At 61.2% G+C, this 115,343-nt stretch carries 104 protein-coding genes (2 of these 104 cut by a window edge); 28 read left to right on the forward strand and 76 right to left on the reverse strand.

The genetic code is table 11. From position 1 onward, the window contains the following. The 30 genes from GLP43_RS11785 to GLP43_RS11930 all read right to left on the reverse strand — a co-directional run. Positions 1–1,020, reverse strand: partial view of an NADH-quinone oxidoreductase subunit M gene (locus GLP43_RS11785; RefSeq protein ID WP_009824853.1) — the 5' portion only. The gene continues 537 nt to the left of window position 1, outside the view; the window shows 1,020 of its 1,557 coding nt (coding positions 1–1,020); it begins with the start codon at positions 1,018–1,020; its stop codon lies off the left edge, out of view. Continuing rightward, positions 1,020–3,131, reverse strand: a complete 2,112-nt coding sequence (nuoL, locus tag GLP43_RS11790) for an NADH-quinone oxidoreductase subunit L (protein ID WP_237279457.1) — start codon at positions 3,129–3,131, stop codon at positions 1,020–1,022. The genes GLP43_RS11785 and nuoL overlap by 1 nt, the downstream gene beginning before the upstream one ends. A gap of 4 nt (positions 3,132–3,135) precedes the next feature. Then, a complete protein-coding gene (gene nuoK / locus GLP43_RS11795; protein ID WP_005853964.1) occupies positions 3,136–3,441 on the reverse strand; it encodes an NADH-quinone oxidoreductase subunit NuoK in 306 nt (101 codons plus the stop codon). Between the two features lie 180 nt (positions 3,442–3,621). After that, positions 3,622–4,224, reverse strand: coding sequence for an NADH-quinone oxidoreductase subunit J (locus GLP43_RS11800; protein WP_237279458.1), 603 nt, complete (start codon positions 4,222–4,224; stop codon positions 3,622–3,624). After that, complete coding sequence (locus tag GLP43_RS11805; protein ID WP_237279459.1) at positions 4,221–4,622, reverse strand: carboxymuconolactone decarboxylase family protein; 402 nt, start codon at positions 4,620–4,622, stop codon at positions 4,221–4,223. Before GLP43_RS11805 ends, GLP43_RS11800 begins: the two co-directional genes overlap by 4 nt. Further along, a complete protein-coding gene (gene nuoI / locus GLP43_RS11810; RefSeq protein WP_005853971.1) occupies positions 4,619–5,113 on the reverse strand; it encodes an NADH-quinone oxidoreductase subunit NuoI in 495 nt (164 codons plus the stop codon). Before nuoI ends, GLP43_RS11805 begins: the two co-directional genes overlap by 4 nt. Position 5,114: 1 nt before the next feature. After that, on the reverse strand, positions 5,115–6,155 hold the full coding sequence (gene nuoH, locus GLP43_RS11815; protein ID WP_005853973.1) for an NADH-quinone oxidoreductase subunit NuoH: 1,041 nt from the start codon (positions 6,153–6,155) through the stop codon (positions 5,115–5,117). Positions 6,156–6,161: 6 nt separating this feature from the next. Beyond that, positions 6,162–6,530, reverse strand: coding sequence for a hypothetical protein (locus GLP43_RS11820; protein ID WP_005853975.1), 369 nt, complete (start codon positions 6,528–6,530; stop codon positions 6,162–6,164). Between the two features lie 11 nt (positions 6,531–6,541). Beyond that, the gene (gene nuoG, locus GLP43_RS11825; RefSeq protein ID WP_237279460.1) at positions 6,542–8,557 is read right to left on the reverse strand and encodes an NADH-quinone oxidoreductase subunit NuoG; all 2,016 of its coding nucleotides are present in this window, start codon (positions 8,555–8,557) and stop codon (positions 6,542–6,544) included. Positions 8,558–8,561: 4 nt separating this feature from the next. Next, the gene (locus tag GLP43_RS11830) at positions 8,562–8,963 is read right to left on the reverse strand and encodes a DUF5333 domain-containing protein (protein ID WP_237279461.1); all 402 of its coding nucleotides are present in this window, start codon (positions 8,961–8,963) and stop codon (positions 8,562–8,564) included. Between the two features lie 117 nt (positions 8,964–9,080). Next, positions 9,081–9,407 (reverse strand): hypothetical protein, encoded by a 327-nt coding sequence (locus tag GLP43_RS11835; protein ID WP_237279462.1) that lies wholly within the window; start codon positions 9,405–9,407, stop codon positions 9,081–9,083. Positions 9,408–9,499: 92 nt separating this feature from the next. Continuing rightward, the gene (locus tag GLP43_RS11840; RefSeq protein WP_237279463.1) at positions 9,500–9,907 is read right to left on the reverse strand and encodes an MAPEG family protein; all 408 of its coding nucleotides are present in this window, start codon (positions 9,905–9,907) and stop codon (positions 9,500–9,502) included. 6 nt (positions 9,908–9,913) lie between these two features. Continuing rightward, positions 9,914–11,209: an NADH-quinone oxidoreductase subunit NuoF gene (gene nuoF, locus GLP43_RS11845; RefSeq protein WP_237279464.1), complete on the reverse strand. Its 1,296-nt coding sequence runs from the start codon at positions 11,207–11,209 to the stop codon at positions 9,914–9,916. 11 nt (positions 11,210–11,220) lie between these two features. Continuing rightward, complete coding sequence (locus tag GLP43_RS11850; protein ID WP_005853987.1) at positions 11,221–11,448, reverse strand: DUF5337 domain-containing protein; 228 nt, start codon at positions 11,446–11,448, stop codon at positions 11,221–11,223. Positions 11,449–11,469: 21 nt separating this feature from the next. Further along, a complete protein-coding gene (locus tag GLP43_RS11855; protein ID WP_237279465.1) occupies positions 11,470–12,465 on the reverse strand; it encodes an endonuclease in 996 nt (331 codons plus the stop codon). Between the two features lie 34 nt (positions 12,466–12,499). After that, complete coding sequence (locus GLP43_RS11860) at positions 12,500–13,810, reverse strand: NADH-quinone oxidoreductase subunit E (protein ID WP_237279466.1); 1,311 nt, start codon at positions 13,808–13,810, stop codon at positions 12,500–12,502. Between the two features lie 78 nt (positions 13,811–13,888). Then, the gene (locus tag GLP43_RS11865) at positions 13,889–15,112 is read right to left on the reverse strand and encodes an NADH-quinone oxidoreductase subunit D (RefSeq protein WP_009824863.1); all 1,224 of its coding nucleotides are present in this window, start codon (positions 15,110–15,112) and stop codon (positions 13,889–13,891) included. Beyond that, positions 15,112–15,276 carry a hypothetical protein gene (locus GLP43_RS11870; protein ID WP_005853995.1) on the reverse strand — a complete coding sequence of 55 codons (165 nt, stop codon included), beginning with the start codon at positions 15,274–15,276 and terminating at the stop codon, positions 15,112–15,114. The genes GLP43_RS11865 and GLP43_RS11870 overlap by 1 nt, the downstream gene beginning before the upstream one ends. Before the next feature lie 8 nt (positions 15,277–15,284). After that, a complete protein-coding gene (locus GLP43_RS11875; RefSeq protein WP_237279467.1) occupies positions 15,285–15,890 on the reverse strand; it encodes an NADH-quinone oxidoreductase subunit C in 606 nt (201 codons plus the stop codon). 9 nt (positions 15,891–15,899) lie between these two features. Next, entirely contained in the window at positions 15,900–16,436 is a 537-nt protein-coding gene (locus GLP43_RS11880) for a NuoB/complex I 20 kDa subunit family protein (RefSeq protein ID WP_005853998.1), read from the reverse strand. Then, positions 16,427–16,792, reverse strand: coding sequence for an NADH-quinone oxidoreductase subunit A (locus GLP43_RS11885; protein ID WP_005854000.1), 366 nt, complete (start codon positions 16,790–16,792; stop codon positions 16,427–16,429). Before GLP43_RS11885 ends, GLP43_RS11880 begins: the two co-directional genes overlap by 10 nt. Positions 16,793–16,962: 170 nt before the next feature. Next, the gene (locus GLP43_RS11890) at positions 16,963–17,862 is read right to left on the reverse strand and encodes an NAD-dependent epimerase/dehydratase family protein (RefSeq protein WP_237279468.1); all 900 of its coding nucleotides are present in this window, start codon (positions 17,860–17,862) and stop codon (positions 16,963–16,965) included. A gap of 56 nt (positions 17,863–17,918) precedes the next feature. Further along, a complete protein-coding gene (locus tag GLP43_RS11895; protein ID WP_237279966.1) occupies positions 17,919–18,704 on the reverse strand; it encodes a crotonase/enoyl-CoA hydratase family protein in 786 nt (261 codons plus the stop codon). Then, a complete protein-coding gene (locus tag GLP43_RS11900) occupies positions 18,704–19,561 on the reverse strand; it encodes a hydroxymethylglutaryl-CoA lyase (protein WP_237279469.1) in 858 nt (285 codons plus the stop codon). The genes GLP43_RS11895 and GLP43_RS11900 overlap by 1 nt, the downstream gene beginning before the upstream one ends. Positions 19,562–19,614: 53 nt before the next feature. Further along, positions 19,615–20,280 (reverse strand): glutathione S-transferase family protein, encoded by a 666-nt coding sequence (locus tag GLP43_RS11905; RefSeq protein ID WP_237279470.1) that lies wholly within the window; start codon positions 20,278–20,280, stop codon positions 19,615–19,617. 11 nt (positions 20,281–20,291) lie between these two features. Then, the gene (locus GLP43_RS11910; RefSeq protein WP_237279471.1) at positions 20,292–22,226 is read right to left on the reverse strand and encodes an acetyl/propionyl/methylcrotonyl-CoA carboxylase subunit alpha; all 1,935 of its coding nucleotides are present in this window, start codon (positions 22,224–22,226) and stop codon (positions 20,292–20,294) included. A 156-nt stretch (positions 22,227–22,382) separates the two neighbouring features. Next, positions 22,383–23,987 carry a carboxyl transferase domain-containing protein gene (locus tag GLP43_RS11915; protein ID WP_237279472.1) on the reverse strand — a complete coding sequence of 535 codons (1,605 nt, stop codon included), beginning with the start codon at positions 23,985–23,987 and terminating at the stop codon, positions 22,383–22,385. A 52-nt stretch (positions 23,988–24,039) separates the two neighbouring features. Next, the gene (locus GLP43_RS11920) at positions 24,040–25,563 is read right to left on the reverse strand and encodes an AMP-binding protein (protein WP_237279473.1); all 1,524 of its coding nucleotides are present in this window, start codon (positions 25,561–25,563) and stop codon (positions 24,040–24,042) included. Beyond that, positions 25,563–26,054, reverse strand: coding sequence for a lysozyme inhibitor LprI family protein (locus GLP43_RS11925; protein ID WP_237279474.1), 492 nt, complete (start codon positions 26,052–26,054; stop codon positions 25,563–25,565). Before GLP43_RS11925 ends, GLP43_RS11920 begins: the two co-directional genes overlap by 1 nt. Further along, positions 26,051–27,214 carry an isovaleryl-CoA dehydrogenase gene (locus tag GLP43_RS11930; RefSeq protein WP_005854015.1) on the reverse strand — a complete coding sequence of 388 codons (1,164 nt, stop codon included), beginning with the start codon at positions 27,212–27,214 and terminating at the stop codon, positions 26,051–26,053. The genes GLP43_RS11925 and GLP43_RS11930 overlap by 4 nt, the downstream gene beginning before the upstream one ends. Before the next feature lie 146 nt (positions 27,215–27,360). On the opposite strand from GLP43_RS11930, the gene GLP43_RS11935 reads away from it, so the two are divergent. Next, positions 27,361–27,831 carry a pyridoxamine 5'-phosphate oxidase family protein gene (locus GLP43_RS11935; protein ID WP_237279475.1) on the forward strand — a complete coding sequence of 157 codons (471 nt, stop codon included), beginning with the start codon at positions 27,361–27,363 and terminating at the stop codon, positions 27,829–27,831. Positions 27,832–27,927: 96 nt separating this feature from the next. Here GLP43_RS11935 and GLP43_RS11940 read toward each other — a convergent pair whose 3' ends face one another. Both GLP43_RS11940 and GLP43_RS11945 read right to left on the reverse strand, forming a co-directional pair. Then, on the reverse strand, positions 27,928–29,133 hold the full coding sequence (locus tag GLP43_RS11940) for a DegT/DnrJ/EryC1/StrS family aminotransferase (protein WP_237279476.1): 1,206 nt from the start codon (positions 29,131–29,133) through the stop codon (positions 27,928–27,930). 1 nt (position 29,134) lies between these two features. After that, positions 29,135–29,806 carry an HAD-IA family hydrolase gene (locus tag GLP43_RS11945; protein ID WP_237279477.1) on the reverse strand — a complete coding sequence of 224 codons (672 nt, stop codon included), beginning with the start codon at positions 29,804–29,806 and terminating at the stop codon, positions 29,135–29,137. A gap of 118 nt (positions 29,807–29,924) precedes the next feature. Here GLP43_RS11945 and glmU point away from each other — a divergent pair, with 118 nt between their 5' ends. From glmU to GLP43_RS11960, 3 genes are read left to right on the forward strand one after another with little or no spacing between them, the layout of a single operon-like run. Further along, on the forward strand, positions 29,925–31,277 hold the full coding sequence (glmU, locus tag GLP43_RS11950; RefSeq protein WP_237279478.1) for a bifunctional UDP-N-acetylglucosamine diphosphorylase/glucosamine-1-phosphate N-acetyltransferase GlmU: 1,353 nt from the start codon (positions 29,925–29,927) through the stop codon (positions 31,275–31,277). 2 nt (positions 31,278–31,279) lie between these two features. Next, the gene (gene glmS / locus GLP43_RS11955) at positions 31,280–33,100 is read left to right on the forward strand and encodes a glutamine--fructose-6-phosphate transaminase (isomerizing) (protein ID WP_237279479.1); all 1,821 of its coding nucleotides are present in this window, start codon (positions 31,280–31,282) and stop codon (positions 33,098–33,100) included. Beyond that, complete coding sequence (locus tag GLP43_RS11960) at positions 33,097–33,834, forward strand: DNA alkylation repair protein (RefSeq protein ID WP_237279480.1); 738 nt, start codon at positions 33,097–33,099, stop codon at positions 33,832–33,834. Before glmS ends, GLP43_RS11960 begins: the two co-directional genes overlap by 4 nt. Positions 33,835–33,906: 72 nt before the next feature. Here the strand turns inward: GLP43_RS11960 and GLP43_RS11965 are convergent, their stop codons facing one another. Continuing rightward, positions 33,907–34,416: a hypothetical protein gene (locus GLP43_RS11965; protein ID WP_237279481.1), complete on the reverse strand. Its 510-nt coding sequence runs from the start codon at positions 34,414–34,416 to the stop codon at positions 33,907–33,909. A gap of 85 nt (positions 34,417–34,501) precedes the next feature. Here GLP43_RS11965 and moaA point away from each other — a divergent pair, with 85 nt between their 5' ends. Genes moaA through GLP43_RS11980 form a run of 3 tightly spaced genes read left to right on the forward strand, consistent with a single transcriptional unit; the run spans position 34,502 to position 37,861 of the window. Continuing rightward, entirely contained in the window at positions 34,502–35,509 is a 1,008-nt protein-coding gene (gene moaA, locus GLP43_RS11970) for a GTP 3',8-cyclase MoaA (RefSeq protein WP_237279482.1), read from the forward strand. Between the two features lie 7 nt (positions 35,510–35,516). Next, entirely contained in the window at positions 35,517–36,803 is a 1,287-nt protein-coding gene (locus GLP43_RS11975) for a 3-deoxy-D-manno-octulosonic acid transferase (protein ID WP_237279483.1), read from the forward strand. Further along, a complete protein-coding gene (locus GLP43_RS11980) occupies positions 36,800–37,861 on the forward strand; it encodes a glycosyltransferase family 4 protein (RefSeq protein WP_237279484.1) in 1,062 nt (353 codons plus the stop codon). Before GLP43_RS11975 ends, GLP43_RS11980 begins: the two co-directional genes overlap by 4 nt. Positions 37,862–37,895: 34 nt before the next feature. Here GLP43_RS11980 and GLP43_RS11985 read toward each other — a convergent pair whose 3' ends face one another. The 5 genes from GLP43_RS11985 to GLP43_RS12005 all read right to left on the reverse strand — a co-directional run bounded on the left by GLP43_RS11985 (position 37,896) and on the right by GLP43_RS12005 (position 44,796). Continuing rightward, the gene (locus tag GLP43_RS11985; protein WP_005854046.1) at positions 37,896–39,059 is read right to left on the reverse strand and encodes a M20 aminoacylase family protein; all 1,164 of its coding nucleotides are present in this window, start codon (positions 39,057–39,059) and stop codon (positions 37,896–37,898) included. 67 nt (positions 39,060–39,126) lie between these two features. Next, positions 39,127–40,290: a M20 aminoacylase family protein gene (locus GLP43_RS11990; RefSeq protein WP_237279485.1), complete on the reverse strand. Its 1,164-nt coding sequence runs from the start codon at positions 40,288–40,290 to the stop codon at positions 39,127–39,129. Positions 40,291–40,313: 23 nt separating this feature from the next. Next, positions 40,314–41,660, reverse strand: a complete 1,347-nt coding sequence (locus GLP43_RS11995; protein WP_237279486.1) for an NAD(P)/FAD-dependent oxidoreductase — start codon at positions 41,658–41,660, stop codon at positions 40,314–40,316. Between the two features lie 131 nt (positions 41,661–41,791). Continuing rightward, the gene (argE, locus tag GLP43_RS12000; protein WP_237279487.1) at positions 41,792–42,952 is read right to left on the reverse strand and encodes an acetylornithine deacetylase; all 1,161 of its coding nucleotides are present in this window, start codon (positions 42,950–42,952) and stop codon (positions 41,792–41,794) included. A gap of 11 nt (positions 42,953–42,963) precedes the next feature. Beyond that, the gene (locus GLP43_RS12005; protein ID WP_237279488.1) at positions 42,964–44,796 is read right to left on the reverse strand and encodes an ABC transporter ATP-binding protein; all 1,833 of its coding nucleotides are present in this window, start codon (positions 44,794–44,796) and stop codon (positions 42,964–42,966) included. Between the two features lie 309 nt (positions 44,797–45,105). Between GLP43_RS12005 and GLP43_RS12010 the strand changes: the two genes are divergently transcribed. The 4 genes from GLP43_RS12010 (at position 45,106) to GLP43_RS12025 (ending at position 50,222) form a co-directional block, all read left to right on the forward strand. Continuing rightward, positions 45,106–46,827 (forward strand): peptide ABC transporter substrate-binding protein, encoded by a 1,722-nt coding sequence (locus tag GLP43_RS12010; RefSeq protein ID WP_237279489.1) that lies wholly within the window; start codon positions 45,106–45,108, stop codon positions 46,825–46,827. A gap of 138 nt (positions 46,828–46,965) precedes the next feature. Further along, the gene (locus GLP43_RS12015) at positions 46,966–48,033 is read left to right on the forward strand and encodes an ABC transporter permease (protein WP_009824889.1); all 1,068 of its coding nucleotides are present in this window, start codon (positions 46,966–46,968) and stop codon (positions 48,031–48,033) included. Next, a complete protein-coding gene (locus tag GLP43_RS12020) occupies positions 48,026–49,024 on the forward strand; it encodes an ABC transporter permease (protein ID WP_237279490.1) in 999 nt (332 codons plus the stop codon). The genes GLP43_RS12015 and GLP43_RS12020 overlap by 8 nt, the downstream gene beginning before the upstream one ends. A 163-nt stretch (positions 49,025–49,187) precedes the next feature. After that, positions 49,188–50,222, forward strand: a complete 1,035-nt coding sequence (locus GLP43_RS12025) for a YeeE/YedE family protein (protein WP_237279491.1) — start codon at positions 49,188–49,190, stop codon at positions 50,220–50,222. Positions 50,223–50,224: 2 nt separating this feature from the next. Here the strand turns inward: GLP43_RS12025 and GLP43_RS12030 are convergent, their stop codons facing one another. The 4 genes from GLP43_RS12030 to GLP43_RS12045 form a co-directional block, all read right to left on the reverse strand. Continuing rightward, on the reverse strand, positions 50,225–51,508 hold the full coding sequence (locus tag GLP43_RS12030) for a DUF3422 family protein (RefSeq protein ID WP_237279492.1): 1,284 nt from the start codon (positions 51,506–51,508) through the stop codon (positions 50,225–50,227). A gap of 121 nt (positions 51,509–51,629) precedes the next feature. Further along, the gene (locus tag GLP43_RS12035; protein WP_237279493.1) at positions 51,630–52,529 is read right to left on the reverse strand and encodes an MBL fold metallo-hydrolase; all 900 of its coding nucleotides are present in this window, start codon (positions 52,527–52,529) and stop codon (positions 51,630–51,632) included. A gap of 124 nt (positions 52,530–52,653) precedes the next feature. Beyond that, entirely contained in the window at positions 52,654–54,087 is a 1,434-nt protein-coding gene (locus tag GLP43_RS12040) for an NAD(P)(+) transhydrogenase (Re/Si-specific) subunit beta (protein WP_237279494.1), read from the reverse strand. A gap of 13 nt (positions 54,088–54,100) precedes the next feature. Beyond that, positions 54,101–55,675 carry a Re/Si-specific NAD(P)(+) transhydrogenase subunit alpha gene (locus tag GLP43_RS12045; protein ID WP_237279495.1) on the reverse strand — a complete coding sequence of 525 codons (1,575 nt, stop codon included), beginning with the start codon at positions 55,673–55,675 and terminating at the stop codon, positions 54,101–54,103. A gap of 246 nt (positions 55,676–55,921) precedes the next feature. On the opposite strand from GLP43_RS12045, the gene GLP43_RS12050 reads away from it, so the two are divergent. Both GLP43_RS12050 and GLP43_RS12055 read left to right on the forward strand, forming a co-directional pair. Next, the gene (locus GLP43_RS12050; protein ID WP_237279496.1) at positions 55,922–56,674 is read left to right on the forward strand and encodes an SDR family NAD(P)-dependent oxidoreductase; all 753 of its coding nucleotides are present in this window, start codon (positions 55,922–55,924) and stop codon (positions 56,672–56,674) included. Between the two features lie 49 nt (positions 56,675–56,723). Continuing rightward, entirely contained in the window at positions 56,724–56,942 is a 219-nt protein-coding gene (locus tag GLP43_RS12055) for a hypothetical protein (RefSeq protein ID WP_237279497.1), read from the forward strand. 4 nt (positions 56,943–56,946) lie between these two features. Here the strand turns inward: GLP43_RS12055 and GLP43_RS12060 are convergent, their stop codons facing one another. The 5 genes from GLP43_RS12060 to GLP43_RS12080 form a co-directional block, all read right to left on the reverse strand. After that, positions 56,947–57,723 (reverse strand): gamma-glutamyl-gamma-aminobutyrate hydrolase family protein, encoded by a 777-nt coding sequence (locus GLP43_RS12060; RefSeq protein ID WP_237279498.1) that lies wholly within the window; start codon positions 57,721–57,723, stop codon positions 56,947–56,949. A gap of 74 nt (positions 57,724–57,797) precedes the next feature. Next, positions 57,798–58,223, reverse strand: a complete 426-nt coding sequence (locus GLP43_RS12065; RefSeq protein WP_237279499.1) for a GlcG/HbpS family heme-binding protein — start codon at positions 58,221–58,223, stop codon at positions 57,798–57,800. 85 nt (positions 58,224–58,308) lie between these two features. Beyond that, complete coding sequence (locus GLP43_RS12070; protein ID WP_237279500.1) at positions 58,309–60,450, reverse strand: malate synthase G; 2,142 nt, start codon at positions 60,448–60,450, stop codon at positions 58,309–58,311. Positions 60,451–60,556: 106 nt separating this feature from the next. After that, positions 60,557–60,715, reverse strand: coding sequence for a DUF2256 domain-containing protein (locus tag GLP43_RS12075; RefSeq protein ID WP_237279501.1), 159 nt, complete (start codon positions 60,713–60,715; stop codon positions 60,557–60,559). Between the two features lie 111 nt (positions 60,716–60,826). Next, positions 60,827–61,123, reverse strand: coding sequence for a hypothetical protein (locus tag GLP43_RS12080; RefSeq protein ID WP_237279502.1), 297 nt, complete (start codon positions 61,121–61,123; stop codon positions 60,827–60,829). A gap of 116 nt (positions 61,124–61,239) precedes the next feature. Between GLP43_RS12080 and pepN the strand changes: the two genes are divergently transcribed. Both pepN and GLP43_RS12090 read left to right on the forward strand, forming a co-directional pair. Beyond that, on the forward strand, positions 61,240–63,792 hold the full coding sequence (gene pepN, locus GLP43_RS12085; protein WP_237279503.1) for an aminopeptidase N: 2,553 nt from the start codon (positions 61,240–61,242) through the stop codon (positions 63,790–63,792). Next, positions 63,785–64,246 (forward strand): hypothetical protein, encoded by a 462-nt coding sequence (locus GLP43_RS12090; RefSeq protein ID WP_237279504.1) that lies wholly within the window; start codon positions 63,785–63,787, stop codon positions 64,244–64,246. The genes pepN and GLP43_RS12090 overlap by 8 nt, the downstream gene beginning before the upstream one ends. 20 nt (positions 64,247–64,266) lie before the next feature. Here the strand turns inward: GLP43_RS12090 and GLP43_RS12095 are convergent, their stop codons facing one another. Continuing rightward, positions 64,267–65,109, reverse strand: a complete 843-nt coding sequence (locus tag GLP43_RS12095) for a transglycosylase SLT domain-containing protein (protein ID WP_237279505.1) — start codon at positions 65,107–65,109, stop codon at positions 64,267–64,269. A gap of 207 nt (positions 65,110–65,316) precedes the next feature. Here GLP43_RS12095 and GLP43_RS12100 point away from each other — a divergent pair, with 207 nt between their 5' ends. From GLP43_RS12100 to GLP43_RS12115, 4 genes are all read left to right on the forward strand, one after another. Continuing rightward, complete coding sequence (locus GLP43_RS12100; protein ID WP_237279506.1) at positions 65,317–66,630, forward strand: hypothetical protein; 1,314 nt, start codon at positions 65,317–65,319, stop codon at positions 66,628–66,630. Positions 66,631–66,753: 123 nt separating this feature from the next. Further along, a complete protein-coding gene (gatB, locus tag GLP43_RS12105; protein WP_074634474.1) occupies positions 66,754–68,265 on the forward strand; it encodes an Asp-tRNA(Asn)/Glu-tRNA(Gln) amidotransferase subunit GatB in 1,512 nt (503 codons plus the stop codon). Positions 68,266–68,344: 79 nt separating this feature from the next. Then, positions 68,345–68,812 carry a thioesterase family protein gene (locus tag GLP43_RS12110; RefSeq protein ID WP_237279507.1) on the forward strand — a complete coding sequence of 156 codons (468 nt, stop codon included), beginning with the start codon at positions 68,345–68,347 and terminating at the stop codon, positions 68,810–68,812. A gap of 45 nt (positions 68,813–68,857) precedes the next feature. Beyond that, positions 68,858–69,400 (forward strand): DUF4177 domain-containing protein, encoded by a 543-nt coding sequence (locus tag GLP43_RS12115; protein WP_237279508.1) that lies wholly within the window; start codon positions 68,858–68,860, stop codon positions 69,398–69,400. A gap of 21 nt (positions 69,401–69,421) precedes the next feature. Here the strand turns inward: GLP43_RS12115 and GLP43_RS12120 are convergent, their stop codons facing one another. Further along, positions 69,422–69,679 (reverse strand): BolA family protein, encoded by a 258-nt coding sequence (locus GLP43_RS12120; RefSeq protein ID WP_005854089.1) that lies wholly within the window; start codon positions 69,677–69,679, stop codon positions 69,422–69,424. A gap of 75 nt (positions 69,680–69,754) precedes the next feature. Between GLP43_RS12120 and GLP43_RS12125 the strand changes: the two genes are divergently transcribed. The 5 genes from GLP43_RS12125 (at position 69,755) to GLP43_RS12145 (ending at position 75,875) form a co-directional block, all read left to right on the forward strand. Beyond that, entirely contained in the window at positions 69,755–70,381 is a 627-nt protein-coding gene (locus tag GLP43_RS12125; RefSeq protein ID WP_005854091.1) for a J domain-containing protein, read from the forward strand. Positions 70,382–70,622: 241 nt separating this feature from the next. After that, the gene (gene cobS, locus GLP43_RS12130; RefSeq protein WP_237279509.1) at positions 70,623–71,609 is read left to right on the forward strand and encodes a cobaltochelatase subunit CobS; all 987 of its coding nucleotides are present in this window, start codon (positions 70,623–70,625) and stop codon (positions 71,607–71,609) included. Between the two features lie 155 nt (positions 71,610–71,764). Continuing rightward, entirely contained in the window at positions 71,765–73,642 is a 1,878-nt protein-coding gene (cobT, locus tag GLP43_RS12135) for a cobaltochelatase subunit CobT (RefSeq protein WP_237279510.1), read from the forward strand. Between the two features lie 57 nt (positions 73,643–73,699). Then, positions 73,700–75,490, forward strand: coding sequence for an aminopeptidase P family protein (locus tag GLP43_RS12140; protein ID WP_237279511.1), 1,791 nt, complete (start codon positions 73,700–73,702; stop codon positions 75,488–75,490). Positions 75,491–75,530: 40 nt separating this feature from the next. Beyond that, positions 75,531–75,875: a DUF427 domain-containing protein gene (locus GLP43_RS12145; protein WP_237279512.1), complete on the forward strand. Its 345-nt coding sequence runs from the start codon at positions 75,531–75,533 to the stop codon at positions 75,873–75,875. Between the two features lie 57 nt (positions 75,876–75,932). On the opposite strand, the gene GLP43_RS12150 is transcribed toward GLP43_RS12145, so the two are convergent. The 17 genes from GLP43_RS12150 to GLP43_RS12230 all read right to left on the reverse strand — a co-directional run bounded on the left by GLP43_RS12150 (position 75,933) and on the right by GLP43_RS12230 (position 94,831). Next, the gene (locus GLP43_RS12150) at positions 75,933–77,693 is read right to left on the reverse strand and encodes a calcium-binding protein (RefSeq protein WP_237279513.1); all 1,761 of its coding nucleotides are present in this window, start codon (positions 77,691–77,693) and stop codon (positions 75,933–75,935) included. Positions 77,694–77,837: 144 nt separating this feature from the next. Then, complete coding sequence (locus GLP43_RS12155) at positions 77,838–79,523, reverse strand: chloride channel protein (protein ID WP_237279514.1); 1,686 nt, start codon at positions 79,521–79,523, stop codon at positions 77,838–77,840. Positions 79,524–79,602: 79 nt separating this feature from the next. Continuing rightward, positions 79,603–81,264 carry a DNA repair protein RecN gene (gene recN / locus GLP43_RS12160; RefSeq protein WP_237279515.1) on the reverse strand — a complete coding sequence of 554 codons (1,662 nt, stop codon included), beginning with the start codon at positions 81,262–81,264 and terminating at the stop codon, positions 79,603–79,605. Positions 81,265–81,302: 38 nt separating this feature from the next. After that, a complete protein-coding gene (locus GLP43_RS12165; protein ID WP_005854107.1) occupies positions 81,303–82,175 on the reverse strand; it encodes an outer membrane protein assembly factor BamD in 873 nt (290 codons plus the stop codon). Positions 82,176–82,386: 211 nt separating this feature from the next. Next, complete coding sequence (gene lpxC, locus GLP43_RS12170; protein WP_237279516.1) at positions 82,387–83,310, reverse strand: UDP-3-O-acyl-N-acetylglucosamine deacetylase; 924 nt, start codon at positions 83,308–83,310, stop codon at positions 82,387–82,389. A gap of 349 nt (positions 83,311–83,659) precedes the next feature. Then, positions 83,660–85,300 carry a cell division protein FtsZ gene (gene ftsZ / locus GLP43_RS12175; protein WP_237279517.1) on the reverse strand — a complete coding sequence of 547 codons (1,641 nt, stop codon included), beginning with the start codon at positions 85,298–85,300 and terminating at the stop codon, positions 83,660–83,662. A 172-nt stretch (positions 85,301–85,472) separates the two neighbouring features. Further along, positions 85,473–86,807 carry a cell division protein FtsA gene (gene ftsA / locus GLP43_RS12180; RefSeq protein ID WP_037944512.1) on the reverse strand — a complete coding sequence of 445 codons (1,335 nt, stop codon included), beginning with the start codon at positions 86,805–86,807 and terminating at the stop codon, positions 85,473–85,475. Between the two features lie 4 nt (positions 86,808–86,811). After that, positions 86,812–87,699 carry a cell division protein FtsQ/DivIB gene (locus GLP43_RS12185; RefSeq protein ID WP_237279518.1) on the reverse strand — a complete coding sequence of 296 codons (888 nt, stop codon included), beginning with the start codon at positions 87,697–87,699 and terminating at the stop codon, positions 86,812–86,814. Continuing rightward, positions 87,687–88,607: a D-alanine--D-alanine ligase gene (locus GLP43_RS12190; RefSeq protein WP_237279519.1), complete on the reverse strand. Its 921-nt coding sequence runs from the start codon at positions 88,605–88,607 to the stop codon at positions 87,687–87,689. Before GLP43_RS12190 ends, GLP43_RS12185 begins: the two co-directional genes overlap by 13 nt. 89 nt (positions 88,608–88,696) lie before the next feature. Beyond that, positions 88,697–89,626 carry a UDP-N-acetylmuramate dehydrogenase gene (gene murB / locus GLP43_RS12195; protein ID WP_443069469.1) on the reverse strand — a complete coding sequence of 310 codons (930 nt, stop codon included), beginning with the start codon at positions 89,624–89,626 and terminating at the stop codon, positions 88,697–88,699. A gap of 68 nt (positions 89,627–89,694) precedes the next feature. Further along, complete coding sequence (locus GLP43_RS12200; protein WP_237279521.1) at positions 89,695–89,976, reverse strand: hypothetical protein; 282 nt, start codon at positions 89,974–89,976, stop codon at positions 89,695–89,697. Next, positions 89,973–90,233, reverse strand: coding sequence for a DUF2484 family protein (locus GLP43_RS12205; RefSeq protein ID WP_237279522.1), 261 nt, complete (start codon positions 90,231–90,233; stop codon positions 89,973–89,975). The genes GLP43_RS12200 and GLP43_RS12205 overlap by 4 nt, the downstream gene beginning before the upstream one ends. Next, the gene (locus GLP43_RS12210) at positions 90,230–90,481 is read right to left on the reverse strand and encodes a DUF2484 family protein (protein WP_005854125.1); all 252 of its coding nucleotides are present in this window, start codon (positions 90,479–90,481) and stop codon (positions 90,230–90,232) included. The genes GLP43_RS12205 and GLP43_RS12210 overlap by 4 nt, the downstream gene beginning before the upstream one ends. A gap of 32 nt (positions 90,482–90,513) precedes the next feature. Continuing rightward, positions 90,514–91,929, reverse strand: a complete 1,416-nt coding sequence (gene murC, locus GLP43_RS12215; RefSeq protein ID WP_237279523.1) for a UDP-N-acetylmuramate--L-alanine ligase — start codon at positions 91,927–91,929, stop codon at positions 90,514–90,516. After that, entirely contained in the window at positions 91,926–93,026 is a 1,101-nt protein-coding gene (locus tag GLP43_RS12220) for a UDP-N-acetylglucosamine--N-acetylmuramyl-(pentapeptide) pyrophosphoryl-undecaprenol N-acetylglucosamine transferase (protein WP_237279524.1), read from the reverse strand. Before GLP43_RS12220 ends, murC begins: the two co-directional genes overlap by 4 nt. Beyond that, on the reverse strand, positions 93,023–94,192 hold the full coding sequence (gene ftsW, locus GLP43_RS12225) for a putative lipid II flippase FtsW (protein ID WP_237279525.1): 1,170 nt from the start codon (positions 94,190–94,192) through the stop codon (positions 93,023–93,025). Before ftsW ends, GLP43_RS12220 begins: the two co-directional genes overlap by 4 nt. Before the next feature lie 111 nt (positions 94,193–94,303). Beyond that, entirely contained in the window at positions 94,304–94,831 is a 528-nt protein-coding gene (locus GLP43_RS12230) for a redoxin domain-containing protein (protein WP_237279526.1), read from the reverse strand. 113 nt (positions 94,832–94,944) lie between these two features. On the opposite strand from GLP43_RS12230, the gene GLP43_RS12235 reads away from it, so the two are divergent. Next, on the forward strand, positions 94,945–96,126 hold the full coding sequence (locus GLP43_RS12235; protein ID WP_237279527.1) for an NAD(P)/FAD-dependent oxidoreductase: 1,182 nt from the start codon (positions 94,945–94,947) through the stop codon (positions 96,124–96,126). An 83-nt stretch (positions 96,127–96,209) separates the two neighbouring features. On the opposite strand, the gene murD is transcribed toward GLP43_RS12235, so the two are convergent. Then, positions 96,210–97,613: a UDP-N-acetylmuramoyl-L-alanine--D-glutamate ligase gene (gene murD / locus GLP43_RS12240; RefSeq protein ID WP_237279528.1), complete on the reverse strand. Its 1,404-nt coding sequence runs from the start codon at positions 97,611–97,613 to the stop codon at positions 96,210–96,212. A 46-nt stretch (positions 97,614–97,659) separates the two neighbouring features. Between murD and GLP43_RS12245 the strand changes: the two genes are divergently transcribed. Beyond that, entirely contained in the window at positions 97,660–98,571 is a 912-nt protein-coding gene (locus tag GLP43_RS12245) for a glutaminase (protein WP_237279529.1), read from the forward strand. 164 nt (positions 98,572–98,735) lie between these two features. Here GLP43_RS12245 and mraY read toward each other — a convergent pair whose 3' ends face one another. The 8 genes from mraY to GLP43_RS12285 form a co-directional block, all read right to left on the reverse strand. Beyond that, complete coding sequence (mraY, locus tag GLP43_RS12250; protein WP_005854153.1) at positions 98,736–99,818, reverse strand: phospho-N-acetylmuramoyl-pentapeptide-transferase; 1,083 nt, start codon at positions 99,816–99,818, stop codon at positions 98,736–98,738. Between the two features lie 31 nt (positions 99,819–99,849). Continuing rightward, complete coding sequence (locus GLP43_RS12255; protein ID WP_237279530.1) at positions 99,850–101,286, reverse strand: UDP-N-acetylmuramoyl-tripeptide--D-alanyl-D-alanine ligase; 1,437 nt, start codon at positions 101,284–101,286, stop codon at positions 99,850–99,852. Continuing rightward, a complete protein-coding gene (locus tag GLP43_RS12260; RefSeq protein WP_237279531.1) occupies positions 101,283–102,764 on the reverse strand; it encodes a UDP-N-acetylmuramoyl-L-alanyl-D-glutamate--2,6-diaminopimelate ligase in 1,482 nt (493 codons plus the stop codon). Before GLP43_RS12260 ends, GLP43_RS12255 begins: the two co-directional genes overlap by 4 nt. Before the next feature lie 16 nt (positions 102,765–102,780). After that, positions 102,781–104,568 carry a peptidoglycan D,D-transpeptidase FtsI family protein gene (locus GLP43_RS12265; RefSeq protein WP_005854159.1) on the reverse strand — a complete coding sequence of 596 codons (1,788 nt, stop codon included), beginning with the start codon at positions 104,566–104,568 and terminating at the stop codon, positions 102,781–102,783. Continuing rightward, the gene (gene ftsL / locus GLP43_RS12270) at positions 104,565–104,918 is read right to left on the reverse strand and encodes a cell division protein FtsL (RefSeq protein WP_005854161.1); all 354 of its coding nucleotides are present in this window, start codon (positions 104,916–104,918) and stop codon (positions 104,565–104,567) included. The genes GLP43_RS12265 and ftsL overlap by 4 nt, the downstream gene beginning before the upstream one ends. Next, positions 104,915–105,907 carry a 16S rRNA (cytosine(1402)-N(4))-methyltransferase RsmH gene (gene rsmH / locus GLP43_RS12275; RefSeq protein ID WP_237279532.1) on the reverse strand — a complete coding sequence of 331 codons (993 nt, stop codon included), beginning with the start codon at positions 105,905–105,907 and terminating at the stop codon, positions 104,915–104,917. Before rsmH ends, ftsL begins: the two co-directional genes overlap by 4 nt. A 5-nt stretch (positions 105,908–105,912) precedes the next feature. Then, positions 105,913–106,416 carry a division/cell wall cluster transcriptional repressor MraZ gene (gene mraZ / locus GLP43_RS12280; protein ID WP_237279533.1) on the reverse strand — a complete coding sequence of 168 codons (504 nt, stop codon included), beginning with the start codon at positions 106,414–106,416 and terminating at the stop codon, positions 105,913–105,915. Positions 106,417–107,184: 768 nt separating this feature from the next. Next, the gene (locus GLP43_RS12285) at positions 107,185–108,255 is read right to left on the reverse strand and encodes an Mrp/NBP35 family ATP-binding protein (RefSeq protein WP_237279534.1); all 1,071 of its coding nucleotides are present in this window, start codon (positions 108,253–108,255) and stop codon (positions 107,185–107,187) included. Positions 108,256–108,769: 514 nt separating this feature from the next. On the opposite strand from GLP43_RS12285, the gene GLP43_RS12290 reads away from it, so the two are divergent. After that, the gene (locus GLP43_RS12290) at positions 108,770–108,982 is read left to right on the forward strand and encodes a DUF1127 domain-containing protein (protein WP_009824940.1); all 213 of its coding nucleotides are present in this window, start codon (positions 108,770–108,772) and stop codon (positions 108,980–108,982) included. A 220-nt stretch (positions 108,983–109,202) separates the two neighbouring features. Here the strand turns inward: GLP43_RS12290 and GLP43_RS12295 are convergent, their stop codons facing one another. Continuing rightward, the gene (locus GLP43_RS12295) at positions 109,203–111,623 is read right to left on the reverse strand and encodes an ATP-dependent helicase (protein ID WP_237279535.1); all 2,421 of its coding nucleotides are present in this window, start codon (positions 111,621–111,623) and stop codon (positions 109,203–109,205) included. Positions 111,624–111,972: 349 nt separating this feature from the next. On the opposite strand from GLP43_RS12295, the gene GLP43_RS12300 reads away from it, so the two are divergent. Further along, on the forward strand, positions 111,973–115,343 hold the 5' portion of the coding sequence (locus tag GLP43_RS12300; RefSeq protein WP_237279536.1) for a pyruvate carboxylase. The gene runs 70 nt beyond the window's last position; only the first 3,371 of its 3,441 coding nucleotides appear in the window; it begins with the start codon at positions 111,973–111,975; its stop codon lies off the right edge, out of view.

The raw sequence follows: 115,343 nt of genomic DNA on the forward strand, positions 1-115,343 counted from the left end.
CCCCTGCTGGTTAAAGGTAAAGATACCCATGGTCACGAAACCCATATGCGCGACCGAGGAATAGGCAATGAGCTTTTTCATGTCTTCCTGCACCAGCGCCACCAGCGAGGTATAGACAATCGCGATCGCCGACATCCACAGCACCAGCGGGGCCATCACATCTGCCCCCACAGGGAACATCGGCACCGAGAAGCGCAAGAAGCCGTAGCCGCCCATTTTCAACAGGATCGCCGCCAGCACCACGGAACCGGCTGTCGGTGCCTGCACGTGTGCGTCAGGCAACCAAGTGTGCACCGGCCACATCGGCATTTTCACCGCGAAGCTGGCAAAGAACGCCAGGAACATCATGGTTTGCAGCCCGCCGACCACAGTGATCCCCGCAATCGAGAAGCTGTCGGAGGCAAAGGTATGGGTCAGCAAGCTGACCTCGCAGCCGCCGATACAGGTCGTGCCGGCATCCGCATACATCATCACCATCGCCACCAGCATCAGGACGGACCCGAGGAAGGTGTAGAGGAAGAACTTGAACGAAGCGTAAATGCGGTTCGCCCCGCCCCAGATGCCGATGATCAGGAACATCGGGATCAGACCTGCTTCGAAGAAAAGGTAGAAGAGCACCAGATCCAGCGCCATGAAAACGCCCAGCATCAGCGTTTCCAGCAGCAGGAAGGCGATCATATATTCCTTGACCCGCGTCTCTACGTTCCAGCTGGCGGCAATGACCAGTGGCATCATAAACGTGGTCAGCATCACGAACAGGATCGAAATCCCGTCAACGCCCAGACGGTATTTCAGGCCCATCAACCACTGCGCCTCGTCAACGAACTGGAACCCGGTGTTGGACGGGTCGAAGTCGAACAGGATGAACAGCGAGATCAGGAAGGTGACCGTCGTGGTGATCAGTGCGAGCCACTTTGCATTGCGCCCCGCTGCGGCGTCATCGCCCCGCAGGAACACAGCCAGAATAAGCGCCGCAAAGCTGGGCATGAAGGTAATGATGGAAAGCAAGTGATGATCCATTAGTGTGCCCCCCCGCTCATCGTCATCCAGGTCACAAGGACCGCGATGCCGATCACCATGGCAAAGGCGTAGGTAAAGATATAGCCGGACTGCGCGCGCCCTGCCAGACGGGTGAGGAACGGGATGATCCCCATAGCGACACCGTTCAGCGTGCCGTCGATCACATTGCCGTCCCCGCGCTTCCAGAGGAAGCGACCGATGGCCATCGCGGGTTTGACGAAGATCACGTTATAAAGCTCGTCAAAATACCACTTGTTCAGCAAGAACAGATAAAGCGGCCGTTGGTTCGCGGCCAGACGCGACGGCAGGGTCGGGCTCCAGATGTAGAACCACAGGGCCATCACAAGGCCAAAGACCATCGCGATGAAGGGGCTGACCTTGACCCAAGCCGGTGCGGCGTGCGCGTCGTCCAGAACGTGGTTGTCGGGTGCGATATACAATGCCCCCTCGCCCGGTGCACCGGCGAAGGCGGGACCGTGGTGACCGGCATCGGCACCGTGGTCGTCTTCGGCGTGATCCCCTGCGTCGGCGTGGCTGTCTTCGGCCCCTTCAACATGGGTTTCACCACCGGCGGCCATCTCGGCCATGGGGATGCCATAGAACTCGCCCACATCCTCGGCGTGGCCAAAGAAGCTGTTGTACCAAATCATACCCGCAAAGATCGCGCCAAGGCTCAGCACGCCAAGCGGCACCAGCATGACCATCGGGCTTTCATGTGCGTGGTCATGGGTATGTTTGTCGCCGCGCGCCTTGCCAAAGAAGGTAAGGAACATCAGGCGCCAGCTATAGAAGCTTGTCATCGCAGCCGCGATCACCAGCATCCAGAAGCCATACATGGACCCGCCGCCCCAGGCGCTTTCGATGATCGCATCCTTGGACAGGAAGCCTGCGAAGCCAAAATGCGTCAACGGAATACCGACACCGGTAATGGCCAGCGTACCGATCATCATCGCCCAAAACGTATAGGGGATTTTCTTACGCAGCGCGCCATAATTACGCATGTCCTGCTCGTGGTGCATCGCGTGGATCACCGACCCTGCCCCCAAGAACAACATCGCCTTAAAGAACGCGTGGGTGAACAGGTGGAACATCGCGGCAGAATACATGCCAACGCCAGCGGCCACGAACATATAGCCAAGCTGCGACATGGTCGAATAGGCGATGACGCGTTTGATGTCGTTCTGCACCAGACCAATGGTCGCGGCGACAAATGCGGTGGTGGCCCCAAGGAAGGTGACGAATGTCATCGCCTCGGGGGCGACCTCCATCAACGGGGACATGCGGCAGACAAGGAAAACACCGGCCGTCACCATCGTCGCGGCGTGGATCAGCGCCGACACGGGCGTCGGGCCTTCCATCGCGTCGGGCAACCATGTGTGCAGGAAGAGCTGTGCCGATTTACCCATCGCACCGATAAACAGCAGGATCGCGATCAGGTTCGCGGCGTTCCAGTCAGCCCAAAGGAAACCAACGGTTGTCTCCGCCAGTTCGGGTGTTGCGGCGAAGACATCGTCGAACTTGATCGAGTCGGTCAGATAGAACAGGCCAAAGATACCAAGCGCAAAGCCGAAGTCACCGACACGGTTAACCACAAACGCCTTGATCGCCGCCGCATTCGCCGAAGGCTTCTTATAGTAGAAGCCGATCAGCAGATAGGATGCGACGCCCACGCCTTCCCAGCCAAAGAACATCTGCACAAGGTTGTCAGATGTCACCAGCATCAGCATCGCGAAGGTGAAGAACGACAGATAGGCGAAGAAACGGGCGCGATAGGGCTCCGCATCCGAGAAATTCTCGTCATGGGCCATGTAGCCGAAGGAATAGAGGTGCACGAGGCTGGAGACCGTGGTGATCACGATCAGCATGATCGCGGTCAGCCGGTCCAGACGGATCGCCCAATCGGTCGACAGGCTGCCGCTTTCGATCCAGCGCAGGATCTGGATGTGCTGTGTTTCACCGTCAAACGAAAGGAAGACGATCCAGCTTAGCAGCGCCGCAAGGAACAGCATACCCGTTGCCACATACTGACCAGCTTTCTCGCCAATCAGCTTCCAGCCGAAACCACAGATCAATGCACCGACAAGTGGTGCGAAAAGAATGATCGTTTCCATGATCTTAGCCCTTCATCACGTTGACATCTTCAACCGCGATCGTACCCCGATTGCGGAAGAAGCAGACCAGAATGGCCAGCCCGATTGCGGCCTCGGCCGCAGCGACGGTCAGGACGAAGAGCGTGAACACCTGCCCCACCAAATCACCCAGATAATAGGAGAAGGCGACAAAGTTGATGTTCACCGCCAAGAGCATAAGCTCGATCGACATCAACATGATGATGATGTTTTTGCGGTTCAGGAATAGCCCGAAAATGCCAATGACAAACAGCGTCGCCGCTACTGTCAGGTAATGTTCAATTCCGATCATGTCGTCCCTCGGTTCTTTTGCCCGTTTTAGGCGTTCTTTAGTTCTTGTCGCGGGATGTTTCCATCCCGATCCCGTCGCATCTAGAAAATGCTGTAGCCGCCCACGACCACGATCAAAACGACGACAAGCACCACAATTGTATTACGTGACATGGATCATATCCTTGATGGGGCAGGCCGTTTAAAGGCCCTGCCCGGGTTTCACATCATTCAGTTTCATTGCCAGCTTCGGATCGCGCATCATCTGATCTACCACGTTCTGGCGTTTCACATCCGCACGGTGGCGCAGCGTCAGCACAATCGCCCCTACCATCGCGACCAGCAGGATCAGACCCGACAGCTGGAACAGCAGGAAGTATTGATCATAAAGGATCAGGCCCAATGCAGCGGTATTATGCACCTCGTCGGTGATCACCTGCGTGCGCAGCCCTTCGGCGGCAGAGTTCGCATCCCATGCGCCGAACGCCATCACGAATTGCATCAGGATCACCAGACCGATCAGCAAGGCCAGCGGCATATAGCGCGCCATTTCGGCCTTGAGCTCGGCGAAATCGACATCAAGCATCATGACAACGAACAGGAACAGAACCGCGACCGCGCCGACATAGACAATGATCAGCAGCATCGCGACGAATTCGGCGTTCAGCAGCACGAAAAGCCCCGCCGCGCTGAGGAAGGACAGGATCAACCACAGCACCGAATGCACGGGGTTGCGGCTGATCACAGTGAACAGCCCGCCGGCGATCACGCTGATCGCGAAGAGGTAAAATGCGAAAACGCTCATGCGTCACCTTCCTTGTCATCCAAAACACCCTGCGCAATCTCCATCGCGCGGGTCATGGCGGGGATGCCGGCGAAAACCGCCATCTGCCCGATCGTCTCTATCACTTGCTGCTTGTGAGCCCCTGCCTCTACCGCGTGGATCACGGCCTGACGCAACGCCACGTCATTCTGGGCACCCTGCATGGTCAGCCCCGAAATCGTCAGCAACATCCGTGTTTTGGCATCCAACCCGTTGGGGTTCATCGTATTGCCAAAAAACGTCTCCATCATGTCTTTGGGCATCTTGCCCATCATCGCCTCGAACCCTTTGGGAGAAAACGCATCCATTGCAGGAAAGGCTTTGGCCATATCCTGCATCTGACGCATCATCTCTTCGAAAGGGTTCTGGTTGTCGGTCATCGGTACGGCGCGTCCAATTCGAGGTTGCGCGCGATTTCAGCTTCCCAGCGTTCGCCGTTGTCCAGCAGCTTGGCTTTGTCATAGAACAGCTCTTCGCGGGTCTCGGTCGAGAATTCAAAATTCGGCCCCTCGACAATCGCGTCAACCGGGCAGGCTTCCTGGCAGAAACCGCAGTAGATGCATTTGGTCATGTCGATGTCATAGCGCGTGGTGCGGCGGCTGCCGTCATCGCGCGGTTCCGCGTCGATCGTGATCGCCTGCGCCGGGCACACCGCTTCGCACAGTTTGCAGGCGATGCAACGCTCTTCCCCGTTGGGATAGCGGCGCAGGGCGTGCTCCCCACGGAATCGAGGGCTGAGCGGGCCCTTTTCATGCGGGTAGTTGATCGTCGCCTTGGGCTTGAACATATACTTAATGCCCAGCTTCAAGCCTTGATAGAAATCCTGCAGCAGGAAGTATTTCGCGTGACGGGTATAGTCGGTGTTAGCCATATCAGCCCCCTACTGTCCAACGGGCATAGATACCCCAGAACCAATCGAATTTCGCGGCGAAGGATACGAAGACAACCCAGAACAGGCTGAACGGCAGGAACACTTTCCATCCCAGACGCATCAGCTGGTCATAGCGGTACCGCGGGGTGATCGCCTTGACCAACGAGAAGAAGAAGAACACCAGCCCCATTTTGGCGACCATCCAGAAGATACCGTCCGGCAAGCCGGGGATCGGCGACAGCCAACCGCCAAAGAACATCAGCGAGATCAGCGCGCACATCAGCACCACGGCGACCAGTTCACCGATCATGAACAACAAGAAGGGCGTGGAAGAATATTCGACCTGATATCCGGCAACCAGTTCCGATTCCGCTTCGGGAAGGTCAAACGGCGGGCGGTTGGTTTCGGCCAGCGCCGAGATAAAGAATAGTATCAGCATCGGGAAGTGCGGTAGCCAGTACCAGTTCAGCAGACCGTAGTCGCCGCTTTGCGACAGCACGATGTCCCCAAAGTTCAACGAGCCAGAGCTGATGACGACGCCGATGATGATCAGACCGATAGACACCTCGTAAGAGATCATTTGCGCGGCAGAGCGCAGCGAGCCCAGAAACGGGTATTTGGAGTTTGACGCCCACCCGCCCATGATCACGCCGTAGACTTCAAGCGACGAGATCGCGAAGACATAGAGGATCGCGACATTGATGTTCGACAGAACCCAACCGTCGTTGAACGGGATCACCGCCCAGGCAACCAGCGCCATGACCAGTGTGACCATCGGTGCCATGAAGAACACGGCACGGTCCGCACCGGCGGGCACGACCACCTCTTTGACGATGTATTTCGCGAAATCCGCAAAGGATTGCAGCAGACCGTAGATGCCTACAACGTTCGGGCCGCGGCGCAGCTGTACCGACGCCCAGATTTTCCGGTCGGCGTACATCAGGAACGCAAGGGCAAGAAGCAGGGGAATCACAACAAGGAAAATCTGGCCAATAATCAGCAGGATCGTCCCCAGCGTGGTGTTGAAAAAGAAGTCAGCCATAGGTCCTCACACCGTCGGTATGCCTTTTTCCATGCAGTTCTGCACGGTCACTTCAGCATCTATTGTCTTCAAGCCCGCAGGCAGGCTCGGCGAGATGGTGTAAACAGCATCTGCGTGCCAGACACCACCCTCGATCTCAACATTTGTACGCACGTGGCGGGCAAAACCAAAGCCCCGGATCAAAGTATAGCGCGCCGCGGCACATTCCGCGTATTCCGCTACATTCTCCGATGACTGCGCTTTGGTCATCGCCACGTCGAACTGGACAAGATCCCCGTCCAGCAGTTTGGTTTCAACACCGCGATATTCGGGAATGAAGTCTTCGGCCATGGGTGCCTGCGTCTCGCAGGCACCCAGAACCAAAGGCAACATCATCCCCAAAATCCTCACTCCGCCGCCAGTGGTTTTTCGCGGCGGGCTTTGGCGTTGGCCGAAAGCTCTGCCATCAACTGGCTGGCGCGTGCGATGGGGTTGGACAGGTAGAAGTCGTTAACCGCAGGGCGGAACGGGCTGTCGCCCAGATCGCCTTGGGCCACGGGCTGCCACGCGTTTTCGGCGACCTGATCAATGTCACCCAGATGCGGAACATCAGCGACCAGCGCCTTGCGCAATGCCGAAAGCGAATCGAACGGCAGCTTGGCGTCCAGCTCGGCACTCAGCGCGCGCAAGATAGCCCAGTTTTCCTTGGCCTGACCGGGGGCAAAGCTGGCGCGCGCGGCCAGCTGCGGGCGGCCTTCGGTGTTGACGAACAAACCGCCCTCTTCCGTATAGGCGGCACCGGGCAGGATGATATCGGCACGGTGCGCGCCGCGATCCCCGTGCGAGCCTTGATAGATAACGAAGGGGCCTGCAGGAATGTCGCCCTCATCGGCCCCGAGGTTATAGATCACATCGGCGGCCAGCACATCGTTGATGCCATTTTCGGCAACGGCACCGACATCCATCGCACCCACACGGGATGCGGCGGTGTGCAGGACCATAAAGCCGGATTGCGTCGCCTCGACCAGCGCCATGGCAGCGGCCAGAACCTCTGCCCCGTCTTCGCGCGCCAGGGCCCCCATGCCCACAACGATGACCGAGGATTTCTCGGCGATGTCGGCGTGGTCCTTTTTCAGCAGGTCATTCAGCAGCGACGGGCTGTCGCCCAGATGATCGTAATCGTAGGTCAGATCGACCGCAGGGCCCATCAGCGCCACATCCGCGCCGCGGGTCCATGCCTTGCGGATACGGGCGTTCAGCACCGGCGCTTCCACTGCGGGGTTCGCGCCGATCAGCATCACGGCTTGCGCGTGGTCCAGATCTTCGACCGTGGCGGTCCCGACATAGCCCGACCGGTTGCCCGCAGGCAGCTTCGCGCCATCGGTCCGGCATTCGACAACGCCGCCCTGCCCTTCGATCAGTTGTTTCAATGCATATGTCGCCTCGACCGAGGCAAGGTCACCGATCAGACCGGCAACAGTCTTACCCTTCATCGCAGCAGCGGCAGCAGCCAATGCTTCAGGCCAGTCAGCTTTGCGCAATTTACCGTTTTCACGAATATAGGGCGTGTCCAGACGCTGGCGGCGCAGACCGTCCCAGACGAAACGGGTTTTATCGGAAATCCATTCCTCGTTCACGCCATCATGGTTGCGTGGCAAAAAGCGCATGACTTCGCGCCCTTTGGTATCCACGCGGATGTTCGACCCAAGCGCATCCATCACGTCGATCGATTCGGTCTTCGACAGCTCCCACGGCCGCGCGGTGAAAGCATAGGGTTTCGAGACCAGCGCCCCCACGGGGCACAAGTCGATGATGTTGCCTTGCAGGTTCGAATCGAGCGTCTGCCCCAGATAGGCTGTAATCTCGGCGTCTTCACCACGGCCGGTCTGACCCATCTGGTGAATGCCCGCGACCTCGGTGGTGAAGCGCACACAACGGGTGCAGGAAATGCAGCGCGTCATATGGGTTTCGACCAATGGACCCAGATCCAGATCTTCGGTCGCGCGCTTCGGCTCGCGGTAGCGGCTGAAGTCGACGCCATAGGCCATCGCCTGATCCTGCAAGTCACACTCGCCGCCCTGATCGCAGATCGGGCAATCCAGCGGGTGGTTGATCAGCAGGAATTCCATGACGCCCTCGCGGGCCTTTTTAACCATGGGCGAATTGGTTTTGACGACAGGCGGCTGGCCCTCTGGGCCAGGACGCAAGTCGCGCACCTGCATGGCGCAGGATGCCGCAGGCTTGGGTGGGCCGCCCACAACCTCCACAAGACACATCCGGCAGTTACCGGCAATCGACAGACGCTCATGGTAACAGAAACGCGGAATTTCCACCCCTGCTTCCTCGCACGCCTGAATGAGCGTCATCGCCCCTTCGACTTCGACTTCCTTGCCGTCAATGATGATCTTGCGGGTATCGCTCATATGCTTATTTCGCTCTCAGTAACGAACCGATCCGGCTCGATTTTTGGATTTCTGCACGCCCTAACGCACAATAGCTTTGCGGGTCCGAAGTATCGACCCCCTTCGCCTTTAAATATGCGGCCCCACGGGCCTTCATGCGCGCCTTTTCATCATCGCTTTTGCGGTAGGCGTCAATTTCGTCCGATGTATAGCCCAAAGACTTCGCCGTATTGTGCACATTGTTCAAATAGCTGAGCGCGCGGATCATACGGGCCGAGATATCGGGGCATTCTTTGCGAATCCGGTCGGCCAGTCCAAGATCAAGCAGCGCATCATCAACAGCCGGTACATCACGCAGCGGCGGCTTTGCGGCGACAGGGCTGGCCATCAGGGCCACGGTTGTTACGGCGATCAATACGTTACGCATCTTACTCTCCTCATGTAGCGGGGCGGACTGCCCCTTGCTACACATGGGAACTGACCCCGATGTTATTCAATAACATCCCCAGATCAGCCATTTGCCAGCGGTATGTCGCGCAAACGATCAGGAAGGGCAAGCCCCCTGAAACGTCAAAGCGTCGTCCACAAGGCGCAAATTCTCGGGCGGGGTGTCCGGCCCCACGACCCATTTGATATCGGAACTGCCATAGTTGGTCACACAATACACCGCCGCCTCATAGCGCGCGGCTTCGCGGGCACCGGTGATCGACTGCGAGGCATTGCGCACCCGCAGGGTAAAGACATCGCGTTGCCCGTCGACTTTGTTCAGCTTGGTGCGGAAATATTTACCATCAAAGGCCAGACGGTCTTCGCGGGCGGTACAGCCGGCCAAGACCGCGGCCGTTATACAAAATAGAACAATCTGCTTCATCTTCCCTCACTCTGCCGGTGTGGCCGGACCCGTCTTTTTGTGCAGCCCCCTGCCCGATCAACGGGTGAAAGCTATCGTTCTTCAGTCGCGCCTCAGAAGGCTGCGAAAATCGCCAGAACCGCCAAGGCCAGAATACAGACCAGCCCCAGCGTAAAGAACAGCGACCGCATCGGCTGGTTGGTCGTCCCGATATGCACCACGGCCATCGCGACCCGCACCACCACGAATAGCGCCGCAAAGAGGTTCACCCAGAACACAGGCGCGCCAAGCAGTACCGCCGCCAGCGTCGATGCCAGAAACGGGCCCGACGCCTCTATCGCGTTCATGAACGCGCGTTCGCGGCGATAGACCACATCGTCGTAGTTCCGCTTGGGCTTGCCGCAATCGCAGCGCCCCTCTGGCGTGCGCCCCATGGTAGAGAGCGCGCCGAGGACACTCATCAGAATGGCCCAAAAAGCCAAAGCAGTCAGCGCGTGGCTGTAGGCGGCAAAGCTTTCCATCAAAGGTTACTCCGCCGCGACGGCGCTGACGCGGCCGGTGCGTTTGTGCTTGATGCGATCCTCGATCTCGTCGCGGAAGTGCCGGATCAGACCCTGAATGGGCCAAGCCGCCGCATCCCCAAGGGCGCAGATCGTGTGCCCTTCGACCTGCTTGGTCACGTCGAGCAGCATGTCGATCTCTTCAGGCTCCGCATCGCCGCGCACCAAACGGTCCATCACGCGCATCATCCAGCCGGTCCCTTCGCGGCATGGCGTACACTGACCACAGGATTCGTGCTTGTAGAATTTCGCCAGACGCCAGATCGCCTTGATTACATCGGTGGAGTTATCCATCACGATGACCGCCGCTGTCCCGAGGCCCGAGCGTTGTTCGCGCAGGTAGTCGAAATCCATGATCGCGTCGCGCATCTGCGCACCGGGGATCATCGGCACCGAAGACCCGCCGGGGATCACGGCCTTGAGGTTGTCCCAGCCACCACGGATACCGCCGCAATGCTTTTCGATCAGCTCTTCAAAGGTGATGCTCATCGCTTCTTCGACGACGCAGGGGTTGTTCACATGGCCCGAAATCGCAAACAGCTTGGTGCCCGCGTTGTTCGGACGACCAAAGCTTGAAAACCATTCTGGACCGCGACGCAGGATCGTTGGGACCACCGCGATGGATTCCACGTTGTTCACCGTGGTCGGGCAACCATAAAGACCGGCACCCGCAGGGAACGGAGGCTTCATCCGCGGCATGCCTTTCTTGCCCTCAAGGCTTTCCAGCAGCGCGGTTTCCTCGCCACAGATATAGGCACCTGCCCCGTGGGCCACGTAGATGTCGAAATCATAGCCGGATTTGCAGGCATTCTTGCCCACAAGACCCGCATCATAAGCTTCGTCAATCGCGGCTTGCAGCGCTTCGCGCTCGCGAATGTATTCGCCGCGGATGTAGATGTAGCAGGCGTTGGCGTTCATCGCGAAGCTCGCGATCAGGCAGCCCTCGATCAGCGTGTGCGGATCGTGCCGCATGATCTCGCGGTCTTTGCAGGTGCCGGGTTCGGATTCATCCGCGTTCACCACCAGATAGCTGGGGCGACCGTCGCTTTCCTTGGGCATGAAGGACCACTTTAGACCGGTGGGGAAGCCCGCACCGCCACGGCCCCGTAGACCCGAGGCTTTCATCTGGTCGACGATCCAGTCGCGCCCGTTCTTAAGGATGCCCGCCGTGCCATCCCAATGGCCACGCGCCTGCGCGCCTTTCAGCGTGCGGTCGTGCATACCGTAGATATTGGTAAAGATGCGGTCTTGATCCTGAAGCATGAAGCTAACCTTTATGTGTCACGGCTGGCCGCGCGGGCCCGCCTCATCTGATATATATTGACCATTGCCCAGATCAGGGCTGCCAGCGCGGCAAAGTCGAACAGCAGCGCATAGCGTCCGGGCAAGCCGAACTGCGGCGCGAGCCATTGCGCCGCGATCCAAAGCAACATGGTGCCGGCAATGACAAGGCCGACCATCCGGCCCTTACGGGCCAGGGCGATTTCTTCCTTATCTGTCATTACACGGCATCCATGTCAGGCTCAGGTCTTTTTACTACGAGTGGAGAATTCGGTCTCTCCACCGGATGCGAGGGTCTTGGCCTGCGCCATCCAGTCATCACGTTGAATACGGCCTTTGAACCGCACGCGGGCATCAACCCATGCGATTTCAGCCGCGGTCCATTTGGCGATCTGTTCAAAGTGATAGATCCCCAGCTCATTCAGCGTTTGTTCAAGTTTCGGCCCTACCCCACTGATAAGCTTGAGGTTATCGGCACCGCCAGCGCGCGGCTGGTCTAGCGTTTCGGGGCTGCTTTCCACAGTATCCGCCGGAATATCCGCGATCCCCGAACGGGTCGAGGTAGCACCCTCAACGGTGGCCGGTGCCTGCGGTGTTTCAGCCGGCGTTGGTTCCGGGATAGAGGCGACAGGTTCCGCCGCCGCTTCTGCTGCGGGCGCAGGAGCCGGAGCCGCCTTGGCCTTTGCAGGCTCGGCTGCAGGGGCTTCGTATTTGTAGCTGCCTTTGCGCGCAGCGAGTTCCTCTTGGCCCTTCAGTTTGGCCGTGGGCTTGATCCCCGAGAAAGCGGCGGGTTCGTCTTTGGCCGCCGGCGAGGTGCCCGCTGTCGCCTCTGACGCGGCACCGCCGACATCGGCCTTTGCCTGACCGCCGGTCGTGTCTTCGGGGCGAGTCTCTACCGTTTCGGTGGCAGCGGGTTCCGCCTCCAGCGTCGGCTCAGGCTCTACCGCGGCGTCGCTGGTTGGTGCGGCGCTGGCCGCCTGGGTTGTGGCCGCCGTTGCAGGTGCCGCCGCCGCCGCAGGGGCGCTGGCCGTCTGCATAGGCTCATGCCCAAGCGGCCCGCACATGAATTTGGACAGGACCACAAAGGTCACAAGCCCCAGTATGATTCCAAGGAACAGCGAGGCTATAAAGCCCCAGCCGAAAACCAGCCAAAATAGCAACGCGAGGACAACGCCGACCCCGGTCCCCCACTGTGTGCAACCGCGTCTGCATTGCTCTTTTTGCGTCAAATCAGTCATGTCCGTCCCTTCGTTCGCCATTCAAGATGATCTATTATGTGTTATAGATACCATCTTTTGTGGCGCGCGACGAGAATTCTGTTTCTTCACCAGAAGCAAGCTTTTTCGCCTGCTCGACCCAGTTGTCGCGGGTCACGCGGCCCTTGAAACCTTCGAGGTTCTGATCCACCCAGGATACCTCGTTGGGGCCCCAGTCAGCGATCTGGCTAAAGTGGTAAAAGCCCATCTTGTTAACCAGCGCTTCGAGCTTAGGACCGATGCCCTTGATCATCTTGAGGTCATCCGCCGCGCCGCCTTCGGGGGCATCCAGCGTCTTGGGCTTGGTGGCTGCAGCATCCGCGTTGGCTTCGGCAGACTTCGCAACCGATGCTTTTTTGGTGCCCGCGGTCGGGGCTTTGGGTGCAGGGGCCGGATCGCCCGGCGCGACGCTGCCTGTTTCGGGTTTGCCCACAGCTTCGGTGCCGTCAGCCTCCCCCGGTGCTTCGGAGCGTTGATCCGAGGCATCGCCAACATCACGTGGTGCGTCTTCCTCTGCGGCGGTACGACCGCCTTGGGCACCGTCAGGGCCTTCGGGTGGCATATTGTCATCCCGCGCAACAGGCTGTTCCTTGTCGGAACCGGCGCTGTCTGCACCATCTTTACCCTGCCAGGGGGCAGTCAGCGGCACTTCGGTACCATCGATGCGCTTGAGCGTATCGCCGATGTCCACGGCCAGCTGCGCGCTGGCGTTATATTGTGTCTTACCACTGTCGTGATCGGTTAGGCTGGTCAGCCCGGACAGCGGTTCAGAGGCATAGCGCCCGTTCTGCGGCCCGGGTACAGGCACCTGCCCCGCCGCCATCTCGTCGATCATGGCGCGGAAGCCGTCGACGGTCAGATCTTCGTAATAGTCCTTGCCGATCTGCGCCATCGGCGCGTTCGAACAGGCCCCCAGACATTCGACTTCTTCCCACGAGAATTTGCCGTCTGCGCTGATCTGATGGGCCTTGGGCGCGATGCGTTCCTTGCAGACCTCGATCAGGTCTTCAGCACCGCAGATCATGCAGGATGTCGTGCCGCAAATCTGGAAATGCGCGACCTCGCCCACAGGCTGAAGCTGGAACATAAAATAGAATGTCGCGACCTCGAGCCCGCGGATATAGGCCATGCCCAGCATTTCAGAGACATGTTCGATTGCAGGGCGGCTCAGCCAGCCTTCTTGTTCCTGCGCACGCCACAGCAAAGGGATGATCGCGCTGGCCTGACGGCCTTCGGGGTATTTCGTGATCTGCGCTTCGGCCCAAGCCTGGTTGGCGGGGGTGAAGGCAAAGCTTGTCGGTTGGTCAGGGTGCAAACGGCGCAGCATCAGATCAGGCTTTCGTTCTTGCGGAAACGGCGGGCGCCTCCGGCGGGAGTTTATTTGGCAAAATGAAGAGGACCCGGCTCAACGGTCGACCTCTCCGAAAACGATGTCCATGGTGCCGATGATCGCCGCGACATCCGCCAGCTGGTGCCCCTTGGCGATGTAATCCATCGCTTGCAGGTGCAGGTAGCCGGGCGCGCGCAGTTTGGCACGGTAGGGTTTGTTCGAACCATCCGCCACAAGGTAGACGCCGAATTCGCCCTTTGGGGCCTCGACAGCGCAATAGACTTCGCCGGCGGGGACGTGGAACCCTTCGGTGTAGAGCTTGAAGTGGTGGATCAGGCTTTCCATGTCGGTTTTCATCGCGGTCCGGCTGGGGGGCGTGATCTTGCCCCGCGCCAATACATCGCCCTGCCCTTCGGGCGCGCGCAGCTTCTCGATGGCTTGCTGGATGATGTAGGTGGACTGGCGCATTTCTTCCATGCGGACGAGGTAGCGGTCATAGCAATCGCCGTTCACACCGGTCGGAATCTGGAAGTCGAATTCATCGTAGCATTCATAGGGCTGCGCACGGCGCAAATCCCACGCCAGGCCAGAGCCGCGGACCATCACGCCCGAGAAGCCCCAATCCTGGATGTCCTGTTCAGACACGATGCCGATGTCAGCGTTACGCTGTTTGAAGATCCGGTTTTCTGTCAGCAGCTGATCCACGTCGACCATGAAGCCCGACAGGAACTTGTGGGTCCATGCCTCGATATCATCAAGCAGCGCAGGCGGCAGATCCTGATGAACACCTCCGGGCCGGAAATAGGCCGCGTGAAGACGGGCACCGCAGGCGCGTTCGTAGAAGATCATCAGATCTTCGCGTTCTTCAAAGCCCCAAAGCGGCGGTGTCAGTGCACCTACGTCCATCGCCTGCGTGGTGACGTTCAGCAGGTGCGACAGGATGCGGCCGATCTCGGAATAGAGCACGCGGATCAGAGAGGCGCGACGGGGCACCTCGACGCCGGTCAGCTTTTCGATGGCCAGACACCAGGCGTGTTCCTGGTTCATCGGGGCCACGTAATCCAGCCGGTCGAAATACGGCAGGTTCTGCAGGTAGGTGCGGCTTTCCATCAGCTTTTCGGTGCCACGGTGCAGCAGGCCGATATGCGGATCGCAGCGTTCGACGATCTCGCCGTCGAGTTCGAGAACCAGACGCAGAACCCCGTGCGCCGCAGGGTGTTGCGGGCCGAAGTTGATGTTGAAGTTGCGGATCTTCTGCTCGCCGGTCAGGGCGTCTTCGAAACCTTTGGTGCCGTCCATCATTTACGCTCCAGCTCGGTCAGTTTGACGCCCATCCACCACAAAAGGGCGACGGTGCCCAAAGGCACGATACAGGCAACAGACCAGTATTTATTGATCCCGAAAAACGGCAACAGCTTGACCATCGGGATGATTGTGAGGGCAGACAGTATGAACCACCACATGCCCCCCATTATTTTGCCTCCGGCTTTTCATCGCCCGGCAGAATATATTCGGCCCCTTCCCAAGGCGACATAAAGTCGAACTGGCGATATTCCTGAACGAGGCTCACGGGTTCATAGACCACGCGCTTTTCGCTCTCGTCATAGCGGACTTCGGTATAGCCGGTGGTTGGGAAATCCTTACGCAGCGGGTAGCCGCGGAACCCGTAGTCGGTCAGCAGGCGACGCAGGTCGGGGTGGCCGGCAAAGATGATGCCGAACATGTCAAAGACCTCGCGTTCGAACCAGTTGGCCGACGGGTGGATATCGACGATCGAGGGGACCATATCCTCTTCGCGCGCGGCGACGCGCAAGCGGATGCGCTGGTTCTGGTACATCGACAGGAAATGATAGACGACATCAAAGCGTTTGGCGCGGCCCGGGTAATCCACCGCGGTGATATCCACCAGCGAGGAGAAACGGCAGGTCGCGTCGCTTTTGATAAATTCTACCAGACCGGGCAGATTGGCCTGGGTGACATCCATGTTCAGCTCGTCAAAGGCGATGTCCCAGCCGAGGATACAGTCGGGGCGTTTCGCTTCGATATACGCGCCAAGTTCGTTCAGTTGTTCTGACATATCAGCCCCTTAGCGAACAATTGTGCCGGTGCGGCGGATTTTGCGCTGCAGCTGCATGATACCATAAAGCAACGCCTCTGCCGTGGGGGGGCAGCCGGGCACATAGACATCGACAGGCACGACACGGTCACAGCCGCGCACCACGGAATAGCTGTAGTGGTAATAGCCGCCGCCATTGGCGCAGGACCCCATAGAAATCACATAGCGCGGTTCCGGCATCTGGTCATAGACCTTGCGCAATGCCGGTGCCATCTTGTTGGTCAACGTGCCCGCAACAATCATCAGGTCGGACTGACGCGGAGACGCGCGTGGCGCGGTACCAAAACGTTCCAGATCGTAGCGCGGCATCGAGGTGTGCATCATCTCGACGGCGCAGCAGGCCAGACCAAAAGTCATCCAGTGCAGCGAGCCGGTACGCGCCCAGTTAATGATGTCTTCGGTCGAGGTCAGCAGGAAACCTTTGTCCTGCAGTTCCTTATTCAGGTTCTGGGTGGCCACATCGCGGTCCATCCCGGCCACATTGGCCCCGGCGGCTGCTACTGCCATTCCAGTGCTCCCTTTTTCCACTCATATGCAAAGCCGGCTGTCAGCACGGCAAGAAAGACCATCATCGACCAGAAACCGGCCATGCTCACGTCCTGAAAGGCCACGGCCCAGGGGAAGAGGAAAGCGATTTCGAGGTCAAAGATGATGAACAGGATCGACACGAGGTAGAACCGCACATCAAATTTCATCCGGGCGTCATCAAAGGCGTTGAACCCGCATTCATAGGCCGACACTTTTTCAGGGTCCGGGTTGCGCACGGCCAGCACGACGGCGGCCAGGATCAAAACAATGCCAAGGACAATCGCCACGGCTAGAAAAAGTAGGATCGGCAGGTATTCCCGCATCATGTCGTCCAAGGGGAAGCTCCTTTTGCGTATGCGACGCGCCACGCGCCCTGTCAGCCAAACGGCACTATTGGCTTTGGTCGGTTTACTCCGCTGTCCGGTCAGGGTCAACCGAGCCCGCCATATTTGCGTCATCCTGTCGTGGGGCGCGGCACACCCTGCCCGCGCCCGCGTGATTGGCGCTATTTTTCCAGCAGATCGCAGCTCTCGCGCCAACTGTGCTGCGGCGCGAACCCCAGCAGGTCACGCGCCTTTTCGATGCTGAAGAATGTCTCGAACTGGCCCATATCGCGGGTCTGGCGCACGTCTTTATAGTAGCGCTCAATCAAGTCAGACGTTTGTGCGGCGACAGAGGTGTCGGCGTTGGCCACATTGAACACCTCGTACCCCAAGCCGTCGACCTCGAGACAGCGCTGCACCATCTGCCCCAGATCGCGGGCATCGATGTAGGCAAAGATATTGCGCCGACGTTGATCGGGGTCGTGAATGAAGCCGGGGAAAAGACTGGCGTATTCATGCGGTTCGATCACGTTGTTGATTCTCAACCCGTAGATGTCCGCGCCCGTGCGCGCCTGAAAGCTGCGCGCCGTCGCCTCGTTACAGACCTTGGACATGGCATAGCTGTCTTCGGGCACGGTCGGGTGGTCCTCATCGACGGGGATATAGTCAGGCTTGCGCTCCCCATGGGCAAAGCAGATGCCATAGGTCGTCTCGGATGAGGCAAAGATGATCTTGGGCACACCTGCTTTCACGGCAGCATCAATGACATGATAGGTGCCAAGCGTATTGACCCGAAACACCTCCGTATCCGACGTGATCAGAATGCGCGGCACGGCTGCGAAATGCACAACGGCGTCAACCCCCTGCGCGGCGGTGCCCTGATCCAGTTCGCCCAAGTTCATCAGACTATGCATCACATCATGCATCTGGCCCGCGTCGGTGATATCGGCGATGCGGTTGTCAACGCCGGGGTGATCCAGCGGCTGCTGATCCACGTTCAACACCTGATGCCCCTGCTCCAGCAGATAGGGGATCACATGCCGCCCCGCCTTGCCGCTGCCGCCGGTGAATAGAATACGCATGGGGGCCCCTCTTGCCGTTGATGTCGTGGCAAAGCCTAGAGCCTTGCCGCCCCGCTTCAACCCGTAATCCAGGACGCCTTGCGCTTGTCGAAGAAGGCACCGATTCCCTCGGCCGCCTCTTCGGTTTCCCAGCGGTCGGCCAATGCGGCGATGGTATGGTCCACGACCTGCGCGTCGATCCGCGGCCCCAGATCCCGCGCGAGCTGTTTCGCCGCTGCCACGGCCCCCGGCGCACAGGACAGATAGGGCACGACCTCGGCCTCGATCGCAGCGTCCAGCGCATCCGCCGGCACGGCACGGGCCAGCAACCCCAGATCGACCGCCTCTGCCGCGTCAAACAGACGGGCCGACATGAACACACGCCGCGCGCGCCCCTCGCCCATACGGGCCAGCACATAGGGGCCGATGGTGGCCGGAATGATCCCCAGCCGCGTCTCGGTGAACCCCATCTTCAACGTATCAACCCCGATCGCCACGTCACAGACCGAGGCCATGCCGACTCCGCCACCAAAAGCGTTGCCCTGCACCCGACCGATCAAGGGCTTGGGCAGCGCGTTCAGCGCGCCCAGCATCGCGGCCAGCTTGCCTGCCTCGGCCGAGCGTGTCGGCCCATCCATATCGCGCTGCGCCTGCATCCAGCCCAGATCACCGCCCGCGCAAAAGCTTTTGCCCGCGCCGGTCAGCACCACGACCCGCACAGCGTCATCAGCGGCCAAGGCGGCGGCGGCCCCGGTCAACTCCGCGATCATCTGCGCGGACATGGCGTTATGCTTTTCCTCGCGCGCCAACGTCAACGTCGCGACCCCGCGCGCGTCGGTCTCCAGCTTCAGTGTTTCGTACATCATCCTGCCCTCATCCGCCGCGCCTTCTCGGCGGCTTCTTCTATCACCGCCTGATCCAACCCGGTGTCATAGCCAAGCGCCGCCAGATGCGCGTTGACCTTTTCCGTAGCAACATTGCCCGCGGCCCCCGGCGCATAGGGGCACCCCCCCAAACCGCCTACGGCGGCATCGAACACCCGCACGCCCATGGACAGGGATGCATCAATATTGTCCATCGCCCGCCCGTTTGTATCATGGTAATGCCCGGCCAAACGCCCCACGGGCACCACATCGCGCACCGCCAGCAACATGCGCGCAATCGTATCCGGCGTGCCCGCCCCGATGGTATCCCCAAGCGAGACCTCATAGCAGCCCATAGAGAAAAGACGATCTGCCACATCCGCCACCTTGGAGGGCGCGACCGCCCCGTCATAGGGGCATTCCACCACGCAAGAGACATAGCCCCGCACTGGCATATCCACATGGCGTGCCTGCTCTAGGATCGGCGCGAAACGCTCGAACGCCTCCTCGATGCTGGCGTTGATATTCTTCTGGCTGAACCCCTCGCTGGCCGAGGCGAACACCGCGATTTCCCCCGCTTTGGCCGCGACCGCATCCTCGTAGCCCCGCATATTGGGGGTCAGCGCGGCATAACGCACCCCCTCGACCCGAGCAATCCCGCCCAGAACCTCACCCGATCCGGCCATCTGCGGCACCCATTTGGGGCTGACAAAGCTCGCCACCTCGATCCGGGAAAACCCCGCACGGCTCAGCAGGTCGACCAGCGCGATTTTCTCCGATACCGGAATTTCGCGCGCCTCGTTTTGCAGCCCGTCCCGTGGACCGACCTCGAATATCTCGCAGAACCCTTTATCCATAACGCCCCCTCCCCTTCATTTTGCCAAATAAACTCACCTGCGTGACGGTAGCATCACTCGACCGGCCACGGGTCATAAAACGTCCGGTCAAACAACGGCACGTCTTTGGGCAGTGACAGCTGGAACGCCTCGCGGTCGGTGATGCGCGCATACCAGGCCGCCACATTGGGGTGATTGTCGAGCTTGGCGAAGTGCTGCGCCATATAGACCGCCTGCCCCACGTTCACATCCGCCGCGGTGAAACCGCTCATCAACAGATAATCCTGTGACAGTATCCCGCCGCCCAAACGCGCCTCGATCGCGTCGTAACACTTCATCAAACGCGCGGCTTCCAGCTTCATCACGATGGGGCTGCGCATGGAATCGTCGCGCAGCGCCACGTGCTGCTGGGTCAACGCGGCACAATGCTGCGATACCGTCTCGGCAAAATGGATCCACACCAGCCACGCCATGCGATCCGGTGCCCCCGGCATCCGCCCCAAACGATCAGGGCTGAACCGTTCGCAAAGATACTCCGCGATGGCACCGGTCTCGAACATCCTCTCCCCGTCGATCTCGAGCGAGGGCACACGCCCCGCCGGCGAAATCGCCAGATAGCCCGGATCACGCAAAGATTTGTCGAAGGCGTGGATCGACACCTCGAAGGGCACCTCCAGCTCGTACAGCAACCAAAGGGTGCGCATGGAACGGGTCTGTTCGACGTGGTGCAGGGTAATCATGGTGCGGTCTCCTATGCCTCGGGCTCTAGCCGCACCAGTGCTACACCCGCCTCGACCTGATCACCAGCCTGCGCCAGAACCTCGGCGACCACGCCATCCCGCGCGGCAAGCAGGCTGTGCTCCATCTTCATGGCTTCCAGCACCGCCAGACGATCGCCCTTGGTCACCGCCTGGCCGACCTTGGCATCCACGACACGCACCAATCCGGGCATCGGGGCCTCGATCAGGTTGCCGTCGCCGTGCCCCCCCGCAGCACGGGCCAGCGGATCGATAACGTCGAACACCAGCCCATAGCCATCAAACACCGTCACGCGCCCATCCGCGACCGAAACATCCGCCGCCTGTTGCCCGCCCACGGACCAGCGCCCACCGATGCGCTGCGCGACGACCTCTGCCCCATTGACAGCCCAGATCTGATGATCCTCCGAGACAACCTGCACCTGCAGCAGATGATCCTCGCCGCCCCAGGACAATCCGACCGCGCGGCGCAGCGGCTGCCACAGCGTAAATCCCGCGCCCTCGGCCGGTTCCAGCAACGACAGCGCCGCCATTCCGGCAAGCGCCGCATGGCGCGGCGCCACCTCGGGCGTTTGTGTCAAAGCATCAATGTCACGGGCGATCAGCCCCGTATCCACATCCCCCGCGGCAAACCCTTCATGCGCCGCCAAAGCGCCCAGAAATGCAAGGTTCGTGACCGTCCCCGCCACCTCGCAGCCGGTCAGCGCTGCGCGCAGGCGCGAGAGGGCGATGTCGCGCGTGTCGCCATGCACGATCACCTTGGCAATCATCGGATCATAGAAGGGGCTGATCGTATCGCCGGCGCGCACACCGCTGTCGGCACGGCAGGCGGGCGTGAACTGCAAATGCGTCAAGGTGCCCGTGGCGGGCAGGAAGCCCTTGGGCACATCCTCCGCATAAAGCCGCGCCTCAAACGCATGGCCGCGGATCGACAATTCGTCCTGGCGCAAAGGCAGCCCCTCGCCTGCCGCCACACGCAACTGCCAGGCGACCAGATCAACGCCGGTAATCGCCTCGGTCACGGGATGTTCCACCTGCAAACGGGTATTCATCTCCATGAAAAAGAAGCCGTCCGTCTGCAACCCGCCAGAGCCGTCGACGATGAATTCAATCGTGCCCGCCCCAGCATAGCCGATCGCCTCGGCTGCTGTGACCGCCGCCTGCCCCATCGCTTCGCGCATTTCGGGCGTCATGCCGGGGGCCGGAGCCTCCTCGATCACCTTCTGGTGGCGCCGCTGAAGCGAGCAATCGCGTTCAAACAGATGCACGGCCTTTTTGCCGTCGCCAAAAACCTGCACCTCGATATGGCGCGGTTTGGTGACGAATTTCTCGACCAGCACATCGGCGTTGCCAAAGGCTGTCTTGGCCTCGGAGCGCGCACTCTCCAGCGCGGCCTGAAAACCGTCCGCCGCCTCCACCAGCCGCATGCCCTTGCCGCCGCCGCCGGCGACGGCCTTGATCAACACCGGATAGCCGATCTTATCCGCCTCTGCCGCCAGCAGCGCGTCATTCTGATCGGCCCCGTGATACCCCGGCACAACCGGCACGCCCGCCTCGACCATCAAGGCCTTGGCGGCATCTTTAAGCCCCATCGCGCGGATGGCCTTGGCCGACGGGCCGATAAAGACCAGCCCCGCCGCCTCTACCGCATCCACGAAATCGGGGTTCTCCGACAAAAAGCCATAGCCCGGATGGATCGCCTGAGCGCCGGTATCCAGTGCCGCCTGAATGATCACCTCGCCGCGCAGATAGCTATCCGCAGGAGCCGACCCGCCGATATGCACCGCGGTATCCGCCATCGCCACATGTTTCGCCGCGCGGTCCGCGTCGGAATAGACCGCCACGCAGCGCACCCCCATGGCCTGCGCTGTCTCCATCACGCGGCAAGCAATCTCGCCCCGGTTCGCAATCAGGATCGTATCAAACATCACGCAGTTCCCTCACATCCATCTTATCTTCATTTTGCCCCTTAAACTCCGGGGGTCCCGGGGGCTGGCCCCCGGCCTTATAAAAGTCTTGGGCTGGCCCCCGGCTTTATTCACGAATTTGGGCTGGCCCCCGGCCGCATAAAGGCCCACCGCAGCCTACATCCGGAACACACCAAACTTCGTATCCTCGATCGGTGCGTTCAAGCTTGCCCGTAGCGACAGCGACAGCACCTCGCGGCTGTGGCGCGGGTCGATAACACCATCATCCCAAAGCCGCGCGGTCGCATAAAGCGGATGCGACTGTTCCTCGAACATATCAATCGTGGGCTGTTTGAACGCGGTCTCTTCTTCCTCGGTCCAACTGTCGCCGGCGCGTTCGATCGCATCGCGTTTTACCGTTGCCAGAACGCCCGCCGCCTGCGCACCGCCCATGACCGAAATGCGCGAGTTCGGCCATGTCCACATAAAACGCGGGGAATAGGCGCGGCCCGCCATACCATAGTTACCGGCCCCGAACGACCCGCCCACCAGCATGGTGATCTTGGGCACATTGGTCGAAGCGACGGCCGTCACCATCTTGGCCCCGTGCCGCGCGATGCCTTCGTTCTCGTATTTGCGGCCGACCATGAAGCCGGTGATGTTTTGCAAGAACACCAGCGGGATCTTGCGCTGCGAACAGAGTTCTACGAAATGCGCGCCTTTCTGGGCGGATTCCGAGAACAATACGCCGTTGTTGGCGATGATACCGACGGGGCAGCCTTTCACATGGGCGAAACCGCAGACCAGCGTCTCGCCAAAGCGCGCCTTGAATTCGTCGAAGCGGCTGCCATCGACCAGCCGCATGATGACTTCGCGGATGTCATAGGGCGTGCGCAGATCGGCGGGGACAACGCCCAGCATCTCGGCCGGATCATAGGCAGGGTCTTCGGCGGGTTGCCACTGCACATTCATCGGGGCCGCGCGGTTCAGACCGGCCACGGCGCGTCGTGCCAAGGCCAGCGCGTGGGCGTCATCCTCGGCCAGATAGTCGGCCACACCTGACAGACGGGTATGCACATCGCCGCCGCCCAGATCCTCGGCGCTGACCACCTCGCCCGTGGCGGCTTTGACCAGCGGCGGACCTGCCAAAAAGATTGTGCCCTGCTCTTTCACGATGATCGACACATCCGACATCGCGGGCACATAGGCCCCGCCCGCGGTGCACGAGCCCATGACCACAGCGATTTGGGGAATGCCCTTACCGCTCATCCGCGCCTGATTATAGAAAATCCGGCCAAAGTGGTCACGGTCGGGAAAGACCTCGTCCTGATTGGGCAGGTTCGCGCCGCCGCTATCGACCAGATAGATGCAGGGCAGATGATTTTCCTCGGCGATCTCTTGGGCGCGCAGGTGTTTCTTAACGCTCATCGGGAAATAGGTGCCGCCCTTCACCGTGGCGTCGTTGCACACGATCATGCAGTCGATGCCCTGCACCTTGCCGACACCCGCGATCACACCTGCCGCGGGGGCGGCACCGCCATAGAGCCCATGCGCCGCCAGCGCACCAACTTCAAGGAACGGCGATCCGGGGTCGAGCAGATTAGCCACCCGTTCGCGGGGCAGCATCTTGCCGCGGCTCACGTGACGCGCGCGAGATTTCTCGCCGCCGCCCAGTTCCGCCGCATCCGCCGCCTCGCGGATGGTTTGCAGCGCGGCCAGATGCGCGGCCTCGTTCGCCTTGAAGCTTTCGAACGAGGGCAAGGCTTGCGAAATCAGCTTCATGTCGGTCTCCTTGATCGGATGGAATGGGGGGACGTCACAGGGGGGTATTGCATCACGCAGCCCCTTCGGCAGCGGCGCGGGCTTTAAGCGCGCGGCGGATCACTTTGCCTGTGACGGTCATCGGCAAGGCATCCAGAAAGGCCACCTCGCGCGGGTAGGAATAGCTGGCAAGGCGGGTTTTCACCCAGTCTTGCAGGGTCTGCTCATCGACAGTCGCACCGGATTTGCGCACGACATAGGCTTTGACGATCTCTGTCCGCAGCGGGTCGGGCTTGCCCACCACACCGCAGGTTGCCACATCGGGATGGGTCAGCAGGCAATCCTCGATTTCTGCCGGACCGATGCGATAGCCGCTTGAGGTGATCACATCATCCTCGCGCCCGATAAAGCGCAGGTAGTCGCCTTCAAACACACCGCGATCACCGGTCAGCATCCAGTCACCCCGGAATTTCTGTGCTGTCTCGTCGGGGCGCTGCCAATAGCCCAGCATCATCGCGGCTGATCCCTTGCGGATGGCGACATCGCCTTCGTCTGCCGTCGGCGCACCGTCATCATCCAACACCGCGACGTCATGGCCCGGCACCGGCTTGCCAATGCAGCCGGGGCGCGGCGGGAACCGGCTGCCCGCGCTGGTGGCGACCATATTACATTCGGTCTGCCCGTAGAATTCGTTGATGGTCAGGCCAAAGGCTTGTTGCCCCCATGCCAGCATCTCTGCGCCCAAAGGCTCCCCCCCCGACGCGACAGAGCGTAGCCCCGCGATCGTGGCCCCCTCGGCCTTGAGCATCCGCAGCGCGGTCGGGGGGAAGAACACGTTGCGCACATCGCCCTCGCGGATGATGCGCGCACAGGCGTCTGGAGAGAATTTGGCCAAGCGCGCCGCGACAACAGGCACACCAAGCGCCAGCGCGGGCATTGCCACATCGAACAGCCCGCCGATCCACGCCCAATCCGCAGGCGTCCAGAGGCAATCGCCGTCCTGCCCCAGCACATCATGGCTGAGCGAGACGCCGGGCAGATGGCCCGTCAGCACCCGATGGCCATGCAGCGCACCCTTGGGCGAGCCCGTCGTGCCCGAGGTATAGATCAGCACCGCCGGATCGTCAGGGCCGGTGTCGGCAAAGGCGACAGGATCGCCCGCCATGCCGACGCTATCCACCATCAAGGGCGTTGCCAGCCCCCCCAGCAGATCGCGCCCTTCGGGATCGGTCAGCACCAGCGTCACGCCCGCATCACGCACCCGCGACGCGAGGGCATCATACTTGAAGAGCTTGAACAAAGGCACTGAAATCGCACCGATTTTCCAGATCGCCAGATGGGCTGCGGCACACCAAGGGCTTTGCCCTAGCAGCACGCCCACGCGGTCGCCCGCCTGCACCCGCTGCGCCAAGGCGCGGGCCAGTCCGTCGACCATATCGGACAGGATGCCAAAGCTGACATCACGTCGCGCATCTCCTGTCAGATCAATGATCGCGCGCCGCGCGGGGTCATGGGACAGACATTGCGCCGCCATGTTCAGCCGCGCCGGAATCTCCCACGCGCCCGTCCCGTCCAGACCTGGCAGGACGTCAGCCATCAGCCTTCCCACACGTCCAGCGACAACGCCTGACGCGCGGTCTGACGCATCAGACAGTTAATCGCCGCAGGTCCGCGCCCCGTGCCCCCCTGCCAAAGCGAGGCTTCGTAGGTGCATGCCTTGTCGCGGAACACGATCCAAGCCCGCTGCATCTCGCGCAGGGAATCCGCCACGCCGAGGCGGCCCTCGGGCCCCGGGATTGCATCGGCATCCATCCGTTTGGCCTGTACCATCACCGCGGCGTAATTATCGTTCAACCGCTGGTCCCAGAATTGCAGCTCACGGTCCAGACACCCGCCCATGCCATAGGTGCTGTTCCCGCCGGGAGAATCCTCCATACACTGGTTCGCAGAGACACCGACGCAGGCCATCTCGGCGGCAAAGCCATCGGCGTCGGCCAGACAAATCTCTGTGCCGCGATCGGTATATTGCAGATCCTGCGCGGCAAGCGGTGAGGCGCAGAGCATCAAGGCAAGGGCCAGAGGTCTCACGCCATCGCTCCCATCATCTCGCGGCCCACCAGCATCCGGCGGATTTCAGAGGTGCCTGCCCCGATCTCCATCAGCTTGGCATCGCGGAAGATACGGCCCACGGGGTTGTCCGACAGATAGCCCGCGCCCCCCATTGCCTGCACCGCCTGATGCGCCTGTTTCATCGCCTCTTCACTGGCATACAAACAGCAGGCGGCGGCATCGGCACGGGTGACATCGCCGCGGTCACAGGCCTTGGCGACCTCGTAGACATAGGCGCGGGCGGAATTCATCGCGGTGTACATATCCGCCATCTTGCCCTGCATCAGCTGGAAGTTCCCGATGGGCTGCCCGAACTGTTTGCGTTCAACCATATAGGGCATGATCTCGTCCAGACAGGCGGCCATGATCCCCAGACCAATCCCCGCCAGTACCACGCGTTCGTAATCAAGGCCCGACATCAGCACCGCCACGCCGCGCCCCTCTTCGCCCAGAACGTTTTCAAACGGGACTTCGACATCGTCAAAGATCAGCTCTGCCGTGTTGGACCCGCGCATGCCAAGCTTGTCGAAATGCGGGCTGGTGGTGAAGCCTTTCATGGATTTCTCGATCAGGAAGGCGGTGATGCCTTTCGATCCGGCATCGGGGTCGGTTTTGGCATAAACCACCAGCGTGTCTGCATCGGGGCCGTTGGTGATCCAGTATTTATTGCCGGACAGGCGGTAGTGATCGTTGCGCTTTTCGGCGCGCAGTTTCATCGACACCACGTCGCTGCCCGCAGAGGGTTCGGACATCGCGAGCGCGCCCACGTGTTGACCCGAGCATAGGCCCGGCAGGAATTTCGCCTTCTGTTCGGGGCTGCCGTTAAGACGGATCTGGTTGACGCAGAGGTTCGAATGGGCCCCGTAGGACAGCGAGACAGAGGCCGAAGCGCGTGCGATTTCTTCAACCGCGACGGTGTGTGCGACATAGCCCATGCCCGAGCCGCCGAATTCTTCCTCGACCGTCATGCCCAGCAGACCAAGGCTGCCCATCTCTTCCCAGAGCGCGGGCGGGAATTCGTTCTTGGTGTCGATCTCGGCGGCCATCGGCTTGACCCGCTCCTGCGCCCAACGGTGCACCATATCGCGCATCTCGTTCACGTCATCGCCCAGATCGAATTTCATGGTGGTGTTGAACATAGACCCCTCCCCCGAGTTTATTGAACAGTTGTTCATTACACTACACTTCTCGCGGATTCGGTCAAGCAAATGTCGCAGGCTGCGCGGAACTGCACCCGCGCCGCCGATGTTACCCCAGTGACACAGGATAGAAAGGACGCCCCGATATGAGCACGTCATTGAAGAAAGAATTCTGGGACCGCGTAGACGACACCCGCATTGGCATGCTGGCAACCGATACCGCCCGCGCCATCCCCATGAGCCACTATGCCGACCACGACGCCAACTGCCTTTGGTTCATCACCGCACGGGACACCGATCTGGCGAAATCCGCCCAAACCGGTGCTGAGGCCGAATATCTGGTGACCAGCAAGGACGAACACCTATACGCCCGTATCGACGGCACCGTTCAGGCTGTGACCGACCCTGCTAAGCTGGACGAGCTGTGGAACGCATTTGCCGCCGCCTGGTTCAAGGACGGACGCAAGGATGACGACGTGCAGCTTGTGCGCATGGACCTCAAACAGGCGGAGGTCTGGCTAACCGGCGGCAGCCTGTCCTTCCTTTACGAAATCGCCAAAGCCAATGTGACCAAACAGGTGCCTGATGCAGGCGAACATGGGACGATCCGGTTCTAAGGGTCGGTTTTTTTTAACAGACCATCAAATCACTGATAGGGGCCGGCTCATGTCCGGCCCCTTTACTGTTGGCTTAAAGCAGCGTGTTGGCGCGACCTAGCCCTGCTGGAACACCGCCAAGACTTCCGCGCGAATGATCCGTGCGATCAGCGCGCAATCATCCAACGAGAATGTCAGCGGAACGCGCATGTCGATGATACTGGCGAGCACCACATCGCTGGCGGGCAGCGCAGAGGGGTCGGCATAACGCCATGAATCGTATCGGCTGGTAAAGCCCTGAGGCTCCGCCCCGCCGAACCACTTCAGCTCCACCCCGCGGGCTGCGCAGCGGGTCAACACCGATGTGATGGCCTCGGGGGTCCAGCCGGACAGCAGGAACTGGAACGACGATCCGACAAAGCGTTCCACCGTGGGGCGGTCGATGAGCGTCAGGCCGGACGTGTCGCGCAAGCCGTCGTGGATCACGTGATACCGCACATTCCACCCGTCGATCTGGGCCTCAAGCCGCTTGAGCTGCGGTCGCAGGATCGCCGCGCGCAGGTTATCCATCCGGCCAGAGATATTGGGCGTGTCGTATTTCACCGTCTCGAATGTTTCGGGCGGCGGCCCTGCCAGATGCCGGTCATAAAGCATATAGGACCCTGACAGCATGATCGCCCGCGCCGCAAGTGCGGCATCATCGGTGACCAGCAGCCCGCCCTCGCCCGCGTTGACGTGTTTATAGGTCTGACAGGAATAGCACCCCACCGCCCCATGCCGCCCCGAGGGCACGCCGTTCCAGCTTGCCCCCATGGTATGGGCGCAATCTTCTACCACGGTGACACCGGCTGCGTCACAAAGCGCCATCAACCGGTCCATGTCGCAGATATGCCCGCGCATATGGCTTAGCAGCAGCACCCGCGCCTGATCCAGCTTGGCGGCCAGATCGTCCAGATCGATCACCAGCCCTTGCGTGACATCGACAAAGACAGGCGTGGCCCCGACCGCGGCAATCGCGCCGGGCACGGGGGCCAGCGTGAAAGCGTTGGACAGCACCCGGTCCCCCGGCTTCACGCCAACAGCACGCAAGGCGGTCGCGATGGCATAGCCGCCCGAGGCCACGGCGAGGCAGTATTGCGCGCCCACCATCGCGGCGAATTCCTGCTCTAGCAGCGCGGCCTCGGCGGTTTCGCCGGGCGCGGTGTTATAGCGGTGCAGTCGCCCGTGGCGCATCACGGCGACGGCGGCGTCGATGGCTTCCTCGGGGATCGGCTCTTGCTGGGTGAAGCTGCCCGAGAACACCTCTGCCGTGTCAGATGCCATGTCAGACGGCACCGATCAGACGGGTAACGATGTCGGGCAGGTCGTCATAGTGGTCCAGCAAAGCTTCGGGGCCAAGTGCTGCCATATCATCGCCCGAGGGACCAAAGGACACCAACACGCAAGGCACCCCCGCCGCGCGCGCCGTCTCGCGGTCGGTATTGGTATCGCCCACAAGCAAGCACAGCGCGGGGTCGCCCCCGGCACGCCGCGCGGTTTCGAACAGATGCTCCGGATCGGGCTTGCGGATTGCCAGCGTATCGGCCCCCACCATCGCACCAAAGGCATCGCGCACGCCAAGCTTGGTCAGCAGCGTATGCGCCAGCCCTTCAGGCTTGTTGGTGCAGATCGCCACGCGGTAGCCCGCGGCCTTCAACGCCTCAACCGCCTGCATCGCGCCGGGGTAAAGCACGGTATGCGTGTTGATCTCGCGGCCATAGGCTTCGAGCAGCATGGGATAGTAGCGGTCGATGGTCTCGGCGTCGTCGGCGCGCCCCAAACGCTCCATGCCCAACCGCAGCATCGCCCGGCCGCCTTTCAGCGCCGTACCTGCATCGGTCTTGGCATCCAGCACATCGCCCTCGCCCATGTCGCGGAAACAGGCATTGGCCGCGGCGATCAAGTCTCCGCTCGTGTCCGCGAGCGTCCCGTCGAGGTCGAATACGACTGTTTTCATCGGCATTCCTTTGCTGAATGTGTTGCAGGCGGAAATCTTCTTTGATGACCCCTAGCCTTGCGCAAAATCGCCAACAAGGTAAAGAGAGCGGACATTAAATTGATTAAAGAGATTATACATGGAAGTTGCACTGATCCTTTTGGCCGCAGGCAAAGGTACCCGCATGCAATCGGATCTGCCCAAGGTTCTGCATGCCGTCGCCCACGCACCACTGTTAGAGCACGCCATGGCATCAGGTGCCGCGCTGTCGCCTGCCCGCACGGTCGTTGTCGCAGGCCACGGGGCAGATCAGGTCCGCGCCGCTGCGCAGGCTTTTGATGACGAAGCACAGGTCGTTGTGCAAGAGGAACAATTGGGCACCGCCCACGCCGTTGGTCAGGCGCGCGAGGCGCTGGCAGGCTTCGACGGCACCGCCATCGTGCTTTATGGCGATACGCCCTTCGTGCAGACCGAAACGCTTGAAAACATGTGCGCGGCACTTGAGACGAATGATGTCGTCGTGCTGGGTTTTGACGCCGCTGATCCTGCCCGCTATGGCCGTTTGGTGATGCAGGGCGACAGCCTTGACCGCATCGTTGAATACAAAGATGCCACAGATGCAGAGCGTGCGATAACCCTTTGTAATAGCGGCGTTGTCGCGTGTAAATCCGATCTGCTGTTTGATCTGATTGATGCCGTTGGCAACGACAACGCGTCGGAAGAATACTACCTCACCGATATCATCGGCATTGCCCGGGAACGCGGGCTGAAAGCCACTGCCGTGACCTGTGACGAGGCCGAGACGATGGGCGTGAACTCCCGCGCGGATCTGGCCGCTGCCGACGCCGCGTTCCAGTCGCGCGCTCGTGCAGCCATGCTCGAGGACGGTATCACGCTGATGGCCCCCGAGACGGTCTATTTCGCCCGCGACACCTATATCGGCCGCGACACGGTGATCGAACCCAATGTGGTCTTTGGCCCCGGCGTGACGATTGAATCCGGTGCCACCATCCGCGCGTTCAGCCACCTTGAAGGCTGCCACGTCGCACGCGGCGGGGTCATCGGCCCCTACGCCCGCCTGCGCCCCGGTGCAGAGCTGTCCGAGGATGTGCGCATCGGCAACTTTGTCGAGGTCAAGAACGCGCAGATCGCCGAAGGGGCCAAGGTGAACCACCTGAGCTATATCGGCGACGCGACCATCGGCGCCAAAGCCAATATCGGCGCGGGCACGATCACCTGCAACTATGACGGCGTGATGAAGCACCACACCCATATCGGGGCCAACGCCTTTATCGGGTCGAACACCATGCTGGTGGCCCCCGTGCATATCGGCGACGGCGCCATGACGGGATCGGGGTCGGTCATCACCTCGGATGTGGAGGCGGACGCGCTGGCGCTGGCGCGTGCACATCAAGTCGAAAAACCGGGCATGGCGCGGAAATTGTTGGAAATGTTAAAGGCCAAGAAGGCCAAACAGCAGAGAGGCAGCTAATCATGTGTGGTATTGTCGGTATCCTTGGCCAACACGAAGTTGCGCCTACCCTTGTCGAAGCCCTGAAACGTCTGGAATATCGCGGCTATGACAGCGCCGGTATCGCGACGATTGACGCGGGCAAGCTGGACCGCCGCCGCGCGGTCGGCAAACTGGTGAACCTGTCGGATCTACTGGTGCACGAACCGCTCGCCGGGAAGTCGGGCATCGGGCATACCCGTTGGGCGACCCATGGTGCGCCATCGGTCACCAATGCGCACCCGCATCAGGCGGGGCCGGTGGCTGTCGTGCATAATGGCATCATCGAAAACTTCCGCGAGCTGCGCGCCGAACTGGCCCAGGACGGCGTTGAATTCGTGACCGAGACGGACACGGAAACGGTCGTGCTGCTGACCCAGAAATACATGGCCGAAGGACTGGGCCCTGTAGACGCCGCGACCAAAACCATCGCGCGGCTACACGGGGCGTTCGCGCTGGCGTTCCTGTTTGACGGCCAAGACGATCTGATGATCGGCGCGCGCAAGGGGGCCCCGCTGGCCGTCGGCTATGGCGACAACGAGATGTATCTGGGCAGCGACGCGATTGCGCTGTCACCCATGACGGACCGTGTGACCTACCTCGAGGAAGGCGACCGCGCCGTTCTGACCCGCACCTCGATCAAGATCTACGACGCCAATGATGCCCCTGTTGACCGTGTGGTCAAGAAGATCAGCCTGGATACCACCCGCATCGACAAGGCCGGCCACAAACACTTTATGGCGAAAGAGATCGCAGAGCAGCCCGCTGTCATTGGCGAGGCCCTGTCGCGCTACCTCACCGCGGACGGAGAGATCATGCTGCCCGATCCGGGGCTCGATTTCACCAAGATCGACCGTATCACCATGGTCGCCTGCGGCACGGCCTTCTACGCCTGCCTCACCGCGAAATACTGGTTCGAACAGATCGCCCGCATGCCGGTCGAGGTCGATGTCGCGTCGGAGTTCCGCTATCGTGAACCGCCCATCTCGGACCGGACAATGGCGCTGTTTGTCAGCCAGTCGGGCGAAACCGCTGACACGCTGGCCGCGCTGCGCTATTGTGCGGGCAAGGCCGATCTCATCACCTCGGTCGTCAATGTGACTGAATCCTCCATCGCGCGGGAAAGCAATCTGGCGTTGCCGATCCACGCCGGTGTCGAGGTGGGCGTCGCCTCTACCAAAGCCTTTACCTGCCAGTTGACTGTCTTGTTCCTGATGGTGCTGAAAGCCGCCGTGGACCGCGGCGCGATCACCAAGGAAGAGCTGGCCGATTATCTCTCTGGTCTGCGGTCCATGCCGTCGCTGATCAACACCGCGCTCGAACAGAACGCCGCCCTGCGCGACGAAGCCTACAAGCTTTCCTCGGCCCGTGATGTGTTGTTCCTGGGGCGTGGCGCGATGTTCCCACTCGCCCTTGAAGGCGCGCTAAAACTGAAAGAAATCAGTTATATACACGCCGAAGCTTATGCGTCGGGAGAGCTCAAACACGGCCCGATCGCGCTGATCGATGAAAACGTGCCTGTGGTGGTCATGGCCCCCAACGACACGCTCTTCGACAAGACCGTCAGCAACATGCAAGAGGTCATGGCGCGCAAGGGCAAGGTTATCCTGATCTCGGATCGTGCGGGGCTGGACGAAGCCGCCGAAGGCACGTGGGGGCAGATCGAGATGCCACCTGTGGCCGATGCGCTCGCTCCCATCCTCTATGCGATCCCGGCGCAGTTGCTGGCCTATCACACCGCGATTGCCAAAGGCACCGATGTCGACCAACCGCGAAACCTAGCAAAATCGGTGACTGTGGAATGAACCTTGCCCCCTATATGGCGCAGCTGAACGAACTGGCTGATCCCGCCGCTGTCGAGAAAATGCAAGCCTATCACAAGGTGGATCGTCCCTATCTGGGCGTCGCCAATCCGCAGATCAACGATCTGACCAAAGCGTGGCGGGCTGAGCTGTCGCTGACCGACCGGATCGCGCTGGCCGATGCCCTGTGGCAGACGGATATCTTCGAGGCGCGGGTGGCGGCAGCCAAGCTGTTGACCCAGGCCCGCCTGCGCCCGGATGACGAACCCGCGTGGCAGTTGATCCAAAGCTGGGTACCGGACTTCGACAGCTGGGCCATCGCGGATCATGCCTGCATGGCGGCGCAAAAACGTTTGCTGGCGGACCCTCAACGTCTGGATGTGGTCGAGACCTGGACCCAATCGGGCGACCTCTGGTCGAAGCGGGCGGCGCTTGTCGCCACCCTGCCCTGGACCAAGCAGAACAACCCCAAGCCCGAAGAGCTGGACGCGCGCGAGCGTATCCTTGGCTGGGCGGCAGGGTATCTTCCGGTCAAGAACGGTATCCTGCAAAAGGCCATCGCGTGGTGGGTCCGCGACCTCAGCCGTCATGACCCGGTCCGCGCCGCCGCCTTTATCGAGGACAACCGCGCCACCCTCAAACCCTATGCGATCAAGGAAGCCGCGCGCCATATGCCGCACTTCCCGCTGGAAGCCCCAGTGGCGGCGGAAGACGAAGCCCCCGCATCAGACAGCTAACCCCTACAGAAAACGGGCGTCCAAGGTTCTCCTCGGACGCCCGTTTTGTATCTAACACCATCACCGCGCGGCTTAGCCGTTGGTGGACACTTCAACCTTGGTCAAATCCGTCAGCGACGCGCCAATCAGACGCAGCGCCGACAACGACATGCGGCTCCCGCCCGAGGCAGGTCCATCCAGCGGGATCAGCTCAACCGTAGAGGATTTGCCCGTCGCGGGGTTCGTCACGCGGCCCTGCATCTCCGATTTTACCAGCGGTGTTTTCATCCACAGCCCCGGCTCCGTCGCACTGCCAAGCGAGGCGACGGTGGCGCCCAGCGATTTAGCCCCTGCCGCGGCAGGTTTTGACGCCTCGGCGCGTTGTTCGGCCGTGGTAGTGTCAAGCGCATCGGCTGTGCGTGCCCCAGCAGGCGGACGGGCCGCGGCGGTGGCAGGCGACAAAGACGCCTCTGCACGCGCCTCTGCCTCGGCCGTGGGTGGGGCTGCGTCCGCCCCGCGTTTGCCTAAACCCAAACGATCCGTTACGCCCGCACATCCGGCCAGAGCAACGACAGCGACACCTAAAATAATATAATGTTTCATGGGCCAAATCTAGCGCTCCGCCTCTGCCGCTTCAATCTCCTAAATGCTACTTGCCCCGGGATGGGCCGATGTTTACCTATGGGATATGAATGCACCTTTGATTGACCCGTTCGCCCGCGCTATCACCTATCTGCGCGTCTCCGTCACAGACCGCTGTGACTTTCGCTGTGTTTATTGCATGTCCGAGAATATGAATTTCCTCCCGAAAAAGGAGCTTCTGACCTTGGAAGAACTGGATCGGCTGTGCACCAACTTTGTTGATCTGGGCGTGCAAAAGCTGCGCATCACCGGCGGAGAGCCTTTGGTCCGCAAGGGCATCATGACCTTCTTTAACAGCATGACCCGCCATCTGGACGCCGGTACGCTGAAAGAGCTGACGCTGACCACCAATGGCAGCCAATTGGAACGCTACGCAGCCGATCTTTATGCTGCGGGCGTGCGCCGTGTGAATGTCTCTCTTGATACGCTGGACGATCAGAAATTCGCTGACATCACCCGTTGGGGGCGTCTGCCGCAGGTGCTGCGCGGGATCGACGCGGCGCAGAATGCCGGGCTGCGGGTCAAGATCAACGCCGTCGCGCTGAAAGGCTTCAACGAGGCAGAGCTGCCGTCGATGACCGCATGGTGTGCGGATCGTGGCATTGACCTGACCTGGATCGAGGTGATGCCCATGGGCGACTTGGGCAACGAGGACCGCTTGGGTCAGTATTGGTCCCTCAAAGACGTGCGCCGCACCTACGAGGAACATTACACCGTCACCGATCTGGCCGAGAACACCGGCGGCCCTGCCCGCTATGTCCGGCTGGAAGAGACCGGCCAGAAGATCGGCTTTATCACACCGCTGTCCCATAATTTCTGCGAAAGCTGCAACCGCGTGCGGATCACCTGCACCGGTGAAATCTACATGTGTCTGGGGCAGGAGGACGTGGCCGATCTGCGCGCGCCCTTGCGCAATCATCCCGATGACGATGCGCCCTTGAAGGACGCAATTCGCGCGGCAATCAACCTTAAGCCCAAGGGCCACGACTTTGATTATTCACGGCAAAAGCTGGATGGGCAGATGCCCCGCCACATGAGCCACACAGGCGGCTGACGCGACCGTGTCCGCGCCTTTCCTGTACCGCGCCTGGGTTCTTGCCAGCCGCTGCCTGATCCCCTTTGCCGCCAGCGCTGAGGCGCGCAAGCTGAACGCGCAGGACGTGCCCGCCGCCCGTGCGGGAGAGAAACGCGGCATCGCCACACAGCCGCGCCCAAGCGGCGGCCCGCTGGTTTGGGTGCATGCGGCCTCCGTGGGCGAAAGCCTGTCGGTGCTGGCGCTGATAACCCGCATGGGGCACATGCTGCCCGACGCGCATTTCTTGATCACCTCGGGCACCGCGACCTCGGCCAGGCTGGTGGACCAACGTCTGCCGCCGCGCAGCCTGCACCAGTTTGCCCCGCTGGACGCCCCCGGCCCGTTGAAGCGGTTCCTGGCCCATTGGCAGCCCGACGCCGCGATATTTGTCGAAAGCGAGATCTGGCCGCAGATGCTGCGACGGACCCACGCCACCGGCGCGCCGATGGCGCTGGTCAATGCGCGCATGTCTGACAAGACCGTCGAGTTCTGGGGGAAATGGCCCCGCACTGCCCGCTACCTGTTTGATGTCTTCACGCTGATCGTGACGCAGAATGACGCGATGGCGCGCAATATGCTCCGCATGCATGCCCCCGCCGATCGCGTGTCGCCGGGGGTGAATCTGAAATCAATGGCCGGCCCGCTGCCCGTCGATGCACAGGCGCTGGAGGCTGCGGGCACTGCGCTTGGCGGGCGTCCGGTCTGGGTCGCGTCCTCCACCCATGAAGGGGAGGAACGCAGCGTGCTCGATGCGCATAATAAGCTTCTTCGCCAGATGCCCGATCTGTGTCTCATCCTCGCCCCCCGCCACCCCGAACGCGGCAACGCGGTAGAGGCGCTGGTACAGGACGCGGGGATGACCGTGCTGCGTCGCAGCCGTGGGGATGCCCCCGGGGGTCAGGTCTATCTGGCCGACACGCTGGGAGAATTGGGCCTGTGGTACAGCCTGTCCGATGTTGTGTTTCTGGGCGGGTCGCTGCTGCCCATTGGCGGACATAACCCGTTCGAGGTGGCGCAATCGGGGGCCGCTGTGCTGTCGGGCAACCACGTTGCGGCCTTTGCAGAAACCTACGCCCAGCTTGAGGCCGAAGGCGCTGCGCGGATCGTGGCGGATGGCGATGATCTGGCCGCCCGCGTTGCCTCGCTCTTGACCAAACCGGATGAGCTGGCGACGATGACCGCTGCCGCTGCCCGCTTCATCGCGGCACAAGATGACCAGCTTGATGCCATCGCCAGCCGTCTGATCACCACATTGAAGTTGGATACCCCATGACGCACCCCCTTGCCCGCACCGATGTGATCGCGCCGAATTTCAAACGCAGGCTCAGCGGCGTCACGGCCACTGTGATGCGGCTGGTGCCCGTCCAATCGCGCGATATCTCTATCACGGCGACGGGCCCCGTTGTGCCTGAGGATGTGCCGCAGGTGCCGCTGGCCTCGCTTGTGACGATGTCGCGCCGCGGGCCGTCGCCGTCGGGCTGGCGGGTCTGGCACGCGCGGCGCAACGTCGAGATGCTGGGCGGGCTGGCGCTGCGCTATCTGCTGGGCAAGCGGCTCAAGCTGATGTTCACCTCGGCTAGCCAACGCGAACAGACCGGCCTGACGCGCTGGCTGATCCGGCGGATGGATGCCGTGGTGGCGACCTCGGACCGGACCAACGCCTATCTGGAAAACCCCGGCCATGTGATCATGCACGGGATCGACACCGAGGGCTTTGCCCCCTCGCCCGACCGCGCCGCCCTGCGCGCCGAGCTTAAGCTGCCCCTGAACGCGACGCTGGTGGGCTGCTATGGCCGTATCCGCGCACAAAAGGGCACCGATGCGTTTGTCGAGGCGATGCTGCCGATCCTGCAGGACAACCCTGATGTTGTCGCCCTTGTGATGGGACGCGCGACCGAGAAATACGAGAGCTTCGAGAAGGGCCTGAAAGACCGCGCCCGCGCTGAAGGGCTGTCGGACCGGATGCTGTTCCTGCCAGAGGTGCCTGTGGGCGATATGGCGGATTTCTACCGCGTGCTGGACCTGTACGTCGCCCCCCAAAGGTGGGAGGGCTTCGGCCTCACCCCGATCGAGGCGATGGCCTGCGGTGTACCCGTGGTCGCGACCCGTGTGGGTGCCTTTGAAAAGCTGGTGGTGCAAGGTACGACGGGCCTACTGGTGGACCCCGATGACATCCCCGCGCTCGAGGCCGCGACGCGCGATGCCCTGTCCGACCGAACCCGACTGGCCGCATGGGCACAGGCCGGGCGCAGCTATGTGATGTCGGATTTCTCTATCGCGCGCGAAGCGGCGGCGCTGGTGAAAATCTATCATAAACTGCTGGCGGCATAGGGCGCGGGTTTCCCCCCGCCCCATGCCTGTGTGATCAGCCGATGGGCATGCGTTGTTCGGCGATACCCGCCCACCAGCTGCAGCCCGCAGGAATGATATCGTCGTTAAAGTTATACATCGGGTGGTGCACCATCGCGGTGTCGCCATTGCCGACCAGAATATAGGCACCGGGGCGCTCTTCGAGCATAAAGGCGAAATCCTCGCCCCCCATGACCAAAGGTGCTTCGTCGCATTGACCCGAGATGCCGCGCGCGACATCCGCCGCGAATTCGGTCTGTTCGTCGTGGTTCACCATCACCGGATAGTTGCGCACGTATTTGACCTTTGCCGTCGCGCCAAACGTCGCCGCGATGCCTTCGCAAATCTCTGTCACGCGCTTTTCAGCCAGATCGCGCAGGTCATTGGACAGGGTGCGCACGGTGCCCAGCAAGTTCACCCGCTGCGGGATCACGTTGAACGCCTTGGACGAGGATTCGATCGAGGTGATCGAGACAACGATATTGCCCACGGGGTCCGCATTCCGGCTGACGATGGTTTGCAGCGCGGTGATGATATGTGCGGTGACCACACCGGTATCGATGGTCTCATGTGGTTTGGCCGCGTGGCCGCCCAGACCCTCGACTTCGATTTCCAGCAGGTCGGTGGCTGCAAAGAACGGGCCGGGGCGGATGCCGAATTGTCCGGCGGGAATGCCGGGCCAGTTGTGCATGCCATAGACTTCCTGAATGCCCCAGCGTTCCATCATGCCGTCCTTGCACATCTCGCGCCCGCCGCCGCCGCCTTCTTCGGCAGGCTGAAAGATCACCACAACAGTCCCGTCGAAATTCCGTGTCTCGGCCAGATACTGCGCCGCGCCCAATAGCATCGCCGTGTGGCCGTCGTGGCCGCAGGCATGCATCGCATTGGGCGTTTTGGAGGCATAGTCCAGCCCCGTCTGTTCGTGGATCGGCAGCGCGTCCATATCGGCACGCAGCCCGATGACCTTGCCCGAGGTGGTGGCGTTGCCCTTGATCACGCCGACAACACCGGTACGTCCGATGCCTTCGACAACTTCGTCACAGCCGAAGGCGCGCAGTTTCTCGGCCACGGTGGCAGAGGTGCGATGCGTCTCGAACAGGATCTCGGGGTGTTCGTGCAAATCACGTCGCCATGCGGTGATGTCATTGTGCAATTCGGCAAATCGGTTCTTAACGGGCATTTTTCGAAGTCCTTGAAGTCTGTGAAAAAAGGGAACGCGCAGCGCCCCTTTCGGGCAAAGCCGGCGGCTAGGCTGGCAATCTTGTTTCAATCATTTCCGCGAACCAGCTACAACCTGCGGGGATCGCGTCATCGTTGAAATTATACATGGGGTGGTGGACGGTGGGCCCGGCGCCATTGCCCAGCATGATATAGGCACCGGGACGCTGGTTCAGCATATACGAGAAATCCTCTCCGGCCATGATCGGAGGCGTGTCACGGTCCACCCCCGGAGCGATATTCTCGGCCACGTCAGCGGCATAGGCGGTGTTCGCGTCAGCGTTCACGGTGATGGGATAGCCCCGCGTGTAAGTGATGTCGGCAGTGCATTGGTGGGCGGCGCAGGTGTGGGTCACGACAGCCTCCAGCCGGTCCTGCACCAGATCGCGGATGCCCGCATCCAGCGTGCGGACCGTACCGCGCAGACGCACGGTTTGGGGCAAGACGTTGTGGCTGTCGGTGTCGGACCGCAGGGTACAGACCGATACGACAGCATTCTTGATCGGGTCCACGTTGCGCGCGGCGATGGATTGCAGCGCGACAACGACATGCGCCGCGGCAAGGTTGGTATCGATCGCCTCGTGCGGAGCGGCGGCATGGCCGCCCTGCCCGGTGATGATGATGTCGAACTCATCCGCCGCCGCCAGTAAAGGGCCACTGCGGATCGCGAATTCCCCCACGGGATGATCCGGCATATTGTGCATGCCGTAGACCTCGTCGATGGACCAACGCTCCATCAGGCCTTCCTCGACCATGACGTTGCCACCGCCACCGCCCTCTTCAGCGGGTTGGAAGATAAGCACCGCCCGCCCGTCAAAATTTCGCGTTTCTGCAAGATATTGCGCGGCCCCCAGCAGGATCGCGGTGTGCCCGTCATGGCCGCAGGCATGCATCTTGCCCGGCGTTTTGGAGGCATACTCAAGCCCCGTCGCCTCGGTGATGGGCAGAGCGTCCATATCCGCGCGCAAGCCGATGCTGCGCCCCGAGGCATTAGTCTTGCCCTCGATCACCGCGACGATGCCGCTTTGCGCCACACCGGTGGTGATATCGGTGATGCCAAAGCTACGTAGCTTTTCTTCGACAAAAGCCGCGGTCTGCGGCAGATCGAATTGTAGTTCGGGGATCGTATGCAGGTGACGCCGCCACGCGGTGATGTCGGCATGGGTTTCGGCAAAGCGGTTCTTGATCGGCATCGCGTGCATTCCTTTATGTGTGACTAGACGTTCGGGCCCAGGATCATCGGGCTGCCATCGGTGAAACGTGCAAGGCGAAAGCGGGTCAGGTCATGCCCGGCGCTTTGCCCCGTGGCCAGACGCGCCAGAACGCGGCCCATGCCCGGCCCGATACCAAAGCCGTGCCCTGACATGCCCGTGCCGATGGTCAGCCCCGGCAGTGCTGCCACAGTATCCACGACAGGTACAATGTCAGGCATCGTGTCGATCATCCCCGCCCAGGCAGATTTCAGCTTTATCGGCCCCAGATCGGGAAACATTGCTGAAAAATCACGCAGCAGGCGGTGGATTTTGGCCATATTGGGCGTGGGGTTAAGGATGCGCATCGCCTCGAAGGGGGATGGGGTATCGGCCTGCCAGCGCCGCTTGGTCGTCCAGGCATCGGGAAAGCCCTTGGGCGCAAAAGGGTGAAGCCGTTGACCAAAGGGATCGGCGCGCAATTGGGTCAGGTAATGGGGCAAGGCGCGAAAGGCGTCAGGGCCCACAAAAAGCTCGGGCGCGCCGGGAGGGGCGAGCGTATAGCCGCCATCCTCGCGCCGTCGGAACGCGACCCGCCCGTCCGACACCGCCCCTGCGTAAATTTCAGGCAAGCATTCGGTCGCCGCCACATTTTCGCGCACCGACAACTGCGGCATAGAGATACCGTGATTGCGCAGGAACAGCGCCGACCACGCGCCACCTGCCAGCACCACCTGCGAAGACGCGATACGCCCCTGTTCCGTGATCACCCCGGCAACCCGCCCCGCCGCGATATCAAGGCAGCGCACGGCGCAATTCGCGATGATCTGAACGCCCTCTCGTGCCGCGATACCGGCGAGAGCGGGCACCGCGACCCAAGGCTCCGCCCGCATGTCCGACGGCGTGATCAGTGCGCCGATCTGAGGTGTAGCAAGGCCGGGGAACATGGCGGAGACCTCGGCTGACGTCATCATCCGGCTGTCCGCGCCATTGGCCCGCGCATGGGGCAGCCAGTCCTCATAGCCCGCAAGCTGTGCCGGCCGTTGCGCCAGATAGGCAATGCCGCCCTGCCGCAGCCCGATATCCACGTTCGTTTGCCCCGCAAGTTCGCGCCAGAGCGCCTGCGCCTCGGCCATGATCGGCATCTCGTCAGGGTCGCGCCCCTGTTGCCGGATCCACCCCCAGTTGCGGCTGGATTGTTCAGCGGCGATGCGACCCTTTTCCAGCAAGGTGACCGAGTGACCCTCCCGGGCGAGGAACAGCGCCGTGCAGACCCCGATGATCCCGCCGCCGATAACGACGATATCCGACGTCGCTGGCTGGGGGCCGGGATAGGTGACGGGGGTGGTCGTGTGGATCGGGAAAGGCTGCATGGGTCAGGCTTTATATTGCGTGAGCGTCGCGGGCAAAGCAGGCCTGGATCGGGGGCCAGCCCCCGGTGCCGCGCTGCGGCCCCTCCCCCGGGATGTGATGCCATTTGGAAGAAGGGGGCCGCTGCGCTGTGTCATTTCAAACGGTCAAGCAGGTCGCGCATGAAGCTATGGCCGGCCTCGAATTGCGTGACTTCGATATATTCGTTGGGCTGGTGCGCCTGTGCGATATCGCCGGGGCCGCAGATCACCGCGCTATAGCCGGCTTCCTGGAACTGTCCGGCCTCGGTCCCGTAGGAGACCTTGTGGCTGGCATTGTCGCCGGTGATCTGGCGCACGAAGGTTTCGGCCAGCCCGTCTTTTTCGGGTTGTAGTGCGGGGACGTCGAAACGGGGGGTGACCTCGATATAGGTTTCGGGGACGACCTCTTGCATCTGCTTTTCGACCTCGCGCACTTTTTCCAGATAGGCGGTGCCCCAGGCGTCTTTGTCTTCACCCGGCACGACGCGGAAATCCATGGCGAAGTGGCAATCCTTGGCGGTGATATTATGCGCCGTCCCGCCCGAGATCACGCCCACATGGGCGGTGGTAAAGGGCGGGTTGAACATCGCGGCAAGGTCGGTGGGTTTTCGGGCCATGTTTTCGGTGTTCACCTCATTGGCCCATTCGATCAGCTTGGCCCCCGCCATGATCGCGTTGACGCCTGTGTGCAGCAAGGAGGAATGGACCTCGAAGCCGACCACATGGGTGTTGAAGCCCGTGCCGCCCTTGTGGCCTGTGACGGCCTGCATGGTCGAGGGTTCCCCCACGATCACCAGCGCGCCCTTGGGCAGCACCGGTTGCATTGCCTCGATCATCGGAGGAGCACCGGTGCAGCCGATTTCCTCGTCAAAGCTGAGCGCGATCTGGAGCGGGCGTTGCACTTCGGCGTAATGCGCCTCTACCAGTGCCCAAATGGCCAGCGCATCGAAGCCTTTCATGTCGCAGCAGCCGCGCCCGTAATAGCGCCCGTCCCGTTCGACCACGGTGAAAGGGTCGCTGTCCCAGGGCTGGCCGTCCACCGGCACCACATCGGTATGCCCCGACAGGACCACCGCGCCCTCTTCCCACGGGCCCACATGGGCGAAAAGCGCATGTTTGGGTTGATCGGGGTGGATATAGCGGTGTGACGCGATGCCGTGGCTTTCAAGGTAATCGGCCACCCAGTCGATCAGCGGGATATTCGTATCCCGCGACACAGTGGGAAAGCTGACGAGTTTTTCCATCAGCTCGAACGGGGTCATGCGCGCAGTCATTATGTGGTCCTTTAGTATCCGCTATCGGTGATCAAGACCTGATGGCCGGGGGATACGGTTTTGTAAACAGAGGGTTCCGCGACATAGCTTGTCGGATGGATCGGGGACGGAATCGGCTTGAAGTTCAGCTCGCTTTCCTTTTTGCGACGCCGTGGATCGGCAATGGGGACGGCTTTCATCAGGGCCTGCGTATAGGGGTGCTGCGGGTTTTCAAACACCTGCGACCGCGTGCCCATTTCCACGATCCGGCCCAGATACATCACGCCGACGTGGTGGCTCACCCGTTCGACCACGGCCATATCGTGGCTGATGAACAGGAAGGACAGCCCCATTTCCGCTTGCAGCTCCAGCATCAGATTGACCACCTGCGCCTGCACCGACACATCCAGCGCCGACACGGCTTCATCCGCGACGATCAGCTTGGGGTTCAGCGCCAGGGCCCGGGCGATGGCAACCCGCTGGCGCTGACCGCCTGACAGTTCGTGCGGGAAGCGGCGCATGAAGCTGCGCGGCAGTTCCACACGATCAAACAGCATCTCGATGCGTTTGGTCAGTTCGGCCCCTTTGAGCGTGCCATAATTGTGGATCGGTTCGGCCACCTGATCCGACAGCTGCATCTGCGGATTGAGCGAGGCAAACGGGTCCTGAAAGATCATCTGCATGTCCAGTCGCGCCTTGTGCAGGCCACGTGAATCCAGTGCCATGATGTCTTTGCCATCGAGGTTGACCTCGCCCGACTGGGGTTCGACCAGCCGCAGCAAGGACCGCCCCGCCGTAGATTTCCCGCAGCCGGATTCCCCCACAAGGCTTAGCGTCTGGCCCTTGTTGATGGTAAACGACAGGTCCTCGACCGCATGGACATTGGCGACGGTGCGGCGCAGGAAGCCGCCCTGCACCGGAAAGCGCGTGGTCAGGTTCTTGACCGTCAGCAGCGTTTCCTCTGTGCCCTTGATGGGTTTGATCTCTTTATCCGCAGTCCCGAGCAGTTTCATCGGTTCGGGATAGGGTTTGCCGCGCATCTCGCCCAGCTTGGGCACGGCGGCCAGCAACGCCTTGGTATAGGGGTGTTGGGGGTTTTCGAAAATTTTCTCGACCGTGCCTTCTTCGACCTTGTTACCGCGGAACATGACGACGACGCGATCGGCCATCTGGGCGACAACGGCCATGTCGTGGGTGATGAACATGACGGCGGTGCCGGTCTCGCGTTTCAACCGGTCGATCAGCGCGAGGATCTCAGCCTGAATGGTCACATCCAGTGCGGTGGTGGGTTCATCCGCGATCAGCAGCCGCGGCGAACAGGCCAGCGCCATTGCGATCACCACACGCTGACGCATCCCGCCCGACAGCTCGTGCGGGTATTGTGCAAGACGGCGGGCCGGTTCGGGGATGCGGACCTGGGTCAGAAGCTCCAGCGCGCGGGCCTCTGCCTGCGCCTTAGACATGTTCTTGTGCAGGCGTAGCCCTTCGGTCAGCTGGCGGCCGACGGTAAAGACCGGGTTCAGCGCGGTCATCGGTTCCTGAAAGATCATCCCGATCTCATTGCCGCGAATATCGCGCATCACATCCTGATCTGTGCGCGCCAAATCGACAGCGGGATCGTTCTGGCGCTCAAATAATAGGCGCCCACCCGCAATTTTTCCGCCGCCGAACTCGACCAGACGCATCAGCGACAGCGAGGACACCGATTTACCCGAGCCGGATTCGCCCACAACGCAGACAGTTTCACCCGCATTGATGTCAAAGCTGACGTTCTCCACACCTAGAACGGGTCCGTCCTGGGTTTGAAATTCGACCCTAAGCTCTTGAATTTGCGCGATTGGTGTCGGCGTTGCCTCGTCTAGCATGGTATTTTCCAGCGCTTCTCGTTTAATCAATTTGACGACGCTAAGGCACTTCGTCATCTGGTGTCAAATCGGTCCAAGGGACCGCTAACATCCGCTGCTTTGGAGGCTTGCATTTTTTTTCAAACCTGTTTCGATGCTTCGACGTTATTGGCGTGGCTGGAAAAACGGGCGTTTTGGCGGGCATCCCTGTCTGTCGCAGCACCCTGCCCCCGGCCGTGATCAAAATTGACGTTTTTGGCATTGCCAGAAAAGACAGACCATAAAAAAAGGCACCTCAAAAAACCAACGGTGTCCAACAAGGAGTAAGCTATGAACATGAAAACCCTGTTACTGGGAGCCGCGGCTTCGGTAGCGATTGCCCCCGCCGCATTCGGCGCCGCCCACGAGGGCGAGCGCGGACGCGACGGCGAGGTGAAAGTTATCTACTGGCAAGCGCCCTCGATCATGACCCCCTATCTGTCGGGCGGCACAAAAGACCTCGAGGCGGCGAGCCTCGTGCTGGAGCCGATGGGCCGCTATGACGAAACCGGCGCGTTGGTCCCCTATCTGGCGACCGAGATTCCCACCGTTGAAAACGGCGGCGTGGCCGAAGATCTGAAATCCATCACCTGGAAGCTGAAAGAAGGCCTGGTTTGGTCCGACGGCACGCCGGTGACCTCGGCGGATCTGAAATTCACCGCTGAATATTGTATGCACCCCGAAGGCGGCTGCGCGCAGGCGTCGAAGTTCGATGGCGTTGAAAGCATCGATATCGTGGATGATCTGACGGTTACCGTTCATTTCACCGACGCCAAGCCAAACCCTTACGGCCCTTTTATGGGCGCGCAATCACCGATCATTCAGGCCGCGCAGTTCAAGGACTGCCTGGGCGCGAAAGCCCCCGAATGTACCGAAGCGAACTTTAACCCCATCGGCACCGGCCCGTTCCGCGTGACAGATTTCCGTCCCAATGACGTGATCCAGATGGAAGCCAACCCCAACTACCGCGACCCCAGCAAACCTGCGTTTGCGACACTGACCCTCAAGGGCGGTGGTGATGCGAATGCCGCGGGTCGTGCGGTGATGGAAACCGGCGAATACGACTATGCATGGAACATGCAGCTGGCCCCCGACGTGCTGGCGAAAATGGCCGAAGGCGGCAAGGGTCAGGCGATCTCTGCATTCGGGACATTGGTCGAACGGATCGAGATGAACCTGACAGACCCATCGCCGGACCTGCCAGAGGGCGAACGCTCCACGCTTGAGCATCCGCACCCGATCCTGTCCGACTTCAAGGTCCGCAAGGCGCTGTCCATGGCGATCGACCGTCCTTTGCTGGTCGAAGTCGGCTATGGCCAGGCGGGTCGCGCGACCTGTAACCTCGTGCCCGCGCCCGAGCTGTATGCCTCCGACAACACCGAATGTCTGACGCAGGATCTGGAAGGCGCGAAAGCCCTGCTGGAAGAAGCCGGCTGGACCGACACCAATGGCGACGGTATCCGCGACAAAGACGGTGAAAAACTGTCCCTGCTGTACCAGACCTCGACCAACGCTGTCCGTCAGGATTTTCAAGCGCTGATCAAAGACTGGTGGAACCAGATCGGTGTCGAAGTCGAACTGCGCAACCTTGATGCGTCGGTCTTCTTTGGTGGCGACCCCGGTTCGCCCGATACCTTCCAGAAGTTCTATGCCGACGTTGAAATGTACGCGAACAACTTTGACGGCACCGATCCGCAGGCCTACCTGTCTGCCTATCGCTGTGGCAACGAGCCCAAGCCGTCCAGCCAGTGGCAGGGTGAGAACATCAACCGTTTCTGCAACGAAGAATACGACGCGTTGCTGGACGAACTGTCGCGCACGGGCGAGTTGGACAAGCGCGGCGATATCGCCAAGCAGCTGAACAACATCATCACACGTGACACGATGACCATCGTTCCGCTGGTCGACCGTGGTCGGGTTTCCGCTGCGTCCAACACTCTGGGCGGCGTGATCCTGAACACATGGGATTCCGAACTGTGGAATGCCGCCGACTGGTACCGCGTGAAAGAATAATCACGCCCAAGCTCAGAGGAGCACGCAGCGCGCGTGCTCCTCATGACTTGATGACTGTGTGAATGTGTGCGAAATCGCGCCTCCCTTCGATTTTGACATGCTTCCCCTCCCCTAGACCGACTTGCAAAGGCGCTGTGCATGCTGACCTTCACCATTCGTCGACTACTTTTGTCGATACCAACGCTTTTGTTTATCAGCCTGGTAATCTTCCTGCTGTTGCAACTGGCCCCCGGCGATCCGATGGCCCAGGTGCCGCTGACAGTCCCACCAGAGGTAAAACAGAAAATGCGCGAGGCGCTTGGCCTCGGGCAGCCGATCTATGTGCAATATTATAAATGGCTGATCCAGTTTTTCTGGGTTGAACCGCAGGTCTTCATCGACTGGGCCACCCGCGACAGCTTCCTGCTTGGCTGGCTGCCCGACACCAGCCTGTCGACCTTCATTGACCCCGACACAGGTGCTGTGCGTCCTGTACAGCGTGCGATCAGCTGGCAGACCCGCAGCCCAATCATGGATATCGTGATCCAGCGGATGCCGCAGACGCTTTGGGTGGTCGGGCTTAGCTATATCGTGGGCATCCTGATCGCGATCCCGATTGGCATCTATTCGGCCTACCGCCACTATTCGCTATTCGATCAAGCGGGCACCTTTGTCACCATGATCGGCTTTTCGATCCCGCCCTTCTTCACCGGGCCGCTGCTGATCGTGATTTTCTCGGTCTCGCTGGGGTGGTTGCCGTCGATCTATGACACGACCCATGTCGTGACCGACTGGGAGAGTTTCAAATTCCAGTTCATGCAGATGATCATGCCCGTGATGGTGCTGGCGCTGCAAACCACCGCGCAGATCAGCCGCTATATGCGCGGCGCGATGCTGGATAACCTGAACCAGGACTATGTGCGCACCGCCCGCGCCAAGGGGCTGCGCGAAAAATCGGTCGTTCTGGTCCATGTGCTGCGCAACTCGATGATCCCTGTGGTCACGGTGATTGCCCTTGGCATGCCCGCGATCTTTGGCGGCGCGATCATTACCGAGAATGTGTTCAAAGTGAATGGCATCGGGCAGCTGCTGCTGACCGCGCTTTTTGCCAACGACTTGCCGATGGTGATGACGCTGACCTTTATCTTCGCCATCCTCATCGTTCTGTTCAACCTGATTGCCGATGTTCTATACGGCCTGCTTGACCCAAGGATCCGCTATGACTGAGCAAGCCACCCCCGCAAGCCCGATCGAGGCCGACATCGAAGTCTATGGCGCGCTTGTCGATAAAGAGCCGCAAAAGCCGCCACGCAGCCAGTGGATCGACGTCTGGCAGCAGTTCCGCAAACACAAAGGCGCTGTCTTTGGCGGAGGCTTCCTGCTGTTCATCACCCTCGCGGTGCTGTTCGGCCCCTACCTGTGGGACGTGGACCCCAAGGCGCTGGATATTCGCAACAAGAACTGGCGCCCCGTGTATCAACTGCTATTCGACAGCGAGGCCAAGGCCGGTTGGGCACATCCCTTTGGCACCGACCAGCTGGGCCGTGATATCATGGCACAGATGATTGCCGGCGGGCGCGTGTCTATGGCGGTGGGCTGGCTGGCCATGGGACTGGCGCTGGTCATCGGATCGGCCATCGGCGTCATCTCGGGCTATTTCAAACGGCTCGATTTCTGGCTGATGCGCTTTACCGATCTGGTGCTGTCACTGCCGATCCTGCCGCTGACGCTGCTGGCGGTGACCCTGTTCCGCCAACCGCTCAACGCACGGTTTGGCCCCGAAGGCGGGATGTTCATCCTGATCGTCGGCATCATCGGGCTGACGTCGTGGATGCAGACCGCGCGGATTGTGCGCGGCGATATTCTGGCGCTGAAAGAGCGCGAATTCATCCTCGCCGCGCGGTCCATCGGGACGCGGTCGGGCAAGATCATCCGCAAGCACCTGCTGCCCAACGTCATCTCTCCGATCATGGTCTCGGCCACGCTGGGACTGGCGACCGCGATCATCACCGAAAGTGCGCTGAGCTTTCTGGGCGTCGGCTTCCCATCTGACTATCCGACATGGGGCAAGCTCTTGTCCGATGCCGTGTCGCGGATGCAGGAATTCCCCGAGCGGGTGATCCTGCCCGGCGTCGCAATCTCGCTCACCGTGCTGAGCGTGAACTACCTTGGCGACGGGCTACGTGACGCGCTGGATCCGCGGTTGCGCGGACGGTGATCCGGATCGGACCGTAACCTTTTGGGGTTTCTGTCGGGTTTGAGTATTTGAGAAAGGGTGAAGGGGGGCTGCAGCCTCCCTTTGTCGTGGGGCGCAAAAGGCTTGAATTCGGGCGGTTTCCGCGTCAGGGAACTGTCGTGCTGTCGTCAAGGGGATCACGGGGATGTTTGAACAATTCGGTTTTGAGACCACCACACCGCAACAGGCGGCTGTCTGGTTCGCGCTGGCGGTTGGGGTGATTTTTGGCATACTCGGGCAGATCACCAAATTCTGTTTTCGCCGCTCTCTGATTGGCGCGGACCGGCGCGCCGCAAAAGGGGTCTGGCTGACAGCGCTGGCCTTTGCTGTGCTGGGGACACAGGTCGCCGTCGCCACGGGCTGGATCAGCTTTGCCGAACACCGCTTTATGGTGGCGGATGTGCCCTATCTGGCGATTGGCATCGGCGGGCTGCTGTTTGGCGCGGGGATGGTGCTGACGCGGGGCTGTATCTCTCGGCTGACCATTCTGGCAGGCTCCGGCAATTTGCGCGCGGCGTTGGTCGTAGTTGTGTTTGCGGTCGTGGCCCATGCCACGTTGAAAGGCGTGCTGGCCCCGATGCGCGTGGCGCTTGGCAGTATGACCCTTGGGCTTGGCGATTACGTCAGCCTCGCCGCCCTGCCCGGAGGGGTGATGCTGTGGGGCGGGCTGATCGTGGTGGCGGCCCTTGCCGTAGCGCTGCGATCGGGCAACCGCTGGACCCATCTGGTGATGGCGGCGATGATTGGCCTGCTGGTCCCGCTGGCCTGGGTCGGGACGGGGTTTATCCTGTTTGATGAATTTGACCCTATCGCGATGGAAAGCCTGTCGTTCACCTCCCCTTCTGCCGATGCGCTGTTCTGGGTGGTGGCCAGCAGTTCGATCCCCGCAGGCTTTGGCGTCGGGCTTTTGGGGGGCGTGGCCTTGGGGGCCTGCGCGTCGAGCCTGATCTTTGGCGGCTTTGGCTGGCAAAGCTTCGAGACACCCGCCCAGACCGGCCGCTATCTGACTGGAGCAGCGTTGATGGGTGTGGGCGGTGTACTGGCGGGCGGCTGCACGCTGGGGGCCGGATTGTCCGGCGTGCCCACGCTGTCCCTTGCCGCGATCCTTGCGATTGTGATGATCGGTGTCGGCGTGCTGGCGATGCATGCCACCCTGCGCGCCACACCGGCGGGCAGCTGACCCTATTTGATCTTGTGGCGCAGGCGGCGCAGCAGCCCCCAGACCAGCAGCACCACCACCGGGACGGCCATTGCCGTGAGCGTGCCCTTGCTGACCCCGATACGGTCGGCCAGCGGGTAAAGCATATAGCCCACCAGCGACACCGCGTAATAGCTGATCGCGACCACTGACAGCCCTTCGACGGTATGTTGTAGGCGCAGTTGCAGGTCAGAGCGTTTGTCCATGCTGGCCAGTATCGCCTGATTTTGCGCGGATCGTTCCACATCGACCCGTGTCCGTAAAAGCTCGGCCGCGCGGCTGGCGCGGGCGGACATTTTATTCAGCCGTGTTTCCAAGGATGTGACCGTGCGCATCGCAGGCTCGTAGCGGCGCATCATGAATTCATCAAACCCCTGCCGGGCCATGAACCGTGTTTCGCGCAAGGCCCCGATCCGCTGTGCGACGATGGCTTGATACGCCTCTGTCGCGCCCAGACGGTAGGAGGCATCGGCCGAAAGCGCCTCTAGCCCGACAGAGATATCCAGCAGCCGGTGCAGCGTGTCTTCGGCCATGGCAGAGGTGCCTGCCATACCCGCCATCAGATCGTTCAGCTCTGCATCGATGCGGTCCAACTGCCCCGCAAATTCGCGCACCTTAGCAAAGCCGAGCATCGACATGGATTTATAGGTCTCTATCTCGCACAGACGTTGCACGATGCGGCCCAAGCGGCGGCTGCCCGTGCCTTCGCTGGCAAAGACCGCCATGCGCATGTGGCCCGCGGGGTCGATACGGAAATCGCTGGCGATGACGGCAGCATCTTCAAGCACCGATGCCACGGCGAGGCTTTCGGGGACGAACCAGTCTTGCAACGCCTCGGCGATCTGCGCGTCCTGTGGCGGACGGGGCACCAGCCGCAGCAGAATAGAGGTAATCCGCTGCGCGTTCAGGCCCGCGCGCCAATCCTGTGGGAAGACATCGAACTCCGCCGGATCGAAGGCGCGCTGGCCGAGCTGATCCAGAAACACCGTATAGGTAACGAACTCGGTGTGCTGCTCCCACTTGAGCGTATATTTCCCCATCGGGCCGAAATAATGGGTCGCGTCCTCGGCGGGCAATGGCGCACCATAATGGGCCAAGAGATCACGGAGCTGTTGCAGATCGACAGACCGGTCCCGCCGCGCGGCCTCCCCCAATGGGCGCACGGCCAGATAGGCCGCAACATGGGGTGCGGTGAGCGAGGGGAACGGGCGGGCGTGCAGTTCGCTATTGAGCGTATAGCGCAGGGGGTGATCGTCGAGGGCGGGCACGATGCGGGCTTTCTACAAGGGGTCAATCAAAGCAGTCTATCGTGACCACCGCCATTCGCCTAGATATATTTCACATATCTTTCATAGGGTTAACCGTATACCGCGGAATACCGGACCCGTTTCAGAACCGGTTGACCGGTATCTTGAGGTAAGCGTGACCGTCATCTTCCGCCTCCAGCAAGCGCCCTGCCCTAAGGTTCATCTGTAAGACATGCAGCATCCGGTCGGGCAGCGCGAGGGTTTTATCCCGCGCCTCGCGCTGGTCGACGAAGCTTTGCTGCGACACGCCGCCGCCGATATGGGCGTTGTGCCGGCGTTGTTCGGCCACGGTGGATTCCCACATGGGTTGGCGGCGATACTCGGTGCCATAATCATGGCCGATGAACAGGCGCGTGGCGTCCGGCAGGGCAAGGATATCTTGCAGGGTCTGGTAGAGTTCAGCCGCAGTGCCCCCAGGGAAATCGGCGCGTGCAGTGCCCACGTCGGGCTGCATAAAGCTGTCATGCACAAAAGCCGCGTCAGAGCCCACAACATAGGTGATCGACCCCAACGTGTGCCCCGGCGACAGCATCACACGCACGGGCAGCTCGCCGATGGTGAATGTATCGCCATCCTCGAACAGGTGGTCGAAATCGGCGGAGGAATCAAAGGCGTCGGGCATGTTGTAATAGTCGCGCCAGAGCTCTGCGATTTCTCTCACCTTGGCCCCGATGGCATTGGGCTTGTTCAGCCGTTGTTTTAGCACGTTCGAGGCCATCAGATGGTCCGCATGGGGGTGCGTGTCGAGGATCCATTCGATCTCGTAGCCTGCGGCGTCCGCGTGGCGCAGAATGGTGTCGACATGCTGCGTGTCAGTCGCCGCACTTTGTGGGCTGAAGCCCAGAACCACGTCGATCACCGCCGCCTTTGAGGTCGCCGGATCCGCCACCAGATATTGGATGCTGCCGGTATCGTCATCGTAAAAGCCGGTCACTTCGGGGGAACCAGGGCCGGTCGAGGGGCTGGTGCGCGAAAACTTCATATTCAAATCCTCCTATATGACAATTCAACACCCGCCACCGGCTTGAGTTCCCCTGCATCTGCCCCAAAAGCAAAAGGGGCGGCGCATTGCTGCACCGCCCCTTGGCTTGTCGCCTGTCGCGTGATCAGTCGATCAGCGGCAGCAGCTTGTCGAGGCTCGCCTTGGCGTCGCCGTAAAGCATCCGCGTGTTGTCCTTGAAGAACAGCGGGTTCTCGATACCGGAATAGCCTGTCCCCTGCCCGCGCTTGGACACGATGACGTTCTTTGCCTTCCAGCATTCCAGAACCGGCATACCGGCGATGGGGCTGTTGGGGTCGTCCTGTGCGGCAGGGTTCACGATGTCATTGGACCCGATCACGATCGCCACGTCGGTCGACGGGAAATCATCGTTGATCTCGTCCATTTCCATCACGATGTCATAAGGCACTTTGGCCTCGGCCAGCAGCACGTTCATGTGACCCGGCAGACGCCCCGCAACGGGGTGAATGGCGAAACGCACGTTCTTGCCTTTTGCCCGCAGCTTTTTGACCAGCTCGCTCACGGCTTGCTGCGCCTGAGCGACCGCCATGCCGTAACCGGGGATGATGATGACGCTGTCGGCTTCGTTCAGCATGGTGGCCACACCGTCAGTGTCGATTGCAACCTGCTCGCCCTCGACCTCCATCTGCGGACCAGAGGCACCGCCGAAGCCGCCCAGGATCACGCTGACGAACGACCGGTTCATCGCCTTACACATGATGTAAGACAGGATCGCACCAGACGAGCCGACCAGCGCGCCCACGACGATCAGCAGATCGTTGCCAAGGCTGAAACCAATCGCCGCCGCGGCCCAGCCAGAGTAGCTGTTGAGCATCGACACAACCACGGGCATATCCGCGCCGCCGATACCCATGATCAGGTGGTAGCCGATAAACAGCGCCGCGAGGGTCATGATGAACAGCGGCAGGAAACCACCGGTGTTGAAGTACCAGATCAGGCAGAGCAGCGACAGGCCAGCAGCAGAAGCGTTCAGGATGTGACCGCCGGGCAGTTTTGTCGCCGACGTATCCACGCGCCCCGCCAGCTTACCATAGGCGATGACCGACCCGGTAAAGGTGATGGCACCGATGAACACACCAAGGAACAGTTCAACCCGCAGGATCGCGATCTCGACGCTGTCTTTCTTGGCCAGCAGCGCCGCGAACCCTTCGGTCGCTTTGCGGGCGGTGTCATCCATCGCCAGCACGTTGCCCAGTTCGATATGCGCGTTATAGCCGACGAAAACCGCCGCCAGACCCACAAGGCTGTGCATCGCGGCAACCAGTTCGGGCATCTGCGTCATCTGCACTTTTGTCGCCAGTTGATAGCCGATGGCACCGCCACCCGCGATCAGGATCAGCGACAGCAGCCAGAAGCCAGCCCCCGGCCCGATCAATGTCGCAGCCACGGCCAAAGCCATGCCCACGATCCCGTACCATACAGCGCGCTTCGCGCTTTCCTGACCCGACAGCCCGCCAAGGCTGAGGATGAAGAGGATGGCGGCGACTACGTAAGCCGCTGTTGTAAAACCAAAATCCATTTACCTGAACCCTTTACGATTTTTGGAACATGGCAAGCATGCGCCGTGTCACGAGGAAGCCACCAAAGATGTTGATCCCGCACATAAAGACCGACAGCGCGGCCAGAATAATCACCAGGAACGACCCGGACCCGATCTGCATGACCGCCCCCAGAATGATGATCGACGAAATCGCATTGGTCACAGCCATCAGCGGTGTGTGCAGGCTGTGTGCCACACCCCAGATCACCTGGAAGCCGATAAACACGGACAGCACGAATACGATAAAGTGCTGCATAAAGCTGGCCGGCGCGACCAGACCCACCGCCAACAGCAGCACGCCACCGATGGCCAGCAGGCCAACCTGATTGCGTGTTTGTGCCTTGAACGCGGCCACTTCGTTTGCACGTTTCTCTTCCGCTGTCAGTTCCTTGGGCTTGTCCTTCTTCGGAGCCGCCGCAATTGCCGCGACCTTGGGGGGCGGTGGTGGGAAGGTGACTTCCTTGTCATGGGTGATGGTCGCCCCACGGATCACGTCGTCTTCCATGTTGTGGTTGACCACACCGTCTTTTTCCGGCGTCAGATCGGTCATCAGGTGACGGATATTGGTCGCATAAAGCGTCGAGGCCTGCGTTGCCATCCGGCTGGGGAAATCTGTGTAGCCGATGATGGTCACGCCATTCTCGGTCACGATTTTCTCGTCCATCTTGGTCAGCTTGCAGTTGCCGCCCTTTTCCGCCGCCAGATCGACGATCACCGACCCGGGCTTCATCGCTGCGACCATATCTTCGGTCCACAGCTCAGGCGCTTCGCGGTTGGGGATCAGGGCGGTGGTGATGACGATATCGACCTCGGGGGCCAGCTCGCGGAACTTGGCCAGCTGCGCCTCGCGGAATTCAGGCGAGGAAACAGAGGCATAGCCACCGGAGGCAGAGCCGTCCTGCTGCTCTTCCTCGAAATCGAGGTAGACGAATTCAGCCCCCATCGATTCAACCTGTTCGGCCACTTCGGGACGCACGTCAAAGGCTAGCGTGATCGCGCCAAGGGATGTGGACGTCCCGATCGCGGCAAGACCGGCAACACCGGCACCGACAACCAGAACCTTCGCCGGAGGCACCTTGCCCGCCGCCGTGATCTGACCGGTAAAGAAGCGGCCAAAGTTGTTGCCTGCCTCGATCACCGCACGGTAGCCCGCGATGTTAGCCATGGACGACAGCGCATCCATCTTTTGCGCGCGGCTGATCCGGGGGATCATCTCCATCGCGACGACAGTGGTGCCTTTCTCGGCCGCCTCTTTCATCTTGGCTTCATCAGCCACAGGGCTGAAGAAAGAGATCAGCGTCTGGTCAGACCGCATCATCGCCATCTCTTCAGTGTTGGGGACGCGGACCTTGGCCACGACATCCGCCGTCTCCCAAAGCTCGGCCGCCGTGTCGATCACCTCTACGCCGGCTTCGACATATTTATCGTTGGAAAAACCAGCCGCCTCGCCTGCGCCGGCTTCGATCATACAGCTATGACCAAGCTTTTGCAGCTGCAGTGCTGATTCCGGGGTCATCGCTACGCGATTTTCCCCTTCAAATGTTTCTTTTGGCGTCCCGATCTTCAATCCAGAGTCCCCCGTTTGTGCTTCTACGCCCAGTGTGGCGCAATAATATTACCCAGAGCGATAGCGCTTGGGTTCCTATAGTACAAGAGACGGACATAATTAGAACAGCGTTTTGCAGCGTCAATAGCGCTAACAGCCCGATTTTTAGGTTTACGACGTTGCGTGAAAACCCGCGCGCCCTTGCGCCTGCCCCCTGCGGCCGACAGCATGCCCCCCATGATGATCCATTTCATAAGGGAGAGCAGAATGGACCTACAGGGAAAACACGCGCTGATCACGGGCGGCGGTACCGGCATCGGGCTGGACATCGCGCGGGATTTGGCCGCACGGGGCGCACATGTGACCATCACAGGCCGCCGCCAAGAGGTGCTGGACGAGGTCGCAGGCGATAACATGACCGGCATGGCAATGGATGTGCGCAGCGAGGAAGACGTGATCGCCAAGATCGCCGCCGCCGTCAAAGCCCACGGCCCGATCCAGATCTGCATCCCCAACGCCGGCATCGCCGAGGGCAAGGCCGTGCATAAGACCGATATGGAATTCTGGCGCAATATGATGTCGACCAATCTCGACGGTGCTTTTCTGACCATCCGCGAATCGCTGAAGACCATGCGCGACACCGACTGGGGCCGCGTCATCGCGATCTCTTCTATGGCGGGCCTGAAGGGGTTGCCCGGCGCTGCGGCCTATTCGGCGTCGAAACACGGGATGATCGGTTTGGTCAAATCGCTGGCGGCGGATTATCTGGGGCAACCCTATACGTTCAACGCGATCTGCCCCGGCTATGTCGACACGCCCATCGTGACGCGCAATACGGCGTCGATCTCGGAACGTGCTGGTATCTCGGAAGAAAAAGCGCGCGCGATCATGGTCAACTCCAACCCGCACAAGCGTCTGATCGAGGTGTCAGAGGTCACAGCCGCGGCCGCATGGCTCACCGGTCCGGGGTCGCAAAGCATCAACGGCCAATGCATCCAGGTCACCGGCGGCGAGATGTAATCCCCCACCGGTCATGATTTGTTAACTTTGGGGCGGCTAAGGTCGCCCCATGCACAAGATCACATACCCGATAGCCCCGCCCCCAAGCGCCGTCGCTTTTCAAAGCTGCCGCAAACGGTGCCCCCAGCACGCGGGCAAACCGCGCGCGCCGCATTCAAGATCTGCCGCGCCGCCGGATTTCCTCTGGCAGAAGATCGACACGCTGACCGCCCGCTACCTTGCAAGAACTGGCCCACTGCATTTGCCGCGCATCACGCTGTCGGGGTAACCTGTCAGGCGGTTTTCAACATCCGCTGATGCTTGCTGTCGGCCCAGGCTTGCGCCGCCGCACCAAAGCGTTCGAACAGAGGACGCGACACCGGATCATTGCCCGCATCCCATTCGGGGTGCCACTGCACGGCAAGGGTGAACCCCGGCGCGTCCTTGATATATATCGCCTCTGGCGTGCCGTCTTCGGCAAAACCGTCGATCACCACGCGCGGCCCCGCCGCCTTGATCCCCTGCCCGTGCAAGGTATTCGTCCGCACCTTCGGGGCCCCCAAGACCTCGTGGAAGATACCGCCTTGGGTAAAGGTCACATCGTGGCGCAGCTCGAACTTCTGCTCCATCGTGCCATCGGGGGGCATGCGGTGGTTCATACGGCCGGGCAATTCACGGATCTCGGGATAAAGCGTGCCGCCCATAGCGACATTGACCTCTTGGAACCCCCGGCAGACGCCAAAGAAAGGCTGCCCGCGTTCAACGCAGGCGCGCACCAGCCCCAGGGCGATAGCGTCGCGCGCACGGTCAAAGGTGCCATGCGCCTCGGTCGCGGGTTCGCCGTATTCTTCCGGGTGCACATTGGGCCGCCCGCCGGTCAGCAAAAAGCCGTCACAGGTCTCCAACAGTTCTTCCACCGACACAAGCGACGGATCGCTCGGGATGATCAGGGGCAAGCAGCCAGACACCTGCGCCACGGCGATGGTGTTCATCGTGCCGGCGGCGTGGATCGGATATTGATCGTTCAACAGGCTGGTGTTTCCGACAATACCAACAACAGGACGCGCCATATTCAGCCTCAGAGTTTGATTTCGCTCAAAGCCTACCGCGTCCTCAATCCGACCTCAACACCCCAAAGCGGGCGTTATTCCTCGCCTTTCAGCCCTGCCGCTTCGATCCCCGCCAGCGCTGCCTTGACGTCATTGTCCGAGGTATCCCCGGTCACGCCCAGCGCGCCAATCACCACGCCGGCGTCATCGCGCAGCAGCAACCCGCCGGGCACAGGCACCACCGCCCCGCCGTACACACCGTTCACTGCCGCCATGAAATAGGCCTGCTGTTCGGCCCGCGCCATCTGCGCGCGCCCTGCCATCCCCAGCATCACCGCGCCATAGGCTTTGCCGTGGGCGATTCCGAAACGTCCCGGTGCGGCACCGTCTTCCCGCTCGAAGGCTTGCACGTGGCCGCCCGCATCAAGCACCACTGCCGACAAGGGCTTCAGCCCCAGCTCATGCCCCTTCTTGAACGTCTCGGCGATCATCCTGCGCGCCTGCTCTAATGTGACTGCCATGCTATCCTCACTGTTACTTCATTTTGCCAACTAAACTCCGGGGAGCGCGAGGGGCTGGCCCCTCGCCCTTTCCGAAACTTCAAACTCAGCCCTGCGCGGCTTTCAGCTCCAACCGGCGGGCATGCAGGACAGGTTCGGTATAGCCCGAAGGCTGCACGCGCCCTTTCAGCACCAGATCGCTGGCGGCTTGAAAGGCGGTGCCGTCAAAACCCGGTGCCATAGGCTGGTAAAGCGGATCGCCCGCATTCTGCCGGTCCACGACAGCGGCCATCTTCCTGAGCGCCGCCGTCACCTGCTCTTGCGAGATCACCCCGTGGTGCAACCAGTTCGCCAGCGCCTGAGCCGAGATGCGGCAGGTCGCGCGGTCTTCCATCAGGCCGACGTCATGGATGTCTGGCACCTTCGAGCACCCAACACCCTGATCGACCCATCGCACAACATAGCCAAGGATGCCTTGGGCGTTGTTCTCAACCTCCTGCGCGATATCCGCGTCCGACAGGTTACGCCCGTCAAGTACCGGAATGGTCAGCAGATCGGCCAGCGTGCCACGGGCCCCACCCTGTTTGATCTCGTCCTGACGCGCCAACACGTCGATTTTGTGGTAGTGCATCGCGTGCAGTGTGGCGGCCGTGGGCGACGGCACCCAAGCGCAGTTCGCACCCGCCTTGGGGTGACCGATCTTGGCCTCAAGCATCGCCTCCATCAGGTCGGGCATGGCCCACATGCCCTTGCCGATCTGGGCGCGTCCCTGCAGCCCGCAGGCCAGACCGATATCAACGTTACGATCCTCATAGGCGCTGATCCAGGGGGCGTTTTTCATCTCGCCCTTGGGCACCATCGGCCCTGCCTCCATAGAGGTGTGGATCTCGTCGCCGGTCCGATCAAGGAAGCCGGTGTTGATGAACGCGACACGAGATTTGGCCGCGCGGATACACTCCGCGAGGTTGACCGAGGTGCGGCGCTCTTCATCCATGATGCCCAGCTTGACCGTATTGGCAGGCAGACCCAGCACGGTTTCCACGCGGGTGAATATCTCATCGGCAAAGGCCACTTCCTCGGGCCCGTGCATCTTGGGCTTGACCACATAGACCGATCCCGCCACCGAGTTGCGCATGCCTTGGGTCTTTTGCAGATCGTGCATCGCGACCAGCGTGGTGACCATCGCATCCATCAGCCCTTCGCCAATCTCGCGCCCGTCGCGGTCCAGAATGGCGGGGTTGGTCATCAGGTGGCCGACATTGCGCACCAGCATCAACGACCGCCCCTTGATCGTCAGCGCGCTGCCATCGGGCGCGGCATAGTGGCGATCCCCGTGCATCTCGCGCGTGACCTGCTGGCCGCCCTTCTCGAAGGTTTCCGACAGATCGCCTTTCATCAGCCCCAACCAGTTACCATAGGCCACGACCTTGTCCTCGGCGTCCACAGCAGCAACGCTGTCTTCACAATCCATGATCGTGGACATCGCAGATTCCAGCAGCACATCCGCCACGCCTGCCGGATCGGTCTTGCCAATATTATGCGCGGCGTCGATCCGGATTTCGATGTGCAGCCCGTTGTTGCGCAGCAAGATCGCCTCGGGCGCGGCTGCGTCCCCACGGTAGCCGACAAACTGCGCCCGATCTTTCAACGCAGGTGTCAGCGCGCCGTCAACCACGGCATACCCCGTTACATCCGCGTGGCTGCCAGAGCTAAGCGGGGCCGCGTCATCCAGAAACGCCTTGGCCTGCGCCACGACCCGTGCACCACGGTCCGCATCGTATCCCTTGCCCTGCGGCAGATCACCCAAAGCGTCGGTGCCGTAATAGGCGTCATACAGGCTGCCCCACCGCGCATTGGCGGCGTTCAGCGCAAAGCGGGCGTTGGTGATCGGCACCACCAGCTGCGGGCCGGGCACCTGTGCGATTTCAGGGTCGACGCCTTTTGTGTCAATCTCGAACGCGGGGCCTTCGGGCACCAGATACCCGATCTCGCGCAGAAAGCTTGTGTAGGCGTCCGCATCATGAGGCTGGCCGGCACGTTCTTTGTGCCAGCTGTCGATCTTGGCCTGCATGTTTTCGCGGGTCTGCAACAGCGCGCGGTTCTTGGGGCCAAGGTCATGCACCAGATCGCTGAGCCCCGCCCAGAACGTTCCCGCATCGATGCCGGTGCCGGGCAGTGCTGCACCCTCGATAAAATCAACCATTTCGGCGGCAACCTGAAGGCCGTTTTTGTCGGTACGCTGTGTCATCTCATAGCTCCTGTCGCTCGCGTGGGATTTGCGTTGCGACAAGACTTAGAAGGTATCCCCCTGTGGAGCAACATGTATTGGTAAAAACATCTTACCAATGCAGCCCCTACTGAGCGTCAGCGGCCCCCCGCGCCCTGCGGCATCGGTCAGAGCAGTATTTCACCGCCTCCCAATCGCGCGCCCATTTGCGCCGCCAGCTAAAGGGCAGCCCGCAGCTTTGGCATGTCTTGGTCGGCAGATCTGATTTTTTGCGCATTTTCGCCATTGCGCATACCCCCCCGGGAAATCCCTACAATCATAAAAAACGGCAGGCCTTGTTGCCAAAGCCTGCCGTCCAAATCATTAAATCTTCAATCGTTAAAAGCGCTTATAAAACTCAGTTGCTTTCATTTGTCCCCGGTGCGACGGGATCAACAGGCGCTGCGTTTGTGTCATCCGCCTGTGTCGTGCCGCTGGCGTCCTCGTCGGTCACCGCGGGGACGGTGCTGTCAGTGGTAATCTCTTGTGTACCTTCTTCGGCGGCGGGCTGACGGTCTTCGCGGCCGTTATCAATGAGCACGAAACCAAGGATAGCCGTGATCACGATGCCGAAAATCATCGCGCCTTTAACGCCAAGAAGCGCGGGTTTGTGCCGTTTCTTTTGCTTGTCGATATTTGTGTCGGGTGCAGACATGATGCCCTCCGATGGGTTCGGTGATTGTTGAGCTTCTTAGGTGGCGACCTTGCAGGTGCCGTGTTGCAAGACTAACTTGAGCGCCGGACATCTGGTTCCAAACAGAAGGAAAAAACATGCGCGACGCTGCCCCCCAGACGATATATCTGGCCGACTACACGCCTTATGGCTTTATCATCGACGATGTCGCGCTGCATTTCGATCTGGACCCGCGCAAGACCCGCGTCAAAAGCCGTATCTCCTTTCGCCCCAACCCCGATGCAAGCGACCACACGTTCTTTCTGCACGGGGAGAACCTGTCGCTCGTGTCGGCCATGATTGACGGCACGCCCGTCTCGCCCGAGGTGACGCCCCAGGGGCTGACCTGCGCTGTGCCAAACGCGCCCTTCGTCTGGGAAGCGGAGGTAGAGATCGACCCGATGGGCAACACCGCGCTTGAGGGGCTTTATATGTCGAACGGCATGTATTGCACCCAATGCGAGGCGGAAGGCTTTCGCAAGATCACCTATTACCCCGACCGCCCCGATGTGATGGCGGTGTTTACCGTGACCATCAACGGACCACACCCAGTATTGCTGTCCAACGGCAACCCCGTCAGCAGCGGCAAGGATACCGCCGAATGGCATGATCCCTGGCCCAAGCCTGCCTACCTGTTTGCTCTGGTCGCGGGCGATCTGGTCGCACATCCCGGCAGCTTCACCACGAAATCAGGCCGCAAGGTTGACCTGAACCTCTATGTGCGCCCCGGTGACGAAGGCAAATGCGCCTTTGGCATGCAGGCACTGAAAGACAGTATGAAATGGGACGAAGAGGTTTATGGCCGTGAATACGACCTTGATCTGTTCAACATCGTCGCTGTGGATGACTTCAACATGGGCGCGATGGAGAATAAGGGGCTGAACATCTTCAACTCCTCCGCCGTTCTCGCGTCGCCTGAAACCTCGACCGATATGAACTTTGAACGGATCGAGGCGATTATCGCGCATGAGTATTTTCACAACTGGACCGGCAACCGCATCACCTGCCGTGATTGGTTTCAGCTGTGCCTGAAGGAAGGGCTGACGGTCTATCGCGACAGCCAGTTCACCTCTGACATGCGGTCTGCCGCGGTGAAGCGGATCGGCGACGTGATCGACCTGCGCGCCCGCCAGTTCCCCGAGGACCAAGGCCCGCTGGCCCACCCCGTGCGCCCCGAGAGCTTTCAGGAAATCAACAACTTCTACACCGCCACGGTCTATGAAAAAGGGGCCGAGGTGATTGGCATGCTCAAGCTGCTGGTGGGGGACGCGGCGTATTCAGCGGCGCTTGACCTCTATTTCGATCGCCACGACGGGCAGGCTTGCACCATCGAAGACTGGCTACAGGTTTTCGAGGATACAACAGGCCGCGATCTGCGGCAGTTCAAACGCTGGTATTCCCAAGCGGGCACGCCGCAGCTGTCGGTCACCGAAAGCTGGGACCACGGCACATTGACCTTGCATTTCAAGCAACACACCCCCGCCAGTGCGGCCACCGCCGACCCGCGGGCCTATGTGCTGCCGATCGCTGTCGGGCTGATCGGTCAGGACGGGGACGAGGTGCACGAGACCACGGTGCTGGAAATGACACAGGCCGAACAAAGCTTTGTCTTTGACGATCTGGGGACGCGGCCTGTGGCATCCGTGCTGCGCGGCTTCTCTGCGCCGGTGGTGCTGACCCAAGACCTGTCGGACGCAGACCGCGCGCATCTGCTGGCCCATGACACCGATCCGTTCAACCGTTGGGAACAGGGGCGCATGCTGGCCTATGGGTCGCTGCTTGGGATGATCCGCGAGGGCAAGGCCCCGAATAAGGATTGGCTAGCCGGTATCCGCGCGGTGATCGGGGATGAGACCCTTGATCCGGCGTATCGCGCGCTGATGCTGGGGCTGCCGTCGCAATCCGATCTGGCACGGGCGTTATCAGAGGCCGGCGACACCCCAGACCCCGACATCATCTATGCCGCGACCGAGGCGACCCGCGCCGCAATGGCCGACGCTTTTGCCGATCTGTTGCCGACGCTCTACCGCCGTCACACCGTCGACGCCCCATTTGATCCAAACGCTAAACAGGCGGGCAAGCGCGCCTTGTCCAATGCCGCCCTGTCGCTGCTGACGCGCAATGACGACGGCGTGCTCGCGCAAGAGCAATATGACGCGGCCGACAATATGACCCAGCAGCTTTCCGCGCTGGCCAATCTGGTCCGCGCCGGTCGCGGCAACAAGGCTGTCGAGGCCTTCGAGGCACAGTGGAAAGCGGACCGTCTGGTGATGGACAAATGGTTCGGCCTGCAGGTGATGGAAGCCGACCCCGAAGACGCCCACGAGGTGGTCGAGACGCTGACCAAACACCCTGACTTCAACTGGAAGAACCCCAACCGCTTCCGCGCTGTGCTGGGGGCCTTTGCTGCGCATCACGCGGGCTTCCACCATGCCTCGGGCGCGGGCTACCGTCTGCTTGCCGATTGGCTGATCCAGCTTGATCCGGTGAACCCGCAGACCACTGCGCGGATGTGTTCGGCCTTCCAGACATGGAAACGCTATGACGCTGACCGTCAGAACATGATCAAGGCAGAGCTGGACCGCATCCTGTCGCAGCCCGGCCTGTCGCGTGACACGACCGAAATGCTGACACGTATCCGCGGTGCATGACGCTGCCGAAGGTGTCCCGTCGCGGGGCACCTTCCACCACCGCCGAGCGGGTCGCAGCCTTTGGACGGCATTGGTGGTCGCGGCTGTCTGGCTGGCGCTGATCGCTGCCTATGTCGTGATTGAAGCGTCCCCGATGATAGTGGCGATCGTCGCCCTCTTTACCCTGCCCGCGCTATGGGAACTTGCGACGAACCCCATCGCCCGGCTGAGCCTCTCCCCGCAGGTGCTGGTCTGGCAGCGGGGCAAGGATAAGGTCACCATCCCGCTCAACACAATCGACCACATCCGCCTTGATACGCGGGTGGACCTCTCTGTACGCGCGACGGTGGTGCTGCGCTCGGGGCAACGGTTGCGTGTTCCCCCCGATGCCATGCCACCGCACCGCCCGTTCGAGTACGCGCTGCACGCCGCGGGCGTCCCCACGCGGCGGCACCACTTTAGCCTGCGCGGCTAGGCCGGCCACGGGCGGCGCGTTCAGGGGCGCGGCTTGGGGCGCGTCGCATCCAGTGGTTTGCAATAGGCCTGCTGCTTCAGCCAGCGTGACATGTCCCGACGTTTCGCAGGGCTGCGCAATGGGCCCCAATCCGCAGCGACACCGCGCCCGCCGCGGCCATAGATCACCCCGTCACGGGGCACGGTGACCGCCATGATCCGCACCGCACAGCTGAGGTTCGCGGCCCCGTTCTGCAACCCCGCGCCCGTGCCGACGTTGCAGCCATAGCCGCGTGCGGTGGCAGGCAGGATCTGCAGCAGCCCGTACCACAGACCGCCACCCCCGACCGCGCGGGCCTTATAGGTGCTTTCGTGTTTCGCCAGCGCCGACATAAAACCGACCCAGAACGCCCTGCGGTCCGCGTCCGAGGCCGTGGGATAGGCCGGGCACCAGTCGTTGATGTCGGCGGGCACCATATCAACCAAGGGCTTGCCGTGGGACTTGAGCGCGGACAGCGCCGTGCGCGTCCAGACCGCATGCCCGCGCCGGTGCTGCCACCTTGTGCGCGGGATCACCCCATTGCGCGCAGGCGGCGAGACCTCGTAAAGATTGATCGGCGCGGCGGTCGCAAGGTCGGGGCCCGCTGTGCCACCCTCTCCGGGCAATGCGGGCGCGGGCTCGATCGGCGCGGCGGCGGGCGTTTCGGTCTCGGCAGGATCGGGGACCGCGCTGCGGGCGACCGGGCGCAGGACATTCACCGTTTCGGCCGCCAGCGGCGGTGCCACGCCGCCGGACAAAAGCGCGATCATCACCGGTGCAAGAATCACCCGCCCCAGGCTACCGCGCCGCACCCCTTTGCAATGTGCTGCTATCTTTGCTGACATCCCTAGTCCCCCACTCGTATTCGCGCACAACATAGCGTGTTTCGCGCCATCGTCGCCGGTCTTTGAACAATCAGGCATTATTCAGCCTTAATGCCGTGTTCAGACGATCGGCAAATCCCAGACTAACCATCGCGATGCCATCTTGGTGCCCAATTATACCGCCACTTTATTCAACAGAAGACGGGTTCATATAGGACTGGACAAACGATGCGGCACCTCAAGAATTTATTCAAACGCAAAAGCGTCCCGACGCTGCTGTTGGATTCTGACGATCTTGGCCAAACGCCGCGCAGCCAAGAGCCCCGCCCGCAGCCTCAGAAAACCGCGCAAACTGCCGCGCCGCGCCCTGATGCTGTACCCCCGTCGCCTCATGAAATGCTCAGCATCGACTGCCCTGATCCCACCGCCGAGGACCGTCTTTGCGATGAAAACCACCAGTTGGGCCAAGGCTTGGTGCGGCAGGAGAATTGGGCGGCGCTGTCAAAGGTGATCCGCGCGGCAGACGCCGATGGCACGCTCACCCCCGGGTCCATGCCTGTGGCCGAGCTGATCGCCTATGGTGCCCGTGCCGATGTGGTGATGGCGACGGAGCACGCGATCGAAGACGTTGACAGCGGCTTTGCCAAAGCCCTGCTGAGCGGGATCGAGGATTTCGAACATGTGCTGGACGAGCATCAAGACGATTACGTCGTCGCCTGCGTCGTGGCACAGGCGCATATCGACATCGGCTGGGCATGGCGCGGCAAAGGCGAAAGCAACGTGCTGCCGCAACGCAATCGCGACGCCTGCATCGCCCATTTCGAGCGCGCCGGAGAGATCATCGCCCCCTTCATTGCCCAGCATCCCACTAGCGCGCTTGTGGCGACCACCTGCTGCGCCCATGCGAGCGGGCCGTTCAACCACCAAGGCGGGCTGCGCGAAAGCTACGAAAAGCTGATCATGCTCAACCCGCTGAACCCGCGCCCCATGCGCGCCTTGGGCAACCACCTGCTGCCGCGCCATCACGGCGGCTATTCAGAGCTTGAGCTTGAAGCCCGACGCACCGCCGCGCGGGTACAGAATGTCTGGGGGGCCGGTGGCTATACCTGGGTGATGTTTGACGCGATCTGCTCTGACGATACGGCCTGTGCCAATCTGGACGTAGACTATTTCATCGACGGATTGCGCGACATACTTGCCCATCACTCCACCGCCTATTTCGCGAACCTGCTGGCGGCCTATTGCGCCAATATGACCAGCTTTGGCGGCGGCGGAAACGAACGCGCCGACAGCATCCGCGCCCGCATCGGTGCCTGCACCGAATGGATCATCCGTGCACATCTGACAGAATTGCACCCGATGATCTGGGCCCATGCCGCCCACGGCTTTGACAACAACCTGCGCATCCGGTCGCCGCATAAGTTCGCCGCGTCCGGCCGCGAGGATGCGATGCAGGTGATGACCAGCCTGTTCCGTTCCGAGCTCGCCTCGGGGCAGCGGATCGTGTTCACCAGCAAGGGGCCACAGGCCACGCCTGCCTAAGATCGCCCTCGGGCCGCACCTCTGGGCCGGTCCGTGCGCGCATTGGCGCGGCCTGCCTCTTGCAGCACCCCGCCCCCTGTCTTATGACCAAGGCGTTCTGTTTCTGACGCCAAAGGTGCCCCCATGCTTGACCTGACCTATGACACCCCCAAAGTGCGCACCATTGCGGGTGCCAAACATGACTGGGAACTGGTCATCGGGATGGAGGTGCACGCGCAGGTTCTGTCGAACGCAAAACTCTTTTCCGCCGCCTCGACCAAATTCGGGGCCGAGCCGAACAACAACGTCGCTTTCGTTGACGCGGCCATGCCCGGCATGCTGCCTACCATCAACGAATACTGCGTCGAACAGGCCGTGCGCACGGGTCTGGGCCTGAAGGCCGAGATCAACCTGCACAGCGCCTTTGACCGCAAGAACTATTTCTACCCCGACCTGCCACAGGGCTATCAGATCTCGCAGCTTTATCACCCCATTGTGGGCGAAGGTGAAGTGCTGGTGGAACTGGGCGACGGCACGGCGCGGCTGGTGCGCGTTGAACGCATCCACCTTGAACAGGACGCGGGCAAATCGATCCACGACATGGACCCGAACATGTCCTTCGTCGACCTGAACCGCACCGGTGTTGCGCTGATGGAGATCGTGAGCCGCCCCGACATTCGCGGCCCCGAAGAGGCAGCCGCCTATCTGACCAAACTGCGCCAGATCCTGCGCTATCTGGGGACGTGTAACGGGGACATGCAATCCGGTGCCATGCGCGCGGATGTGAACGTGTCGATCTGCCTGCCCGGTCAGTATGAAAAATATCAGGAAACACAGGACTTCAGCCATCTGGGCACGCGCTGCGAGATCAAGAACATGAACTCCATGCGGTTCATCCAGCAAGCGATCGAGGTCGAGGCGAAACGCCAGATTGCCATCGTCGAGGCCGGTGGCGAAGTGGTGCAGGAAACCCGCCTGTTCGATCCGGACAAGCAGGAAACCCGCTCCATGCGCTCCAAGGAAGAGGCGCATGACTATCGCTATTTCCCCGACCCCGATCTGTTGCCGCTGGTGATCGAACAGGCGTGGGTGGACGACATCGGTGCCAACCTGCCCGAACTGCCCGACGCCAAGAAAGCGCGCTTTATCAAAGACTTCGGCCTCAGCGACTATGACGCCTCGGTGCTGACCTCGGATCTGGACAGCGCAGGCTATTTCGAGGCGACCGCACAGGGTCGCGACGGCAAGATGGCGGCGAACTGGGTGATCAACGAACTGTTTGGCCGTCTCAAGAAAGACGAGAAAGCCATCACCGACAGCCCCGTTAGCCCTGCTCAGCTTGGCGGTGTGATTGATCTGATCGCCTCGGATGCGATTTCGGGCAAGATCGCCAAGGACCTGTTTGAAATTGTCTATACCGAAGGCGGTGATCCTGCGGTGATCGTTGAAGAACGCGGGATGAAGCAGGTCACAGACACCAGCGCGATCGAGGCCGCCGTGGACGAGATCATCGCCGCGAACCCCGATCAAGTCGCCAAAGCGCGCGAGAATCCAAAGCTCGCCGGTTGGTTCGTCGGTCAGACGATGAAGGCCACGGGCGGCAAGGCGAACCCCAAAGCGGTCAACCAGATCGTCGCGCAAAAACTGAACGGCTAAGGCATCGGGCCGGGGTTCACCAAAAACCCCGGCCCTTTTCTTGCCACGCTCCCCCCTGACATCCTCTGAAAGGTCATTTATGGACACGCCCTTCCGGTCATCGCCGCGCATCGTGCAGCCCGAATGGATCGACTTTAACGGTCACCTGAACATGGCCTATTATTCGGTGCTGATGGATAACGCCGTCGATGATGCCTATCACCAGATCGGGTTCGGGCCAGAGTATCAGAAAACCGGCCACACCACCTATGTCGCCGAATTCCACGTCTGCTATCTGCGCGAGCTGCACGAAGGGGCGTCGACCTACTGCACCTTCCAACTGCTCGACTTTGATGAAAAACGTTTCCATACCTTCACGCAGCTTTGGCACGAAGACGGATGGCTTGCCGCCACGGGCGAGGCGCTGACGCTGCACATCGACCAGTCCGGCCCCCGCGTGGCCCCCATGCCCGCCGACATCATGGCGCGGCTCGAGGCGATGAAAACAGCTCATGCCAGCTTGCCCTATCCTGAACAAGCGGGCCGCAAGATTGGTCTGAAACGCTGAGTGTACCCCGTTGACTACCCCGTATTGATTTGAAAGCCAGCCGCCATGCCACGCTATGAATACAAAGTTGTGCCCGCCCCGACCAAAGGGTTGAAAGCCAAGAACGTCAAAGGGGCGGAAGCGCGGTTTTCCCATGCGCTGCAAGAGCTTATGAACGGTCTTTCAGGGTATGGATGGGAATATCAACGGGCCGAGACCCTGCCGTCGATCGAACGCGCGGGCCTGACCGGCAGCACGACAGAGTGGCGCAATGTGCTGGTGTTCCGCCGCCTGCGCGAGGCCGAGCCCGAGGACCAAATAGCCCCGACAGAGCTACTTCCCCCGCCGGATGCCGATATGCCCGATGCAGAAACCGCCGATGCAGAGGATACAAGCGACGCGCCCTATTTCGAGGATGAGCATGGCGAGACGAAAGACGACGGCAAGACCGCCGTGGTGGCCCCATCCCTGCTGAACGCGCTGGCTTCGCGCCGCAAATCAACCACCGTGAAAACGCCCGCCACAGCCGCGGAACCCGCCCCGAAGACCGAGGTAGACACCACGGCACCCGAAACGGAAACGGCAAAGACGGATAAGACGGCAGACTAGCCGCAAACCGTGACGCAGGGTTTAAACGTCGAGATCCAGCGCAAGCGCGTGAATACGGCCAATCAGATCGGGGCCAAGCGCGCCATGCACGGCACGATGCCGCGCAACACGGTTCAGCCCCTTGAAATGGGCCGACCGGATTTTCACATTAAAATGACTTTCGCCGCCCTCGCGATAGCCCCCGTGGCCGCGATGGCTTTCACTATCGTCAACGACGCTTAATTCCGACGGGGCAAACGCCTCTTCCAGCCGGTCGGCAATTTCTTGTGTCACTGACATTTTTTAGCTCAGCCCCCCTTCAATCTCACAGCCCAAGGTCTAAACTGACCGGCCTGAGTCGGAAAGGTCCATATCATGCCCAAAAGTGATCCCTTTGGATTCGACATGTCCGTGTCGTCTTCGAAAAAGAAAAATCCCCGCGGCCGTCGCGGGATGTCCGGTGCGTCCGAGACATCGCAACGCGTCTGTTCGCACGAAGGCTGCGAAGAACCGGGCAAGTACCGCGCGCCCAAAGCACCGGACGTGCTGGATGATTATTTCTGGTTCTGCCAGAAACACGTGCGCGAATATAACCTCAAGTGGAACTTCTTTGACGGCACAACAGAAGCCGAATTGAACGCCCAGCAGTCCAAGGACAAAGTGTGGGAGCGTACGACCAAGCCTCTGGGCGACCCCGAAGCACGGGCCTGGGCGCGTTTGGGCATCGAGGACCCGCATCAGGTACTGGGCAAGAACGCGACGCAGAACCCCGGCAAAGGGCCTGCAGCCGGTCGCCGCCTTCCCCCCACGGAACGCCGCGCGCTCGAAATCCTGGAGGCCAAGGACACCTGGACCAAACCCGAAGTGCGCAAGGCCTATAAGGCGCTCATCAAGGTGCTCCACCCCGATATGAACGGCGGGGACCGCAGCCAGGAAGAGCAGCTGCAGCTCGTCGTCTGGGCCTGGGACCAGCTGAAGGGCAGCCGCAACTTTAAGGACTGACGCTGCGGCATTCCGGCGGGCCGAGGGCATCGGCAACCGCCTATGGCGGGCTTGAGAGCCATATAGATGGGGCGGTGCAGATAAATGCGCCGCCCCTTTTCCATGTGACACAGGGATTCGCGGTTTTGCCGCAGGTGCGAATTGCCCCTTTCCCTCGCGCTCAGGAAAGATATGTTGCCGTGGACGCCACCCTTGATCCGCAAGCGGTGCGCAAGACAGAAGCATGAAGGACGTACAGAATATGGCCGAGACCTCATTGGACCTCACAACCAAACCCACCAAAGAGATCTCCGTTCGCGAAGTCTTTGGCATCGACACCGACATGGTCGTTCATGGCTTTGAAGAGCGCACAAGCCGCGTTCCCGATCTGGACAGCACCTATAAATTCGATCCCGACACCACGATGGCGATCCTTGCAGGCTTCAACCATAACCGCCGCGTGATGGTTCAGGGCTACCACGGGACGGGCAAGTCCACCCACATCGAACAGGTGGCAAGCCTGCTGAACTGGCCCTGTGTCCGCGTCAACCTTGATAGCCACATCAGCCGGATTGACCTGATCGGGAAAGACGCGATCAAGCTGAAAGACGGCAAGCAGGTCACGGATTTTCAGGAAGGCATCCTGCCGTGGGCCCTGCGCAACCCCACAGCGATCGTGTTTGATGAATATGACGCGGGCCGCGCCGATGTGATGTTCGTCATCCAGCGTGTGCTGGAAGTAGACGGCAAGCTGACGCTTCTGGACCAGAACCAGGTGATCGAACCTCACCCCTATTTCCGCATCTTCGCCACCGCCAATACTGTTGGTCTGGGCGACACCACGGGTCTTTACCACGGTACGCAGCAGATCAACCAAGGCCAGATGGACCGTTGGTCGCTGGTCGCCACGTTGAACTATCTGAGCATCGACGCCGAAACCCAGATCGTTCTGTCCAAGAACCCGCATTACAACACGGACAAGGGCCGCAAGACGATTAAGCAGATGGTTACCGTCGCCGACCTTACGCGGACCGCCTTTATGAATGGCGAACTCTCGACCGTTATGTCGCCGCGGACCGTGATTGCCTGGGCCCAGAACGCCGAGATTTTCCGCGACGTGGGCTATGCCTTCCGCCTGTCGTTCCTCAACAAATGTGACGAGCTGGAACGCCAGACCGTGGCCGAATTCTATCAACGTCTCTTCGACGAAGAGCTGCCGGAATCTGCCGCCAGCCTGAGCCTTGGCTAAACCACGATCCACCCCGTGCGCACGTTGGCAGGGGTGAAGAACAAGACGTCCACCGGCAGCTTGGTCGGTGGGCGACAGTCTGACCGCAGCGCCCCGTTTCGTGTGGCCGCGGTGACCAAAGCCGCAGGTCGGCCGCACTCGGATGGGAGAATGACATGAGCAAACAATCAGATAACCCCGCCGACGCGTTCAAAAAGGCTTTGGCCGAAGCGACCAAGGTGCTGTCAAATGATACAGAGCTGACGGTCACCTATTCGGTTGATCCGTCGGGGCTGAGCGGGGATTCCATGCGCTTGCCGCAGGTCAGCCGTCGCATGACCCGCGAGGAAGTCTTGCTGGCTCGTGGCACCGCCGACGCGCTGGCGCTGAACCGGCGCTATCACAACGGCCAGACCCATGCGAAATACATGCCCGCCGGTGACATGGCCCGCGATCTTTATGAAGCGATGGAAACCGCCCGCTGCGAAGCCGTGGGCGCCCGCGACATGCCCGGCACCGCGGGCAATATCGATGCCAAGATCAAATACGACTCCCTGCGCAAGGGCTATGATCAGGCCAAGCAACCCTCGGACGTGCCTTTGGCGACGGCGGCAGGCTATCTGGTGCGTCATCTGGCGACGGGGCGTGACATGCCCGCCGGTGCGGCCAACGCAATGGAGCTATGGCGCGGTTATATCGAGGATCAGGCCGGTGGCACGCTCGAGACGTTGAACGACACGCTGGATGATCAGGCCGCCTTTGCCCGCTTTGCGCGCAAGATGATCGTTGATCTGGGCTATGGTGACCAGCTGGGCGACGACCCCGACCAAGGCGACGACGACCAAGACAGCGCCGAGGAAGAAGGCACCGAAGAAGAGCAAGAGCCCGATAGCACCGGTCAGGACGACCAGGACGACGACGAGGCAGAAGCCTCGCCCGAGCAGTCGCAAGAGCAGCAGCAGGATGAATCGCAGGCGCAGGTGTCGATGGATGACACCGCCGATCAGGAGCTTGGCGAAGAGGCCGAGATGCCCGATGGCGACGCCCCGATGGAGCCGCCCGCCCCGCCGCAAGCCTCGGACGCGGACCCGAATTATCTGGTGTACCAGACCGATCATGACGAGGTGATCGGGGCCGAAGACCTTGCCGAACCGGCAGAGCTTGAACGCCTGCGCGCCTATCTGGACCAGCAGCTTGAACCGCTGAAAGGCGCGGTGAGCCGTCTGGCGAACAAGCTGCAACGTCGCTTGCAGGCGCAGCAGAACCGGTCGTGGGAATTCGATCTGGAGGAAGGCACGCTCGATGCCGGTCGTCTGGCCCGTGTCGTGGCCAACCCCACAACCCCGCTGTCGTTCAAGGTCGAACAGGACACCGAATTCCGCGATACCTGTGTGACCTTGCTGCTGGATAACTCCGGCTCGATGCGCGGGCGGCCGATTTCCATCGCCGCGATTTGCGCCGATGTTCTGGCCCGCACGCTGGAGCGTTGCAACGTCAAGGTCGAGATCCTGGGCTTTACCACCCGCGCCTGGAAAGGCGGCCAAGCCCGCGAGGCCTGGTTGAACGACGGCCGTCCGGTCCAGCCGGGCCGTCTGAATGACCTGCGCCACATCATCTATAAATCCGCCGACGCCCCCTGGCGGCGCACGCGGCCCAATCTGGGGCTGATGATGAAGGAAGGTTTGCTGAAAGAGAACATCGACGGGGAGGCGCTGGAATGGGCGCACCGCCGGATGATCGCCCGCCACGAGGCGCGCAAGATCCTGATGGTGATCAGCGACGGCGCGCCTGTGGATGACAGCACCCTGTCGGTGAACCCTGCGAATTATCTGGAAAAACACCTGCGCGACGTGATCGCCATGGTCGAGAAACGCAAGGCGGTGGAACTGCTGGCCATCGGCATCGGCCACGACGTCACTCGCTATTATGACCGCGCCGTTACGATCACCGATGTCGACCAGCTGGCCGGTGCGATGACCGAACAGCTGGCGGCGTTGTTTGATACCGATCCCCGCGCGCGGGCCCGTGTCATGGGCATGCGCCGCGCAAGCTGAGGGTCAGAGACGCTCCGCGGGGAGTTTTAAGAGCAAAATGAAGAATGGGGTGGGGATATGTTTCAATCGTTCGAGGTAACCTCGCGGCCGGAACAAGGGCCGCCACGGCTGGCGGCGCTGCGCAAAGAGCTGCAAGCAGAGGCGCTTGACGGGTTTCTGGTGCCCCGCGCCGACGCGCATCAGGGGGAATATGTTGCCCCTCGTGATGACCGGTTGAAGTGGCTGACGGGGTTCACCGGATCGGCGGGCTTCTGTGCCGCTTTGCGCGATGTGGCGGGCGTGTTTATCGACGGGCGCTATCGCACGCAGGTCAAGGCGCAGGTGGCGGATGTCTATACGCCCGTAGCCTGGCCCGAAGTCTCGCTGGCCGAATGGCTGCGCGCAGAGTTACCTGCGGGTGGCGTTATCGGCTTTGATCCGTGGTTGCATGCCGCCGGACAGATCGCCCAGCTTGAGGACGCCTTGGACGGCAGCGGCATCACGTTGCGCCGCACCGACAATCTGGTCGACCGTATCTGGGAAGACCAGCCTGCACCGCCCATGAACCCCGCCAAGGTCCACCCAATCGACTATGCGGGCGAGGCCCATGGCGACAAGATCGCGCGGCTGGCCGAAGGGCTGCGCGACAAGGGCCGTGGGGCCGCGGTGATCACCCTGCCCGACAGCCTGTGTTGGCTGCTGAATATCCGCGGGTCCGATATTGCGCGCAATCCGGTTGTGCATGGCTTTGCCGTGCTGCACAGCGCGGGCCACGTGGACGCGTTCGTCGCCCCATCCAAGCTGGAGGGGCTTGAGGCGCATTTGGGCGAGCACGTGACCCTTCATGCGCCAGAGGCGTTTTTGGATGCTCTTGGCGACCTGTCGGGTCCCGTGCTGGTCGAGAAGGCCACCGTGCCTGTAGCTGTCTCGGACGCTTTGGGCGACAGGATCGTCTGGGGCGACGACCCCTGCGCCCTGCCCAAAGCCTGCAAGAACGCGGCGGAGATCGAAGGCTCTGTCGCGGCGCATTTGCGCGACGGGGCGGCCTTGGTCGAGGTGCTGGCCTGGCTGGACGCGCAGCCTGCGGGCAGCGTGACGGAGACACAGGTGGTGACCCAGCTGGAGACCGCGCGCCGCAGTGATCCGGCCTTGCAAGAGATCAGCTTTGAGACCATTGCCGGCACCGGCCCCAATGGTGCGATCATGCACTACCGCGTGACCGAGGACACCGATAGCGTTCTGCAAGACGGGCATCTGCTGGTGCTGGATTCGGGCGGGCAATATCTGGATGGCACCACCGACATCACCCGCACCATCGCCATCGGCACGCCGCCGGTCGAGGCGAAAGAGGCGTTTACCCGTGTGCTGAACGGTTTGATCGCCATGAGCCGTCTGCGCTGGCCCCAAGGGCTGGCCGGGCGCGATATCGAGGCTGTGGGACGTTTGCCGCTCTGGATGGCGGGGCAGGATTTCGATCACGGGCTGGGCCATGGCGTCGGGGCCTATCTGAGCGTGCACGAAGGGCCGCAACGTCTGAGCAAGCTGAGCACGGTGCCTCTGTCCGAAGGCATGATCCTGAGCATCGAGCCCGGCTATTACCGCGAGGGGGCCTTTGGCATCCGGCTGGAAAACCTTGCCGTGGTGCGGTCTGCGCCTGATCTGCCAGGCGGGGACGCGCATCACGCCATGCTGTCGTGGGAGACGCTGAGCTTTGCGCCCATCGACACGCGGCTGGTCGTGCCGCAGATGCTGACCCAAGACGCCCGCGACTGGCTGAACGCCTATCATCGCGACGTTGCGGAAAAGATCGGGCCGCGGCTATCACCGGTTGCAAAACTGTGGTTGGATGCGGCAACAGCGCCGGTTTGAGCGCGATATATTTCAGTTCATTCAGGGAGGACGGTCAGCAATGGCAGACCATATCAAGATATTGAAGTCGAACGGAACATGGACAGTGCGCGCAGGGGGCGCGGTACTGGCCGAGACACGTAATGCGCTTGAGCTGCGCGAAGGTGACCGAGACGCGGTGATCTATATCCCCCGTTCGGATATCGCCATGGCGTTTCTGGACAAGACCGACAAGACCACCCACTGCCCGCACAAGGGCGATGCGCATTACTTCTCGGTCGTGACCAAAAGCCGGACGTTGGAAAACGTGGCATGGTCCTACGAGGACCCCAGCGAGGATGTCGCCGAGATCAAGGGCCATCTGGCCTTCTACCAATTGCCCGAGGTTGCGGTCGAACAAATCTAGGGCCCCCGAGAGGGCCCTAGAAATTCAAGATTGAAGCAGGGGGGGCTGCGGCCCCTCTTATGCGTTCAGCAGCCAGCTTGTGTCCGCGCTGAGATCGGCGGCGCTGGTGTTTTGCACGATCACCACGACATTGCCGTTGACCACAAGTTCACTGTCGGTGCCATTATCCGCGGCGCGGATTTCGAACATCCCGTCACCGGGGGCAAATTGCGCGGGCGAGCCTTGGGTTTCCTGTAGGTACAGCCCGTCTTCGGCGAGGTTAAAGTCGGTCACGATGACCGGGGCCTTGCCCACTTGATCATAGCCGATGGCATTGATCACATCGGCCCCGTCACCCCCTGTCACGGTATCGCCGTCGTTGGCGCTGATGGTGTCGTTGCCCTCGCCCCCCAGCACGACATCTGCCATCGTATCGGTATCGCCCGACACATTGCCGTTGAGGTTGAAGTCGAACGCGCGGATCACATCGTCTCCGGCACCGCCGTCAATGCTGTCAGTCCCCAGCCCCGAGATCAGGAAGTCATTCCCCGCCCCGCCGTTCAACGTGTCGTCGCCCATGCCGCCGAATAGCGCGTCATTGTCAGCATCGCCGTCAATCTGGTCGTCGCCGTTGTTGCCCGCCAGCTTGTCCGGCCCCTCGCCGCCCGTCAGCGTATCATTGCCGGGGCCCGCGTTGATCGTATCGGCTCCTGCGTCGCCAGACAGATCGTCGTCGCCGCTGCCGCCGTTGATCAGATCGCTTTGAGTGCCGCCGCTGATCACATCGTCGCCGCCATTGCCATTCAGCGTGTCGTTCAACCCGCCGCCCATCAACGTGTCGTTCCCGATGTTGCCGTTCAGCAGGTCGTTCCCGCCCTGCCCGTCAAGCACATCATCGCCCGCCAGCCCGCTAAGCGTATCGCTGCCAACCCCGCCCATCAGCGTGTCATTGCCCTGTCCGCCGCTGAGCCCGTCGTTGCCTTCGTTGCCCATCAGGATGTCGTCGCCGTCGTTCCCTTCGATGTAGTCAAAGCCTTCACCACCGCTTAGCGTGTCGTTGCCGCGCCCCCCCAGCACGGTATCCGCGCCAAAGTTGCCTTGGGCGTCGTCATCGCCGGACCCGCCGTTGACCCGATCGTTGTTGGTGCCACCGCGCAGCACGTCATCGCCGGAACCGCCAAAGAGCGTGTCCATCAGCCCGCCGCCCAAAAGCGTATCATTATCGGCACCGCCGTCCAGATTGTCGGAGCCGAGCCCACCCACGAGGGAATCTGCGCCGCCAAAGCCGCCAAGGCTGTCGTCGCCGCTGCCGCCGATCAGGGTGTCATTATCGGCACCGCCATCAAGCGTATCGCTGCCGTTGTTGCCGTTAAGCAGATCATCACCCAGACCACCGCGCAGCATATCGCTGCCCTGCCCGCCGGACAGGTCATCGGTGCCCCCGAAGCCTGAAAGACTGTCGGCGCCATTCCCGCCTAGCAATGTGTCGGCACCCGGCCCGCCGTTGACGGTATCGCGCCCCTCTTCGCCATTTCCAAGATTGTCGCCACCGCCAAGGTTCAGCAGGTCATTGCCCGCGCCGCCCTGCACCGTGTCATCGCCGCCAAAACCGTTTACCGTGTCGTCACCGCCAAACGCGTCGATGTCATCATCCGCGCCCGTGCCCGTGACCAGATCAGGGCCGTTGGTGCCCTGCTGCGTGGCGATCTGCGGGTCTGCAACCTCGGGCTCTGCCACGTCTTGCATGTCGTCGTTGGTATCATCGTCATCGCTGTCGCTGCCAATCAATCCCGCAAATCCCAAAAGCGCGAGCGCTGGCAGTAAAGTCAATCCAAGCATGTTAAAATTCCCCTAAGTTATTCCTAGAAGTGTAGTCACCGGGGCCATCGCAAGAAAGACAAAATACCGCCACATTTCAGGCGCATTTAAATATTTTGGGACAGTTCGATCGCGTCACACCCATTGTCACAAATTCAGCGACAATCAGGAGTGTTCTTCGGCTGCTGTCTCGGCCAAGGCGCGGTTGTAGGCCTTGAGGGCATCTACATGGAACAACGCACCCAGCAGTTCGGGCGGCGATTCGGGCTTGAGCGTGACCACGGGAATAAATGCCGCGCCGCTTTGTTCAAAGATCGGCATTGCGGCCTCTAGGGTGGCGGTGCCATCGATATACGTCCCCTCTCCGATCAAGTCCCAGCAGGTTTCTTGGTTCGCGGCGCGCAGGTCGTCGGGGCGGCGCATGATGCGGCCCACCATGAACATCCCCAGCAGATAGGCCTGAGGGCCGGCGGCAAGGTGGATACCGCGGCGTTCCATCTGCGTCAGGAAGAAGCTGCGGTGCACCAGACGCGAGGCCAGCGCGGTCGACATGCTGACAGCGACCATCACCGCCAGACCTGTCTGCCAGTCTCCGGTCAGTTCGAATACAATCAAGGTGGTAGAGATCGGCGCTCCCAGAACGGCAGCCGCCACCGCGCCCATGCCCGCCAGCGCATACAGCGACGTGGCCCCTGACATCGTGGGAAAGACGCCCGTGGCGATCAACCCGAAGGCCAGCCCCGTCAGCGCCCCCAACATCAGCGAGGGCGAAAACACCCCGCCGCCCATCCGCCCGCCAAGGGTGATCGACACCGCGATGATCTTGAGCACGGCAAAGACAACGGCTTCGTGCAGGATCATGTCACCGCTTAACGCACGGGTCGTCGTCTCGTATCCGACGCCGATGATATGGGGGAACCACAGCGCGATCACCCCAAGGATTGCCCCTGCCACGGCAGGGCGCAGGTAGCGCGGCAGCTTGCTGCGCGCCTGTATGAAGTTTCCGAAATCCTCGGCCCAGAAGATACCGCGCATGAGAAACACTGCCACCACGCCGCAGGTCAGCCCCAGCAGCAGAAAGGCGGGCAGCTCGGCATAGAAGGACATATCGCCCACGGTGGGTAGGGCGAATTCGGTCAGACCGCCGAATTCCAACCGGTTAATCACCGTGCCCGCGGCCGAGGCGATCACGATCGGGGCAAAGGCGTGCACGGCAAAGTGGCGCAACACGATCTCGAGCGCGAAAAGCGCGCCTGCAATCGGGGCATTAAAACTGGCAGAGACGGCCGCCGCAACGGCGCAGCCCAGCAGGTCACGACCGGTAATGCCGCTGGCATTGATCCGGCGGCTCACCAGGGTCGAGATCACGCCCGCAAGGTGGACCACCGGCCCTTCTCGCCCTGACGATCCGCCGGTGCTCAGCGTGATCAGCGAGGCCAGCGCCGACGCAATACCGGCCCGTGTTTCCACCCGACCTTCGTGCAATGCCGCGCCAAGGATCACATCGCCGACGCTGCGCACACGGGCGTCTCGGGTGAAATTATGCAAGATTAGCCCCACGGTCAGCCCGCCGATGGTGGGGATCAGAACGACCCAATACCAATCAAGGCTGCCGATAAAACTATGCAGGTGCTGCACATCTTCGGTGCCATAAAGAAACGCTTGTAATGCGTTGATCCCTTTGCGAAAAAACAGCGCGGCAAAGCCAGCCGAGATGCCGATTGCAAGCGCGATGAACCAGAAGGTGACCTTGCCCGGCCCTTTTTCACGCAACACATCCCACCCCAGACGCGCATGGCTGCACCATGTGTTATACTGCTGGTTCAGAAAGGGGCGCGGTTTCAAAGGCATGGCGGCTTTGCTGTCAGGGTTTACACATGTCTAGGACAGAGCCGCCTGCGTTAAAACCCCCGCATTCAAGACTGTGCCGCTAGCTGGCGAATTCTTCGCCCAAAAGCTCGCGCGCGGCGGCGCGTGCCGCATCGGTAATCGTATCCCCAGCCAACATCCGCGCGACCTCGTCCACGCGTTCTGGTGCAGAAAGCGGCGTGACGGTCGATAGGGTCATGCCCTTGGACACGGCCTTGGACACGCGCCAATGATGCGCGCCCAAAGCGGCAACCTGGGGAGAGTGGGTAACAACAAGCACCTGCCCGCCCTGTGACAGCGCCGCCAGACGACGCCCCACCGCATCGGCAGTCGCACCGCCGACACCCCGGTCGATTTCGTCAAAGATCATCGTCAGGCCGGTTTGCCCCTTGGCCAGACAGACCTTAAGCGCGAGCAGAAAGCGGCTTAGCTCCCCGCCCGATGCGATCTTGCCCAGTGGGCCCGCAGGCGCGCCAGGGTTGGTGGCCACGGTAAAGGACACCGCATCGCGGCCTTCCGGTCCGGGCGTTTCCTCGGAGATCTGCGTGGCAAAAACCGCGCGCTCCATCTTGAGCGGGGCAAGCTCTGCCGCGACGGCCTTGTCCAGCTTGCCCGCTTTCTTGCGGCGCGCATCGGTCAGCGCGTCGGCAGCGGCATCATAGCCGGCTTGGGCGTCGCGCACGGCTTTCTCCAGCCCCGCCTGTGCCGCTTCGCCCGCGTCGAGCGCGTCCAGCTTGCCGCGTAGTGTATCGGCAAAGCCCGCCAGATCGTCGGCCAGCACCTCGTGCTTGCGGGCCATCGCGCGGATGGCAAAGAGGCGCTCTTCGGTTTCTTCCAGCTCGATCGGGTTGAACGACATGGTGTCGATGGCGGCGACCACGCCTTCCATCGCCTCGTCCAATTCGACCATCGCACGCGAAAGCGCAGCCATCGGGGCCTCTAGCGCGCCGTCGGCTTTATGGGCCACCCCGTCGAGCCAGCGCAGAGCGTCGCCCAACTGAGTCTCCGCCCCGCCCTGCCCCATCATCTCGTAGGCGTTGACCACATCGCTGCGGATCTTTTCGGCGCTTTGCATCAGGCGGCGGCGCGCGTCGAGCTGTTCTTCCTCGCCCGCTTGCGGGTCCAGCTTGTCAAGCTCTGCCACGGCGTGGCGCAGGTATTCTTCTTCGGCGGCAATGGCCTCGCGTTCGACGGCGGCCTGTTTGGCAGCCTTGCGCGCCGCAGCCAAGGCAGACCACGCCTGCCGCACCTTGTCGCGCAGCGCGGTGGTGCCCGCGAATTCATCTAGAATGGCGCGGTGGCCCTTGGGGTCAAGCAGCCCGCGGTCGTCATGCTGGCCGTGCAATTCGACCAGCGTTTCCGACAGCGCGCGCAGCACCTCGCCCGAGCAGCGGCGGTCATTGACCCAAGCCGTTTTACGCCCGTCAGACCCGTTGATGCGGCGCAAGATCAGCTCGCCCCCGCCGGGCAGGCCAGCTTCTTCCAGCACCGCGTGGGCTGCGTGGCCTTCGGGCAGGTCGAACCATGCCGTGACCTCGCCCTGAGACGCGCCCTGACGCACCAGATCGGCGCGCCCGCGCCAGCCCAGCACGAACCCGAGACTATCAAGCAAGATCGATTTACCGGCCCCGGTTTCGCCGGTCAGAACGTTCAAACCCGGCTGAAACGCAAGTTCCAGCCGGTCGATGATTAGCATATCCGAAATATCTAGGCCGCGTAGCATGGGTCACTATCCGTGTGGGCCGTCAAAAGGCGCTTGGGTCAGATCCATTCGCCCTTGATCGTTTGGCGGTAGATCGCGGTCAACCAGTTATCGCCGAAGGACTTCATTTCAAGGCCCTGACCGGTCAGCAGCTTATAGCTTGCCTCGTACCACTCGGTGGACTGGTAGTTGTGCCCCAGAATGGCACCTGCGGTCTGCGCCTCGTCCGTGAGACCCAGCGACAGATACGCCTCTACCAGACGGTGCAGCGCCTCGGCGGTGTGGGTGGTTGTCTGGAAATCCTCGACCACGACGCGGAAGCGGTTGATCGACGCGGTATAGTGTTTGCGACGCAGATAATAGCGCCCCACTTCCATTTCCTTGCCCGCCAGATGGTCAAACGCCAGATCGAATTTCAGCACGGAAGACCGTGCATATTCGCTGTCTGGATAATCCTCGATCACGCGACGCAGCGCTTGCAGCGCCTGAAAGGTCAGCCCCTGATCGCGGCCAACTTCGTCAATCTGGTCATAATAGCTTAGGGCCAGAAGGTAGCTTGCATAAGACGCATCATCATCATCGGGGAAGAAATCAATATAGCGCTGCGCGGCAGAGCGGCTGTTGGGGTAATCCTGATCCTGATGATAGGCGAAAGCCTGCATGATCAGCGCCCGCTTGGCCCATTCGGAATAGGGGTAAAGGCGTTCAATCTCGGAGAAATATTCAGCCGCTTCGGCAGGGCGTTTGCGGTTCAGTTCAAATTCGCCACGCTCGTAAATCTGCTCGGCCGAGTATGTTTCAAGCGGAATTTCCTGAGGGTTGAAGAAGCTGTTGGTCGTCCGACCCGTATCCTGAGCACCACCGCACGCGCCAAGAACGCCCGCCAAAAGCACCGCACCGACCACCCGCTTGCGCGACATCGTACCCGTCATGCGTTTCACCCTCGCTTTAAACTCTGCGTCACGTTTCACGATACGCCTTTGCCCGTGACTAGCACAAGGTTTCGCGCAACAAAACGACCATTCGGCAGTCCCCTGCAAGGGCGGCTGTCGACGGGCCAAATCGTAAACAAAGGATTACCCAAGCCCCACCGGAGTTTCAACCGTCGTTAACGCCCTGCCCTGCGACATCGCGTTACCGCTTTCAGGCAACGGCGGGGATTTCGTCCCACTCAAGGCCAAAGCCGGGCAGACGCGACGCCATTTGCGCGTCACATTCAACCATGCGCACGGCACCTGGGGTCGCGAACAGCGCCCGCAGCAGCGTGTTGGTCAGGCTGTGGCCGGCGCGCACGCCGGTGTAATGGCCGATCAACGGTGCGCCAGCCAGCGCCAGATCACCCAAAGCATCCAGCATTTTGTGGCGCACGGGTTCATCGTCATGACGCAGACCACCGGGGCTCAGCACTTGGTCGCCGTCGAAGACCACAGCATTTTCACCAGCGTGACCGCCCAATGCCAGACCGTTCGCCTGCATCGCGTCTACATCCGCCTGACGGCAGAAGGTCCGGCTGTCGCAAAGTTCGCGGGCAAAGCTGCCGTTGTTCATGACCAGCGACTTTTCCTGATGGCCAATGGCGGCATCGGCGAAGTCGATGACAAAGTCGATCTTCAGGGTCTCTGCCGGTGCGATAGTGGCCGAGGCCTCTCCATCCGTCACGGTGACCGTTTTCAGCACTTCGAAAGCGCGCACAGGGGCCGCCAGCACGCGCACGCCGCGCTGCATGATACCACGCACGAAGGGCGCGGCAGAGCCGTCGAGGATCGGCACTTCGGGGCCATCAATCTCGACCAGCGCGTTGTGGATGCCACAACCGGCCAGTGCGGCCATCAGGTGTTCAACAGTAGAGATTTGCAGACCCGCCGCATTTTCTAGCTTGGTGCAAAGGGGCGAGCGATTCACCGCATCCCAGCGGGCGGGGATCAGGCGGTCGCCCACATCCACGTCACTGCGCGAGAACCAGATACCGTGATGCGCGCCAGCCGGACGGATCGTCACAGTTGCAGGACGGCCGGAATGAAGGCCGGTGCCGCTAAAGCTGATCGCTGTCTTAATGGTTGTCTGCACGGTCAATACTCACTGTCCAAAGATCATCTGTCTAAGTTGAACTCTGTCCTAACGGGGCCGTTCCTAATGCTCAATTCAATCATTGCTACCGTCTGAAACATCACTGTCACAATTGGGCGTTAACGTGCGCATACCCCCAATAAGCCACTGTTATATATATGTTTCAGGTCGCAGATCGCCCCTGAAATGACCGCGAAGCGTGAACATATAACAACAATATTTCAACGAATGTTACTGGCCTGCACCCGCAAATTGCTGCAACGCAGCACGCTTAAAGTTGTGGCGCCAACGAAAAAGGCCACCCCTAAGGGTGGCCTTTCGGACGTTTACGAGGACATCTTAGGTAAGCTTAGTTCGCCTGACGACGCAGGAAGGCGGGGATTTCGATCCGCTCTTGATCTTCGTCCTGGACGTCGCGCGGCTGTGGCGCGGCAGAGGACGCGCGGGTCTGAACCGGCGGCTGCTGACGTACGGGGCGCTGCTGCTGTGTTTCCGCCTCACCGTGACCGGTCATGCGGTTGATCAACGAGTTGATGCCAAAGCGCTTCTCGCCCTGCTCGGCGGCGGGTTGTTGACGCTGCTGCTGTGGCTGCGCTTGTGGTTGACGCTGTTGCTGCTGGCTTGGCGATGCTTTTTGCGCGGCTGCGCGCAGACGAGCCAGTGCTTCGGGCGATGGGGTCCCGGGTGCAGGGGCGCGTGGCGCGACAAACGCCTCTTGCTCTTGCGCGTCGACATTCACCTCTTCGCGGCGCGGCTGGAAGGACGCGACCTCGGGACGGTAGGCGGGGGGTGGCAGATCATCTGCGTCCGACGCTTCGTCTTCATAGGATGTGTCAGAGAAACCGCTGTGGTTGATAGCGGGCTCTTCCTGGAACAGCTGCTGCTGTGGCTCTTCTTCGTACTCGGCTTGTGCGGCAACCTGTGCAGGTGCTTCGGCGGCGGGGGCTTGTTCAACCTCTGGCGCTTTAGCAGGCAATGGCTGCGACATGGAGCGGCGCGGCACGGGCATCTCGGTGTTGACGTCAACCGCATCGATCCCTGTGGCAACAACGCTCACGCGCATAACGCCACCCAGTTCGGTGTCGAGCGTGGAACCCACGATGATGTTCGCGTCTGGGTCGACTTCTTCGCGGATACGGTTCGCCGCTTCGTCCAGTTCGAACAGGGTCAGGTCGTGACCGCCGGTGATGTTGATCAGAACGCCCTTGGCACCGCGCAGGCTGATTTCGTCCAGCAGCGGGTTCGCGATGGCCTTCTCGGCGGCCTGGATGGCGCGATCTTCGCCCTCTGCCTCGCCGGTGCCCATCATCGCTTTGCCCATCTCGTCCATCACGGCGCGCACGTCCGCAAAGTCGAGGTTGATCAGGCCGGGGCGGACCATCAGATCCGTGACGCCTTTGACACCTTGGTACAGCACGTCATCCGCCATGGAGAATGCTTCGGTAAAGGTGGTTTTTTCATTCGCCAGACGGAACAGGTTCTGGTTGGGAATGATGATCAGTGTATCGACGACCTTTTGCAGCGCCTCGATACCGTCTTCAGCCTGACGCATCCGCTTGATGCCCTCAAACTGGAACGGCTTGGTCACGACACCAACGGTAAGAACACCCAGTTCACGCGCAGCCTGTGCGATGATCGGCGCGGCCCCTGTCCCGGTGCCCCCACCCATACCGGCGGTGATAAAGCACATGTGCGCGCCGGCCAGATGGTCAACAATCTGTTCAATGCTTTCTTCGGCAGCGGCAGCACCCACGGTTGCGCGCGCGCCCGCACCCAGACCTTCGGTCACTTTGATGCCCAGCTGAACGCGGCTTTCCGCTTTGGCTTGCTGCAACGCTTGCGCGTCTGTGTTGGCAACCACGAAATCAACACCGTCGAGTTCTTTCTCGATCATGTTGTTCACGGCGTTGCCGCCTGCCCCGCCAACACCAAACACTGTGATGCGGGGTTTCAGGTCGCCCTGTCCGGGCATTGAAAGATTAAGGGTCATGAGCCATCCGCCTGTATTGTTTAGCTCGCTTACGGAGCATTTTTTGTGCAATCCCCCTTATTGTATAGGGAGAACGCCCATGCGTCACCTAGAAAACACGGTTTTGACACATTATATGGGCGTTTTTTTGCCGGTTTTCTCATGATTTCGACGCGCGCACCGCATCTGGGGGTTACCAGTTGTCGCGGAACCACTTGACAGCGCGCTTCAACGACCGGGATGGGTAGCGGTCGGCGGGAATGTCGAAGTCCCACCACTCGTCTTGCGGGTGCGCGGCGAAAAGCGCCAACCCTACGGCAGAGGCGAAACCCGGACCGGTTGCGGCTTGTGGCAGGCCGTGCACGCGCAGCGGGCGGCCCAAACGGACCTGTTGGCCCAAAATCTTGCTTGCCAGACCATCTAGGCCCGGAATCTGACTGCCGCCGCCGGTCAGCACGATCTGCTGGCTTGGCAGGTGGTCAAAACCCGCGGCATCCAGACGGGCGCGGACTTCTTCCAGAATTTCTTCGACACGGGGGCGCATGATGCCGATCAGCTCGGCGCGGCTGACAGTGCGACGGTCGTGCTCGTAATCACCGGTGTCGCCACCGATATCAATCATCTCGCGGTCGTCCATGCCTGTCGCATGCACCCCGCCATAAAAGGTCTTGATCCGTTCGGCGTTGGCCGTTGGCACCTGCAACCCCATAGAGATGTCAGAGGTGATGTGATCCCCGCCCATGCGCACGCTGTCGGCATAGATCATGTGTTTGCGAATGAAGATCGAAACAGAGGTCGACCCGCCGCCAAGGTCAATACAAGCGGCACCAAGCTCCTGCTCATCTTCGACCAGCGATGAAATACCCGAGACATAGGCCGAAGATGCAACGCCCGCCAGTTCGAGGTCACAGCGTTTAATACAATGGGCAAGGTGTTGAACCGCCGCCGCGTCCACGGTCAGCATATGCATATCGACCGACAGGGTATTGCCCAATTGGCCGCGGGGATCGGACAGGCCCGACCGGTTATCCAGCGCAAAGTTCACCGGCTGCGCATGCAGCACTTCACGGCCCTCGCCGTATTCGGGCACGTCGCAATTGGCCAGAACCTGCGCGACATCCTGCTCGGACACGACCTGCCCTTCCAGATCCAGCGCGGCATCCAGACCGTAGCTGCGCGGTTCAGCACCCGAGAAACAGGCTATCACGTGATCCACACGGATGTTCGCCATTTTCTGCGCCGCCTGCAGCGCGGTACGCACAGCGCGTTCGGTTTCCTGCATGGCGCAGATCTCGCCGAAGCGGACCCCGCGCGACCGTGTGGTCGCAGCCCCGATCACGCGAAAACCGGATTGCCCTGCAAGCGACCCGATCTCCCCCTCTTCAGAGACGCGGCCCGTGCCGTCAAACCGCAGCACCAGGCAGGCGATCTTTGACGTGCCCACATCGAGAATAGCCACCACGCCGCGTTGCATCGCAAGCTTACGCATGTGGCGCATGGATCGCTGACTATCGTATAGGTCCATCATCTTTTCACTGTCCCGAAATCTGCCTGATGCGCCACAATTCTTGTGTGGCGTCCTTGTTCATTTGCACGGTGGGCCGTTGGGCCAACCGCATGTCTACCCGCGCGACGTCGCGGGCCAGCACATCCTGTGCGCCTTCCAGCGCGATCACCCGCTCCAGCGCCTGAACGGCCTGGGTTTCGGGCAGCAAGATACGCTGTTCACGGTCAAGAACGACGTCCCATCGCCGCTCTCCCATGCGTACCAAACCGCGCAGCCGCTCCCCCAACGGAGCCGCCGTGCGGATCAATTCAAGCGCTTCGCTCACGCGCTGGTTCGCCGCCTCGCCCACCACAAGGGGCAGGTCCGTGCGATCGCCGCGCGATACAAGCTGGCCGATGGGGCTGCCCTCGGCGTCGATCAGCAGCAGCCCGTCCTGACTGCGCCAAACAGCGACCGGCACCCGTGGCTGTACCGACACCTGCAACACGCCGCCCGGTTTCACCCGCAGCGATGCCTGCTTGACGCCGGGAAGATCGGTGATCGCCAGCCGCAATGCAGGCAGATCAAGATCGAAAGAACTGGTTGGAAATTCGACAGGCACAGCAGCACGCACGTCAGCGGCCAAAACGCCTTCGACACCATCAATCGCCATCAGCTTGACCATGAATTCAGGGCGCTGCTGGATGCTGGTGCGGGCATTGGCATAGACATCGGCCAACTGTCCCCGCCGCGCTTCGTCCGACAGATAGATCGTCCCCGCTGCCAACGCCAAGCAGAACGGCACCCCGACGCGCAGCCCGAAACGAAAGGTCGGCGTCAGCATCAAACGCTGCATCCGCCACGCCCAACGTGACGGTGCGGGATCTGCCTTGGCCGGCTTGGCGGGTTTGACGCGTTTGATCAACGATTGCATGATGCGTCCTCGATCATCCAGGCGCATAGCTCGCCAAAGGAAATGCCAACCGCCTGCGCCTGTTCGGGCGACAGCGAGGTGGGGGTCATGCCGGGCTGGGTGTTGGTTTCCAGCAGGAACAGCCCAGCTGCTCCCTTGCTTTCATCCCAACGGAAATCCGTACGGCTGACACCGCGACAGCCAAGCGCGTTATGCGCCCGCAGGGCGTAATCCATGCAGAGTTCAAAAATCTCGTGCGGGATATCGGCAGGGACCACATGGGTCGACCCGCCCGCCTTGTACTTGGCGTCATAGTCATACCAGCCCGTCGTGTGGATGTCGGTCACGGTCAGCGCACGTTCGCCCATCACGGTGGTGGTCAGTTCGCGACCGGGGATGAATTTCTCGACCATGACCTCGGCGGGCATGGCATCATCCAACTGTGGCGGGCCGTTGTTCTCGATCTCGACAAGGTAAACACCGACGGATGAACCTTCGTTGTTCGGCTTGACCACATAGGGTGGGTCCATCACATGCGACCCCCGCACGGTCGCCGCCGACACGATCAAGCTTTCCACCACAGGCAAACCCGCGGCACGAAAAACTTCTTTGCTGCGCTGTTTGTCCATCGCAAGGGCAGAGGCCAGCACGCCGGAGTGTGTGTAAGGCAGGCCCATCCATTCCAGCAAACCCTGCACGCAGCCGTCTTCGCCCCAGCGGCCATGCAGACAATTTAGAACGACATCGGGTTTAGCAGCGCCCAGATCGGCACAAAGGTCGGGGCCGCAATCGACCTCGATGACTTCGAAACTCCGGTCCCGCAAAGCCGCTGCGCAGGCGCGCCCTGTTGACAGAGACACCTCGCGTTCCGCCGAGGGGCCACCCAACAATACTGCAACTCTCGGGGGTGTCCTGCTCGACAATCCCACTCAATCTGCCTTTTTAAATGGGCCTGTTGCGACCCTTATTCATTCTATAGCGGGCCTTTTGCAGGCCCTAAATCATGACGCTCGAACGTTTATTTTTCGCCGATCCGCATAATTTCCCACTCTAGCGTAATCCCGCTAGAATCGTAAACCTTTTTTCGCACCATTTCACCCAATGCTTCAAGGTCTGCTGCCGTTGCGGAACCCGTGTTGATCAGGAAATTCGGGTGTTTAGGGCTCATCTGTGCGCCACCCAAGGTAGCACCGCGCAAACCGGCGTCGTCAATGACCTTCCACGCCTTCAGATCATGGCGGTCATCCGCCTGCCCCGTGCTGGAAAACCCCGCCGGATTGCGGAACGTCGACCCCGCGCTGCGGTCCTTGGTGGGTTGGGTTTCGTCGCGTTTGCGCAGCTGGTCCTCCATCCGCGCGTGCAGCGCTTGCGCCTCGCCTTTGGGGGGCGCGAAACGGGCGGAGGTGATGACATACCCGTCAGGCAAAGCGGTCTGGCGATAGGCGAATTGCAGATCATCCGGCCCCAGCGTGACCTGTTCGCCCGTGCGGGTGATCGCGTCAGCGCTGATGAAATAATCAGCAGTATAGGCACCATAGCAGCCCGCGTTCATCCGTACCGCGCCGCCAATACTACCCGGGATTGTACGTAGGAAGGTCAGGTCCAGCCCCGCGTCCGCTGCCTTGCGCGCGACATGGGCGTCCAGCGCCGCGGCACCTGCGGTGACGATTCCATCCTCGCAACTGATGGTGTTGAACCCGCGCCCCAGCCGGATCACCACAGCGCGCAAGCCGCCGTCGCGCACGATCACATTCGACCCGACCCCCATCGGCATGACCACGACATCAGTGGGCAGCGCCTTCATGAAAGCCGCCAGATCATCCGCATCGGCAGGCTGGTAGAAATAGTCAGCAGGACCGCCCACGCGCAGCCAGGTCAGATCAGCTAGGGGGCGGTTTTGCGTCAGCTTACCGCGCATGTCGGGAAAGGAAATATCTGTCATGCCCATCGCCTAGCCCGCTTTGGGAGGGAGGTCAATTTTCCACATGCGCCCGAAGCGCGCCAAAAACCGCCCAATCAATCAGGCCGGTTGGCCCGCAACTCGCGCGTGATACGTCCGGCCAGCCAGCCGGCAAGAAACGCGCAGACCGCATAGCCCGTGGCAGCGGCTTGCGCCATGAACACCGGACGCTCCAGCGGTTTCGCGCCAAGGCCCCAGATCATCCACGCCCAGTTCAGCGCCAGCCCCGCCAGCAGGACCAGCACAAAGCCGCCATACCGGCGCACCAGCCCGCACCAGCCCGCGGCAAGCATCCACACCACGAGGATGCTAATCAGGATCACCAGCGTCAGGTTCACTTTGCACCATTCCGCACAGCGGTACCGCGCAGCCAGCGCATCAGATAGATCACCGGCCAGCGCAACACCGAACACCCGCCCGCAAGTACCAGCATCCCGACCCAAGGGCCGTGCTGCATGGTGACAAACCCCAGGACGGGGATGCCGACGGCAATCAACACATAGGCGCTGCGCCAGTGTTGGTCAGAGCTGGGCGTCATCGCCAACACATTGGCGACGACCGCCCAAAAACAGGCAAGAACCAGTGATATACTCATTTTGGAACCTCCGGGTTTTGTCCGCGCAGCTTGGCCAGCAAAAAGCGCAAGGGATTGCGGAACATCGACACAAAGGCAGCAAGAGCAAGCAGGCTATAGAGCCAACCCACCTGAAGACCGATCAGGATGATCAGCACCGGTGCGGCAATCAGCAGGATCACACCGGGAATATATTGCAGACGCATGGGCAGCGTCGCCACCGTGGCCGAGCAAAAGACCCACAGGATGCAAGCCCAAAGCAAGGTCATGACCGGCCCCCGTATGATGGGGTCCGCGCCATTCAGACGGCTTCCTTTTTCAAGGCTTCAAGCGCGGCAGGCAAGGCGTTGGCCCAGGTGCTGATTGTCCCTGCCCCAAGGCAGACAACCATATCCCCCGGCCCTGCCTGTTCGCGCACCAGTCGCGCCAGATCATCCTCGCTTTGGACGGCGCGGGCGTGGCGGTGGCCATGACGGATCAACCCTGCCACCAAGTCATCGCGCCCTGCCCCCTCAATGGGATCTTCGCCCGCGGCATAGACCTCGGCGATACCAACGACATCGGCATCGTTGAAACAGGCGCAGAATTCCTCGAAATGATGGTGCAAACGGCTGTAGCGGTGGGGCTGGTGGACCGCGATCACGCGCCCTTCGGTGGCCTGACGCGCGGCTTTCAGTACGGCGGTAATCTCGACCGGGTGGTGACCGTAGTCATCGATGATCGTCACTCCGTCCACTTCGCCCACTTTGGTAAAGCGACGGTTCACGCCACCGAACCCGGCAAGCGCGGCACGGATTTCTTCGGTTTTCATGCCAAGGTGGCGCGACACGGCAACCGCCGCCAAGGCGTTGGACACATTGTGATCCCCGGGCATCGGCAGGCTGCAATCCTTGATCGTGATCCCTTCGGCCTGGAACATGATATCGAAATGCGCCACGCCCGCCTTGTAGTGCAGGTTGACCGCGCGCACGTCGGCTTGGGTGTTGAAGCCATAGGTCATGACACGGCGGTCGGTGATCTTGCCGACCAGCGCCTGCACCTCGGGGTGGTCGATGCAGCAGACCGCCAGCCCGTAGAAAGGAATGTTCGAGACGAAATCCAGGAACCCTTTGCGCAGGGTATCGAAATCGCCCCAATGCTCCATATGCTCGGGGTCGATATTGGTCACGATAGCAATGGTCGCGGGCAGACGGTTGAAAGTACCGTCGGATTCATCCGCCTCGACCACCATCCATTCGCCCTGCCCCATCCGTGCGTTCGACCCGTAAGCATGGATGATCCCACCGTTCACAACCGTCGGATCGATCCCGCCGTTGACCAGCAGTTCGGCCACCATCGTCGTTGTGGTGGTCTTGCCGTGGGTTCCGGCCACCGCAATGTTGGATTTCAGACGCATCAGCTCTGCCAGCATCTCGGCGCGGCGCACGATGGGAAGGCCCGCCACCCGTGCGGCATCCAGTTCAGGGTTGCCCGGCTTGATCGCCGAAGAAATCACGACCACGGCGGCCCCTTCGATGTTCGCGGCCTCCTGCCCTTCGAACACCGTCGCGCCAAGGTCCACCAGACGGTCGGTGATCTTGGTCGATTTCAGGTCCGACCCCTGCACGCGGTAGCCGTGGTTCAACAACACCTCGGCAATGCCGGACATGCCGATACCGCCAATACCCACGAAATGGATCGGGCCCACATCGGTGGGAAGTTTCGTGGCTGCGTTCATCGTTTCTTTCCTTCGGTTGCCAGGGTTTCCACCATCTGGGCAAGTTCTTCTGCGGCGTCCGGCTTGGCGACAGACAGTGCGGCACGCGCCATCTGCAGCGCACCCTCTGCATGGGTCAGCACCATTTCGATCTGGGCCCGCAGACTATCTGGATTTGCCATATTTTCAGGCACCATGATCGCGGCACCGGCGTCCACCAATCCACGGGCATTGGCCGTCTGATGATCGCCCGTCGCCGCCGCAAACGGGATGAGGATCGACGGCCGCCCGATGATAGAGATATCGGCAACGCTGGACGCGCCAGCGCGGCTGATCACCAGTTGGGCTTCGGACATGCGCCGCGGCACGTCATGGAAAAACGGCTGCACATCGGCATTGATCCCGTTTTCGGCGTAAAAGGTAGCGACCCGCTGACCATCCTCGTCCCGCGCCTGATGGCTGACGCGGATATTGCGCAGCAGCTCCATCGGCAGATCGGCGATGGCGGGGGGGATCACCTCGCTCAAGATGCGCGCGCCCTGGCTGCCGCCCATCACCAACAGCTCCATCGGGTAATCGCCCGGCGCGATATAGCCCGCGCCCGCACGCTCCAACACCGCAGCACGCACCGGATTGCCGGTGTGTTCAGCGCTGACACCATCGGGCAATGTGGTCGGCCATGTGCCGCAGGCCACCGCATCAACATGTTTTGAAAACAGATCATTGACCCGACCGAGCACGCCATTCTGTTCGTGGATCATCCGGGGCTTGCGCAGCACCCAGGCCGCTGTCAGCGCGGGGATCGACGGATACCCGCCAAAGCCGACAACGACATCAGGCTTGTCGCGCAGCATGCCAAAGACACCGCCAAGCACACCGCCCAGAATACGAAACGGTGCGATGGCCTTGGCCACCAGACCGCCGCGCGCGAAGGTGGCGCTGCTGACCTGCTGAATCTCGACCGCCTCGGGGAAACCGCCGGTATAGCGCGCCCCACGCGCGTCAGTGGACAGCTTTACCCGCCAGCCCCGCGCCAGCATGACTTCGGCAAGCGCTTGGGCGGGAAACATATGCCCGCCCGTCCCGCCTGCGGCAATGACCAGCAGCGGCGCCGTCATCGGGCGCGGCTCCGGCCCAATAGATCAGAGATCTGGCCCTGTGGTCGGGACCGCGTAAACGCCAGCAACATGCCCACGGCGATACCAGAGGCGATCACCGACGACCCGCCGTAGCTGACGAAAGGCAGCGTCATGCCCTTGGCAGGCAGCAGACGCACGGCCACGCCCATGTTGATCATCGCCTGCACGCCGAACATGCACGCCAGACCGGTGCCGGCCAGACGAATAAAGGGATCCCGCTCGCGCACCAGACGCAGCAGCGACCGCACAACGATTACGGCATAAAGCGCGATCACACACATCACGAGGATCAGGCCGTATTCTTCGGCAGCAACGGCGATGATAAAATCGGTATGCGCATCGGGCAGCGACCATTTCACCTGCCCCTCGCCCACGCCGACCCCGAACAGACCGCCCTCGCGGATCGCATCGGTGGCATAGCCAAGCTGCGTGCGTGGGTCGATGTCGGGCGATAAAAACCCGTCGATCCGGCGGGCAAAGTGTTCAGAGTTGGAATAGGCAAAAGTCCCCGCCAAGACGACCAGCCCGGCCATGCCCACCAGCAGCACCAGCGGCGCACCGGCTACGAAATACATGACCCCCCAGCCGAACAGCACCAGACAGGCCTGACCAAAGTCGGGCTGCAACGCCAGCATCAGCACAATAGAAATACACAGCGCAAAGGACCACGTTTTGCCCGGAGGGCCGTTGATCTCGAGCGCGGCGGCCATCATCCACGCCGCCACAACGACAAAACCGGGCTTGAGGAACTCTGACGGCTGGAAGGACGCAAAGCCCATTGAATACCAGCGCACAGCTCCTTTGCCAAAGTCAGTGCCAAAGAACGGCAGCAAGGCCAGCGCCACAAAGGACACCAGAAAGCCAACGATCGCCAGACGCCGCACCATCACGGGCGTCATCATCGACGTCAGCACCATCGCAATCACGGCAAGCACACCGAAAACGGCCTGCCGCTGCACGTAATGAAAAGAGTCAAAGCCGTTTTTCGCGGCCAAGGGCGGGGAGGCCGCCAGCCCCAGCAACATGCCCACGGCAAACAGCAGGAGGATGCAGGACATCGCCCATTTGTCGATCGTACGCCACCATTTGGGAAGAATCGGTTCGCCATCCCGAACGGGAACCGCGCCATAGACCATTTCTGTCATGGGACCTGCCTTACACTGCCTCGTTCCGCCCCTTTTCGGGGTCTGGCTTACAGTGTAGCGCGAAAGGTCACGCGGGGCTAGTCTGTTTTAACCAGCCCCGCGCAAAGCTGCCTACGCCCCCGCGTGCGTGCCGCGGATCGGATAGTCGTTGTCACGCACAAACTTGATCCCGTTCAGCAGCCCCTCCAGATCAGGGCGCGCGAAGGGCGCGTTCGAGATATCGAGGATCTGGATATTGCCGTCGCCATTCACCACGAACACGCCGGGCTCTGCGAAGGGCTGATCGGTTTCTTGCGGGCTGCGCGGGTCAGAGACATAGAGCCCCAGCTCGCGCATCTGTGCGATGCTTAGATCATAGCCGATTGTCACGGACAGGTCCTGCTCTTGCGCCATCTCGCGCGCTTTGTCTTTTGGGTCTCCCGATACGGCAACGACATCCACACCTGCCTTGTTGAAATCTGCGACCAACCCGTCCAGCGTCGACAGGTATTTCTTGCAGATCGGGCAATGCAGACCGCGATAAACAACGACAAGCTGCCAGTCATGATCGCCCCGCGGGGTGCCAAGGGTCAGCATACCGCCTTGCAGCTCTGCCACGGTGAGTTTCGGGAATGCGTTTCCTGCGTCCAATACGTTCATCGGGTCTCTCCTTTAATTGCTTCGTCACCACCCCAGTTAACCCGCATCCGTATGATTGCCACCCCGCTCACGGCCACTTGACCGGCTTGCGTGGCGGGGGCTATGGCGGGGCCATGCAATATGACACGGTAATTTTAGGCGCAGGGGCCGCAGGCATGATGTGCGCGGCCCACGCAGGCGGATCGGTGCTGGTCGTGGATCACGCCAAAGCCCCGGGCGAGAAAATCCGCATTTCGGGCGGGGGGCGCTGCAATTTCACCAATATGCACTGCACGCCTGATGCCTTCATCTGCGCCAACCCCCATTTCGCCAAATCGGCGCTGGCGCGCTATACCCAGTGGGATTTCATCGAACTGGTAGACGCACATGGGATCGCATGGCACGAAAAGACCCTCGGCCAGCTTTTCTGCGACACCTCCGCCAAAGAGATCGTCGCCATGTTGCGCGGCCTGATGCAAAAAGCCGGTGTTGATCTGCGCCTGCACAGCACGCTGACCGATATCGCCGCGCGTGATGCCGGATACAGCATGACCTTGCACACGGCCGACGGCACCACGCCGATCACCGCGCGCAACCTTGTCGTCGCCTCTGGCGGGAAATCCATCCCCAAGATGGGGGCCACGGGGCGCGCCTATGAGATCGCCGCGCAGATGGGTATCCCCGTCACCGACACACGCGCAGGGCTGGTGCCCTTCACCTTCACCGACGCGCGTTTCGCGCCCATATCCGGCACCGCGACGCCCGCGCGGGTCACTGCCCAAGGCCCCGCCTTTGACGAAGCCTTGCTGTTCACCCACCGTGGCCTCTCCGGCCCTGCGGTGCTGCAAGCTTCAAGCTACTGGACTGAAGGCGCGCCGATTACGGTGAACCTGCTACCCGACAGTGATCTGCTGGCCAAGCTGCGCAGCCAACGCCAGACCTATGGCCGCCGCAACCTGACGACAGAGCTCTCCCACCACCTGCCCGCGCGGCTGGTGGATCATCTGGCGGGGATCATGGACCTTGGCGGCAACCTCGCCGATTGGTCCGATGCAAAACTCAGCACCCTGATCGACACGCTGTCGCATTGGGTCATGACCCCTTCAGGCACCGAAGGCTACCGCACCGCCGAAGTGACCCTTGGCGGGATCGACACCAACGCGCTGTCTTCCAAAACGATGGAGGCCAAGACACGCCCCGGTCTCTACTTCATTGGCGAGGCCGTCGACGTGACCGGATGGCTGGGCGGCTACAACTTCCAATGGGCCTGGTCCTCCGCCATGGCCTGCGCCGCACATATCACGCAGAAACAGTAATTTCCAAATGGCCCCAAATCCCGACGGGCCGCCAAAGGCGGCGGGGGCAGCGCCCCCCTCTTTTCCCGTCATCAAGGACGCGCTTACGCGTCCGCCAGATGCTTCTGCACCTGCGCGACAAAGTCCTCTCCGCGCCGCTCGAAACTGTCGTATTGATCAAAGCTCGCGGCCGCAGGGGCCAGCAAGACGACGTCCCCCGCCTCGGCATCCTCAACCGCGCGCGCGACCGCGACGTCCATCGTGCCACAGACCTCGGCCTCGACCCCCAGCTTCATGGCGAACTGCGCCGCCTCGCGCCCGATCACATAGGCTTTGCGTACTGTCTCCAGCGGTTCTGACAAGCTGCCCAAACCGCCCTCTTTCTCCAGCCCGCCGCAAATCCAGCGGATGTTCTTGAACGCCGCCAGTGCCTTGACCGCACTGTCCACATTGGTCGCCTTGCTGTCGTTGACGAACCGCACGCCGTCCGCCTCGCCCACGGTCTGGCTGCGGTGCGGCAGGCCGCCAAAGGAATGGAACGCCGCTTCGATGATCTTGGGCGCAAACCCCAGCGTGCGACAGGCGGCATAGGCGGCACAGGCGTTCTGGTGGTTATGTGCGCCGGGCAAGCCGGTGATGCTGCGCAAATCGATGGACCCGATCTGCTTGCCGCCGCGATATTCCGACAAGAAGCCTTTGCGTGCGAAGACCTGCCAACCAAGCCCCGTGAGCTTGCGGTCCACCGACACGCGGATCACCCGGTCGTCGGCCGCCCCTTCGCTTAGCTGTCCCGCCAGAAAACGCCCTTCGGGTTCATCCACGCCAATGACGGCACGATCCGGCCCGCCTTCAGCAAAGAGCCGCCGTTTGGCCGCGAAATAGCCGCCCATGCCCGCATGGCGATCCAGATGATCGGGGCTAAGGTTGGTGAAGACGGCGACATCCGGCGTCAGATTGCGCGCCAGATCGGTCTGGTAGCTCGACAGCTCCAGCACCACGACCTCGCCATCGATGGCAGGCTCTATGTCCAGCACCCCGCGACCGATGTTTCCCGCTAGTTGCGTCGGGCGGCCTGCGTGTTTGAGAATGTGATGCACCAACGCCGAGGTGGTGGATTTCCCGTTCGCCCCGGTGATCGCGATGATCTTGGGCACCACGTCAAAGTTATCCCAGGCCAGCGTCGCGAAGCTTTGAAAGAACAGCCCGATGTCATTGTCCACCGGCACACCCGCGTCCTGCGCGGCGACGATCACCGGGTTCGGTGCCGGATAAAGATGCGGGATGCCGGGCGATACGATCAGCCGCGCGATGTCATCAAAGACGCCGGCCTTGCCCAGATCCACACAATCGAACCCTTCGGCCTGCGCGGCGGCGCGGGCGGCGGGGTTGTCATCCCAACAGACAGGTAACGCACCCCCGGCGGCCAGCGCACGGGCCGCAGACAGCCCCGACCGCCCGAGCCCCAGAATGGCGACCTTAGCGCCGGTCAAACCTTGAACTGGTATCATGCCTGCTCTCCTGTTAGCGATGACCCTGAAACTTTCGGAGCCCCTTATGCCCCCTCTGCCAGAGATTTTAGCCCAGCTCAACGCCGACATGCGCGCCACGGATGACTGGGGTGACGTGGCAGCCTATATCCCGCAGCTGGCCTCTGTCGACCCGGCGCAATTCGGTATCGCGATCACCACCGCGGACGGGGAGGTCTTTACCGCCGGGGATGCCGATACGCCGTTTTCCGTGCAATCCATCACCAAGGTCTTCACCCTCGCAATCGCACTTGGGCGGTCGGGCGACCAGCTGTGGAAGCGCGTGGGCCGCGAGCCATCGGGGCGTGCGTTCAATTCCATTGTGCAGCTTGAGGCGGAACAGGGCCGCCCGCGCAACCCCTTCATCAACGCCGGTGCCATTGTCACCACGGACGAGGTGCTCACGGGCCGCGAACCGCGCGAGACCTTGGCCGAAATCCTGCAATTCGTCCGCGCTGCCGCCAGTGACGACGACATCCACATCAACGAAACCGTCGCGGCCTCTGAAACCGCCCATGGCCACCGCAACTTTGCGCTGGCGCATTTTCTGGCCTCCTGCGGAAACCTGAACAATGCGCCGGAGAAGACGCTCGGCACCTATTTCCACCACTGCGCCATCGACATGTCCGCGCGGCAACTGGCCATGGCCGGACGGTTCCTGATTGAAACCGACAAGCTGCCCCGTATGATCCTGCCCCCCCGCATCCGGCGCCTTAACGCGCTGATGCTCACCTGCGGGCATTATGACGGGTCGGGCGATTTTGCCTACCGCGTAGGGCTTCCGGCGAAATCTGGTGTGGGCGGCGGTATCCTTGCCATTGTCCCCGGCCGCGCCAGCATCGCCGTCTGGTCGCCGGGTCTGAACCGCTATGGCAACTCGAAGAAAGGCACGCAAGCCATGGCCCGCCTGGCCCGCGAAATGGGCTGGTCGATCTTCTAACACGACCCACTCTTCTTCCAGCGTCCCCCCCTTCATTTTGCCAAATAAACTCCGGGGGACGCGGCCCCTTGGCCGCGCGGGGGCTGGCCCCCGTCCGCCATAAAAAAGAGCGCGCCACATCCCTGCAGCGCGCCCTCTTGTTTCTTACCGCTTTGATAAACGGCTCAGCGGACCTTCAGCGTTGCTAGCCCGATCATCGCCAGGATCAAAGAGATGATCCAGAAGCGGATGACGATCTGTGGCTCGGCCCAGCCTTTCTTTTCATAATGGTGGTGGATCGGCGCCATCAGGAAGACCCGTTTGCCCGTGCGTTTGAAATAGAGCACCTGAATGATCACCGACAGTGCCTCGACCACAAACAGGCCGCCGACGATGGCCAGCACCAGCTCGTGCTTGGTGGCAACCGCGATGGCCCCCAAGGCCCCGCCAAGGGCCAGCGATCCGGTGTCGCCCATAAAGACCGCGGCGGGGGGCGCGTTATACCACAAAAAGCCCAGACCACCGCCAAAGATACCGGCGGTAAAGACCAGAATCTCGCCCGTGCCCGGCACATAGTGCACGTCCAGATATTCGGTGAAATCGACGCGGCCGACGGCATAGGCGATCACGCCAAGCGCCCCTGCGGCGATCATCACCGGCATGATCGCCAGCCCGTCCAGCCCGTCCGTCAGGTTCACCGCGTTCGCCGCGCCCACGATCACGATGATCGAGAAGGGCACAAACAGATATCCAAGGTTGATCAGCGTGTTCTTGAACACGGGCAGCGCCAGTTGGTTCTGCAGCTCTGCGGGGTGGAATTGCGCCGCCCAATAGGCCGCGCTGCCCGCGATGATAAAGCCCAGCAACAGACGCATTCTGCTGGAAACACCAGCGGTCGTCTGCTTGCTGACCTTGGCGTAGTCATCGGCAAACCCGATGGCGGCAAATGCCATTGTCACCAGCAGCACCATCCACACAAACGGGTTGTCCAACCGCGCCCACAGCAGGGTAGAGGTCAGCAAGGCCCCCACAATCAGCAGCCCGCCCATAGTCGGCGTCCCCGCCTTAACGAAATGCCCCTCGGGACCGTCATCCCGGATCGGTTGGCCCTTGCCCTGCCGCTTGCGCAGCACGGCGATCAGCGGCTTGCCGAACAGAAAGCCAAACACCAGCGCTGTCAGGAAGGCCCCACCGGCGCGGAAGGTGATGTAGCGGAAAAGGTTAAAGAAATCGCCGCCATCTGACAGGAGGGTCAACCAATAGAGCATCGTACGCGTCCTAACTCAAAATCTTGTGGGCTTAGCCCTGTCGTTCATTCGGGACCGGATGGCCCATTTTGCGGATCGCGTCAACGATCAGCCCTAGTTTCATGGACAAGGACCCCTTGGCGAGCACAACATCGCCACTATCCAGATGCGACGAAAGCGCGGGCAGCAGGTCGGCGGCGGTTTCGGCCCATTCCCCGCGTTGATGCGCCGGCAGCAGGTCATAAAGCGGCTTCATCAGCGGGCCCACGCAGTGGATCACATCCAGCTTTTTAGTGGCGTCAAGATGCGCGAGCCCTGCGTGCAGGGCGATCTCGTCCGGTCCCAGTTCCTTCATATCCCCCAGATAGGCGATGCGCCGCCCCTTGCTGACGCGGCCGATGTCATGGGTTACCTCGGCGGCGGCCAGCACCTCTAGGGCGGCGGCCATCGACGTGGGGTTCGCGTTATAGCTGTCATCGATCAGGTTCAGCGTCAGATGGGTGTCCACAATATCCAGTTGGATCACTTCGCGCACGCCGCGGCCTTTATACGGTGTCCAGCGTCCCAGAGAGGCCGCAGCCAGCGCCAGATCCGCGCCCATGGCCTGTGCCGATGCCAAGGCCCCCAAGGCGTTCATCGCGAAATGCCGCCCCGGCGTCCCGATCTTGAACAGCAGCGGTGTGCCGTCCGCGTCGGCACGCACGACGGTGGTGTCGCCCTGTACCTGCACGTCCAGCAGTTTGTACTGATAGCCATGTTCGCCGAATTCGACCTCGCGCAGACGGCGATCGACGGCCTTGGCCATCAGGATCGCGGCGTGTTCGATGTCAGCGTTGATCACCGCCACGCCCCCCGGTTGCAGCCCGTCAAACACCGCGGCTTTTTCCACGGCGATCTCGGCTACATTGGCAAAGGCTTCCAGATGCACGGCGGCGACGGTGGTGACCATCGCGACATCCGGCTTGGCCATCTGCGCCAGCGGAGAGATCTCTCCGGGGTGGTTCATGCCGATCTCGATCACGGCATATTCCGTGTCCGCAGGCATCCGCGCCAGCGTTAGCGGCACACCCCAGTGGTTGTTGTAGCTGTCGACAGAGGCGTGCGCCCGCCCCTGGTCGGCAAAGATCGCAAGCAGCATTTCCTTGGTCGAGGTCTTGCCGACGCTGCCCGTCACCGCGACGACCTTGGCCTGCGTTCGGGCCCGCGCGGCGGCACCAAGCGCCTCCAGGGCCTTGAGCACATCCTCGACGATCAGCAGCGGTGCATCCTCGGCCACGCCGTCCGGCACATGGGTGACCAGCGCGGCCCCGGCCCCTTTTTCCAGCGCCATGGCGACAAAATCATGCCCGTCGCGCACGTCTTTCAGCGCGACAAACAGATCCCCCGGTGCGAGGGTACGGGTGTCAATCGACACGCCGTCACAGGTCCAGTCCCCGATGGCGCGGCCGCCGGTGGCGATTTCGGCCTCTTTTACGGTCCACAAGCTCATGCCAATCTCCCATCCAGCGCCGCGACGGCAACGCTGGCCTGTTCCACATCATCAAAGGGTAGCACATCGTCACCGATGGTCTGACCGGTTTCATGGCCTTTGCCCGCGATCAGCAGCGCATCGCCCGCGCCGATGGCGTCGATGCCCCGCAGGATCGCCTCGGCACGGTCGCCCACCTCGGTCGCGTCTGGCGCGCCGTCCATGACGGCGGCACGGATGGTCGCCGGATCTTCGGAGCGCGGGTTGTCATCGGTCACGAACACCAGATCCGCATGGGCCGCCGCCGCCTGCCCCATCAGCGGGCGTTTGGCACGGTCACGGTCGCCGCCTGCGCCCACGATAGCGACCAGACGGCCCATGACATGGGGGCGCATCGCTTGCAGGGCGGTGGCGATGGCGTCGGGGGTATGGGCGTAATCCACAAACACCGCCCCGCCATTGTCCCGCGTGGCGGCAAGCTGCATGCGGCCGCGCACGGTGGTCAGATGCGGCAGCGTGTCGAACACATGGGCGGGGTCCGCCCCGCAGGCAATCACCAGCCCCGCTGCAAGCAACACGTTATCCGCCTGAAACCCGCCAATGAGGTTCAGACGTTTCTGGTAGGTCTTGCCGCGATAGCTGAACCGCAGGTCCTGCCCCGTCGCATCGAAGCGCTGACCGGTCAGATGCAGATCGCCACCGTCGCGCCCCACGGTGATCACCTCGCAGCCACGGGCGCGTGCGATAGCGACCATATCGACCCCCTTGGGATCATCGATATTGATCACCGCCGTGCCGTCCTCGGGCAGCACCCGCGAGAACAGTCCCGCCTTGGCGTCAAAATAGGCGTCGAAGGTCTCGTGGTAGTCGAGATGGTCTTGGGTAAAGTTCGTGAACCCCGCCGCCTTAAGCGTCACGCCATCCAGCCGGCGCTGGTCCAGCCCGTGGCTCGACGCCTCCATCGCGGCATGGGTGATACCGTTGGCAGAGGCGTCGGCCAAGGTGCGGTGCAGGGTGATGGGCTCGGGCGTGGTATGCGCCAGCGGTGCGGTCCATGCGCCTTCCACGCCAGTGGTGCCAAGGTTGACAGCCGCCAGCCCCATCTCGATCCAGATTTGCCGCACGAATGTGCTGACAGAGGTTTTGCCATTGGTGCCGGTGACGGCAATCATCGTCTGCGGCTGCGCGCCGTACCACAGGGCTGCCGCGCGCGACAGCGCCTCGCGGGGGGCATCGGTGACGACAAGGGCCACGTCGGCGTGTGCCAGTGCGTCAGCGGCCAGCGTGGCCCCCTCGGCGTCGGTCAGCACGGCCACCGCGCCCATGCGCAGCGCATATTGGATAAACTCGGCCCCGTGGACCTTGCTGCCGGGCATGGCGGCGAAGAGGGTGCCGGGCTGGACCTGACGGCTGTCGACGCTGATACCTGCAATGGGCGGGTTGCCCCCCCCTTTCGCGGTCAGACCAAGGGAGGATAACGGGACGGCCTGTGTGCCCATGGGGACGCTCTTTATATTAGTTGCTGCTGGAGAGCGTTATATCAGCGAGGCTGTCCGGTTCAACAGTCGGTCGCAGACCCAGCAGGGGCGCGACGCGACGGACCATTTCCGCGGCCACGGGCACGGCTGTCCAACCGGCCGTGCGGCGCGGTTTGTCGCCCGAGGTCTCGACCGGTTCGTCCAGTGTGACGATCAGCACGTATTTGGGATCATGCGCCGGGAACATGCTGGCAAAGGTCGCGATGACCGTATCCTCAAGATAGCCACCCCGGGGGCCGGGTTTATCCGCCGTCCCGGTCTTGCCGCCGATCTGGTAGCCGGGCACTTCGGCAAAGCTGGCCGTGCCTTCGGTCACCACGGCACGCAGCATTGCGCGGGCATCCGCCGCCGCGCGTTCGGACATCACACGCGGGCCGACCACGGGGCCGGATTGCTTTCGCAACGTCGGGGTGACCTTGTGCCCGCCATTGGCGATGGCAGAATAGCCCGCCGCCAGATGCATCGGGCTGGAGGACAGGCCGTGGCCATAGGAGACGGTTACGGTGCTCAGCTCTTGCCAGCGCTGCGGCAGTAAGGGCTTGCCGCCAGAGGCTTCGACGATCTCGAAGGGGGTTGGCTCAAAGAACCCGAGGTTTTTCAGGAATTCCTGCTGACGCTCCGCGCCGATCTCAAGCGCAAGCCGCCCTGTCCCGCGGTTGGAGCTGTGCACGATGATCCCCGTCACCGTCTGCTTGCCGTAGTTCTTGCCGTGGAATTCGCCGATGCGGAAGCCGCCGACCTTCATCGGGCCAGAGGTGTCGATCACCGTATCCGCAGTGGCAATGCCAAGGTCGATCGCCTGTGCCGCGGTGAAAATCTTGAAGACAGAGCCAAGCTCGTAGACGCCTTGCACCGACCGGTTGAACAGCGGGCTGTCGGACGCATCGCCAGTGACGGCGGCATGGGGCCGGTCGTTGGGGTCGAAAGAGGGCAATGATACGGCGCTGATCACCTCGCCCGTGTGCACATCCATCAGGACCGAGGTCGCCCCCTTGGCGTTCATCAGCTTCATGCCGCCATAAAGAATACGCTCGGACGCGGCCTGTACGGTCATGTCGATCGACAGTTCCAGCGGCTTGTTGCCATTGGCCGGATCGCGTAGATAATCGTCAAAGTATTTCTCTGCCCCCGCGACGCCAATCACCTCGGCGGCATGGACACCCTCGCGGCCATAGCTGGCTCCGCCCATGATATGCGCGGCAAGCGACCCGTTGGGGTAAAGGCGCATATCACGCGGTGCAAACAGCAAGCCCGGCTCGCCGATGTCATGCACGGCCTGCATCTGCTCGGGGCTGATTTTCTTCTTGATCCACAAGAACTTGCGCTTTCCGGTAAAGTCGCGCAGCAGGCGTTCCTCGTTCAGGTCAGGGAACACGGCCATCAACTTTTTCACGGCCCCCTGCGGGTCGATCATGTGGTGCGGCTGCGCATAAAGCGCATGTGTTTCAAAGTTGGTCGCGAGCAGATTGCCGTTGCGATCCACAATATCGGCGCGGGTGGCCGAGATCACGGAACCCGGGGCCGCCGCGCGCGGCTCTGTCGGGTCGGTGGTCGCCATGACCCCCATACGCGCGCCGACGACGGTGAAGGCGCAGAAGAAGAAGACCCCCAGCACCAGCAAACGCCCCTCGGCACGCTGCCGCGAGGCGTCACGCATCTGCTCGTGGCGGATACGCTTGTTTTCGCGCTCGATCGCATCGGGGTTTTCGCCCTTTTGACGGGCTTCAAGAATACGGGCCAGCGGGCGCAGTGGGGTGCGGATCATTCGGGGGCCTCCATCGAGGATACGTCAACGCCGTCGGTGATCTCGAACAGCGGCAGTTCTGGCAGCGGCGGGTAGCTCACCTGATCGATAGATCCGAACTGGTCAGGATGCAGCGGCAAAAGGTTCAGCCGGTCAAAGTTCAGCTCTGCCAGATCGCGCAGACGGTCGGGGCGGTTCTGATAGGCCCATTCTGCCTTGAGCACGGCCAGACGGCTGTAGGCTTCGCGGATTTCATAGCGCAGATCATCGGCATCACTCAGGGCTTGCTGGGTCGCGTAATTCTCGCGGTAGGCCCAGAAGGCCAGCCCGATCACCGAAAAGGTGGTTAGGATGTAAAGCACGGTTCTCATACGGTTAATCCCCTGACCATAGGCATGCCGAGTGCCTTGGCATCGATGCTGCCCGCAGGCGCATCAGTGCGAATTGCGACGCGCAGCTTGGCCGAGCGGCTGCGCGGGTTCTCTTCCAGCTCTTGCGCATCCGGCCCGATGGCCTTGCGCTTGAGGATCTTGAACTGCGGCGCGGGTGCTTCAATTTCGGGCGCAAAGCGGTTGGCGTTGCCCCCTGCCCCCGCACGCGCCGTTAGGAAGCGTTTGACCATACGGTCTTCGACCGAGTGGAAGGTCACGACAGCCAGCTGGCCACCGGGTTTCAACGCGCGCTCCGCCGCCATCAACCCGTTGAACAGCTCGCCATATTCATTGTTCACCGCAATGCGCAGCGCCTGAAAGCTGCGGGTCGCGGGATGCGACTGGCCGGGTTTCGAGCGCGGCAAACAGCTTTCGACCAACCCTGCAAGCGCCAGCGTTGTGGTGATCGGGGCCTCTTCGCGGGCACGTACGATCGCTTTGGCGATGCGACGGCTGGCACGTTCTTCACCGTATTGGAACAGGATATTGGCGATCACCTCTTCCTCGGCCTCGTTGACGATATCCGCCGCAGAGGGGCCGTCCTGGCTCATCCGCATATCAAGCGGCCCGTCACGCATGAAAGAGAACCCGCGTTCTGCCAGATCAAGCTGCATGGAGGATACGCCCAGATCTAACACGATCCCGTCCAGATCCTGCGCATATTCGTCCATTTTGGAAAACACGCCGCGCTGCATGATGATCCGGTCGCCATAGTCACCGGCCCAAGCCTGCGCCATTTCAAACGCGAGCGGGTCACGGTCCACGGCCACCACCTGCGCAGCACCTGCGTCCAGCAGGCCACGGGTATAGCCGCCCGCGCCGAAGGTGCCATCCAGCCAACGCCCCGACACAGGGGCCACCGCCGCCAGCAAGGGGCGCAGCAGAACCGGAGTATGGGGGGCGGAAGGGGTATCGTTGGGTCCGCTCATATCGATCAAGCCTCCGGCTTGCCGTCCAGGAAGGCCATCGGATCAAAGTCTTCTGGCAGCTCGTCCAGCCATTCCTCTTCGCGGGCCTTTTCCTCGGTCTCGTAGGTTTCGGGCTTCCAGATCTGGAAGGTATCACCGGCGGCGATAAAGAATGCTTCGTTCTCCAGGTCGATCTTGTTGCGCAGCTTGGCGGGCAGAACCAAGCGACCCGTTTCATCGACCGATGTGGGAAAGGACTGACCGTGGAACAGGCGCTGCAGCATCTTGCGTTCCATCGACCCGCGCGGCAGCGCGTCGATCTTGTCGTCCACCTCTTCGATGGCCTGCATGGTATAGCATTCAAGATAGCTGCGGCGGCTGTCGCCATAGACAATCACCAGCTCGGGCGTGCCACCGTTTTGCCAATTCGGGTCACCGGCTTCCAACACACGACGAAAAGAGGCTGGGATAGACACCCGCCCCTTCGTATCGACCTTGTGTTGGCTTTCGCCTCTGAACCTGCGGCTCACGTGTTTGTCCCTGCCTGCGACGCTTGTGCGCCCTAAAATCATGCCCCCGGCGGTAGATGTAGAAACGGCGGGCTGATCTGCTGCCACTGATCAACCCGCCGCCCGTCCCGCCTTGGCGGGGAAGTCCGACTGCGCGCGCCACCTGGGGGGATGTCTGCTCGCTCGCGCGCCGGATCTCTTGGTCTGATGAAAGCGAGGTGCCTGTATGAACCTGCTAGAGTTTTATTTGGTCGTTGGGGTCGTTTGGTGCCCCGTGTCTCGTTCTCATCCGATGCACTAGGGATGCCATGGGAATTGATGGGCGTCCATAAGTTTTTTGGGAAACACACACCAAATTTGGTTTTGCACAGGGTTGTAAATCAACATGTGGGGAAGAAATGTCAGCGATTTTTAGCTTATGTCGGTTAAATATGAAATTTAAACACAACATATTGAGGCGAAAAACGCGTGTTGGAATTTCCCACAATTTCCCAACAATTTTAGACCACAGACTTATCCACAACCTGTGTTCGTGGCTTGTTCCCCAATCGCAACGGCAATTGCTACTGTTTTATCGCGCAAACTGAGGATTCCGCGCCTCAGACAGCCATTTTCCGCCGAATCACCTTGCCAATCGGGCAGGCTCGGGCCGGCAGCCTCCCATGTTTTCCCATGGGGTTTTCCCATGCGATCCCATACACACGTCCACACGACGCCGATGAACGCGAAACGCCGCGCAGGGGGCTACGCGGCGTTGAGTACAGATAGGGTCGTGAAGGAGGTAGCCCCTTAGGCCATCCCGCCCTTAATCAAACCTTCGGCGATGCGTGCATAGGCTTGAGCCATCGGCCCATCACCCGCGGCCACCGGCGTGCCACCATCGCCGGAAAGCCGGGTATCAAGATCGATGGGAAGACTGCCGAGTAACGGCACCTCCATCTTCGCGGCTTCGGCTGCAACCCCGCCATGACCAAAGATTTCATGTTCGGACCCACAATCAGGACAGACAAACAGCGACATATTCTCGATCAATCCCAACACGGGCGTCTTCAGCGTATTGAACATATCAATCGCCTTGCGCGCGTCGATCAGCGCCACGTCCTGCGGCGTCGATACCACGATTGCGCCAGACAATTCGGATTTGGTACATAGTGTCAGCTGCACATCGCCCGTACCCGGCGGCAGATCGACAAGCAACACGTCCAGCTCGCCCCACTCTACCTGCCCCAGCATCTGTTGCAGCGCGCCCATCAGCATCGGGCCACGCCAGACCACTGCCTTCCCCTCCTCCATCATGAAGCCGATGGACATCAGGGTCACGCCATGGGCGTGCAGCGGAATGATCGTCTTACCATCAGGCGAGGCAGGCCGCTTGTTCACCCCCATCATACGCGGCTGACTGGGACCATAGATATCGGCATCCAGCAAACCAACCTTGCGCCCCGCCCGAGCCAAGGCCACGGCGAGGTTCGAGCTCACGGTCGATTTGCCCACGCCCCCCTTGCCCGACCCAATGGCGAGAATGCGCTGCACGCCAGCCGGTTTCATCGGGCCATCCTGCGCCTTCGGGTGCCCACCAATTTTGAGGCTGGGGGCCGATTGCTTTGGCGCGGGACCATGGGCCGTCAGGGCGACTGTTACGCTGCCAACGCCCTCAACCTCGCGCACCACGGCCTCTGCCGCGTCGCGCAGCGGGGCCATCTGCGCGGCGACTTGCGCATTGGGGGCTTCTATAACAAAGCGCACCACATCGCCCTCGACCGTCAAAGCGCGGATCAGATCGTGATCAAAGATAGATTTTCCATCCGGCAGCATCACCCGGGCCAGAGCAGATTCGACGTCGGATTTAGAGAGCGGCATGACATATTCCTTTCGAGACTGCTTTTGACATGGCAGTTTCTGTCCAAATCGCAACCCTACGTTCGCATGCCGCACAGCACCAAGGCAAAACGAACATTTAGCGCCCAAAAATTACGCAAAACCCCTATGTTTTCGCTGCATGGCAGCAATGCACAATTTGAGAATTGTGCAAACGCAGCAAATAGGTCAAAAAGGTTTCAGGAACGCAGACACTGCGAGCCAAGAATAAGACCAAACTCATCCATCCTCCTCCCGGATGTGTTTGTTTTCGGCGGCGATACCCTCCTCCTCCCTGGTATCGTCGCCATTTTTTTTCATACAACTCCTCCTGACTGCTAAAGCGTTTGCGCTAGGGTTATTTTGTTCCCGATCAAGACGTTACGTCACCTTTTGCCCATGCATTTTCTGCATAGCAGCATTGACGATCTGGCTATTGTGCAGATGCAGCATTTTACTACATAACCAACACAAGACGAATGATAACGAACACAGACGAAACAAGACGAGGTATCCGATGGCCTACTTGAACGCTACAACCGCACCGACCCTGGCAGACCGTTTTGCCGCGCTGATGTCCGCACTCGAGACTCGCCGCAAGCAACGCCGCGTATACCGCTCCACTTTCAACGAGCTGAGCTCCTTGTCCAACCGCGAGCTGAACGACCTGGGCATGGGCCGCTCGCAAATCCGCGGCATCGCGCTGGAAACAGCACGCAACGCTGCATAAATCATACTGGATCGGGCACACGCACCCTCCCTGTTGTGTGCCTGTAGAAAGCTTCGGGTCTCCTCCTCCTCCCTGAGACCGGCGGCTTTCATAAACGTCCCCTTCCCCCTTTCCTCCCGATTGGATTGGGGACGTAGATAAAGACGGCGGTGCTTTCCTCCCAAAGCACCGCCGTTCTTGCATCTAATTCTTGATAATTCGTAAAACTCATGACGCCCGTTTAGAACGGAACGTCATCCGATGCGCTCAGATAGCGCGACACGACCTTCTTGACCCCGGCCTTGTCAAAGCTGATCTCAAGCTTATCCCCTTCGATTCCAACAACTTCGCCATAGCCAAATTTCTGGTGGAACACCCGCTCCCCCATTGCAAAACTGCTGACGGCGGACATGTCGATCGTCACATTTCGGGCTTCCGAAGGCTGGCTCACGCTGCGCGCTTGGCTGCGCGTCTGCAATCTGCGCCACCCCGGAGAATTATATACATTCGCTTCAGCGGCTTTTTCATGTAGATTCGATTTGGGCATCGCAGCGCCATACCCGCCACCATACAGACCCGGCGGGGTCAGCACATCCACATGGGCTTCGGGAAGTTCGTCGATAAACCGTGACGGCATGGCGCTTTGCCACTGACCAAACACGCGGCGGTTGGCCGCAAAAGAGATCGTGCAAAGCTGCTCTGCCCGGGTGATTCCGACATAGGCAAGCCGCCGCTCTTCCTCCAGCCCCTTCAGGCCGGATTCGTCCATCGATCGCTGCGACGGAAACAGCCCATCCTCCCAGCCGGGAAGAAACACCGCGGGAAACTCAAGCCCCTTGGCCGCGTGCAACGTCATGATCGACACTTTCGCGCCGCCATTGTCGCTTTCATTATCCATAATCAAGCTGACGTGTTCCAGAAAACCTTGAAGATTCTCGAACTGCTCCAACGCTTTAACCAGCTCCTTCAGGTTCTCGAGCCGCCCCGGAGCTTCCGGCGTTTTGTCGTTCTGCCAAAACCCAGTATATCCGCTTTCATCCAAAATAATCTGCGCCAATTCCACATGGCTGACTTCGGGCGGGCCATATTCCTCGTGAAACAGCGGCGCACCTTCATCGATGACGCTATCGTCATCAACCACAGTCTGTAGGCGCGGGCCCTGCGCCAGTTCGGACCAGCGCTGAATCCCGTCGATGAGCAAACGCAACTGCGCCGCACCACGACCGCCAATCCCGCCATTCGCCAAAAGGATCCGCGCCCCCTCCACCAGGTTCACACCGTTTTCGCGCGCGGTTTTCTGTATATTTTGTTGCGCTTTATCACCCAAACCACGCTTGGGCGTGTTTACGATTCTCTCAAAAGCAAGATCGTCATCAGGCGAGGTAACCACCCTGAAATAGGCCATGGCGTCGCGAATTTCTAACCGTTCATAGAAACGCGGGCCACCGATCACGCGGTACGGTAGGCCAATGGTCAGGAAACGATCCTCGAACGCGCGCATCTGGTGCGATGCCCGTACAAGAATCGCCATATCGTCCAATGTGTATGGATCAAGCTCGCGTGTGCCGCGCTGCAACGCTTCGATTTCGTCGCCGATCCAACGCGCCTCTTCCTCGCCATCCCAATGGCCGATAAGACGCAGCTTTTCACCCTCCCGGGATTCCGTCCACAAGGTCTTGCCCAAACGCCCCTCATTTCCTGCGATCACGCCCGAAGCGGCCGCCAGGATGTGCGGTGTTGACCGGTAATTCTGTTCCAACCGCACCACATGAGCGCCGGGAAAATCTTTTTCGAACCGCAGGATGTTGCCAACCTCGGCCCCTCGCCATCCGTAGATCGACTGGTCGTCATCCCCGACACAGCAGATATTCTTGTGGCCAGAGGCCAGCAGACGGAGCCACAAATACTGTGCCACGTTGGTATCCTGATACTCATCCACCAGAATATATTTGAACCACCGCTGATATTGCCCCAGCACGTCTTCGTGCTGCTGGAAGATGGTGACCATATGCAGCAGCAAATCACCGAAGTCGCAGGCGTTCAGATCTTTAAGCCGCGCTTGATACTGCGCATAAAGCTCCGCCCCGCGGTGGTTATAGGCCCCCGCATCGGCCGTAGGAATTTTGTCGGGCGTCAATGCGCGATTTTTCCAGCTATCAATAACGCCTGACAGCAAACGTGCGGGCCAACGTTTGTCATCAATCCCTTCCGCCTTGATCAACTGCTTGAGCAGACGCAGCTGGTCATCCGTGTCCAGAATGGTGAAGTTCGACTTTAGCCCGACCAATTCAGCATGGCGGCGCAACAGCTTGACGCAAATCGCATGAAACGTACCCAGCCAAGGCATCCCTTCAATGCTCTGCCCCAGCATATGCCCCACACGGTTTTTCATCTCGCGCGCGGCCTTATTGGTGAAGGTTACCGCGAGAATCTCGTTCGGGCGGGCGCGCCCGGCGTTCATCAGATGCACGATCCGTGCCGTCAAAGCCTTGGTCTTGCCCGTGCCTGCCCCCGCGAGCATCAAGACAGGGCCGTCCATCTGCTCCACCGCGGCACGCTGGGCCGGATTTAGCCCATCAAGATAGGGTTGCGGACGCGCAGCCATAGCGCGCGATGATAGGGAAGCGCCCTCAAAGGCGGCCATTTCGTCAAAATCATTCATGCGGCCAATCTATCCCGCGCACGCACCAAATAAAAGACACGTTCGCAAAATGTTCCCGCCGCGTTTTCTATAAAGCAGCGGCGGTTTGCTAGCCGTCTAGCGTCAAAGCCGCAGGAATTATTGTTATCTGTCTCTCCTTATTACTCATGTCATTGCATAGTTACGATCGCGCCCTCGTCTCGGCGTAGCACCCCACCTCTTTCCAAATGATTAAAAATCCCCCGCGGACCGCAAAAAAACTTCTACTTGCACACCGCGTCAAACAGACGCAACAATGCCGCAGCGCAGCGTTAGCGCGCGTTCTAGACGCTTGAAAATTAAGATTTCTCGCCAGCAGGAAGGCCTAGCTATGACCGACTTTAAGAAAATTCTAATCGCGAACCGCGGCGAGATCGCCATTCGAATTATGCGCGCGGCCAACGAGATGGGAAAAAAGACGGTCGCCGTTTTCGCCGAGGAAGATAAGCTGGGCCTACACCGTTTCAAGGCCGATGAAGCCTACCGGATCGGGGCCGGTTTGGGGCCTGTCGCCGCCTATCTGAGCATCGATGAAATCATCCGCGTGGCCAAAGCCTCGGGCGCGGATGCGATCCACCCGGGCTATGGGCTATTGTCAGAAAACCCTGATTTTGTAGATGCTTGCGCGCAGAACGGTATTACTTTTATCGGGCCGCGTGCGGAAACAATGCGCGCCTTGGGCGATAAGGCCAGCGCGCGACGCGTGGCGATGGAGGCCGGTGTGCCGGTCGTACCCGCGACAGAGGTTCTAGGCGATGATATGGAGGCCGTCCGCGAACAGGCGGCAGAGGTTGGCTACCCGCTGATGCTCAAGGCGTCCTGGGGCGGCGGGGGGCGCGGCATGCGCCCTATCGCGAATGAAGACGAACTTAAAGAAAAAGTGATGGAAGGCCGGCGCGAGGCCGAGGCGGCCTTTGGCAATGGCGAAGGCTATCTGGAAAAGATGATCCTGAAGGCGCGCCATGTCGAGGTGCAGATTTTGGGCGACAGCCACGGTGAAATCTACCATCTATTTGAAAGAGATTGTTCCGTTCAGCGTCGCAACCAAAAGGTCGTCGAGCGCGCGCCTGCCCCCTATCTGACCGAAGAACAACGCGCCGAAATTTGCGAATTGGGCCGCAAAATCTGTGCGCATGTTAACTATGAATGTGCCGGTACGGTCGAATTTTTGATGGATATGGACAACGGGAAGTTCTATTTTATCGAGGTAAATCCACGGGTTCAGGTCGAACACACGGTCACCGAAGAGGTCACCGGCATCGATATCGTACAGGCGCAAATATTAATTGCCGAAGGCAAGACAATCGCCGAGGCGACGGGCAAGGCCTCGCAGGCAGATGTGCAGCTGAACGGCCATGCGTTGCAGACGCGGATTACCACCGAAGACCCCCAAAACAACTTCATTCCTGATTATGGCCGCATCACCGCCTTTCGGGAGGCCACCGGCATGGGCATCCGCTTGGACGGCGGTACCGCCTATTCGGGTGGGGTGATCACGCGCTATTACGACAGCCTTTTGGTCAAGGTGACGGCGAAAGCTCAAACGCCCGAGCAAGCGATCGCCCGCATGGACCGCGCCCTACGCGAGTTCCGCATCCGGGGCGTGTCGACAAACATCGCCTTTGTCGAAAATTTGCTGAAACACCCGACCTTCCTCGATAATAGCTACCACACCAAGTTTATCGACCAGACGCCCGAGCTTTTTACCTTTGAAAAGCGCCGCGACCGGGCGACCAAAGTGTTAACATATATCGCTGATATTACAGTGAACGGGCACCCTGAAACCAAAGGGTTCGAACGCCCTGCGGCGGCCGTCCGCGCGCCGCAGCCCCCCGGAGCCCGGGCCGAGCCGATGATGGGCACCCGTAACCTGCTTGAACAAAAAGGGCCGCAGGCTGTTGCCGATTGGATGGGGCAGCAGCGGCAACTCTTGATCACCGACACCACCATGCGTGACGGCCATCAGTCATTGCTCGCGACGCGGATGCGCAGTCATGACATGATCAAGGTTGCCCCGGCCTATGCCGCTAATCTTCCACAACTTTTCTCGATGGAGTGCTGGGGCGGTGCGACCTTCGACGTGGCCTACCGGTTCTTGCAAGAATGTCCGTGGCAACGCCTGCGCGACCTGCGTGCCGCCCTGCCAAACGTGATGACGCAGATGCTGCTGCGCGGGTCGAATGGCGTGGGCTATACCAATTATCCGGACAATGTAGTGCAGGAATTTGTCCGCGTGGCCGCAACCGAAGGTGTCGATGTTTTCCGCGTGTTTGATAGCCTGAACTGGGTTGAAAACATGCGTGTCGCGATGGACGCGGTGATTGAAAACGGTAAGATTTGCGAAGGTACCGTTTGCTATACCGGCGACATTTTTGATCCGGACCGATCCAAATACAGCCTGAAATATTATGTCGCTATGGGCAAGGAACTGAAAGCGGCCGGCGCCCATGTTCTGGGCCTGAAAGACATGGCCGGCGTGCTCAAGCCGAATGCTGCCAAAGTATTGATCAAAGCGCTGAAATCCGAGGTCGGCCTGCCGATCCATTTCCACACGCATGACACCGCAGGCACGGCTACCGCGACGATCATGGCAGCCTCCGAGGCAGGCGTGGACGCGGTAGATTGCGCTATGGACGCGCTATCGGGCAACACGTCTCAGGCGACGCTCGGGTCCGTGGTCGAAGCGCTGAAACACACAGATCGCGACACGGGCCTGTCGATGGACGCGGTGCGCGAAATCTCTAACTACTGGGAAGAAGTGCGTGGCGAATATGCCGCGTTCGAGACCGGCATGCAGGCCCCTTCCTCCGAAGTCTATCTGCACGAGATGCCCGGCGGGCAGTTCACCAACCTCAAGGCGCAGGCCGCATCGATGGGGCTGGATGATCGTTGGCCCGAGGTCGCCAAAACCTACGCCGAGGTGAACCAGATGTTTGGTGATATCGTCAAGGTGACGCCGTCGTCCAAAGTGGTCGGCGACATGGCTCTGATGATGGTATCCCAAGGGTTAACCCGCGCGCAGGTCGAAGACCCGAAGGCGGAAATGTCCTTTCCTGAAAGTGTGATCGACATGATGCGCGGCAATCTGGGCCAGCCTCCGGGCGGGTTCCCTGACGCGATTGTCGACAAAATCCTCAAAGGCGAAAAACCGAACACGGAACGCCCCGGTGCCCATCTGCCCCCTGCCGATCTTGAAGCGACACGCAAGGAATTGCGCGACCTTCTGGAAGGGGCTCAGGTAGAAGAAGATGACCTGTCGGGGTACCTCATGTACCCGAAGGTTTTCCTGGATTACATGGGCCGTCACCGGACCTATGGCCCTGTCCGTGTATTGCCGACCCGTACCTTCTTCTACGGGATGGAACCGGGCGAAGAGATCACCGCGGAAATCGACCCGGGCAAGACGCTGGAAATTCGTCTGCAAGCCTTGAGCGAGACCAATGAAGACGGCGACGTTAAGGTCTTTTTTGAACTGAATGGCCAGCCGCGCGTGGTGCGCGTGCCCAACCGGATGGTCAAAGCGACGACTGCACAGCGTCCCAAGGCCGAGATCGGCAACGTCAATCACATCGGAGCGCCGATGCCGGGGGTTGTTGCCTCGGTCGGGGCGACGGTTGGTCAAAAAGTCAAATCAGGCGATCTGCTGCTAACCATCGAGGCGATGAAAATGGAAACCGGTATCCACGCGGACCGCGATGCTGT

This window comes from Sulfitobacter sp. M39, assembly GCF_021735935.1.
In the GTDB taxonomy this organism is placed as follows: domain Bacteria; phylum Pseudomonadota; class Alphaproteobacteria; order Rhodobacterales; family Rhodobacteraceae; genus Sulfitobacter.

Coding starts and splice junctions, on each gene's coding strand:
- nuoL (WP_237279457.1), bottom strand. CDS start 3,131: ATGGAAACGATCATTCTTTTCGCACCACTTGTCGGTGCATTGATCTGT.
- nuoK (WP_005853964.1), bottom strand. CDS start 3,441: ATGATCGGAATTGAACATTACCTGACAGTAGCGGCGACGCTGTTTGTC.
- GLP43_RS11800 (WP_237279458.1), bottom strand. CDS start 4,224: ATGAGCGTTTTCGCATTTTACCTCTTCGCGATCAGCGTGATCGCCGGC.
- GLP43_RS11805 (WP_237279459.1), bottom strand. CDS start 4,622: ATGACCGACAACCAGAACCCTTTCGAAGAGATGATGCGTCAGATGCAG.
- nuoI (WP_005853971.1), bottom strand. CDS start 5,113: ATGGCTAACACCGACTATACCCGTCACGCGAAATACTTCCTGCTGCAG.
- nuoH (WP_005853973.1), bottom strand. CDS start 6,155: ATGGCTGACTTCTTTTTCAACACCACGCTGGGGACGATCCTGCTGATT.
- GLP43_RS11820 (WP_005853975.1), bottom strand. CDS start 6,530: ATGATGTTGCCTTTGGTTCTGGGTGCCTGCGAGACGCAGGCACCCATG.
- nuoG (WP_237279460.1), bottom strand. CDS start 8,557: ATGAGCGATACCCGCAAGATCATCATTGACGGCAAGGAAGTCGAAGTC.
- GLP43_RS11830 (WP_237279461.1), bottom strand. CDS start 8,963: ATGCGTAACGTATTGATCGCCGTAACAACCGTGGCCCTGATGGCCAGC.
- GLP43_RS11835 (WP_237279462.1), bottom strand. CDS start 9,407: ATGAAGCAGATTGTTCTATTTTGTATAACGGCCGCGGTCTTGGCCGGC.
- GLP43_RS11840 (WP_237279463.1), bottom strand. CDS start 9,907: ATGGAAAGCTTTGCCGCCTACAGCCACGCGCTGACTGCTTTGGCTTTT.
- nuoF (WP_237279464.1), bottom strand. CDS start 11,209: ATGCTTCAGGATCAAGACCGCATCTTTACCAATATCTACGGTATGCAC.
- GLP43_RS11850 (WP_005853987.1), bottom strand. CDS start 11,448: ATGACAGATAAGGAAGAAATCGCCCTGGCCCGTAAGGGCCGGATGGTC.
- GLP43_RS11855 (WP_237279465.1), bottom strand. CDS start 12,465: ATGACTGATTTGACGCAAAAAGAGCAATGCAGACGCGGTTGCACACAG.
- GLP43_RS11860 (WP_237279466.1), bottom strand. CDS start 13,810: ATGCTGCGCCGTTTGCACCCTGACCAACCGACAAGCTTTGCCTTCACC.
- GLP43_RS11865 (WP_009824863.1), bottom strand. CDS start 15,112: ATGGACGGCACCAAAGGTTTCGAAGACGCCCTGACCGGCGAGCAGAAG.
- GLP43_RS11870 (WP_005853995.1), bottom strand. CDS start 15,276: ATGTGGTGGTTCATACTGTCTGCCCTCACAATCATCCCGATGGTCAAG.
- GLP43_RS11875 (WP_237279467.1), bottom strand. CDS start 15,890: ATGTCAGAACAACTGAACGAACTTGGCGCGTATATCGAAGCGAAACGC.
- GLP43_RS11880 (WP_005853998.1), bottom strand. CDS start 16,436: ATGGCAGTAGCAGCCGCCGGGGCCAATGTGGCCGGGATGGACCGCGAT.
- GLP43_RS11890 (WP_237279468.1), bottom strand. CDS start 17,862: ATGCGTATTCTATTCACCGGCGGCAGCGGCAAGGCGGGGCGGCATGTG.
- GLP43_RS11895 (WP_237279966.1), bottom strand. CDS start 18,704: ATGTACGAAACACTGAAGCTGGAGACCGACGCGCGCGGGGTCGCGACG.
- GLP43_RS11900 (WP_237279469.1), bottom strand. CDS start 19,561: ATGGATAAAGGGTTCTGCGAGATATTCGAGGTCGGTCCACGGGACGGG.
- GLP43_RS11905 (WP_237279470.1), bottom strand. CDS start 20,280: ATGATTACCCTGCACCACGTCGAACAGACCCGTTCCATGCGCACCCTT.
- GLP43_RS11910 (WP_237279471.1), bottom strand. CDS start 22,226: ATGTTTGATACGATCCTGATTGCGAACCGGGGCGAGATTGCTTGCCGC.
- GLP43_RS11915 (WP_237279472.1), bottom strand. CDS start 23,987: ATGAAGCTGATTTCGCAAGCCTTGCCCTCGTTCGAAAGCTTCAAGGCG.
- GLP43_RS11920 (WP_237279473.1), bottom strand. CDS start 25,563: ATGGCTGACGTCCTGCCAGGTCTGGACGGGACGGGCGCGTGGGAGATT.
- GLP43_RS11930 (WP_005854015.1), bottom strand. CDS start 27,214: ATGTTCAACACCACCATGAAATTCGATCTGGGCGATGACGTGAACGAG.
- GLP43_RS11935 (WP_237279475.1), top strand. CDS start 27,361: ATGAGCACGTCATTGAAGAAAGAATTCTGGGACCGCGTAGACGACACC.
- GLP43_RS11940 (WP_237279476.1), bottom strand. CDS start 29,133: ATGGCATCTGACACGGCAGAGGTGTTCTCGGGCAGCTTCACCCAGCAA.
- GLP43_RS11945 (WP_237279477.1), bottom strand. CDS start 29,806: ATGAAAACAGTCGTATTCGACCTCGACGGGACGCTCGCGGACACGAGC.
- glmU (WP_237279478.1), top strand. CDS start 29,925: ATGGAAGTTGCACTGATCCTTTTGGCCGCAGGCAAAGGTACCCGCATG.
- glmS (WP_237279479.1), top strand. CDS start 31,280: ATGTGTGGTATTGTCGGTATCCTTGGCCAACACGAAGTTGCGCCTACC.
- GLP43_RS11960 (WP_237279480.1), top strand. CDS start 33,097: ATGAACCTTGCCCCCTATATGGCGCAGCTGAACGAACTGGCTGATCCC.
- GLP43_RS11965 (WP_237279481.1), bottom strand. CDS start 34,416: ATGAAACATTATATTATTTTAGGTGTCGCTGTCGTTGCTCTGGCCGGA.
- moaA (WP_237279482.1), top strand. CDS start 34,502: ATGAATGCACCTTTGATTGACCCGTTCGCCCGCGCTATCACCTATCTG.
- GLP43_RS11980 (WP_237279484.1), top strand. CDS start 36,800: ATGACGCACCCCCTTGCCCGCACCGATGTGATCGCGCCGAATTTCAAA.
- GLP43_RS11985 (WP_005854046.1), bottom strand. CDS start 39,059: ATGCCCGTTAAGAACCGATTTGCCGAATTGCACAATGACATCACCGCA.
- GLP43_RS11990 (WP_237279485.1), bottom strand. CDS start 40,290: ATGCCGATCAAGAACCGCTTTGCCGAAACCCATGCCGACATCACCGCG.
- GLP43_RS11995 (WP_237279486.1), bottom strand. CDS start 41,660: ATGCAGCCTTTCCCGATCCACACGACCACCCCCGTCACCTATCCCGGC.
- argE (WP_237279487.1), bottom strand. CDS start 42,952: ATGACTGCGCGCATGACCCCGTTCGAGCTGATGGAAAAACTCGTCAGC.
- GLP43_RS12005 (WP_237279488.1), bottom strand. CDS start 44,796: ATGCTAGACGAGGCAACGCCGACACCAATCGCGCAAATTCAAGAGCTT.
- GLP43_RS12010 (WP_237279489.1), top strand. CDS start 45,106: ATGAACATGAAAACCCTGTTACTGGGAGCCGCGGCTTCGGTAGCGATT.
- GLP43_RS12015 (WP_009824889.1), top strand. CDS start 46,966: ATGCTGACCTTCACCATTCGTCGACTACTTTTGTCGATACCAACGCTT.
- GLP43_RS12020 (WP_237279490.1), top strand. CDS start 48,026: ATGACTGAGCAAGCCACCCCCGCAAGCCCGATCGAGGCCGACATCGAA.
- GLP43_RS12025 (WP_237279491.1), top strand. CDS start 49,188: ATGTTTGAACAATTCGGTTTTGAGACCACCACACCGCAACAGGCGGCT.
- GLP43_RS12035 (WP_237279493.1), bottom strand. CDS start 52,529: ATGAAGTTTTCGCGCACCAGCCCCTCGACCGGCCCTGGTTCCCCCGAA.
- GLP43_RS12040 (WP_237279494.1), bottom strand. CDS start 54,087: ATGGATTTTGGTTTTACAACAGCGGCTTACGTAGTCGCCGCCATCCTC.
- GLP43_RS12050 (WP_237279496.1), top strand. CDS start 55,922: ATGGACCTACAGGGAAAACACGCGCTGATCACGGGCGGCGGTACCGGC.
- GLP43_RS12055 (WP_237279497.1), top strand. CDS start 56,724: ATGCACAAGATCACATACCCGATAGCCCCGCCCCCAAGCGCCGTCGCT.
- GLP43_RS12060 (WP_237279498.1), bottom strand. CDS start 57,723: ATGGCGCGTCCTGTTGTTGGTATTGTCGGAAACACCAGCCTGTTGAAC.
- GLP43_RS12065 (WP_237279499.1), bottom strand. CDS start 58,223: ATGGCAGTCACATTAGAGCAGGCGCGCAGGATGATCGCCGAGACGTTC.
- GLP43_RS12070 (WP_237279500.1), bottom strand. CDS start 60,450: ATGACACAGCGTACCGACAAAAACGGCCTTCAGGTTGCCGCCGAAATG.
- GLP43_RS12075 (WP_237279501.1), bottom strand. CDS start 60,715: ATGGCGAAAATGCGCAAAAAATCAGATCTGCCGACCAAGACATGCCAA.
- GLP43_RS12080 (WP_237279502.1), bottom strand. CDS start 61,123: ATGTCTGCACCCGACACAAATATCGACAAGCAAAAGAAACGGCACAAA.
- pepN (WP_237279503.1), top strand. CDS start 61,240: ATGCGCGACGCTGCCCCCCAGACGATATATCTGGCCGACTACACGCCT.
- GLP43_RS12095 (WP_237279505.1), bottom strand. CDS start 65,109: ATGTCAGCAAAGATAGCAGCACATTGCAAAGGGGTGCGGCGCGGTAGC.
- GLP43_RS12100 (WP_237279506.1), top strand. CDS start 65,317: ATGCGGCACCTCAAGAATTTATTCAAACGCAAAAGCGTCCCGACGCTG.
- gatB (WP_074634474.1), top strand. CDS start 66,754: ATGCTTGACCTGACCTATGACACCCCCAAAGTGCGCACCATTGCGGGT.
- GLP43_RS12110 (WP_237279507.1), top strand. CDS start 68,345: ATGGACACGCCCTTCCGGTCATCGCCGCGCATCGTGCAGCCCGAATGG.
- GLP43_RS12115 (WP_237279508.1), top strand. CDS start 68,858: ATGCCACGCTATGAATACAAAGTTGTGCCCGCCCCGACCAAAGGGTTG.
- GLP43_RS12120 (WP_005854089.1), bottom strand. CDS start 69,679: ATGTCAGTGACACAAGAAATTGCCGACCGGCTGGAAGAGGCGTTTGCC.
- GLP43_RS12125 (WP_005854091.1), top strand. CDS start 69,755: ATGCCCAAAAGTGATCCCTTTGGATTCGACATGTCCGTGTCGTCTTCG.
- cobS (WP_237279509.1), top strand. CDS start 70,623: ATGGCCGAGACCTCATTGGACCTCACAACCAAACCCACCAAAGAGATC.
- cobT (WP_237279510.1), top strand. CDS start 71,765: ATGAGCAAACAATCAGATAACCCCGCCGACGCGTTCAAAAAGGCTTTG.
- GLP43_RS12140 (WP_237279511.1), top strand. CDS start 73,700: ATGTTTCAATCGTTCGAGGTAACCTCGCGGCCGGAACAAGGGCCGCCA.
- GLP43_RS12145 (WP_237279512.1), top strand. CDS start 75,531: ATGGCAGACCATATCAAGATATTGAAGTCGAACGGAACATGGACAGTG.
- GLP43_RS12150 (WP_237279513.1), bottom strand. CDS start 77,693: ATGCTTGGATTGACTTTACTGCCAGCGCTCGCGCTTTTGGGATTTGCG.
- GLP43_RS12155 (WP_237279514.1), bottom strand. CDS start 79,523: ATGCCTTTGAAACCGCGCCCCTTTCTGAACCAGCAGTATAACACATGG.
- recN (WP_237279515.1), bottom strand. CDS start 81,264: ATGCTACGCGGCCTAGATATTTCGGATATGCTAATCATCGACCGGCTG.
- GLP43_RS12165 (WP_005854107.1), bottom strand. CDS start 82,175: ATGACGGGTACGATGTCGCGCAAGCGGGTGGTCGGTGCGGTGCTTTTG.
- ftsZ (WP_237279517.1), bottom strand. CDS start 85,300: ATGACCCTTAATCTTTCAATGCCCGGACAGGGCGACCTGAAACCCCGC.
- ftsA (WP_037944512.1), bottom strand. CDS start 86,807: ATGATGGACCTATACGATAGTCAGCGATCCATGCGCCACATGCGTAAG.
- GLP43_RS12185 (WP_237279518.1), bottom strand. CDS start 87,699: ATGCAATCGTTGATCAAACGCGTCAAACCCGCCAAGCCGGCCAAGGCA.
- murB (WP_443069469.1), bottom strand. CDS start 89,626: ATGGGCATGACAGATATTTCCTTTCCCGACATGCGCGGTAAGCTGACG.
- GLP43_RS12205 (WP_237279522.1), bottom strand. CDS start 90,233: ATGAGTATATCACTGGTTCTTGCCTGTTTTTGGGCGGTCGTCGCCAAT.
- GLP43_RS12210 (WP_005854125.1), bottom strand. CDS start 90,481: ATGACCTTGCTTTGGGCTTGCATCCTGTGGGTCTTTTGCTCGGCCACG.
- murC (WP_237279523.1), bottom strand. CDS start 91,929: ATGAACGCAGCCACGAAACTTCCCACCGATGTGGGCCCGATCCATTTC.
- GLP43_RS12220 (WP_237279524.1), bottom strand. CDS start 93,026: ATGACGGCGCCGCTGCTGGTCATTGCCGCAGGCGGGACGGGCGGGCAT.
- ftsW (WP_237279525.1), bottom strand. CDS start 94,192: ATGACAGAAATGGTCTATGGCGCGGTTCCCGTTCGGGATGGCGAACCG.
- GLP43_RS12230 (WP_237279526.1), bottom strand. CDS start 94,831: ATGAACGTATTGGACGCAGGAAACGCATTCCCGAAACTCACCGTGGCA.
- GLP43_RS12235 (WP_237279527.1), top strand. CDS start 94,945: ATGCAATATGACACGGTAATTTTAGGCGCAGGGGCCGCAGGCATGATG.
- murD (WP_237279528.1), bottom strand. CDS start 97,613: ATGATACCAGTTCAAGGTTTGACCGGCGCTAAGGTCGCCATTCTGGGG.
- GLP43_RS12245 (WP_237279529.1), top strand. CDS start 97,660: ATGCCCCCTCTGCCAGAGATTTTAGCCCAGCTCAACGCCGACATGCGC.
- mraY (WP_005854153.1), bottom strand. CDS start 99,818: ATGCTCTATTGGTTGACCCTCCTGTCAGATGGCGGCGATTTCTTTAAC.
- GLP43_RS12255 (WP_237279530.1), bottom strand. CDS start 101,286: ATGAGCTTGTGGACCGTAAAAGAGGCCGAAATCGCCACCGGCGGCCGC.
- GLP43_RS12260 (WP_237279531.1), bottom strand. CDS start 102,764: ATGGGCACACAGGCCGTCCCGTTATCCTCCCTTGGTCTGACCGCGAAA.
- GLP43_RS12265 (WP_005854159.1), bottom strand. CDS start 104,568: ATGATCCGCACCCCACTGCGCCCGCTGGCCCGTATTCTTGAAGCCCGT.
- ftsL (WP_005854161.1), bottom strand. CDS start 104,918: ATGAGAACCGTGCTTTACATCCTAACCACCTTTTCGGTGATCGGGCTG.
- rsmH (WP_237279532.1), bottom strand. CDS start 105,907: ATGAGCGGACCCAACGATACCCCTTCCGCCCCCCATACTCCGGTTCTG.
- GLP43_RS12285 (WP_237279534.1), bottom strand. CDS start 108,255: ATGCCGCTCTCTAAATCCGACGTCGAATCTGCTCTGGCCCGGGTGATG.
- GLP43_RS12290 (WP_009824940.1), top strand. CDS start 108,770: ATGGCCTACTTGAACGCTACAACCGCACCGACCCTGGCAGACCGTTTT.
- GLP43_RS12295 (WP_237279535.1), bottom strand. CDS start 111,623: ATGAATGATTTTGACGAAATGGCCGCCTTTGAGGGCGCTTCCCTATCA.